A 113,632-nucleotide genomic window follows, 5' to 3' on the forward strand; every position below is an offset into this window, starting at 1 on the left:
TATGAGGGAAAACCTCACGTACGGTTTGATGAGGAGGGGCTGATAATCTCAGCCCTTTACTCTAGTCGCATTAGAAAACGGTTTTGCGAAGTTGGAATTTCGTTCGAGATCTAAGAACGGCGCAAGCGAGAACGCTAACCGACGTCCATCCCTTCCTTTGCCTATGCGACGCTAGAATAAGATTAGAAAGTGAAGAAAGCGCTTACCGTATTGCCGGACGTCGCGGATCGGCGCAATTCAACAGGGGGGATTTCATGAAACCGGTCACTCAAAGGCCTCTTGTCAATCAGATTAGAATCGGGAGGATTCCCGATCGTTATCAATTGTTCTTGTATGCGCTACCTTTTCTCGCACTCGTGTTCGTGTTCAGCTACATGCCGTTATACGGCTGGCTATATGCCTTCTACAACTATCGTCCGGGGTTTTCGCTCTTCGATACGGAATTCGTAGGATTCGATTGGTTCAAATCGATTGTTTCGAATCCGACGCAGACGCAAGAAGTGCTGCGCGTCATGAAAAATACGATGGCGATGAGCTTGCTTGGTATCGTAACTTCGATCTTCCCGGTCATCTTCGCCATTATGCTCATGGAAATCCGTTCTACGAAGTTCAAGAAGTTCGTTCAAGTGTTCACGACGCTGCCGAACTTCATCAGCTGGGTACTCGTATACGCGATCGCGTTCATGCTGTTCTCCGTCGACATGGGCGTCGTGAACAAAGTGATGATCTCGCTCGGATTCCAAGACCATGGCGTGAACTATTTAGCTAGCGACAGTCATACTTGGCTCAAAATGATTTTGTGGTCGACGTGGAAAGGGCTCGGATGGGGTGCGATTCTCTTTATCGCCGCTATAGCGTCCATCGATCAGGAGTTGTACGACGCGGCTAAAGTCGACGGCGCCGGTCGGTTCCGCCTCATGTGGCACATTACGGTGCCGGGCCTAATGCCTACGTACTTCGTGCTGCTGCTCTTGTCGATCGCCAACTTCATTAACAACGGCCTTGAGCAATTTTACGTGTTCCAAAATCCGATGAACAAAGATCACATCGAGGTGCTCGATCTGTACGTCTACAACATCGGTCTGGTAGGCTTTAACTTCTCGTTCGCTACGGCCGTCAGCATGCTGAAGTCGATCGTAAGCATCGCGTTGTTGTTCTTCGCTAACCGTATGTCAAAGTGGGTACGCGGCGAATCGATCATCTAAGGAGAAAGGAGAGACTTCGGATGCAAATAAGACGCTCATTTGGAGACCGTCTATTCTCAATAGGCAACATTACGTTCTTCGTCATCTTCACGCTGCTCTGCGTGTATCCGTTCTACTACTTGTTCATTCAGACGATCAGTAGCAACGATCTTAGCTCGCGAGGACTCGTCACTTGGTATCCGAAACAAATTCACTTTAACAATTATGTAGAAGTGCTGAAGATTAAAGGTTTGTCGCACGCAGCGCTCGTCTCGCTCGAGAGAACGGTGCTCGGGACGATCGCGACCGTACTCGGTTCGGCGTTCCTAGGGTTCTTGTTCACGAAACGTAAAATGTGGGGCCGCAGATTCTGGTACCGGTTCATCATCATTACGATGTATTTCAACGCGGGAATCATTCCTTGGTACATCATCATGATGAATCTGCATATGACGAACAATTTCCTTGCTTATATTTTGCCAGGCATCGTAACGCCCTTCTATGTCATCCTCGTCAAGACGTTCGTCGAATCGATTCCGGAATCGCTGCAGGAATCGGCGGAGATCGACGGGGCCGGCACGATGACGTTGTTCTGGAAAATCGTTCTTCCGCTCATTAAGCCGATCGCGGCGACAATCGCGATTTTCGCGGCCGTCGGTCAGTGGAACTCGTTCGTCGATACGTTGTTCCTGATGACGGATAAGACGTACTACACGCTTCAGTATGTACTCTACAAGTACATGAACGAATCGAATTCGCTCGCTGCGATTATGCGGAGCTCGCAAGGCGCAATGAATATCGATCTTGCGAATTTGCAGACCGCAACGTCTATTCGCACGACCGTTGCGATGATCGTCGTAACCCCGATTTTGTTCGTATATCCGTTCTTCCAGCGCTTCTTCGTAAAAGGCATCATGATCGGTTCGGTCAAAGGCTAATCGCGCTGAAGCCATGAGAGGTGGTGAGGTCGAAGAAGATTACCGCAGTAATTTTGAGCAATTGCATTAAATTAGGAAGGTAACCAATAAGGGAGGCAAAACCTAGTGACTTTTAGAAAAACATTATCGTTGCTTACGGCAGTCTTACTCGTTTCTTCGATCACGGCTTGTTCCTCGAACAACAACAATAACAATGCGGCTTCTTCGTCTGCACCGCCTGCTTCTAGTGCTGCACCGAGCGAATCGGCTTCCCCGAGCGCATCGGCGGAACCGCAAGAAGAGATTTCGCTCGACGTGTTCTCGATGCTCTCGAACTTCTCCGGCGAACAAACCGGATGGTTTGCGAAAGTCGTTAAAGATAAATTCAACATCAACCTGAACATCATCTCCTCGAACCTCGAGGGCGGCGGCGACGTTAAATGGGCGCAAATGATGGCGGGCGGCGACCTCGGCGACCTCGTCGTATTCGGCGACGACGGCACGAAGTACCAAGATGCGATCAAAGCGGGCATGATCATCGACTGGACGAAAGACGGTCTGCTTGATAAATACGGACAAAACATTTTGAAATATGCACCGAAAGCGATCGAAAAGAACAAGAAAAACTTCGGCGGCGGTACGTCCGTATACGGAATCGGCAACGATGTCGGCGAAGACAAGCCAGGTCCTTCCGAAGGAAAAGAGCTGAACTACCACCCGAACCTGCGTTGGGACCTCTATACGCAAATCGGACGCCCTGAAATCAAGACGATGGAAGACTACCTTCCTGTTCTGAAGAAAATGCAAGAATTGAATCCGAAGAGCGAATCCGGTCGTCCGACGTACGCGTTCTCCATGTGGGGCGATTGGGATGGCAACATGATGGTTCTCGCGAAATCGTGGGCTGCGCTTCATGGCTTCGACGAGAGCGACGGTTTTGCCCAAGGCGGCTTCACGCTGATCTCCGCGGATACGGATGAAACGCAAGGGATCCTTGACGAAGACGGCTACTACATTCGCGCTCTTAAGCTCTACTATGACGCGAACAAAATGGGCCTCGTGGATCCAGACTCACCGACGCAAAAGTTCGACGATTACATCAACAAAATGAAAGACGGTCAGTTGCTGTTCTCCATGTTCTCGTGGGCGGATGACGCGTATAACACGCCAGAGCATCTTGCCGAAGGCAAAGGTCTGGAACTGGTTCCATTCGGCGACGAGCGCAACTACTCCTACGGCTATGACCCTTATGGAAGCTCCCGTGTATGGGCAATCGGCGCCAAAGCCGAGCATCCGGAACGCGTTATGCAATTCCTCGACTGGTTGTACAGCCCGGAAGGCCGCATGATCGCGGATAACGGACCTGAAGGCTTGATGTGGGAAATGAAAGACGGCAAACAAGTGTTGACCGAGCTGGGCGCGAAAACACTTCCTGCCGGCGAAACGCCGATTCCGGAAGAGTTCGGCGGCGGCATCTGGAAAGACGGCCGCGACCAAATCAACAATACGACGTTCAAGACTACGGACATCAACCCGATTACGGGCGAGCCTTACGACTACAACCTTTGGTCCTCCCAGCTTGCGAAAGCGCCAGACAAACTGCACGAAGATTGGAATGCGGCAATGGGCGCACCGACGCCTAAAGACTACCTCCTGCAGCATAACCAGCTGTCGGTTATGAGACCGCTCTTCACGGGTACGCCTCCCGAGGCTTATCCTGCGGATCTCGAGCAGAAGAAAGGTCAAGTCGCAACGGTTATCAAGCAATACTCCTGGAAGATGATCTTCGCGAAAAACGAAGGCGAATTCGATAAGCTCAAAAAAGAGATGATCGATAAAGCTAAAGGTCTTGGCTACGACGACGTGCTTGCGTGGAACATCGAGCAAAACAAAAAAACGTTCGAATACCGTAAAAATAGCTAAATTTCGTTAGAGGGGGTAGGGAAGCAGCCGCGTAACGCGGCTCTTCCGTACCCTTTTGCTATAATTGTCCCCTTCCTTAGCCGTGGACGAACTGTTAACATGAGAAAAGTAAGCGATTGCACGATAAGGAGGACGAGCTTGTTGGCCCCGTTCAGATTCATTCGCAAAATGCCTCATCCATTCAAATCGGGTACGCTCAGACGCACGCTCGTTATCTATTTGCTCATAGCCTGTCTCTTTCCGCCCATTTTATTTTCCGCGTTTACGTATTCTTCCTTGCATTCGATTCTGACGCACAAAATCCGTGCCGGCATCGATGCGAGCTTGAAGCAAGAAGCAACCGGTCTCGAGAACGTGCTTAGCAACCTCGATTTCGTCTCCAAACAGTTCGCGCTGGACGGGCAAACCGCGGAACGCGTCAATGCCTACTTGAATACCGAGAAATTAACCGAAAAAGCCGACATGATGAAAGAGATCGAAGAAAGCTTAAATATCGTTAACTTCACGAATCCGAATCTCGGATTGACGGTTTATTATAATCCTCAAGCGACCGATCCGATTTTGTTCACGAACCTGGCCGTCAGCCCCGACTTCGGCGTATCCGGCTTGCCTCCGTTCGTTCGCTACAACGGCGCGTCGTATTTCGGTCCACATCGCACGCAGTACAAGAATAGCACGAACATCGTATTTTCCTCGCTGCGCGAAGTCCGGACAGACTTGGACCAATCCGTCTATATCTATTTGGAGACGAATTACAACCTGTTCCATCAGATCATGAACAGTCAATGGTACGGCATGAAGGTGTCGCACTTCCTCATTAACGACGAAGGGGACGGCATCTACGCGGATAGCGGAGAAGCCCCGTTCGACGGAAGCTTGCTGCGCTGGGATATGGCGGCATCGGGCGACAAGCTGTACAAGGGCTACTATCTGTTCGGTTACGAGAGCTCGCAAGGGTGGAAGCTCGTTACGGCCGTCGATCAAAGCGTCTTCAACCGCGAGATCAACGCGTGGATTTGGCGAATGGCCGCGCTGATCATCGCCTCCTTCGGCTTCGCGATAGTACTCGCCATGCTCATCTGGCGCAAAGTGTACGGCTCGCTTCGCAAGCTGAACAAAGAGATCGTCCGCATGACGGGCGATCGCGAATCTCCAGTCAGCTTGACGCATGTCGAGGAATTCGATCAATTGCTCCGCAACTTCCAAGTCATGAAGACGACCGTTAACGAGCTGATCGGCGAAGTCGCGCGCAATGAACGAATGAAAAGCCAGCTGGAAATGGAAAAGGTGCTTAGCCAAATCAACCCGCACTTCTTGCACAATACGCTCAATACGGTGCAGTGGTTAGCAAGGTCGAACGGGCAGGACGATATCGACCGGCTGCTGACGCTGCTCGTGCAGGTGCTCCATTACAACATGGGCAAGCAAAGCCTGATCGTTACCGTTCGGGACGAATTGGGCGCGCTGCGCAACTATATCGAGCTGCAAAGCTTCCGCTACGAGGGCGAGCTGGCGTTCGTCATCGACGTGGACGAAGCTGCGCTCTCCATACCTATTCCGCGATTCATTTTGCAACCGTTAGTCGAAAACGCGATTTATCACGGTAAAAGCAAAGAAGACGGAGTGATCCGTATCGCGATCGGCATGACCAAGCAGGGCGCGCTACGCTTGGAAGTGGCCGATAACGGACCCGGAATGGACGAAGAAACGGCGAGCAGATTGCTCGGCAAAGACGGCGACCGGCCGATGATGGGGATGGGCATCGGGCTCAAGTACGTCAGAAGCTTGTTAGGTCGTTATTACGGCAACGAGGATCTGCTCGTCATAGACAGCCGTCTTGGCGAAGGTACCGTACTTTCCGTAGAAATTCCGAATGAGATCAAGGAGGATCGCGATGATCAACGCTCTACTAGTTGACGACGAGAAACTCGTACGCAAAGGCTTCATCTCGATGACGGATTGGTCTTCTTACGATATAAGGTTCGTCGGCGAAGCGAAGGATGGACATACGGCCCTCGCGCTGCTCGGCAAAACGAACGTCGATCTCCTGTTCGTCGATATTAGCATGCCGGGCATGACGGGGTTCGAGCTCATGGAGCAGGTGCGAACGCTTTATCCGCAAATCAAGTCCGTCGTGCTAACGTGCCATCACGAGTTCGATTACGTGCAAGAGGCGCTGCGGCTCGGCGCGATCGATTATATCGTTAAGACGCTGCTGAATCGCGGCAACGTCGACGAAACGATGACGAGAATATTGAAGCGATTGTCGTGGGAATCGCGCGAGGCCGTTGTTTCCCCCGTCCGGACATTCCAAGGTGCGACCGCATTTTGCACCTTCGAGCATCCGGTTAACAAGGAGGCGCTGCTGGCCGGCGTTACGGCAGGTCGCAAACCGATCATGCTAACCGACTCGATCTGGCTTCAGCCTGCCAGCGATATAGAAACAGCCGATGGGGTAATGAAATTGCCGCTAAGCCTGAGGGAGCATTGGCAGCCGATCAAGCTCGCGCCTTCCGCGAAGCTGTCGCAAGCCGACGCTGAAGCGCTAATCGTACGTATGTTGCCCGGTTGGTTGTTTTACGGTGCTTCTCCGATCCCACAGACGGGCTTACATCTCGATCCGTTCGCGGAAGACGCGGCGCAAGCTTCCCGGATAGCGGAAGCCGACAAATCGGTTCAAGCGATCGAGCTCGAGCTGGAACAAATGAAGTGGCTGTTTTACGGCAAGGAATGGAAGCAGCTTGTCGATAAAATCGAAGCGACGCAGCCCCCTCCCGCATCGTTAATCCGGATCACGAGCGGCTTGGCCGAAGACTGGTCGTTATACTTCGATTGGGAGTCGGACGCCGAACGCAAAACGAAATGGAAGCCGGAGCAGTCGCCGCAAAGCTGGAAGCAAGTCCGAAGCTGGTTGTCGGAAATGATGGCAACGCTCCAGCGCAGAATGGTGGAGCTTACGTTGTCCCGAGAGGTCGTCGTCTGCTTGCTGCAAGCGATGGCATATATGAAGCGCTACGCCGCCTCGGACTTGAATCAGAACGTAGTCGCCAAGCAGGTCGGCATGAGCCGCAGCTATTTCAGCCAGTGCTATAAGAAGTTCACGGGGGTGTCGTTCGGGGACACGCTTCGGATGATGAAGCTCGAGCAAGCGAAAGAACTGTTGAACACGACGGATTTGTCTGTATACGAGGTTTCTAGCCGTATCGGATTCGAGGACGATAAGCACTTCAGCCGGGTGTTTCGGGAACGCACGGGCTATTATCCGACCGAATACCGGATGAGAAGAGACGAGAGGAGCTGAGCGAATGGTCGCCTTACGTAACAAGAGCGGTTGGCGCAGACTAGTTGTCGGATGTGCCTGCGCGGCGATCATTACGATCGTTCCCGCTTGCAAAAACGGGCAGCCCTCGGAACGTGCGGAGAACTTAGCCTACGCTGCGTACGATCCGCCGGTAAAACTCAGCATCGCCTACTCCTATTCGGATATTACATTGCCGGAAGGTGATCTGCGGGACAATCACTTCTTGACTCGCTATTTGCAGGAACAAACCGGTATCGAGGTCAAATACGATTGGGAAGCCGGCGGCGAAGAGCAGTACAGGAGCATGTTGGATTTAGCGATTCGCAGCAACGACTTGCCGGACGTGTTCATCGTAACGAGAGACCAGTTCCATTCGCTCATGGAGCGCGACATGATCGAGGATCTGTCCAGTTACTATGAACCGTATGCCTCCGAATTAGTCAAGTCCATCTACGATGCGACGGGCGGCAAAGCCATTAAGGAAGCTTCGGAGGACGGCAAGCTGTTCGCCATGCCTAACGTAGCCATCGAAGCCGATGCGCCGACGTACGTCTGGGTGCGGCAAGATTGGCTAGATAAGCTTAAGCTGTCTCCGCCGCGTACGTTAGACGATTTGGCGCATATCGCCCATGCTTTCATGAAGGGCGATCCGGATGGCAACGGCAACGCGGACACTATCGGAATCCCGGTCGATACGCAGCTCGTATTCGGCGAAAAAATCGGCGTGCACGGATTGAACGGCATCTTTTCGGCTTATCACGCATTTCCGAAAAGCTGGATTCGCGATGAATCCGGCAACGTCGTTTACGGCTCCATTACCCCGAACGCGAAGCGGGCGCTTGCGTTGCTCGCGCAGTGGTACCAGGAAGGCGTCATAGACAAGCAATTCGTGCTGCGCAAAGATATTACCGACGTAATCGAGGAGAATCAGACCGGCATTATTTTCGGTCCGTGGTGGGCTCCTTATTGGCCGTTGTCTACTTCGGTCGCCAAAGATACGAAAGCGGAATGGCGCGTTTTCGCGGCGCCCGTGGACGACATGGGCACGTTCGTCACGAATACGTCTCCGACGACGGATCGCTATTTGGTCGTTCGCAAAGGGTATGCGCATCCCGAAGCAGCGCTCAAATTGTTGAACGTGCTGACTAGACTAGAGCGCAACCTTGATCCCAATGTTAAACAAGTCGAGAAGCTAAGGGCAACGGCGAGCCAACTCGGCACGCAGCTGCGCAGCTACTATCCGTTCGACTTGTTGCTCGATTACCCCGATGCGATCGAGCAGCGCCATGATTTGCTCGTAAAGGCGCTTGCCGGAGAAGTCAATTCGGATGAGTTGGATCCGGATTCGAAGTCGCTTTATGAAGATACGAAGCAAGAGATGGAGTCGCCTCGCAAAAATATGGAAGCCTGGAGCGCCTCGCAAGCGTATTTGCTGGGCGGCGCGGTGAGCAAGCAGCCGATGGTAAAGAAGGAAGCGGTATTTTACGGAACGACGCCTTCGATGGATAAAAGCTGGCCCGCGCTACAACAGATGGAACATGATACCTATTTGCAGATCATTACGGGAGAAATACCGATCGACGCGTTCGAAGATTTCGTGACGCGTTGGAAGGCGGGAGGCGGGGACCGCATCACCGCCGAAGTAACATCGACCGTAGACGCCCAAGCGAAGTAGGGTACCGAATAATGTGGAAACTTGTTGCAAACGGTTCGAATTTTTCAGCTAGTTTTAATGTACGGATTTGAAAATCTGATATAGTAGGGAGGTTAGTTTTTTAAATCTAAGGAGGCATTACTGCTATGAGCGACATGGAAAAGGAACAGGCGAACGTGCCTGAGAACGACAATCGCGATACCGCGGAGACGCTCCGTTTGAACGATTCCGAGGGGTCGGAAGCAACGGAACAAGAAGAGATCAAACTCGCTCAAGAAGAGGAAGGCGCAGCTGGAGCGTCCGCTCCGAAAGCAGCCATGCCCGCTTGGCCATGGATCGGATTGTCCGTCATTGCCGTCGCGGCGCTCGCGTTCGTGCTGATCGCAAATCCGCTTGGCGGATCGGACAAGAAAATCGCGAAATTCGACGGCGGTTCGGTTTCCAAAGTCGATTTCTACGAAGAAATCAAAACCCAAGTGCCGGCCGAGCAATTCGCGACCATGGTCGATGCCGTAATCGAAAAGAAACTGATCAGCAAAATGGCGGACAAAGCCGGTATCGAAGTTACGGACGCGGACGTTAACAAGGAAATCGCGAAGTACGAGACGAACTTCGGCGGCGCGGAAGGGTTCCAAAAAGCGCTCGACCAGAACGGAATCGACTTGGCAACGTTCAAAGAGCAACAAATCATTCCGCAAGTGTTGAAGCAAAGAGTGTACGCTAACGCTAATCCTGCAACGGAAGACGACTTCAAGGCTTACTACGAAGCGAACAAAGATAAGTTCGCGACGACGCCGAAGCAAGTTAAAGCCTCGCACATTCTCGTGGCAACGCAAGAAGAAGCCGATGCTATCCTTAAAGACCTGAAGGCGGGCAAAGACTTCGCGACGATCGCGAAAGCGAAATCGATCGATACGGGTTCCGCTGTAAACGGCGGCGATCTGGGCGACTTCTTCGGTCCCGATGCTCAAATGGTTCCCGAATTCTTGCAAGCAGCGCTAGCGCTGGATAAAGGTCAACTCAGCGATGTCGTTCAGTCGCAATACGGCTTCCACATCATCAAAGTAACGGACGTTAAGCCAGCCGTAGTTCCGTCTTACGACGAGAAAAAAGCGGACGTGCAAGACGCGTACTGGGCGGAACAACTCGGCACGAACGAGGCTTCTTGGTTGGACAAGCTCAAAGCGGACAACCACGTGAAAAACTTGGTTAAAGAAGACGCACCAGCCGAAACGCCGGCCGCATCTTCGCCGGCAGCATCCGCGCCGGCATCCTCGCCAGCGGCATCGCCGTCGGCTTCCGCCGCGCAATAAGCACGTCAGAATCAAATTAAAAGGCTCCTGCGCCCGATAAGGGCGGCAGGAGCCTTTTGGCATATGCGTTATTCAGATTGCGTGTCTTCGGGAGGTTTCGCGCTTGGACGCGGCGGCCTCTTCGGTCGGAAGCGCGGAGACAAGTAGTTGCGCTTACGGTCGCGGTAGAATACCCATCCGCCAATGAAGGCGATTCCGAGTAGAAATAAAAGTGCACCGAGCGCGAACGATCCCCAGGCGAATGCCGGCGTGATCGATACGTCACCCATATCCGCGAAATAATCGAAGAGCGCGTCCTTCATGAGCAGGAAACCATAGGCAGCCGCTAGTCCGGGAACGACTAGTAGCAAAATGGCGATAAGTCTCTGCATAATTAACTTCATGAGGTCAATATAGCCCTCCTTCCACTCCTCTAATCATAACGATTTCAGCCTTTATTGTCTATGAAAGCGTCATATTGCCGTATTTTGCCGATTCGCCCGATAGGTCGATTCGATAGTTTTGCTCCTTAATCTAGAAAAACGCGTGGGATTTTGTTCCTACGGGCAAAAAAAGGTACAATAGTAGACGAGCAACTATACGGAGGGGAAACGAAATGCCAATCGAAGTCGATGTCGCCATTATCGGCGGCGGGCCCGGAGGCTATACCGCGGCGGTCAGAGCGGCGCAAGCCGGGCGGAGCGTCGTAGTCATCGAGAAGGACAAGCTTGGCGGAACGTGCTTGCATCGCGGCTGTATTCCTAGCAAGTCGCTGCTGCGAAGCGCGGAAGTGTACGCCACGATCGGAGCGGCTGCTTCATACGGCGTTAACGTTGCCGGCGGACAAGTCAGCGTGGACTGGACTGCGGTGTTATCTCGCAAGACGGACATCGTCGGGCAATTACATAGAGGTTTACAAGCGCTCATGAAGCAGCATAACGTTCAAGTGCTGCCCGGGAGCGGCAGAATTATTGGTCCTAACATTTTCTCCCCGCGGAGCGGATCGATCTTCGTCGAGTTAGCTAACGGCGAGTCCGAGACCGTCGTGCCGAAACACGTCATCATTGCCACGGGCTCAAGACCACGCCTGTTGCCCGGACTGCCTTACGACGGTTCGTCGATCGTAACGAGCGACGAAGCCTTCGATTGGCCGAAGCTTCCCGCGTCGGTTATTATCGTCGGCGGCGGCGTGATCGGCGTAGAGTGGGCATCGATGCTGAGCGATTTCGGCAGCCAAGTGACGATAGTCGAAGCGGCTGAACGAATCGTTCCCGGAGAAGATAAGGACGTAAGCTCGGAGCTGGCGAAGGCGCTTAAGAAACGCGGCGTGAACATCTTGACCGGCGCTTCGCTTAAGATCGATTCTTGTACGGTGACGGAGAACGGCGTTCATGCCGAAGCGGTCTCCGGCGATAAGACGACAACGCTTACCGCGGAACATATGCTCGTATCCGTCGGTCGCCAAGGCAACGTCGAACAGCTCGGTTTGGAAAATACGGACGTGAAGGCGGACAAAGGGTTCGTCGTCGTTAGTCCTAAAACTTTGCAGACCGGCGAATCGCACATTTATGCGATCGGCGACTGCATCGGCGGCGTCCAATTGGCGCATGCGGCGATGCACGAAGCGGCGGTCGCGGTCGATCATTTGCTCGGCAGCAAATCTTCGCGTACGGCGGACCGGGACATTCCCCGCTGTATCTATTCTCGTCCGGAGGCGGCTTCGATCGGATGGACCGAAGCGGACGCGAAGGCGAACGGGTACGACGTGAAGGTAGCCAAGCTCCCGCTGCGCATACTAGGCAAAGCGCTCGTGTACGGGGAGACCGAAGGCTTCGCGAAAGTGGTCGCGGATAAGGCTAGCGGCGATTTGCTCGGCGTGCACCTAGTCGGCGCGCATGCGACCGACATGATCGCCGAGGCGTCGCTGGCGAAGCTGCTGGATGCGGTGCCATGGGAAATCGGACGAGCGATTCATCCGCATCCGACGCTATCGGAAGCGCTGCAAGAAGTCATGCTTGCGTTGGACGGCGGAGCCGGACACGCTTAATAAAGGATTCGGCGGCCTTGTCCGCATCGTCCCTGCACACGAATTAAGACGCATGAACAGCGTTCTTCGAAACCGTGTGCAGTTGGGCGTTTCTTTTTGTTATCGAGGAGAGTATAATAGGGTTAAGCTCAAGTATTAAGACCAGGTTATAATACAAAGTGAAAGCTAGGAGGACGCACCCATGAAACAGGCCGGTTCCGTCCAGCAAACCTTAAGACATACCGCGCTAGGCTTGTCCGACGAACGCGCAGTCGACATGTACAAGACGATGATGACCGCTCGCCGATTCGACGAACGCGGTCAATTGCTCAAGCTTGCGGGTAAAGTTAACTTCCACATTTCAGGCATTACGCAGGAGCCTTCGCAGGTCGCGATGGGCTTCGCCATGGATACGACAACCGACTGGTTCCTGCCTTATTACCGCGATTACGGTTTCGTGCTCTCAATCGGCATGACGGTTAAGGAACTTATGCTGTCCCTATATGCCAAAGCCGAAGATCCGAATAGCGCCGGACGTCAAATGCCGGGTCATTTCGGCTCCAAGCGGCTGCGCATGGTTACCGGCTCAAGTCCGGTAACGACGCAAGTCCCGCATGCGGCAGGCATCGCGTTAGCGGCCAAGATGCGCGGCGAGAAGTCGGTGTCGATCGTCTCTTTCGGCGAAGGTTCGAGCAACCAAGGCGATTTTCACGAAGGCTGCAACTTTGCCGGCGTTCATAAGCTGCCGGTTATTTTCGTCTGTCAGAACAATCAATACGCGATTTCCGTCCCGTTGGCCAAGCAGACGAGAGGCCAAATTTACGATCGCGCCCTCGGTTACGGATTCCCGGGCGTTCGCGTCGACGGCAACGATACGCTCGAAGTGTATCGCGTCGTCAAGGAAGCGCGCGACCGCGCAATCGCGGGCGAGGGACCTACGCTCATCGAGATCATGACGTACCGCGTTACCGGTCACTCGGCGACAGACAACGATTTGGAGTATCGGACGAAGGAAGAAGTAGAGCCTTACAAGCAGAACGATCCGATCCAAACCTATAAAAATTATCTCATGGATGCAGGCTTATGGTCCGATGAGCAAGAAGCTACGCTCCAGGTGGAGATCCGCGCGATCATCGACGAGGGCAACCAATACGCGGAGCGCGCTCCGTTCCAGTCTGCGGAAGACTCGGAGCTTTACGTCTATGCGGAGCCAAGCGGGGAGGGTCACTAATGGCGGTTATTGAATATATCGAAGCGATTCGTCTCGCGATGAAGGAAGAGATGGAGCGCGACAACAACGTCTTCATTCTCGGCGAGGACGTCGGCAAGAAGGGCGGCGTGTTCGGTACGACGAAGGGCATCTACCAGCAATTCGGCGAGGAGCGCGCGATCGATACGCCGCTCGCGGAATCGGCTATCGCCGGCGTCGCGATCGGCGCGGCCATGGTCGGCATGAAGCCGGTAGCCGAGATGCAGTATTCGGACTTCATGTTCCCGGCGACGAACCAAATCATTAGCGAAGCGGCCAAAATCCGCTATCGCTCCAATAACGACTGGAGCTGCCCCGTTGTCATTCGCGCGCCGATCGGCGGCGGCGTATTCGGCGGGTTGTACCATTCCCAGTGCCCGGAATCGGTATTTTTCGGCACGCCGGGTCTTAAGATCGTCGCTCCCGCGACCGCTTACGATGCCAAAGGGCTGCTGAAAGCCGCGATTCGCGATCCGGATCCCGTCTTGTTCTTCGAGAACAAGAAGTGCTACCGCCTCATTACCGACGAAGTGCCGGAAGAGGATTATATCGTCCCGATCGGCAAGGCGAACGTGATGCGCGAGGGTACCGACATTACGGTTATCGGTTACAGCATGCCGCTTCATTTCGCGATGCAAGCCGCGGAGGAGCTGTCGAGAGACGAAGGGATCGAAGCCCACATTCTCGACCTGCGCACGATCCAGCCGCTCGATCGCGAGGCGATTTTGGAAGCGGCGGCGAAGACGGGCAAAGTTCTCATCATTCACGAAGATAACAAGACCGGCGGCGTCGGGGCGGAAGTGTCCGCCATTATCGCCGAAGAGTTGCTCTACGATCTCGATGCGCCGATTCGCCGTCTGTGCGGTCCCGATATCCCGGCGATGGCGATTAATCCGCCGGGCGAGAAGCACTTCCTATTGAACAAAGAAAAAGTCAAAGCGGCCATGCTGGAGCTGGCGCGGTATTAGACGACCGGCCACCGTTGGCCGGGGAGGAGATTACGAATGGCTAAACAAATCGTCGAAATTACGATGCCGCAACTCGCGGAATCGCTCGTATCCGCAACGATCGAACAGTGGCTGAAGCAGCCTGGCGATCAGGTGGATATGTATGAGCCGCTATGCGAGATCATAACCGATAAAGTAAACGCCGAGCTTCCGTCCACCGCAAAAGGGATCGTCGTGAAGCTGCTGGCAGGCGCAGGCGAGACGATCGAAGTCGGAGTGGCGATCTGTCTCATCGAGACGGAAGTCGATGCGGCGGATCTAGTCGATGCTACGCATAACGCTACGGTGGAAACGCGGCAAGAGGGCGCAGGGAAGATGGGTGCTCGTCCTTCGGGCGTCGCCGCCTCCGGCAAGCTCGACGCTAACGCGCCGATGCGCGGACGTTATTCGCCGGCGGTTCAGAAGCTAGCCGCGGAGCGCGGAATCGATCTGAGCCATGTTCCTGGCACCGGTGAAGGCGGGCGCATTACCCGCAAAGACGTGCTCGATTACGTTCCGGGAACGGCAGCGCAAGCTGCATCAGCGACGTCCTTCGTCCAGATGGACCCGAAAGTGCCGGTTCGTTCGACGGGCATTCACTTGTCGGAATCTCCTCGCATGCCGCTTCTCGGGCAGCAAGGACAGGAAGTTACGGGCCGAGGCGAATACTTCATCGACGTTACGCCGATGCGCAACGCGATCGCCAGCCATATGAAGCAGAGCGTCAACGAAATTCCGCATGCGTGGACGATGATCGAGGTCGACGTCACGAACCTCGTCATGCTGCGCGGCAAGCTCAAAGACGAGTTCCAGCGCCGCGAAGGCATTAATCTGACGTACATGCCGTTCTTGATCAAGGCGGTCGTGAACGCGATCAAAGATTATCCGATCATGAACTCCGTCTGGGCCGTCGACAAAATCATCGTGAAGCGCGACATTAACATCTCGCTCGCGGTAGGCACGGAAGAATCGGTCATCACGCCGGTCATCCGTAACGCCGACCAGAAGAACATCGCGGGCATCGCCCACGAGATCGATACGCTCGTCACGAAGACGAGGAACAAAAAGCATACGCTGGCGGACGTGACAGGCGGTACGTTCACCGTTAATAACACCGGTTCGTTCGGCTCGATCCTCTCGCAGCCGATCATCAACTACCCGCAGGCGGCGATCGTAACGTTCGAATCGATCGTGAAACGTCCGGTCGTTATTAACGACATGATCGCGGTACGGTCGATGGTTAACTTGTGTCTTTCGCTCGACCATCGGATTCTAGACGGCGTCATCTGCGGCAGGTTCTTGCAACGGGTGAAGGAAAATTTAGAAGGCTACAACATGGAGACGAAGCTGTACTAATAAGCCGAATGCCGGTTTGATACGGCGTGCGCAAGCCATTGTGGGCTGTTCCGACTGGTCCGAGCGGACCGACGGGACGGCCCCTTGACGTCTGTCGCGCCGCCTTAATTGCGAGCGGGGATTTCATTGCGCTACAATGGATACAGTCAGTCGTTGTTCTGAGGAGGACGGTTTAATAATGCGGAGCATACGTACGGAATGGTTGTCCAAAATCGATTACGGCGAAGCTTGGGATCTGCAAAAGAAGCTCGTCCGCGAAATCGATCGCGAGGAACTGGGCGAGACGCTGCTCTTGTTGGAGCATCCGCCGACTTACACGATCGGCTCCGATCGTCATCCGGAGCATTTGCTCTACGGCGCGGAGGAGCTCGCGAAGCGCGGTATCGCGTTGTACGAGATCGATCGCGGAGGAGATATTACCTACCACGGTCCGGGTCAACTTGTAGGCTATCCGCTTCTGTATTTGGATGCGATCGGACTGGATTTGCACGGCTACTTGCGGACGCTCGAGGAAGCGATTATTCGATTGCTGGCAGAATTCGGTATCGAAGGCGGAAGAAAGCCGGAATATACCGGCGTCTGGGTTGGAGATCGCAAAATCGCCGCGATCGGCGTTAAATTCAACAAAGCCCGTACCCGGCGAGGATTCGTCACCAGTCACGGGTTCGCGTTAAACGTGAAGCGCGGCGTCGAGCAAGAAGGGTTTCAGGGGATTATTCCTTGCGGCATTACCGAATACGGCGTTACGTCGATCGAGTCGTTAACCGGATTAACGCTCGACGTCGAGACGATCGGACGGCGGATCGTCCCGCATTTCCTGGACGCGTTCGATAGCGAACGCGTCGACGAAAGCGTTATTGCAGCAAGAAGCCTACGCTCATAACGAGCGTCGACAGCAGCATGGTGATCAGCACGGCGTATACGACGATTTTCATCCAACGGTTGTTGTTCATCGGTTAAGTCCCTCTCTTCGATCAGTTTGTCTATGTTCCATTATAAAATAAAGCAATGCATGGAGGAAAGATCATGGTACAAAAACAAAGGCTCATCGCCGAATTTATGGAGCTCGTACAGATCGATAGCGAGACGAAGTACGAAACGGAAATCAGCAAAGTGCTCAAAGCCAAATTCGAAGCGCTCGGACTCGAGGTTACGGAAGACGATGTCGGCGGCAAAATCGGTCATGGCGCGGGCAATATGTTCGCTTGGTTGCCTGCAACGGCAGGTTTGGACAACGTTCCGGCTTTGCTATTCACTTCGCATATGGATACGGTATCTCCGGGCAAAGGCATTAAGCCTCGTCTCGATGACGACGGCTACATTCGCAGCGACGGCACGACGATTCTAGGCGCCGACGACAAAGCCGGTCTAGCGGCGATGTTCGAGGCGATTCGGTTGTTGAAAGAGCAAGCTACGCCGCATGGTCCTATCCAATTCGTCATCACCGTTGGCGAAGAATCCGGCTTGCTCGGTTCCCGCGCGATGGACGGTTCGCGCCTGCGCGCGAAGCTCGGCTACGCGCTCGATTCCAACGGCGAGATCGGCGCTATCGCCGTAGCCGCTCCGACGAATTCGCGGCAATTCATTACGATTCGCGGTAAAGCCGCGCACGCAGGCGTCAATCCGGAAGACGGCATCAGCGCCGTACAAGTGGCGTCCAAAGCGGTGTCGCTAATGAAGCTCGGTCGCATTGACAGCGAGACGACGTCCAACATCGGACGGTTCGAGGGCGGCGGCGAAGTGAACATCGTGACCGATACGATCAAAATTTTCGCCGAAGCGCGCAGTCAAGTGCAAGAGAAGATGGATCGTCAAATCGAGTCTATGCGCGAAGCGGTCGCTACCGCGGCTAAGGAATACGGCGCGGAGTTCGATTTCCAGACGATTACGATCTATCCGGCCTACTCGTACGGCGACGAAGACGAAGTCGTTCAAATCGCCAAGACCGCGATCGAGTCGATCGGATTGACGCCGCGCACGTTCGCATCGGGCGGCGGCAGCGACGCGAACATGTTCAACGGCAACGGGATTCCGACAGTCAATCTCGCAGTCGGCTACGAGGATATCCACACGACGAAGGAACGCATCAAAGCGGACGACATCGTCAAAGTGACGGAACTCGTCCTAGCGATCGTCGGCGAGACGGTTACGCGCAATTCCTAAAAGTAAAGGGGAGCAAATCAGACTAAGGGAGCCCCCTTTAAACATTTATCGATAGTATTAACGGAAAGCAGCATTAAGCTGCAACCTCGCCAAACGAGGCTACAGTGGCGAAACTGATGATGTTCCCGCTGCAACCTCGCCAAACGAGGCAACAGTGGCGAAACTGATGATGTTCCCGCTGCAACCTCGCCAAACGAGGCTACAGTGGCGAAACTGATGATGTGCCCGCTGCAACCTCGCCAAACGAGGCTACAGAAGCGAAACTGATGATGTGCCCGCTGCAACCTCGCCAAACGAGGCTCATGGAACAAAGTACTGTGGTATAGCCGCGTTTTTTCTAATATCGATTGTGGATTTTCCGGAAATCGATACAAAACAAAGGATGCGGGAAAAACTTCGGAGCAAGAAATGCTATGCGCTGTCTGTCAGGCGGAAGTTTCAACCGGAGAGAGGTAGTAGACCATAAACGTAAAATGGCGGCACAGGGTAACCACCCTGTAGCCGCTATTTTCGTGAAAGGTTGCTTTTCTCGCAAGCGATCCGTTTTAAAACTGAGCTAAATGTCCGTATGGGACAGCCCGGCTATTGTTATTAGCTATCGTTCATGGAGATACATCGCCGGATTGACGAACAATCGATAGCTAGCTCATCATGACCGCGACCGCACCTCCTGCCGCATGAACAGCACGTACGAAGCCGCGAACATGACGACCGTCTCGGCGATCAGAGCGACGATGTGCGGCCAGATGAGCAGCACGCTTTGCGTTAGCGGCAGCGGAGCCGATATCGCGCGATAGGCCTGCTCCTGCGTTACGAACGGATTGAGCGTGCGAACGTCGGGCAGCAGCATCGTCGAAGCCGCCTCCTCGAACAAGTTCGACGGTGAAAGCCTGTTCAGCAGCGTCATCCAATGCTCCTGGCTCATGACGGCCGCGGCGTCGTTCGGGTCCGAAGGGGCGGTCGCGTTGCCGATCATCGTGACGATCATCCCGAAAAACACGAGGAAGAACAGCCATAGCGCGATACCCGATAAGGCCGACGTCGCCGCTTGCTTGAACCGAACCGAGAAGAACAGCGACAGGTTCAGCCACAAGCCGACGTATACCGTCGTCAGCAGCAATGCGATCAGCACGCGGCCGAATTCCTCCGGCGTAGGCGGGTAGCCGATCGTGAACAAGCCCATCCCCATTACGAGGAAGCCGAGCGAGAAGACGACGACGCCGATGAGCAATAGGCCGCCGACGAATTTGGCGTTCAACAGGTCGTCGCGATGGATCGGTTGGGCAAGGATGCGGCTGAGCGTTCCTTTATTCCGTTCGGAGTTGACCGAGTCGAAGCCGATCGCGATGCCGATCAGCGGCCCCATGAACGAGAGGAACGTCAGGAAGCTCGGTAGCGTGCCGTCCGACACGGTAAACATGCTCAGGAACAAAAACCGCGTGTCCGTTCCGTCGCCGGTCGGCGAAACGCCGTTTTTTAAAGCCGTCACCGCCGTGTAAATCGAGCCTATGCAGGCTAACGTGACGAGACCGAGCAAAATGACGAATCGCCAGCTGCGGATATGATCGCCGAACTCTTTTTGAACGATAACCCAGAACGGGGAAGATTGCCGAGCGGTAACCGGTAGCTCCGATTCCGTCTCGGCGCCCGCGGATCGGCGGAACCATCCGTTCATGCGCGTCTGGAATTTGTCAGCCCAAGCGTTCACGGGCATCTCCTCCTTCGAAGTAGCGGTGATAAATATCGTCGAGCCCGTAGCTGCGAGGAGCGAGCGCGTGCAGGGTAGCGCCTTGCCCGATCACGATGTTCGCAAGCTCGGTCGGTATATCACCCTCGCCGGATATCGTCACCGTAACCGGCGCATTTGCCTGCGCTTGGAAGAGCCGCAGCAAGCTGTCGCCGGTCGTCGTAACTTCGATGCGCTCGACGCGTTCGACGGCTATGAGCGACCGCTCCAGCTCCGGGCTCCAGGGCGACACGCTCATCTCGACACGGAACGTCGGGGCGTCGTCCAGCTGTCGCGATAACGTCGCGATATCGCCGGAAGCGATAAGCTTGCCCCTAACGAACAACCCGACGCGATCGCAAATTTGTTGCACCTGATGAAGATGATGGGAGGACAGCAGCACCGTCAGTCCTTCATTGCGGCTTAAATCCCGGATGAGCGTCAGCAGCTCGCGCACCCCTTCCGGGTCGATGCCGAGCGTCGGTTCGTCGAGAATGATGACCTGAGGCTGCTTGATGAGCACGTCCGCGAGCCCTAGCCGCTGGCGCATGCCGCGCGAATACGTGCCGACCCGCTTGCGAGTCGCATCGCGCAAGCCTACGCGTTCAAGCAACATGTCCGCGCGGTGACGGGCTTCGTCCGGCGCGATGCGATTAAGTCTTGCGGTATAGATCAAATTGTCGATTGCCGTGCGGTCTTCGTAGAAGCCGACGTCGTCCGGCATGTAGCCGACGTGGCGCTTCACCTGCATCGGGTTGCGGGTTGCGTTAATCCCGCATACTTTGGCGCTGCCGGACGTAGGCTCCGTCAGCCCTAGCATCATAAGGATCGTCGTCGTTTTGCCCGCGCCGTTCGGTCCTAGCAGCCCGTAAATTTCGCCCGGCATAATGTTCAGGTCTAGCGAGTCGACGGCTTTGAATTCGCCGTATCGTTTGCCTAGCTTTTTAAGCTCTATGACTGGCTGTACGGAGGTAGTCGTCACGATTATCGCCTCCCGTATTTGCGGAAGAGACCGTATACGCCACCAAGTACCGCTAGGATGACGAGCACGCCGATCCATCCCCATAACACGGACGTTTTAACGGTCATGCGGATTTGCGCATCGGCCGTTTTTGCCGAGGATTGCGCGGACAGGCTGACGACATAGTCTCCCGCGAGTGCTTTTTTGGACGCTACGATATTCGCGGTCACCGTCGTTTGCTCTCCGGGCTTCAGCGATTTGATCGTCTTCGGCTGGAAGCTGAGATCCCAATCCGCCGGAGGCTCGCCCGTAAGACTGACATCGGTCAGCTCGGCCGTGCCGGTGTTTTTGACGACTAGCTCGAGATTGCGCGTCTTGCCCGCGGTAATGTCGGCGCTTAATCGTTCGCCTACAGTCGTCAGGCTGACGCCGTAAGTGCCGGTAATGACCGCTTGCACGGTCGTATCCGCAGAAGTTCCTCCGCTAGCGGCATGTACCGGAACGTCGTACGTATTCGCTTGGGCGCTATCGGCCGGCGTTAAGTTGAGCGTAATCGTCTTCGACGCGTTCGATTCGATATCGACGGACGTGACGTTTTCGCCGTTCACGGTAAACCGGGCGTCCCAGCCTGCCGGCGATTCCGCCGACAAAGCGTATTGCTGCTTGCCGGCGGTGCGGTTATTCAGCTGAAGGGAGTACGTGAACGGAGAATCGGCATGGCCTTGCAGGTTCGGCTGTTCCGTTGTGAGCTCGGACTTGTAACTGCCTCCCTCGGAGACGTTCACTTTCAAATTCAACGCCCCGAAAGCGTCCGCGTTCACTTTGAACGGATAATCGCCTTTTTCTACGGAGTAAGGGACGTTCAGCGATAAGTCGACCGTTTCGGACGATTTACCTTTGACGGCTACCTGGCGAACCGGATGCCCGCCAGCGGTCAGCTCGTAAGTCCAGTCTTTGCCGCCCGCGTCGAAGGTTAGGTCGGCCGTTTGCACGCTATCCGAGTCGTTGATGAGCTCGATTTCGTAATGGAGCGACTCGCCGGGCGCGGCGGATAAGTACGTGTACGGTGTATAAAGCGACGTGCTTGCGGCGGCCATCGCGGGCGCGGTGCTGAACGCCAGCCCCGCTATTAGCGATAGGACAAACGTTCCTTTGAGCTTTCTGACAAATCTATTCATGATTCCAAGACCCCTCCCGGGTAGCGTAATGGTTACATCCCCATTACGAACGGAAGACGCCGGCGGATTTATTCCGAAAGTTAAATTTTTGCTTAGCGCGAGCTTAAAGGAACATAAAATACGCGCCGGGTAGTTTTCTAGACTCGCGAAGTTTGTTATTTATGAGAGGAGATCAACGTTTCGAGAGAGGTGATCGGAATGGATTCGCTCAAGCCGCATCGCGATTCCGGGCATTTGGAGGATTTACTCGGGCGCATACGCGACGGATCCGTCCAAGCGTTCGACGGATTTTACGAGCATGCGGCGCCGTTTATATTCGGGTTATCGCGCAAAATGCTCGGCGACCGCATGGAAGCGGAGGATGTGTGCCATGACGTGCTGCTGGCAGTTATAACCGATCTGGACCGATATGACCCGGCGCGCGGTTCGGTCGAAGCCTGGCTAGCCGTTCTGACCAAGAGCAAATGCATCGACAGGCTGCGCAAACGGAACAAACTCGTCTTGGAAGACCAAGAGCTTGACGGATTTCATCGTCCCGCCGCGGCGATCGGCCAACCGGAGCAACGGGTGCTGCGCCAAATGGAGCGGGAGGCGCTTCGACAGGCGCTTGTCGAGCTGCCGGGATTGCAGCGGCAGACGATATCCGCGGCTTTTTACGGGCAGCGCAGCCAACGGGATTTGGCGGAAACTTGGCACGTGCCGATCGGTACGATTAAATCGCGCGTGCGGTATGGATTGAATCATTTGCGCAAAGCGATGGAGAGGTTAGGTTGGACGGACGAGGAAGGGGGGAGACGCGATGGATGAACCGAATTGCGGGATGCCGGAGGAGCGCTGGGTCGATTGGCTCGAAGGGCGTCTTCCCGCAGATAGACACGACGCGATGAGCAGACACTTGCAAAGCTGTCCGCGTTGCTTAACCGTGCAACGGGAGTGGAGGCAGCTGCTCAATTCTGTCGAGGCAGGGGTGTTGCCCGTCTTGCCGTCCAACGCGAACGAAAGCCGGAGAACGCTGCGGAACAAAATCAGGAGGACCGGATGGCGGCGCAAAGCGGCACGGCTCGGCAACCGGCGTGCGGCATGGACGATCGCGGCGAGCTTACTGTTATTGTTCGCGGCTATGCGAATCATAGGAAATCAGGGACATAGCAAAGAGACCCACGTTCGCCTGGCGCAAGCTTACGCCGAGCAATACGAGCCGAGCGGAGCGGCGTTGATGGCGCGTCCCGACACGGTCGTCTATACGTTGGGCGGGAATAGCATTGATCGCGGTCAATCTTCGGACGGCGCGCCGAAAGCGACCGTATGGGTAAACGGCAGAACCGAGGAAATGTTCATGCTTCTCGAAGGGATGTTGCCCTCCGACAGCTTAGACGTCCAAGCCTGGGGAAACCTCGAAAATCATTTAACGAATCTCGGCTTGCTGGAATTCCATCGCAGCCAAGGTCACTTGTACTCTCATATGACGAATTTGCCCGATTTCGAGGAAGTCGCTTTCACGATCGAGCCGAAAGGCGGCAGCGAGCAGCCGACCGCGCCGAAGAGCGCTTCCGTACAGCTGACGAATTAATGGGCGATCGTGCAACGCTGCATTACTTACTCGATGCTTTGTCGCTCCGGAGAACCCATAGGAGCGACGTATGCGCGCCTCTGCGTTTTTGCTCCTGGCGTAGCGCATGGCGAATTTCCCATGCTTTGCCGACGAATCGGAGGTTATCGGACGTGGCGTATTTTTTGAGCATGGCGCTGCACCTCTTTAGGCGAATTGGGCTGCCTTCGTCCATCGCTTGCATTCCGTCGGACAAGCCTATATGTTGAACTTATGAATGGGCAGACGATTTATGACAGGGGGAGCCGCAATGAGCGAAAAAATGTCCGAGAAACACCGCTTTTACGAAGAGACGATATCATCCAAACCGATATTCGAGGGTCGCATCATTTCTTTGCAGGTCGATACGGTGAAATTGCCGAACGGCGAGACGGCGACGAGAGAAATCGTCCGTCATCCGGGCGCCGTTGCCGTGCTTGCGCTACTGGACGGCAAAATGCTCGTCGTCGAGCAATTCCGCAAGCCGCTGGAGAAAGCCCAAGTGGAAATACCCGCAGGCAAGCTGGACGCCGGCGAGGAGCCGATCGTGGCCGCCATGCGCGAGTTGGAAGAAGAAACGGGCTATAAAGCGAAGTCGATCGTCCTGCTGCAATCGTTCTCTACATCGCCGGGTTTCGCGGACGAAATCATTCATTTGTACTTTACGGACGAGCTTGCCAAAGGCGAGGTCCATCTGGATGAAGAGGAGTTCCTGTCTTGCGAAGCGATCACGCTCGATCAAGCGTTGGCTTACGTTCGCGAAGGGCGCATCTGCGATGCGAAGACGGTAATGGCCGTCTATGCTTGGCGCCTCTATTCGCTGACCGGTTCGTTTTAAGATGACGCTACGATCTGTATTCGCGGATTTGCACGTTCACATCGGACGAAGCGATAGCGGTCAGCCGGTGAAAATAAGCGGAAGCAAATCTCTGACGTTCCGCTCGATCGCGCACGAGGCTTCGCAGCGCAAAGGCATCGGCCTCATCGGCATAATCGACTGTCATTCCCCGGCGGTGCAGGCGGACATTCGCGCTTGTCTGGACGCCGGCGAAATGACGGAAATTAGCGGCGGCGGGATCCAATATCGCGATACGACGCTGCTGCTCGGGGCTGAAATGGAAGTGCGGGACGAAGGCGGTGGACCGTATCACCTGCTTGGCTATTTGCCCGATTTGAGGGCAATGGAGGATTGGACCGAATGGTTAAAGCCGCGGGTTACGAACGTCAATTTAAGCTCGCAGCGCGTGCGGGCGACAGGGCTTGAACTGCAGCAGGAGCTGCTGGCCCGAGGCGGCATGCTTGCTCCGGCGCACGTATTTACGCCGCATAGGGGTTTGCTTGGCTGCTCGGCAGACCGTCTGGCAGACCGGCTCGACCTCGCGGGCATCGCGGCGGTCGAGCTTGGGCTGAGCGCCGATGCGCAGATGGCTGGCCGATTGTCCGAGCTGGATCGTTATCCGTTGCTTACGAATTCGGATGCGCATTCGACCGGCATGATCGGGCGCGAATGCAACGAGCTGTTGATCGGGGAACCGTCGTTCGAGGAATTTCGCCTCGCGCTCGAAGGCCAATCCGGACGGCGGCTGATTGCCAATTACGGCTTGCATCCGCAGCTCGGCAAGTATCATCTGAGCTACTGCTTGTCTTGCTCGGACGCGCTTCCTTCGGAGGACTTGGAGGCATGCCCTTCATGCGGGGGCAGCAAGCTCGTAAGAGGAGTAGCCGGACGCGTCGATCAGTTAGCCGACCGGGAAGCGGGCATAATGCCGCCGAATCGGGCGCCTTATCGGCCGCAAGTGCCGCTCGGCTTCTTTCCGGGAGTCGGTCCGGCGATGCGGGAGAAGCTGCTGACGGAAGTCGGCACGGAGATGGACGTGCTTCATCGCGCGAACGAGTCGGCGCTGGCGGCCGTGGCGGGGGAGCGTATCGCATCGCTTATCGTTGACGCAAGAGAGGGGCGCATGGCGTTTACTTCCGGAGCCGGAGGCGCGTACGGCCGGATTGGACGAGCATAACTCCTTCTTGTCCGCATACACATAGGTACGAGGAAGGCTGCGTACGTATGCGCTTAGGACAAGGAGGCTTGCCCGTGAAGCTGCGATTGTGGAACATGTCGGCACGCGACAACTTGAATTTGTACGTGTTCATGGGCGTGCTGGTCGTCGTCGGCGCAGTGTTCGGGGTGCTGCTCGCAAGCGCTCTGACGCTGGACCAACAGCAGGAGCTCGCCGACCAGATGGGCATCTATATGTCGACCGTGCGTCACGCCGATCAATTCAACCATGCGGCGGCGTTTTGGGACAGCTTTTTGTTTTACGGCAAGTGGCTAGGGTTGATCTGGTTGCTGGGGTTATCGGTAATCGGATTGCCGCTCGTGCTCGTGCTTGATTTTCTCAAAGGCATGCTGATCGGCTTCGCAGTCGCGTTGCTCGTGCAGCAGCTTGCCTGGAAAGGCGTGTTTTTCTTCATGGCTTCGACGGCGTTCCAGAACGCAATCGTCGTTCCGGCGCTAGTGATCGCCAGCGTGTCGGCGTCGAGATTCGCGTATTTCATCGTGCGCGAAAGGCTATTCCGGAGAAAAGGCCAGCTGTTGCCGCCGTTTCTCGCGCATACGGCGGTTACCGGGTTGATGTTGGTTCTTTTGCTGTGCGCATCGTTGTACGAGGCGTTCGTCGCGCCCCTGCTGCTGGCGCACGTAACGCCGGTCGTAGACCCGTCGGTTACCGACGCATTACGTTGAGCGAGCGCATATAATGAAGAATGAGTGAGAATTCCTATCATTTAGAAGGTTTGACTTATCGAACGGGAGCGCCCTATAATGGAAGCATGCTGTGTCTGCGACCGGAGGGGAAATCATGGAAGCCCGCATTGAAAAAGTCAAGCAACAATTGCAATCCCAGGGCTACAAGCTAACTCCGCAACGGGAAGCGACGGTGCGCGTGCTGCTGGAGAACGAAGAAGACCATCTGAGCGCCGAGGATGTTTTCATGCTCGTGAAGGACAAAGCTCCGGAGATCGGTCTTGCAACCGTATATCGGACGCTCGAGCTGCTTAGCGAAATGCACGTCGTGGAAAAGATGAATTTCGGAGACGGCGTAGCCCGGTATGATTTGCGTACGGAGAGTAACAAGCACCATCATCACCATCTGATCTGCGTGAAATGCGGTTCGATGTCGGAAATTATGGAAGATTGGCTCTTGCCGCTAGAAGAACGGCTCGAGAGCGAATACCGGTTCACGGTACTCGATCATCGTCTCGATTTTCAAGGCATTTGCGCGAAGTGTCAACCGGAGAACCCGCCGGAAAATCCGCCTGAACAACAATAACGACCATCTAATAGAAACCCTTAATAAAGAAAGGCTATTCCGATGACAATCGTCGTCGGAATAGCCTTTTTGACGTTCTAACAAGCGTTTAAGTTATAGCACTTTTTGAATGACTTTATCGATTTGCTCCGGTTTGTCCATAGGCGAAAACCTATGAATGACTTTGCCGTTGCGGTCGACGAGAAATTTAGTGAAGTTCCACTTGATCGTGCTCGTGCCGAGGAAGCCGCGCTTTGCCTTCGATAGGTGGCGATAGAGCGGATGGATTCCGGCTCCTTTGACTTCGATTTTGGCGTGAAGCGGGAACGTAACCCCATGATTAAGCTCGCATTGCTGGGCGATCGTCGCCTCGTCGTCGGGTTCTTGGCCGGCGAATTGGTTGCAAGGGAAGCCTAGTACCGCGAGCCCTTGGTCGGCGTACGTCTCATGCAGCTTTTGCAAGCCTTTATATTGCGGAGTGAATCCGCATTTGCTGGCCGTGTTTACGATTAGCATCACTTTGCCGCGATACTCGGACAAGTCTTTCTTTTCGCCGCGGATCGTGCTGACTTGAATATCATAGATGGACATAAGTTCGCTTCCTCTCGAGGATCATAAGGATAATGAAAAGTCTCGTTATTGATTGTTATAAATTAAATTGTATACAATATAAAAGACGAAGTCAAGGCTTTACATGCGCGACTTTCTGGTGTTATAGTGAGACTCATCATTTGATTGCATGCAATTAAATGGCGTTCAAATCGATGAGAGAGGGAGGGCCATATGGAGCGCGACGCGTCATTAAGCTTGGATAACCAGCTTTGCTTTGCGGTATATGCGCTATCGCGGGAAATTACGAAGCGTTATCAACCTCATCTTAAGCAGTTAGGCCTTACCTATACGCAATACATCACAATGCTCGCATTATGGGAGCGAGACCAAGTGACGGTCAAGCAGCTCGGCGAGAGGCTCTTTCTGGATTCCGGCACGCTGACGCCGCTTTTGAAGAAGCTGGAGGCGATGGGTCATCTCGTTCGCACGCGGGACAAAAACGACGAGCGAAGCGTAGTCATCGCGTTGACCGAGCAAGGCAAGAAGCTTAGGGATCAAGCCTGGGACGTACCGCAACGGATGTTCTGCCAGGCGGGCATGTCCTTGGACGAGGCGGACAAGCTAAGAGAACACATTGCTGGCATGATGATGAAAGTACAGTCTTACCAAACCGAGGAGGAAGTTATCCATGACGATCTATGAATACGAAATTCGCAAACCGAGTGGAGAAGTTACGACGCTGAACGCTTATAAGAACAAAGCTCTACTCATCGTGAATACGGCAAGTAAATGCGGATTGACACCGCAATATGCCGAGTTGCAACAGCTGCATGACAAATATGCCGACCAAGGCTTATCCATCGTCGGTTTCCCGTGCAACCAATTCGGCGAGCAAGAGCCGGGCACCGCGGAAGAAATCGCCGAGTTCTGCACGTTGAATTATGGCGTCACTTTCCCGATCTTCGCCAAAATCGACGTGAACGGACCGGAAGCGCATCCTTTGTTCCATTATTTGACGGAGCTGACCGGAGAAGATATCAAATGGAACTTCACGAAGTTTTTGGTCGGAGCGGACGGGCTCGATATCGCCCGATTTGAACCGCAAGTGAAGCCGCTCGATCTCGTCGATGAAATCGAGCAACTGTTGCGCTAACGTTGTCCGGTGTATGACTTTGCGGCTTTAGCGATTTGGAGCAGCCCGTTGCCTGCGGACCTCTTAGTTTCAATAGGTTTTGCCGACGCCTTCAGTCTGCGGATGATGTCCCCGGCGGCGCTGCACGGCCGAATCGCCTTCAAGAGCGCAGCGCCGCCGGTCACGTGAGGCGAAGACATCGAAGTGCCGGATTCATATGCGTATTTTCCGCCCAGCCATGTCGAATAAATATTCACTCCAGGGGCAGCTAGGTCGATGCCTCGGCCGCGGCTGGAGAAAGAAGCGATCTTATTGTTCCGCTCCGTTGCCGCGACGGCGATCGTCTCCGGATAACGGGCGGGATAATCGATCGCGAGGTTAGAAGGTCCATCGTTGCCCGCGGACGCCACCATGATCGCGCCTTTGCGGCGTGCTCTTCGAATGGCGGCCCGAAGCGCTTGACTGTTGTTGGATAACCCGAAGCTCATGTTCATTACCTGAATTCCGCGCGATAGACACCATTCTATCCCTTCCACGATGTCGGAGACGAAGCCTTCTCCCGACGCGTCGAGCACTTTGACCGCATACAGCTTAACGGAGGGCGCCGCTCCGAATATTCGTTTGGTTCCGATAGCCGCCGCAATGCCCGCGACGTGCGTGCCGTGTCCGTTATCGTCCGCAAAAGATTTTCCTCCCAGCGTATTAACCCCGCCCGCGATGCGCAAGTCCGGATGTCTCGCGATTCCCGTATCTACGATGCCGACTTTAACGCCTTTTCCTTTGTTCGCCGGAATCCATGTCTTAGGCGCTTGGACGCGGCTGATATTCCACGGTATTCGCACGGACTGGATGCTGACCGAGCCATGGGCTTTCGCTTTGCGATCCCGTTCGACGAAGACGACTCGCGGATGAGCCCGAAGCCTGCTCTTGTCGGCTTGACGATCGGCGTGATAACAAAGCATGCGCAGCGCAGAGTAGGCTTTTACGGGGTGAACGCCTTTCGCGGCCAAATGCTTCCGGCATGCCCTATAATCCCGCTTATGCTTAAAGCGAACGATTAATCGTTCCGTCTTCGCGGTCGGCTTGCGTCTCGCGCATGCGCGCAGATGGGCGGCCAAATCGTTCATTTTGCGTCCTCCTCGCCGTCTGTCACGTATACTGTTGTAAAGTATGGCAACCGCCGCGATGACGTGCATAAGCGGAAAGCTGGATATCCTAAATGATGCGCGATAGTTCGAACGTTTGACGTTCAAAGCCGAAGGGATCAAGCAGGAGGGGAAAAGCATGATTATCGGATTACCGAAAGAGATCAAGCTGCAGGAATATCGCGTTGCGCTCATCCCCGCCGGATGCGGAATGCTCGTGAAGCAAGGGCATCAGGTCGTCGTACAGGCCGGAGCGGGAGAAGGTAGCGGATTCTCGAACGAAGAATACGCGGACGCCGGCGCGAAGCTCGTAGACAGCGCCGCCGAAGTATGGGCAGCCGCCGAGATGATCGTGAAGGTGAAGGAGCCGCTCCAAGAAGAATTCGCTTATTTCAAGGAAGGCATGGTCCTTTTCACTTATTTGCATTTGGCGGCGGCGCAGCAATTGGCCGTAGCGCTCGTAGAGAAGCGGGTAACCGGCATCGCCTACGAAACGATTCAATTGCCTAACGGCAGCTTGCCGCTATTAACGCCGATGAGCGAAGTTGCGGGACGCATGTCGGTGCAAGAAGGCGCGAAATATCTCGAAGCGTTCTTCGGCGGCCGCGGCGTGTTGCTTGGCGGCGTTCCCGGCGTACCGCCCGCGGAAGTCGTCATTATCGGCGGAGGCATCGTAGGTACGAACGCCGCGAAAATGGCGCTTGGCCTAGGCGCCGAAGTCGTCGTTCTGGAGAAAAACGCGGAACGGATGAGATATTTGGACGACGTATTCCAAGGTCGTCTGAGGACGTTGTCCAGCAATCCGTACAATATCGCTAACGCGGTGCGCAAAGCCGATTTGCTGATCGGAGCTGTGCTCGTTCCGGGCGCCAGAGCGCCGAGGCTCGTGAGCGAAGAAATGGTCAAGACGATGAAGAAAGGCGCGGTCATCGTGGATGTCGCCGTCGACCAAGGCGGCTCGATCGAGACGATCGACCGGGCGACGACGCATGAGCACCCGACTTACGAGAAGCACGGCGTCATCCATTACGCCGTCGCGAACATGCCGGGAGCCGTGCCGCGTACGTCGACGTTGGCATTGACGAACGCGACGATCGATTATGTGCTGCAATTGGCTTCCCGAGGCTTCAGCGATGCGGTGGCTAATAATGCCCCGCTTGCACTCGGCGTCAATTCGCACGCGGGAGCCATTACGCATGCGAGCGTCGCCCAAGCGGTCGGCTTGCCTTACACCGAGCTTCGAAGCTTGTTAGGATAAGCGGTACTGATTTCCCCCTTCCGCTCATACGGTTAATTACCGTGTATGGGACAAGAAGGGGGAAACCATCATGCAAGGGTCATTAAGTAAATGGTGGGAGCGACTGCAGTTTACGCTCCTATTCGTCGTGTTGACGCTGTTCGTGCATCATTTTTTCAGCTTGTTCCACGATTGGTTGCGTCCAAGGGATCCGTACAAGGTGCCGGAAGGAAAAGCGGAGAAAGTGTTCAAATCCGGGGAAGGGAACGATCCGTCCGGGTCTCCGGGCGACCGTCTGCGGCTATTTTATTGGCTCGGAGAATAGCTTCGGCAGGATTTCGCATGATACATGTGGAATTTTGCAAAGAGGCAATTGTGCCGTATCGCATAGAGAATAGAGGACACGAGGGATGACGCTTCGCCACTGGCTGCATACGTATTTGAGCGAACTCGAAAGCGAGCGCAGGGTGCAAGGCAACACGCTGCAAAGCTACAAAAGCGATTTGAACGATTTTCTGGCTTCGCTTGAAGCTTCAGAGGTTACTAAACCGTCCGACCTGCGGACGTTCCATATTCAAACTTATTTAAACAACCTTCGCACGGAAGGGCGCTCGGTCGCTACGATCAACCGCCGAATCGTCTCGATTCGCGCGTTTTGCAACGACCTGGCTATTCGCCGAGCGCTTGATTACAATCCGGCGATGCAGCTCGAATCGGCTAAAGTCGAACGCAAGCCGCCGCAGGCGATCGCGATGGAAGAGATGGTTAAGCTGCTGGAGCTGCCGGACTCGCGCACCGACCCAGGGTTAAGGGATCGCGCGATGCTGGAGCTGCTCTATGCATCGGGACTTCGCGTGTCGGAGATGATAGCGCTCGATATCGGCCATATTCGACTGGATATGGGTTTTTTGCTATGCTTAGGATCGCGGGGCAAAGAACGAATGGTGCCGATCGGTTCCCACTGCACGGAATGGATAACCCGTTATTTGGAACAAGCGCGCCCTCGCTTGGTGCATCCGGACAAGCCGGTTAATGCCATATTCGTCAATAATACGGGTGGCCGGCTGACCCGCCAAGGCTTCTGGAAAATCATGAAAAAATACGCGGCGATGTTAGGGATCGATATTTCTCCCCATACGCTGCGGCAATCTTTCGCCGTACATTTGCTTGATAACGGAGCGGATCTGCGCGCCGTTCAGGAAATGCTCGGCCATGCGGCACCGGCTACGACGCAAGCGTACCAGATGCCCGTCAAGCTAAAGCTCAAGGAAGTATACGAACGCAATCATCCGCGCGCTAAGACGTGACGGGCGAGGCGATAACGAATCGGACAACGAAGGGGAATTCAGCATGGGTTTCAACAAAATAACGGTAATCGTGCTCGACAGCGTCGGCATAGGCGAAATGCCGGACGCTCCTTCCTACGGGGATGCCGGATCGCATACGCTAGGACATATCGCGGAGCGTGTTGCCAATCTCTCCTTGCCTAATATGAGGAAGCTCGGTTTAGCGAATATCGCGCCGATCGCGGATTGGAAGCCGGAGACGTCGCCGGTCGGGTACTACGGCAAAATGGCGGAGGTATCCGTCGGTAAAGATACGATGACCGGTCATTGGGAGCTTATGGGTCTGCGAATCGATACGCCGTTCCGGACGTTCCCGGACGGCTTCCCGGCATCGCTTCTTGCTGCATTCGAGCAAGAGACGGGAAGATCGATTATCGGCAACAAGCCGGCTTCCGGCACGGAAATATTGGACGAGCTCGGCGAAGAACAAATGAAGACGGGCGCTTGGATCGTCTACACTTCGGCGGATAGCGTATTCCAATTAGCGGCTCACGAAGACGTGATCCCTCTCGAAGAACTGTATGACGCTTGCCGAATCGCGCGCAGGCTCACGCTTGCGGACGAGTATGCGGTCGGCCGCGTAATCGCTCGTCCGTACGTTGGTTCACCGGGCGCCTTCAAGCGCACGTCGAACCGACACGATTATGCCGTCAAGCCTCCGCAGCCAACGGTGCTTAACGTGCTGAAGCAAGCGAAGAAGGATGTCGTCGCCGTCGGGAAAATCAACGATATTTTCAGCGGGGAAGGCATTACGAAGGCCATCTCGACCAAGAGCAACGAGGACGGCATCGCTGTCACGATTCGCGAGATGAAGAGTGACTTCGACGGGCTTCTGTTCACGAACCTCGTCGACTTTGATTCGTTGTACGGGCATCGTCGCGACCCGGAAGGGTACGGCCGTGCGCTCGAGGTGTTCGACCGCGCGTTGCCGGAACTGATGGAGGCGACCGGCGATGACGGCTTGCTCATCATTACCGCCGACCATGGCAACGATCCGGTTCATGCCGGAACCGACCATACGCGGGAATACGTGCCGCTGCTGATCTACAGCCCGCGACTCGCTGCGAACGGACAGCTGGAGACGCGCCCTAGCTTCGCGGATTTGGCCGCGACGATCGCCGACAATTTCGGCGTGGCGTTCGAGACCCATGGGACAAGCTTTTTGGGCGAACTGAAATAATACGATGCGATTGAGGAGAGATTCGACATGTCTATGTTAATTACGAAAGCAATTATCGATGAAGCGGCCGCGTATATCCGGTCCAAGACGAGCATAGCTCCCGAGATCGGGCTTATTCTAGGATCTGGATTGGGCGTACTCGGGGACGAATTGGAAAACGCGGTAACGATTCACTACGCGGACATTCCGCATTTTCCGGTATCGACAGTAGAAGGACATGCGGGCGAGCTTGTCATCGGCAATTTGCAAGGACGCAGCGTCGCGCTTATGCGCGGCCGGTTCCATATGTACGAAGGCTACGAGCCGGAACGCACGGCGTTGCCCGTTCGCGTCATGAAAGCGCTCGGCGTTAAGACGCTGCTCGTAACGAACGCGGCCGGCGGCGTGAACCTGTCGTACAAGCCGGGTAACTTGATGCTGATCTCCGATCATTTGAACTTAACCGGCCGCAATCCGCTGATGGGACCTAACGATAACGCGCTTGGCGTACGGTTCCCCGACATGTCGGATGCGTATAGCCGCAGGCTGCGTAACGTGTCCAAGGAAACGGCGGCGCAGCTCGGTTTCTCCGTGCAGGAAGGCGTGTACGCCGGTTTGCTAGGCCCTAACTACGAGACGCCTGCCGAAATTCGCATGCTTCGCACGATCGGCGCGGACGCTGTCGGCATGTCCACCGTCTCCGAGGTCATCGTTGCCAGACATTCCGGCATCGAGGTGCTGGGCATCTCCTGCATCAGCAACATGGCCGCGGGCATTCTCGATCAGCCGCTGTCCCACGAGGAAGTCATGGAGACGACGGAGCTCGTCAAGGAACAATTCCTGTCCCTCGTGCTGAACGTTTTGCCAAAAATGTAACAGGGTATGCGATAGGGAAGCCCTCTTCGTCTGAATCGGACGAGGGGGCTTTTTGCGTTTTCGTTATTTTGGTGCTTTATAACGATATCCCCTTCGCTCAGGACGATGCAGTTACTCGGTCCCGACGTGCTAACGTTATATCCGGCGTTTGATACTTCAACAGTAACTCGTTCCCACCGCGCTAAAACGAACATCCGGCTTAGTTGTTCAACAGTAACTCGTTCCTGCCGCGCTAAAACGAACATCCGGCTTAATTCTTCATCAGTAACTCGGTCCTGTCGCGCTAAAACGAACATCCGGCTTAATCCTTCAACAGTAACTCGATCCTGTCGCGCTAAAACGAACATCCAGCTAAACTCTTCAACAGTAACTCGGTCCCGCCGCGCTAAAGTGAGTATCCGGCATTATTTTTAGCAACTACATCCGCCAACCGCTTGCTCCCCCCTACTCCACCAAATTCGAACGAATCACCCACCTTCGCGACATATTCCCATAGGCTGTCCGCATTTACTAGTAGAGAACGCATTATCCGTCTACGAGGAGGAGAATTGTCCATGGCCAAACAAAAGCGAGGACACTCGCTGTGGAATTTGCCGACGCGCGGGAGAGGCACTTGCCCGATCTGCGGCGCTACCCGGATTAAGCTGCTGTATCCGCGCACGCCGACGGGCAGCAGAAAGACGATCCAAGTGTGCAAAAGATGCTCGGTCGCGCCGCAGTCCAAAATCGACGCCGTCGTATAGCCGGCAAGCCGCCATGCCTCGAACGCGAGGCAAAGGCGGCTTTTTTTCGAATCCTCGCATTGGAATATATTTCTTTCCGGTAGGACAGACTGAGGGGAAGAAGACAAGACAACATGGCCGTAATCCGGCCGAGAGGAGAGCCATCTTTGAACGCAAGTCGATTCCGCTTAAGAGGTTACAGAGGTTTCGTCATCGCGCTAGTCGCACTGTTACTATTGCCGACCGTTGCAGGGGCCGAGGAAGGGAAAGGGCAGGGGGCGAAACCGGTCGCCGATCTGGCCGCTAGCGCCAAATCCGCGATTCTCATGGATGCCGATAGCGGTACGGTTATTTACCAGAAGAACAGCAACATTCAACTGCCGCCCGCCAGCATTACGAAAATCATGACGATGCTGCTCGTGATGGAAGCGATCGACGAAGGTCGGCTGAAGCTGACGGACAAAGTACAGACGAGCGAGCACGCAGCATCGATGGGCGGCTCCCAGATTTTTTTGGAGCCGGGCGAAGAGATGACGGTCGAGGATATGCTCAAGGGCGTCGCGCTCGCATCGGGCAATGACGCTTCCGTCGCGCTCGCGGAGAAGATCGGCGGCAGCGAACCGCAATTCGTGGCGATGATGAACGAAAAGGCACAGCAACTAGGCATGAAAAACACGAAGTTCGAAAATTGCAACGGGCTGCCGGCCGCCGGCCACTTATCGTCCGCGCACGATATCGCGATCATGTCCCGGGAGCTGCTGAAGTACGACGGCATCACGAAATATACCGGGCTCTATCAAGACCACTTGCGCAAAAATAGCGAGAAGCCGTTTTGGCTCGTTAACACGAACAAGCTCGTCCGGTTTTATCATGGCGCGGACGGACTTAAGACCGGCTACACGAACGAAGCGAAATTTTGCTTGTCGGCTACGGCGCGTAGAGACAACTTAAGGCTGATCGCCGTCGTCATGGGCGAGCCGAATACGAAATCCCGCAACGCGGAAGTGTCCCATCTGTTCGACTACGCCTTCGCGCAGTACACGAACGTGCCGCTTTACAAGAAGGGAGACGCCATCGGCGAGCTTACCATCGAGAAAGGCGCCATCAAGAAAGTGCCGTTAGTGGCGAAACATCCGTACAGCATCCTATTGCGCAAAGGAGACGCGGGCAAAGGCATTCATCACGAGCTCGTGCTCGACCAAGTCCGGGCGCCGGTTCAAGCGGGAGATCCGATCGGCAAGCTGGTCGTCTATCGCAACAGCGAGATTATCAAGGAGTTTCCGATAGAGTCGCCGGTCGCCGTCACCCGGGCTGGCTGGTGGAAGCTGTTCAAACGGGCGACGGGCAAGCTGTTCCTGGGTGATTAACGGCGCGCGACAAGCCGCATCCTTGCCGTAATTTGTCGTGCTATCGCACGTTGCTTCTAGTTTTGTCGGGGGGCAGGAATGGGAGCGCCCGCCGTAGAATTGGTGACCATGCAGCTAATGCAGCGAAAGGGGAAAAGCGCATGAGCTTACAGGTCGAGCTGGAGCAGCACCGCAACGTTTTGATCGTTCGGCTTAGAGGGGAATTGGATCATCATACCGCGGACGTCGTCAGGTTCAAGATGGAGGATGCTATTCTTCGCGGGCGCTGCGATCACGTCGTGCTTAGCTTGAAGGATTTGCAATTCATGGACAGCTCGGGGCTGGGCGTTATTCTCGGCCGTTACAAGCTGGTTAAAAGCCGCGGCGGCAAAATGGTCGTGTGCGACATTCAGTCTAACGTGAGACGGTTGTTCGAGCTTTCCGGACTGTTCAAAATTTTGTCGGTATACGAGACCGAACGGTCGGCCGTCGCCAGTCTGGAGGTCGTCTCATGAGCGGACACAACTTTATGAAGCTCGCCTTTTCAAGTCGTTCAGAGAATGAATCGTTCGCCAGAGTTTCGGTCGCGGCATTCGTTACGCAACTCGATCCGACGCTGGAGCAGCTGGACGAGATCAAGACCGTCGTCTCCGAAGCGGTGACGAACGCGATTATTCATGGCTACAACGGGAGCTCCGATGGGCTTGTGACAGTAGAGGCCGAGATAGACGGAGACACGCTCAGCTTGTCGATCTCGGATGTAGGAAACGGCATCGAGGATTTGGAGCTGGCTCGCCAACCGCTGTTCACGTCGCGTCCCGAGCTGGAGCGTTCGGGAATGGGCTTTACGATTATGGAAAATTTCATGGACGCGTTCGAAGTCGAGACCAGTAAAGGCGGAGGCACGAAACTTCGGATGAAAAAACGGATCGAATCCAAAAAAGCGTTGTTCAATTAAAAACCGTGCGGCAGGGGTTGGAGGCATGGAACTGGAGTGGAAGCGATCGTCTCCGCCGGCGTATTTGGATGACAGTGAAGTCAAGCGATTAATCGCGCTTAGTCAATCCGGAGATGTAACCGCGCGGGACACGCTCGTGAACAGCAACATTAGGTTGGTATGGTCGGTCGTCCAACGGTTCGCGAACCGCGGGTACGATAGCGACGACCTTTTTCAAATCGGATGCATCGGGCTGCTCAAGTCCGTCGATAAATTCGATCTGACGTACGAGGTCAAATTTTCCACATATGCGGTGCCGATGATCATCGGCGAAATCCAGCGGTTTCTTCGCGACGACGGCACGCTTAAAGTTAGCCGCTCCCTGAAGGAGATGGCGAACCGCGTCCGCAAAGCGAAGGACGAGCTGTCCAAACGGCTCGGACGGGCGCCTACGATCAGCGAAGTCGCGGAGGAGTTAGGCGTTACGTCGGAAGAAATCGTCTTCGCGCAGGAGGCAAACAAACCGCCCGCGTCGATTCACGAGACGGTGTTCGAGAACGACGGCGATCCGATTACGCTAATGGATCAAATCGCAGACGAATCGCAAGAAAAGTGGTTCGATAAGCTCGCGCTGACGGAAGCGATCCAAGCTTTAAGCGACCGTGAGCGGCTTATCGTCTATCTACGCTATTTCCGCGACCAGACGCAATCCGAGGTCGCAGGCCGCCTCGGCATCTCCCAAGTTCAGGTTAGCCGGCTGGAGAAGAAAATTCTCCAATCCATCAAAAATCAAATCGCCCAGTAGCGTGCCCAAATCGTTTTTTGAGATATGCCTTTCCAAATGTACGGCCAATAAAGATAGCAGGAAATCTTCTGGAGGAGTTTACGTCCACCTTTTCATCCGACAATCAACCTTTCGTGATCGATTCAAGATTGGTTGGATGGAACAGCGGCCGGAAGAAGATTTACCTGCGGTTTTATTGGCCTTCCGTACATTTGGAGAGGCTATTTTTTATCGAAAACGAGGATTTGGGCATACTACGCGAAAAAGGAGGGAGCCGATGGAACGGCTGGAACCTGTAGTCGCGTACGTCCGCATGCGCAGGCGGGCGGTCGTAAAGCCGGGCTCGAACGTCTTGCTCGGCGACGTCGCCCGGCTCGTCGTGGATCCAAAGCTGGAACGCAAGCTGTTGCGGCTGCCGCTCCATCGCATTACGGAAGCCGACGGTAATCTGCTGCTCATCGATATGCTGCAAGTCGTCAAGGCGATTCGGGAAGCGGAACCCGGCATAACGATCGAGACGTTCGGCGAGCCCCACGTGTTGCTTGAAATAACGGCCTCCGGAGAAGTGAAGCCGAAAAGATGGCTGCTGGTGCTCGCATGGATTCTGCTTTTCTTCGGGTCCGGAATGGCGATGATGAACTTTCACGCCGACGTCAACATGCCAGCCGTCCAGCGCCGCATTACGGAGCTTATAACCGGCAACAACATTTTACATCCTTGGCTGTTCCAGGTGCCCTATTCGCTAGGCGTCGGACTCGGCATGCTGCTGTTTTTCAACCGTCTCCTCCGCCGGCGATTGAACGACGAACCGAATCCGCTAGAAGTGGAAATGTTCATGTACCAGGAGAACGTCAATCATTACGTCATAACGGAAGAATACCGCAAAAAGCACGAATTGCACGAAAAGATGGCGGGAGATCGCCGTGATTGAGGCATTCCACGGGCTACTGCTAGTCCTGATCGGACTTGCCGGCGGATTCACCGTAGGCAGCGCGTTCGTCGCGCTGCTTATCGTGCTCGATCTCATTCCGAGGCTTGTTCAGCTTACGCGAGCTTATCGCAGATCGGCTTGGTTCGAGTCTGGTATTTTGTTCGGCGCTCTCTATTGGAGTTCGGCCGATCTGTTCGATTGGGGCGTGCGGCTGCCGGACGAGGTGCTGTTGGTACCGGCGGTGTTCCAAGGATTATTCGTCGGCATGTTCGCGGCGGCGCTTACGGAGGTGCTTAACGTGCTGCCGATACTGGCCAAGCGCTTGCGCCTGAAGCCGTACTTGTTCTCTTTGCTGCTTGCACTTGTACTCGGTAAAATGACGGGTTCGTTAGTCGACTGGTTATGGATACGCCCTTAACGCAACATCGCGCCGAATAAGGAGTGAAACAATGGAAACGACGGAACACGACAGCATGGACTTATCGCACGCGGGAATGCTCGGCACGCCCGAACCCGATCGGGAGCAACAGAGCGATCACGAAAGCAAACGGACGGAGGGCGCCGGCAAGTCGCGCATCGGTGCGAAACCGGATTCGAACAATAAGCAGTCCGCTTCGCAAAACCCAAATGAACCCAAAAACAAACAAGATATTATCCCTGATGATCTGGAAGCTTTTAAACACCGGCTTAAAGAAGCGATAGGCTTCGAAAAGAGCTTCGAAGTGCAAGTGCGAGAGATGGTCGTCGGCGAACGATCGATCGCGCTCCTCTTCCTGAGCGTGTTCGCCAAAGATACGGCTTTGACGGAAATTTTGAAGCGTCTGACGTACCTTGAGCCGGGCAGCATGAGCAAAGACGCGCTGCATTCCTTCTTGGAGCATTACATGCCCGCGATTCAAGTGACCGTCTGCGCCTCGTTCCAGCAGATGATCGATCAAGTGCTCGCGGGCAACACGGCGTTTTACGTCGATGGACAAAGCGAAGTGCTTCTGATCGATGCCAAGCAGTATCCGGGAAGAAACCCCGAGCAGCCTTCGCTGGAAAAAGTCGTTCGCGGCAGCCAAGACGGGTTTACGGAGACGTTGCTCGTCAACGTCGCCTTGATCCGTAGACGGCTGCGCGATCCGAAAGCCCGTTTCGAGATGCTGAAAGTCGGACGCCGCACGCAGACGGACGTCTGCATCGGCTATATTCAGGACATCGCGAATCCGGAGCTCATCGAATCGATACGCGACAAGATCAAGGCGATCGACATCGATGGGCTACCACTGGCGGACAAGGAACTGGAGGAAATGACGGTCAACGCTTCATGGAGCCCTTTTCCGCTCGTTCGTTATACGGAAAGACCCGATGTCGTCGCGGCGCAGCTGCTGAACGGTAGCGTTACGGTCATCGTCGACACTTCCCCGAGCGCGATTTTGCTGCCTACGACGTATTTCGATCTTATACAGCATGCGGAAGAAAATCGCCAAAACCCTTTCATGGGAACTTACTTGCGCTGGATTCGATTTATCGGCATAACGGCTTCTTTATTCCTGATGCCGTTGTGGTATTTAATCAGTCAAAACACCGCAATGCGTCCAGAATGGTTATCGTTCGTCGGCGCGGACAAGACGGGGGAAATTCCGCTTATTCTGCAATTCCTGATCGCGGAAATCGGGGTCGATCTGCTGCGGCTGGCGGCAGTCCATACTCCCGCGCCGCTAGTAACGGCCATGACGTTGCTCTCGGCGATCTTGATAGGGGACATCGCGGTGAAAACGGGGCTATTCATTAACGAGGTCATCCTGTACATGTCGGTATCGGCGATCGGAATGTTCGCCACGCCGAGTTACGAGCTTAGTCTCGCCAATCGGATCGTTCGAATCGGACTGCTGTTATGCGTTTTTTTCATGGGGAGCAACGGGTTCGTTCTCGGCACGACGTTCGTGTTCGTCTTCCTCGCGGTCGAAAGATCGTTCAACGCGCCGTATTTGTGGCCTTTGCTCCCTTTCAACGGGCGGGCGTTAATGTCGGTCATCTTGCGCCTTCCGCTCTCTTCCAACAAGAAGAGATTGTCTATTTACAGGACGCTCGACAGCCGCAAACAGCCTTCGTGAATGCATAAATACAAATGATGTAGCAAAATCTCCATTTCCCCGTGCGAGATTTTCAGCTATACTCATGTTAATTAATGCAAGCGCCGGACAGGTTGAGAACCGTTGCCCATTCCGGACAATTAGCCAAAGGGGAATCACATATGTTTTTGCATGGGACGAGCAAAATCAATAGCAAAGGTCATCTAGAAATCGGAGGCTGCGACGTTACGGATTTGGCCAAGCAATTCGGCACGCCGTTATATATCGTTGACGAAGAACTCGTGCGCCAGCGGGCACGCGAATTTATGACCGCATTCCGCGCGACCGGTCTTCGCCATCAAGTCGCTTACGCTTCCAAAGCGTTCTGCGTCATGGCCATGTGCCGAGTAGCGGAAGAAGAAGGCATGAGCCTCGACGTCGTATCCGACGGCGAGCTATATACGGCGCTGCAAGCGGGCTTCCCGGCCGAGCGCATTCACTTCCACGGCAACAACAAGACGCCTGAAGAAATCAATATGGCGCTCGACGTTAACATCGGTTGCTTCGTCGTCGATAACTTCATCGAGCTGCAACTGCTTAACGCCCTCGCTGCGGACAAAGGCAAGACGGTTAACGTGTTGCTCCGCATTACGCCGGGAGTCGAAGCGCATACGCACGACTATATTTCCACCGGCCAACAGGACTCGAAATTCGGCTTCGACCTTAGCAACGGCACGGCATTCAAAGCGGTTGAAGCGGCAATCGCGCAACCGAACCTGAAGCTTCTCGGCGTTCACTCGCATATCGGCTCGCAAATTTTCGAAGTCGAAGGCTTCCGCATGGCGTTCGAGAAAGTATCGGCGTTCGCGGTCGAAATCCGCGACAAGCTGAACTATACGTTTACCGTCCTTAACTTGGGCGGAGGCTTCGGCATCCGTTACGTAGAAGGAGATACTCCGTTGCCGGTCGCGACGTACGTCCAAGCGATCGCGGACGCCGTTCTGACGACTTGCAAAGGCGCGGACTTCCCGCTGCCTGAAATTTGGATCGAGCCGGGCCGCAGCATCGTAGGCGATGCGGGCACGACGCTCTATACGGTCGGAACTAGCAAAGAAATTCCTGGCGTGCGTAAATATATCGCGGTCGACGGCGGCATGACCGACAACCCTCGTCCGGCGCTCTACGAGTCCAAATACGAAGCTATTCTCGCTAACCGCGCTAACGACGCAACCGAAGAAGTCGTGTCCGTAGCCGGCAAATGCTGCGAGAGCGGCGATATGCTGATTTGGGACTTGAACCTTCCTGCCGTGCAATCCGGCGACCTACTTGCGGTTTTCTGCACGGGTGCGTACAATTATGCGATGGCGAGCAATTACAACCGGATTCGTCGCCCTGCGGTCGTCTTCGTAAAAGACGGCAAAGCGGATCTGGTCGTCGCGCGCGAATCGTACAAAGACATCGTCGGCAACGACCTTATTCCGGAGCGCCTGCGCAAGCAAGCGGTATCCAAATAAGCGTCTTCCGGCGGAATTGAAGGAGTGTTTGAAGTGGCCAAAGAAGCAGTCATTACGTTGCCGGACGGCAAAGAAGTCGTAGTCGAGATGTTCGATCAGGACGCTCCGAATACGGTAGCCAACTTCGAGAAGCTGGCGAGTGAAGGTTTTTATAACAACGGTTCGTTCCACCGCGTCATTCCGGGTTTCGTAGCCCAAGGCGGATGCCCGCAAGGTAACGGAACTGGCGGACCAGGATACACGATCGCTTGCGAGCATAACAAGAACAAGCACGAACGCGGCAGCCTTGCGATGGCTCATCGCGGTCCGAATACTGGCGGCAGCCAGTTCTACATTTGCTACAAACCGCAGCCTCACCTGGACGGCGTGCACACCGTGTTCGGCCAAGTGAAATCGGGCATGGAGCATGTGGACGCGCTTAAAGGACAAGACAAAATCCAATCGATTCAAGTACGCGACGTCGTCTAACTTCGCGCTCGCTTGGTCGCAAAACTCTTCCCATCGGCGCTGCTGGGGGAAGAGTTTTTTGTTTTGCGGTTTACGACACCGCTAGAAGCTCGAATTCCCGCCGAAAGTCCGATTTAACGGTGTGTGGCACCGTTGGAGCGTGAATCCGGCGTCGTATATTCGATTTAGCGGTGTGTGGCACCGTTGGAGCGTGAATCCGCGCCGTATGTTCGATTTAGCGGTGTGTGGCACCGTTGGAGCGCGAATCCGCGCCGAAAGTCCGATTTAACGGTGTGTGGCACCGTTGGAGCATGAATCCGACGCCGTATGTTCGATTTAGCGGTGTGTGGCACCGTTGGAGCGTGAATTCGCGCCGTATGTTCGATTTAGCAGTGTGTGGCACCGTTGGAGCGCGAATCCCGTGCCGTATGTTCGATTTAGCGGTGTGTGGCACCGTTGGAGCGTTAATTCGCGCCAAATATCCACTCTAACGGTGCCAGGAACCTTTAATCCGCCGCACAACCACACATCGCCACATGCCGAGATACCCGACTTCCCTGTTTACATACGTTACGCGCCCCCGCAATCGTCATATCCTCCTCCGTTTTATGACATAAAGACAGTTTTCTCCTTTTTCAGCAACTTCGTTCTCCTCCCAAAGGCCTGATCTAGCGACAAACGGTTCACAACTTCTGATACATTTTGTATCATTGTTATCGAATGTTACTAACGGTGAAAGGAGGGAAGAAATGTACAAGAGGGTGACGAACTTAAAAGAGCTCACTACATTTGACAGTATCTGGATGGAGACTTGGACGGAGAAAGGTTTCGAAGTCGATCCCTATTCCGCGAATGTCATCGAAAGATACCTGATCATGGACGGACACGCACCTATCGGCACGGTTGAATTCAAGAAGTATACGCCTAGGGTAGGAGAACTGGATCAAATCGCGCCGTTTTACGCAGCAGAATCGATACGAATGTCACCCGATACCGTCGTAGAAGTGGATAAAGTGGCGATTAGACGCGACCAGAGGGGCAAGCATATCGACAAAATGATGACGGCGTTAATGCTGTTCGCGGAGCAATGGGGCTGCAGGCAATACGTGTCGCTGCTTGATCCGGTATTTTACAGGGCGCTGCGCATCGTGTTCAATATCCGGATGGACGTCGTGAGCAATGAACGGCCGTACTACAAGGGAGCGCCCGTCGTGCCGGCCATCCTTCACGTCAGCGACGTCGTAGACAACAAGGAACGCTATCCTTGGCTTCTGCAGACGCAACCATCCGCGACAAATCTGGCGATGTAAGCAGCGTTACAAAGACGATATATTGCAATTTGCCAGGCAGGATGGTACACTTTCTCTCAATTAGTTGCTTACCTTCGGGGCGGGGCGTAATTCCCCACCGGCGGTGATCGGCATCTTGCGAAGCGTGTATCGTCCTGATATTCCGCGCGGCTGCCGTCAGTCCGTGACCCGTCATCGCTCTTACCGGTGTAACCGGCAGAGTGGCGATGCGGTGGACCTGGTGCGAATCCGGGACCGACAGTTACAGTCTGGATGGGAGAAGGAAGCGCAGCGCGGCCATGCCGTGCCCTAGTTACGTCACGAGAAACGCAGGAAACTTGGCAATCATCGCTATTGATTGTACCTTTTTTCACATGCCTGCGTATGCCAGTTTTGTTTGTCATCTTCTTTGCCGACTATTAGTCGTCTAAGCGGTGCCGATCATTATTCGGTTCCTATTCGTACGCGCCTATGGGCACTGCTATCAGGGTCTTTCTATCGCTGTGCCTCTACAACCCCCGGGGAAAAGTCCCGCGGGTTTTTTTGTGTAGCGCTATAGGGCGCTGCCGTGGAGGAGGATATCAATGGACGTACTGAATGACGAATACTATATGCGGCTCGCGCTTCAGCTTGCCGAAGGAGCGACCGGCCAGACGGGCGTTAACCCGGTCGTCGGATGCGTCGTCGTCAAGGACGGAAGAATCGTTGGGATGGGCGCGCATTTGAAACGCGGGGAAGCCCACGCCGAAGTGCACGCGCTTAATATGGCCGGCGAGCAAGCGGAGGGCGCGACTGCTTACGTAACGCTGGAGCCTTGCAGCCATCATGGGGCTACTCCGCCTTGCTGCGACCGGTTGATCAAGGAGAAGGTGTCCCGCGTCGTCGTCGCGACGACCGACCCTAATCCGTTGGTAGCGGGACGAGGAATCGAGAAGCTTCGCGAGCGCGGCATAACGGTTGAAGTCGGATTGTTGGGCGCGCAAGCAAAAGCGATGAACGAAGCTTTTAACCATCACATCGTGAAACGCCGGCCGTTCGTAACGCTCAAAACAGCGTTAACGCTCGATGGACGGATCGCTACGCATACCGGTCATAGCAAGTGGATTACGGGTCCGGACGCGAGAGAAGCCGTTCATACACTTCGGCATCGTCATGCGGCGATTATGGTAGGCGTCGAAACGGTACTTGCCGACGACCCCGAATTGACGACAAGGTTAAGCGTGCCGGGCTTGCATCCGGTACGAATCGTAGTCGACTCGCGGTTGAGATTGCCCGGAACCGCCCGCGTGATGAATAACGCGGCGCCGACGATCGTTCTGACGACGGAATCGGCGGACGCGGCAGTGGCGGAACGACTAACGTCGGCAGGCGCAGAAATCGTTCGTTGCGGCTCGGGCTCCCGCGTCGACCTGCCCGAAGCGATGCGCAAGCTAGGCGAGCGGGGCATCAGTTCGATTTTGCTCGAAGGCGGCGGCGTGCTGAACGGCGCTATGCTGCAGGCCGAGCTTGTCGACAAGCTGATGCTGTTCTATGCGCCGCTCATCGTCGGCGGCGAAGGTTCGCCGTCCGCGTTCGCATTCCGCGGTCCCGAAGCGATGTCGGCGGCTTATCGGTTGCATGGCGTCAAGCTGGAGACGTACGGCGTCGATTGGTGCGTAACCGGGTATCCGGCTTGGACGAATTCGGACATAGACGCCGGTTTGGCCGACGAATCGTCATCGTCACAAGGAGGCAGCTAGATGTTTACAGGACTTATAGAAGAGATAGGCTCGCTCCGTTCGGCGGAACGCCGCGGCGAAGCGATGATTTTAACGATTAACGCAAGAACGGTGCTTGAAGACGTAAAACTCGGCGATAGCATCGCCGTAAACGGAGTATGCTTAACCGTAGTTTCGTTCGACGGGCGCGCGTTCTCGGTAGACGTTATGCCCGAGACGTACCGCCATACGAACCTTCACTCGTTGCAACCGGGAAGCCCGCTCAATCTAGAACGCGCCATGATGGCAGGCGCGCGGTTCGGCGGACATATCGTTCAAGGACACGTAGACGGGACGGGCGTCATCCGAGACCGCCGGACGGAAGCGAACGCGGTCGTCTTCACGATCGAGCCGCATAGGCGCAACGCGTTGCGCCATGTCATTCCGCAAGGCTCGGTCACGTTGGACGGCATTAGTCTTACGGTCGTTTCCGTTGACAGGGACGCGGGAACGTTCACCGTATCCATCATTCCGCACACGTTGCGGGAGACGGTCCTGCAACATAAGCACGCCGGAGATACGATCAATATCGAATGCGATATTCTCGGCAAGTACGTCGATCATTTGCTGCACGCGAAAGAAGAACGCTCCGACTCAGGTTTCGGCTCGGGCCAAGGCAATGGAAAGTCTGGCGGGTTAACGGAAGCGGTATTGCGGGACAACGGATTCATCTAAAGGAGGCGACAACTATGGCCACAGAACAACAAAAGCCATTCAATGCGATAGAAGAAGCGATATACGATCTAATAAGAGGCAAGGCGATCATCGTGGTCGACGACGAGGATCGGGAGAACGAAGGCGATCTGATCGCGTTGGCAGAGAAAGCGACGCCCGAAGTGATCAATTTCATGATTACCGAAGGACGCGGACTCGTCTGCGTTCCGATTACGCAAGAACGCGCCGAAGCGCTTGACCTGCCGCCGATGGTCAGTCACAATACGGATTATCATGGCACTGCGTTCACGGTGTCCGTCGACCATATTTCGACGACGACCGGTATCTCGGCGCACGAGCGCGCGGCTACGGTCCACGCGTTGATCGATCCGAACGCGAAGCCTCACGACTTCCGCCGTCCGGGTCATATTTTCCCGCTCATCGCGAAGAAGGGCGGCGTGCTCCGCAGGGCCGGACACACTGAAGCCGCGGTCGATTTGGCAAGAATGTGCGGCTCCGCGCCGTCCGCCGTCATCTGCGAAGTCATCAAAGAAGACGGCACGATGGCGCGGTTGCCGGATCTGATCCAATTCGCCGAGCAGCACGATCTCAAGCTGATCACGATCAAAGATTTGATCCGGTATCGCAATGAGAAGGAGAAGCTCGTCAAGCGCGAAGTCGAAGTCCGCATGCCGACCGACTTCGGAACGTTCCAGGCGATCGCTTATACGAACGAGGTCGATGCGAAAGAGCACGTGGCGTTCGTAAAAGGGACGATCGACGGTTCAGAGCCTATCCTCGTTCGCGTGCATTCGGAATGTCTGACGGGCGACGTCTTCCATTCCCACCGCTGCGATTGCGGACCTCAGCTAGAGGCAGCTTTAAGGCAGATCGAGGAAGCGGGCAACGGCGTACTGCTCTACATGCGCCAGGAGGGCCGCGGCATCGGTCTCATCAATAAATTGAAAGCCTATCACCTGCAGGAGCAGGGTTTGGATACGGTAGACGCGAACCTTAAGCTTGGATTCGCCGCCGATTTGCGGGATTACGGCATCGGCGCGCAAATATTGAAAGATATCGGCGTGCGCCAAATCCGTCTGCTTACGAACAATCCGCGCAAGATCAAAGGGCTCGAGGGCTACGGATTAAACGTCGTAGAACGCGTGCCGCTGCAAATGAAAGAGAACGAAGACAACACGGGCTACCTTCACACGAAGAAAGCGAAGCTGGGCCACATGCTGTCGTTCAAGGACGATGCGGAGACGCAAAGTTAATCGATCGCTCCGCGAAAGCCGATACACAATACTAACAAGATACGGTCATCGAACCGCGAAAGGATGTTCGCTATGTCAGTTGTATACGAAGGTCACTTAATTTCCAAAGGGTTAAAATACGGAATCGTCGTCGGACGTTTCAACGAGTTTATTACGTCCAAGCTGCTCGGAGGCGCATTGGACGCGCTTAAGCGCCATGGCGTAGAAGAGAACGAGATCGAAGTCGCTTGGGTACCGGGCGCGTTCGAAATCCCGCTCATCGCGCAGAAGATGGCGGAGAGCGGCAAATACGACGCGGTCATTACGCTCGGCGCGGTCATCCGCGGCTCCACGCCGCACTTCGACTTCGTATGCAACGAGGTTGCCAAAGGCGTATCCGCGATCTCGCTGAAAACCGGCGTGCCTACGATTTTCGGCGTACTTACGACGGACAGCATCGAGCAAGCGGTCGAGCGCGCGGGCACGAAAGCGGGCAACAAAGGCTGGGAAGCGGCGTCCACGGCGATCGAAATGGCGAACTTGACGCGCGCGATCCAAGGCTAATCTTCGCGGCGCAGCCGGTTCCGACTCGGGCCGGCGCGAGCAAGAGGGAAGGGTGAACGATCGACGTGGCCGTGTTATACAAGCTGGAAACGTTCGAGGGGCCGCTGGACTTATTGCTGCATCTCATCGATAAAGCGGAGATCGACATTCATGATATTTCGATCAACGATATTACGGATCAATACATGGCTTATTTGGGCGCGATGCAAGAGCTGGAGCTCGACATAACGAGCGAATTTCTCGTCATGGCGGCGACGCTGCTCTCGATTAAGAGCCGCCAACTGCTGCCGAAGCCGCCGGTAACGGAAGAACCGTGGTATATCGACGAGGACGACGAAGGTCTCGACCCGCGGGAAGAGCTCATTCGCAAGCTGATCGAATATCGCAAATACAAGTCGGTCGCCGTTCAGCTTCGCGAGAAGGAATGGGATCGCAGCCAGGTGTTTACGCGGGAATCGACGGACTTGACCCCGTTCTTGAAAGTCGTGCCGGTCAATCCCGTAGAAGGTTTGCACGTGGACGACTTGGTACGCGCGTTTCGGAAGGCGATGCGCCGAATGGAAGGCCGGCATCGGGTATCCGCGATCCGCAAGGACGAAGTATCGGTCAAAGACCGGATCCGCGATATCGTCGATACGCTGAAGCAGCGCGCTCGCGAGGGTGACGGAAAGATTTTGTTCTCCAAGCTGGTCGGAGACGAGTTCGACCGTGACGCGATCGTCGTGACTTTTCTTGCGATTCTTGAGCTCATGAAACGCAGATGGGTTTCGTGCCACCAAAACGCGTTGTTCGACGATATCGTATTGTCTTGGACGGGGAGCGAGGATGACCATGGATTATTCGACGTTGAAATCGGTACTTGAGGGCATACTCTTCGTCACCGGGGAAGAAGGCATCAGCGCCAAGACGATCGCCGAAGTGGTCGAGGTGGATGCGGACGTCGTGCTGAATGTGCTGCGCGATTTGCAAAAGGATTATACGAAGAAGGGCCGAGGCCTTCGCGTCGCGGAAGTCGCTGGCGGTTATAGGCTGACGACCGTGCCGGAGCACGCGCCGTACTTCGAGAAGCTTGCCTTCTCTCCGTCGCGTTCGGCGCTGTCGCAGGCGTCGCTGGAGACGTTGTCGATTATCGCTTACCGGCAGCCGATCACGCGCGTAGAGATCGAGGAGATCCGCGGCGTCAAGGCCGATCGCGCGATTCATACGCTCGTCGCCAAAGATTTGATCGAAGAGAAAGGGCGGGCCGACGCGGTCGGACGTCCGATTTTATACGGAACGACGAAGGCGTTTCTCGATTATTTCGGGTTGTCGGGCATTAAGGCGTTGCCGGAGCCGTCGACGCTCGACGGAGACGACGAGCTCGAGGAGCGCACGAAGCTGCTGTTCGAGCGGGTCGAAGGACGCCAGCTGTCGATGGAAGACATGGAGCGGGAATTGGAAACGAGCTGAAATCGAGTCAATTGCATGATGCGTTCCCAAAAGGTCATACTACCCCTAGGAAAGGCGGGGGTGGGATGGCCTTTTGGCTTTGGGTCGTAATTGGCGTTATCGCGATCGCGCTAATCGTCGCGCTGGCGTCCCGTATTCGTATTCGCGTCCGATATTCCCGCAGCGGTAGATTGGATCAATTGGTCGTAATCGTGCAGGCATTATACGGACTTTTCCATTATCAGTTCGTACTGCCGTCCATCGTCATTAGCGGCTTGAACATCATCTATCGCGAGCGAAAAGTCGGGGGCATCGCGACGATCCGCGAAGAGAAGAAAAACAAACGAAAGCTTGGAATCGGGACGATGCGGCGATACTGGCGCTCCTATCGGGCTATCCAACTGTCTACCCGCAAGTTCACGAAATGGCTGCGGACAACGATGAAAAAAGTGGAGTGCACGCGCTGGCGGCTCGACTTTCGCGTAGGCACGGGCGACGCTGCGCAGACAGCCGTACTAACGGGCTTACTCTGGGCGGTGGCCGGCTGCGCCTCAGGTGTCGCCGGGCAGTTCATAAGACTGGCAACGAAGCCGCAAAGCCGCATCGAGCCGAACTATTCGGCAACCGAATTTTCTGCCGTGTGGGAGGCGGACTTTCAAATTCGGGCTTTCGCCGCTTGTTGGTCGATAATCCGGCTCGGCACGCGCACGCTGCATTACGGAAAGGCGCTTCGCGCATGGCGAAGCACGTTGGCTCCGCCGGAACGAGCGTAATCAAGCGGCGGCGGTTGCCGCGCTTGGCGCATAATCTCCCTGCTCCCAAGGGCAAATTAGGTACACGATGACGACCGCGGTTACACGTTTCCCTTGCGGCGGGATCGATCTTGGAAGGAGGAAGTTCAATGACCCAGCAGCAGCACCCGATTAACGGCCTCATGCAAACCGCCATGGAGAATATTAAGGATATGGTGGATGTAAATACCATTGTTGGTGAACCTGTCCAGACTCCGGATGGTAGCGTGATATTGCCGATTTCCAAAGTCGGCTTCGGCTTCGCGGCCGGCGGCAGCGAATTCCAAGCGATGGACGAGAACCACGCGAAGGCGGACTCCAAAAACGACGACCATAACGCGTCCGTCCAGCTACCGTTCGGCGGCGGCAGCGGCGGCGGCGTATCGATAACGCCGATCGCATTCCTGGTCGTAGGCACGCAAGGCGTCAAAGTCGTTCCGCTCGATAATCAGACCCATATCCTAGAGCGTCTGATCGAATCCGCTCCGGGATGGGTGGACAAGCTGAAGAGCGTCTTCCAGCGCAGCGGCGCGCCGCAGGATGCCGATACGAACGAAGCCGACGCTGCGTTGCTCTCCAAATCAAACCATTCTGGCAAGCTGATGTAACGCGCTATGCCCGGCCGCTGGCCGGGTTTTTTTAGTTGCGGCCGGTTTCTCCTCAGTGATCGGACGGACGTACGCCGTTCGTTGTAACTCCGCTACATACTTTGGGACACGCCTACATAAATTGTTAGGAGACCTTTCAAGGAGGCTATCCATGCACGTCACATCAAGAGCGCACCGCGCACGCCGCCATACAATCGCAGCCGTTCTCCTCGTCTCTTTAATCGCCTCTGCTTGGTTACTGCCAGCTTTGCCCGCGGCAGCCGCCGACTTGCCCGAACCTCCGGGAAACCATGCCAAGGGCGCAGCACTGATCGATGTGGCATCCGGACGAATCATCTATAGTAAGCAGGGCGACGATCCGATGTTGATCGCCAGCCTGACGAAGATCATGACCGCGATCGTCGCTATCGAGCACGGCAATCTGGAAGAAGAAGTGAAGGTAAGCGTCCGCGCGGCTGGCAAGGAAGGTTCCTCCATTTACTTAAAGGCCGGCGAGAAGATGAAGCTGCGCAATCTCGTCTACGGGCTAATGCTTCGGTCCGGCAACGATGCGGCCACCGCGATCGCCGAGCACGTCGGGGGCTCCGTAGGAGGCTTCGCGTTTTTGATGAACAAGAAAGCCGAGGAGATCGGTATGCCGAACAGCCACTTCATGAACCCGAGCGGCTTGGACGAGCCCGGCCATTATGCGTCCGCTAACGACATGGCGCGTCTAGCGGCTTATGCGCTTCATAACCCGGATTTTCGGGCGATCGTCAGCACTCGCGTAAAAACCGCTCCGAATCCGAACGATCCGTGGGACTATAAATGGGTAAACAAAAACAAAATGCTGACGATGTACGAAGGCGCAGACGGCGTCAAAACCGGTTATACGAAAAAAGCGCTCCGCACGCTCGTCAGCTCCGCGACCCGCGGCGGCCAACAACTCGTCGTCGTCACGCTGAACGACGGGGACGACTGGTCGGATCATCGCAAGCTTCTCGATTACGGTTTTACGCATTATCCGCTGGCGCAAATAGCAGCCGAAGGTGACGCGGTACCCGTAGCCGGAGTCGCAAACAAGCTGGCAACGGGCTTTCAATATCCGCTCGCGGAAGGCGAACGCGAGCAATTAACGGCCGAATTCAAGCCGCAAGAGCAACGGACCGCGGCTTATTCTTTAGGCTATCGCGGATGGGTTAACTATTATTTGAACGGTTCGCCGATCGGGAGCGTGTCGGTCATCGCGCACGACAAACCGCTCGGTAAAGCTTCCATGACGGAAGCGGATAAGGGGGCGGGATAGGATGGTGAATTGGATCTGGATGGGCATGATCGTCGTCAGCGTCCTGTTCGGAGCGATCAACGGCAAGATGGAGCAAGTCGCGGAGGCCGCTTTCGGCGGCGCGCAGACAGGCGTAACCGTCTGCTTGGGGTTAATTAGCATTCTCGTGTTCTGGATGGGGCTCATGCGCGTCGCCGAAGACGCCGGCCTCGTCCGGAAGCTGGCGAGACTGCTGGCGCCGATCGTTCGGAAGCTATTCCCCGACGTACCGCCGGACCATCCGGCGATGGGCTATATTTTATCGAACATGAGCGCCAATCTGCTCGGTCTAGGCAATGCGGCGACGCCAATGGGCATCAAGGCGATGCAGGAGCTGCAGACGCTGAACCCGACCCCCACGATCGCCACGCCCGCGATGTGCACGCTGCTTGCTTTGAACACCGCAAGCATAACGCTCGTGCCGACGACGATCATCGCGATTCGGATGAATTTTGGGTCGCTTCACCCCGCCGACATCGTCGCTCCGACGCTGCTGGCTACCATGATCTCGACGGGAGCGGCCATAGTAGTCGACCGCTGGTATCGCCGTAAAGCGGGCAAGCCCCCGAGAATTACGCAGAGCCCCAGCCTCCCCGCCCCCAAGCCTCCAAGCTCTTCGTCGACTCGGCCGTTAGCCCCGCCGGGAGGAGGATGAAGCCTTGCTAGCCATCATACAACTTCTATCTACATGGACGATTCCCGTACTTATCGCTTTCATCCCTTTATACGCTTCCTTTAAGAAAATCCCCGTCTACGAATCGTTCATCGACGGGGCGAAGGACGGTTTTCAGACGGCCATCGGCATTATCCCGCATCTCGTCGGCATGATGACTGCAATTAGCATGTTTCGCGCATCCGGCGCGATGGACGCCATCTTAGGCTTGTTTCGCCCGTTGCTGGAGCGGGTCGGCGTTCCTGCCGACGTGCTGCCGTTAGCGCTGCTTCGCCCGATCACGGGCGCAGGTTCGCTCGCTTACGTCACCGACCTCATCAAGGAGCAAGGGCCGGACTCCTTCGTTGCCCGTATCGCCTCCACCATCCAGGGCAGCACCGACACGACGCTATACGTGCTCACCGTTTATTTCGGCGCCATAGGCATCCGGAATTCGCGTTATGCGCTCAAGGTCGGCCTCATCTCGGACTTCATCGGCTTTTTTGCCGCAGTCGCGGCTTGCTGGTTGCTGTTCGGATTGGTATGATGGAGGATGAGGTGAACGACCGTGGAAAGATTACAGAAGATACTCGCGAACGCAGGCGTCGCGTCCAGGCGCAAATGCGAAGAGCTTATAACCGCCGGCAAAGTAACGGTGAACGGGGAAATCGTGAAAGAGCTTGGCGTTAAAGCCGACCCCGCCGTGGACGTTATTAAGGTGGCAGGGAAGCCGATTAAGCAAGAGAGCAAAATTTATATTATGTTCAATAAGCCGAAAGGCGTAATTACGAGCGTGTCCGACGACAAAGGGCGGAGCGTCGTAACCGACTATTTGAAAGAAATCAAAGAACGCTTATATCCTGTCGGCCGTCTCGATTACGACACCGAAGGGTTGTTGCTGCTTACGAACGACGGAGACTTGGCGCACAAGCTGATGCATCCTAGCCATCACGTAGCGAAGACGTACCATGCGACCGTCGAGCGGGTACCGCACGGCAACGCTTTGGAGAAGCTGCAACGCGGCATCAAGCTCGAAGACGGCATGACCGCGCCGGCCGACGTCGAATATCACGATATCGATCCGGACGGCAAGTTCGCGACCATCTCCATCACGATACGCGAAGGCCGCAACCGTCAAGTCAGAAGAATGTTCGATGCGATTCATCATCCGGTCATCCGGTTGAAGCGGATTTCGTTCGGCGGCTTGTTTCTTAATAACCTGCAACGGGGCAAGCATCGCAAGCTTTCGGCGGAAGAGCTTCGCAAGCTGCACGAAGCCGCCGAAGAAAGCGTGCCTAAGGAAGATAGCAAAGAGAGCTAGTCTATACGGCGTCACACAATGTTCAAAACCGGAGGAGAGGGCACCTGCCCTTGACGCCGGTATTTTCGTTATAATGAGAATAATGGATTTCAGGTGGTGACTAAGGCGGCAATGGGACGACATCGTAAACTCGTGCAATACTTAATACTGGCTTTCGTGCTGCTGGTCGGCGGATACGCGATCGGCAATTCGTTGTTCACGTCGAGCGCGGTGCTCGCGAAAGGGGACAAGACCCCGGGCTTTAAGCTTGCGGATCTTAACAACGTCGCGCACGACTGGAAGGAATACGAAGGCAAACCCGTAATTTTGAACTTCTGGGGCACGTTTTGCCCGCCGTGCCGCGACGAGATGCCGGCGCTGCAGAAGGAGTACGAGAAGTGGCACGACCAAGGGCTCGAGCTGGTCGGCATTAATTTGAGCGAAGACGGCATTACCGTCGAACGATTCGCCAGCGAAGTCGGCGCGCAGTTCCCGATTTTGCTAGACAACGACAAGAAGACGGAGCGGGCGTTCGGCTTGAAGCAGTACCCGACGACGTTCTTTATCGCGGCGGACGGCACGATCCAAGACGTCGTCGTCGGCGGACCGCTTGCCGAAGAAGATATCGAGGCGCGTATCATGCGTCTTATGGAAACGAAGTAATCGAACAAGCGAAGCTAGAATGAAGCACCATGGAGGCACTAATGTTAATAGAGAACACCAAATGCGAATGCGGACATCAAAATCCCATCGGCACCGTATTGTGCGAATCGTGCGGCAAGCCGCAGATGGAAGACGTCGACGATGCGTCGGGCACGCCGCTGGAAATGAGATATGACGGCGTCGCTCGTCGTTCCCAGAAGCAAAATCCGCACTTCATCGACCGGATTTGGAATTTCTTCTCCTCGGTCAAAATCGCCGTTTATCTCATTCTACTAACTTTGGTCGGCGCTGCTCTCGGTACGATTTTTCAACAGGAAAGCACGTTCATCAATATGACCGAAGAGTCGGAGTTCGCCGCTTATTACAAGGAAACGTACGGAACGGCGGGCGTTATCTATCATGCGCTCGGGTTATCGCATACATACGAGTCGTGGTGGTTCCACACGCTGCTTGTCATGATCGGCGCATCGCTGGTCATCTGCAGCTTGGACCGCGTGCTTCCGCTTTACCGCGCGCTCGCCAAGCAGCAAGTTCGCAAGCATTTGCAATTCATTAAGCGTCAGCAAGTTACCTATAACGGAACCGTTGACGGGAACGGGGCCGAGTGGGTCGAGGCGTTCAGCAAGCAGATGAAGCGCAGAGGCTATCGCGTCTGGAAGGACGACACCGCGATGCTCGCGGAGAAGAATCGGTTCAGCCGCTGGGGACCTTATATCAACCATATCGGTCTGATTTTGTTTTTACTGGCGGTGCTCGGACGAAGCATTCCGGCTTGGCATATGGACCAATATCTCGCCCTTTACGAGGGGGAGACGCGCCAAATTCCGAATACGAACTATTACTTGAAAAACGACGACTTTACGTTGGAGCTGTACGATGACAGCGAACTGGCCTCCAACCAGAAGGGCAAGGCCGTTCCGAAGCTGTTCGAGACGAAAGCGACGATGTACGAGTGCGTCGACGCCTGCGACGATCCGACGCGGGAGCCGGTGCTTAAGCAAGTCAAGCAGCATCCGATTCACGTGAACAGCCCACTGTCGTACGGAGATTTGAAAATCTATCAGAACAGCTACCTGAAGCGCGTGCGATTCATCTCGGTGAACGTGACTTTAACGGATTCCAAGACGGGCCAAGCGATCGGCACCTTCGAGCTGAAGGCGGACGATCCCGCGCGGACGTATGAAGTCGGGCCGTACACGCTTCGTCTGAACGACTACTATCCGGACTTCGGCTTGGATGCGGAGAGCCGCCCGATGACGAAGACGCGGGATCCTAACAATCCGGCATTCGCCTTCCGGGTAACTGGTCCGGACCTTCAAGCGGACGGCGAAACGTACATTTACTTCCCGATGCCTAGCGAACAGAGTAAAGGGTACGAAGCGTTGCTGAACGAGTATTACGTCAAAAACGGCCAAAGCTCGGGCAAATTCGCGTTCAAAGTTGAAAAGACGCAGTCCGGTGGTAAAATGGTAAATGTAAAGTTCTCCGAATATACGACGTATTTGAACATACGCAAAGACAAGGCGATCCCTTATATCGGGATCGGAGCCATAATCTCCATGATCGGCCTTATTATGGGCTTCTACTGGCAGCATCGCAGAGTATGGCTGCGCATCGATGACGGTCAACTGTCGCTTGGGGCGCATACGAACAAAAATAGTTACGGATTAAGAGCCGATGTCGCTTACGCGCTCGGTCGGACAGGTATCGAAGTGCCGCCGAAGTCGCTTGATAACAGGAGGAATTTACGTTGAATTGGCTAGATTTCAGCAGTGAAGCGTTCACTGCGGCATTCTTTCTCTATTGCGCCGCGTTCATCAGCTACGCCATCGCGGTAGCGGGCAAGCGCTGGAGCAACCGCGATCCGCAAGCGCACGTCGCGCGGTGGAGCAAAATCGGCTTCGCGGCCGCCATTCTGGCATGGGTCTTGCATTTGACGTTCTTCTTCACGCGTTGGAAGGGCGAAGGCCATATTCCGACGAGTAACATGTACGAATTCATGACGTTCCTCGCCATGGCCGTCATGTTCGCCTTTATCATCGTCTTTCTTATTTACCGCAATCCTTTGCTCGGCGCGTTCACGCTGCCTATCATTATCATTATCGTCGCGTACGCCTCCGTATTTCCTTCCGAAGTACAGCCGCTCAATCCGGCGCTGAATTCGATTTGGCTTCGCATTCACGTAACGACTGCCGCTACGGGCGAAGCGTTCTTCGCGGTCGGCTTCGCGGCGGCTCTAATGCAGCTTATCCGCGTCGTAGATCTGGAACGCACCGACAAAGCTGGACGCCGCGCAAGATGGTGGACCGAGTTCTCTTTAATCGTCATTATAGTTATAATCGGCTTCCTAATATCGGTGTTCAGTTTCCGCGGCGCCGGTTACGACGCTAAATTCTCGCAAGAAACTGTCGAGATCGCGGAAGACGGCACCGTCAACTCCGACATCAACGAAGTCGTGTACAGCTTACCGCCGATCGTTAGCCCTTATAATAGCGACATCGTGACGTTCCAACCGTTCCTCGGCATGGACAAGCCGTTGTTCGAAGCGCCGTCTTGGATGACGGGCGTGAACGCGGGACGCAAGCTTAATACGGTAATCTGGTCCATCATATCCGGGCTTGTCCTCTACGGATTGCTAAGGCTTCTGGCTAGAAAGCCTCTCATCGCCGTCATTAAGCCTCATCTGACGGATATCGACGCCGACGATCTGGAAGAGATCAGCTATCGCGCGATCGCGATCGGCTTCCCGGTGTTCACGCTCGGCGCGCTCATCTTCGCCATGATCTGGGCGCAAATCGCGTGGTCGCGCTTCTGGGGATGGGATCCGAAGGAAGTATGGGCTCTCGTTACTTGGTTGTTCTACAGCGCCTACCTGCATCTTCGCTTGTCCCGCGGCTGGCAAGGCACGCGTTCCGCTTGGCTCGCCGTAATCGGCTTCCTAGTCGTTATGTTTACGTTGATCGGCGTTAATCTTGTCATTGCCGGCTTGCATTCCTACGCCGGCGTATAAACTACTAGAGGAGAGTTCGCATATGAGCATGGGCAACCGGATCTTGGTAGTAGACGACGAGGAGCGCATTCGTCGGCTACTGCGGATGTACTTGGAAAAAGAAGGCTATGAAATCGAAGAAGCGGAAGACGGAGAATCCGCGCTTCGCATGGCTTTGGGCGAGGACTTCGATCTGATCGTGCTGGATCTCATGCTGCCAGGCATCGACGGTGTGGAAGTATGCACGAGACTGCGTCAGCAAAAAGCGACGCCGGTGCTCATACTCACCGCGAAAGGCGAGGAGATCAACCGCGTGCAAGGGTTCGAGGTCGGCGCCGACGATTACGTCGTTAAGCCGTTCAGCCCGCGCGAAGTCATTTTCCGCATCAAAGCGATTTTGCGCCGTTCCTCGGCGACCGCGTTCTTATCCAAGGAAACGAATACGAGCAACAACATCGTTTTCCCGCACCTTGTCATCGAGCACGACGCGCATCGCGTAACGGCCAGCGGACAGGAAGTCAACCTGACGCCGAAGGAATACGAGTTGCTTCATTACTTGGCGAGTTCCCCGGATAAAGTGTTTTCCCGCGAAGAGTTGTTGAAGGACGTCTGGAATTACGACTTCTTCGGCGATTTGCGCACCGTGGACACGCACGTGAAACGGCTCCGCGAGAAGCTTAATCGCGTATCCGCAGAAGCTGCATCGATGATTACGACCGTGTGGGGCGTTGGTTATAAGCTCGAGGCTGCGAAATAAGCGATGGCGATTTGGAGAACGGTCGTCGGCAAGCTATGGCTGACGATCATCGGGTTAGTTGCCGTCGTTATCGTAACGCTAGGACTTTTCTTGCTTGAATATATCGATTTAACGTTTACTGACCCGGTGAAAATTAAGCGATTGTTTACTTACGCGGGTCTAATGGGCTTCTTGCTGACTACGTTCTTCGCGTTCTTCCTGCTGACGAAGATTACGCAGCCGCTGCGCGAGATGAAGGACGCGGCTAACCGCGTTACGAAAGGCGATTATACGACGCGGGTCGCGATCCGTTCATCGGACGAGATCGGCGATCTAGCGACTTCGTTTAATCAGATGGCCACGGAGCTGCAGACGCTGATCCGCGACATCCAGCATGAGCGGGACCATCTGAGCAGCGTACTGAAAAGCATGACCGACGCGGTCATCACGTTCGATGCGGCTGGTTGCGCGATACTGACGAATCCGCAAGGCCAGCATTTGCTCGACGATTGGAATTCGGTCGAGTGGTCCGACGAAGACGAGAGCGTGCCGTTCGCGGCCGTACCGGGTCCGCTAAGGGAGACGTTCCGCAACGTCACTTCGGGTGTCAAAGAACTCACCGTCAAGGTACACGTGAAAAGCGACGTTTGGTCGGTCGTAATGACGCCGCTGGCATCGGATGACGCGGTACGCGGCGCCGTAGCCGTTCTCCGTGACGTTACGGAAGAATTCCGAGTCGATAAAATGCGCAAAGATTTCGTTGCCAACGTCTCGCACGAGATCCGCACGCCGCTGTCGATGGTGCAAGGTTACAGCGAGGCGCTCTTGGACGATATCGTGGCATCGCCGGAGGAACGGCGCGAGCTCGTTCAAGTCATTCACGACGAATCGCTGCGCATGGGGCGGCTAGTGAAAGATTTGCTCGACTTGGCGAGAATGGAAGCCGGCCATCTTGAGATGAATTATCAGCACTTGGACGTTAACGCGCTCATGGGCAGGGTGTATCGCAAATTCTCGGCATTAGCCAAGGAAAGACACATCGCGCTCAGCCGCTCGGTGGAAGATCCGGCGCTCGTGCTGGAGGCTGCCGACGGAGACCGGCTGGAGCAGGTGCTGACGAACTTGCTCGACAACGCGCTTCGTCATACGCCGGCGGGCGCGGGAATCGCGTTGTCCGCCCAGCGAATCGAAGGAACGAAAGGCGATCTCATAGAGATTAAGATCGCCGATGAAGGACAGGGCATCCCGCGTCAAGACTTGCCTTATATATTCGATCGGTTCTACAAAGCGGACAAAGCGCGCAAACGGGAATCGAACGGAGGCACCGGACTGGGGCTTGCGATCGTTAAAAACTTGGTCGAAGCGCATAACGGCAAAATTCGCGCCGAAAGCATCGAAGGCGAAGGAACTACTTTCACCATCGTTTTGCCGGTAGTCGTCAATCGCAAGAAAGCAGCAAAGTCGACGCGCCGTTAATGGGGGAACTCCGATGAGAAGATGGCTTCAATGGCCCCGATTTGCAGCAGCGAACGGGTCGCCGGACGAACGGATGTCCAAGCAGGCGTACGTCGCGCTATTCATTCACGGATGCTTTCAGTTCGGAGCTTCGATGTCCGGACTGTTCTTGAACTTATATTTATGGCGTCTTACCGAAGATCTCGTTATTAACGGGATCTTTAATATTATCGTCTACGGCATTACGCCGTTCGCCTTCGCGATCGGCGGATGGATCGCCAAAAAGCAGGACCGGATGGTTACGTATCGGCTAGGGATCGCGCTTATCGCGCTCTTTTATCTGGTCGTTATAATCGCACAGGAGAAGGTCGTCGCCTATTACCCGATTTTCGGACTGTTTAACGGGCTTGCTCTCGGGCTCTATTGGGTAGGGTACCTTGTCCTCCAATATGACGTCACCGACGTGCGTAACCGCTCCAAATATCTCGGTATCAACATGATCGTATTCAACTCGGCCGGCTTAGCCGGACCGGCGCTCGCGGGCTTCCTGATCAGCTTGTTCGATGGTTTGCGAGGGTATATCATTACGTTCGCGACCGCGTCGTGCCTATTCGCGCTAGCGTCTCTGATGAGCTTCAGAATCCCGCGCATCGAGTCTCATCACAGGACGTTTTTCCTGAAGTTCTCGGGACTGATGATGAAGCGTAACCGTTTATGGATGATGTCCTTGTGCAGCTTCTTCGTACTCGGGTTATTCCAGGGGATGATGTTGTTCTTGCCGAACATTCTTATGTTCCAGACGGTCGGCAGGGAGGATCAGGTCGGATATTTATCGGTATTGTTCGCGTTGCTGACGATATTAACGGGTCTGTATATCGCTAGACGGAAAGGGCAGCCCAACGTGCGGAGAGACTTGTTCGTCTCCTCGCTACTCATATTTTTCGCAACGCTCGTTCTGTTGATCGACATACGGTTATGGACGGTCATCGTATTCATGGTCGTATACTCGTTCCTAGCCCCGCTCATCATCAACACGTTAACCTCCTATTATTACCGGCTCATGGACGGGTTGCCGCTTCGCGGATCGTTCCGCATCGAATCGGTCGTCGTGCGGGAGTTTTTCCTCAATGCGGGACGGGTGATCTCGATATTGATGCAGGTGCTGTTCGCGGCTAACGTCGAATCGACCGCGTTGCCGATCATTCTCGTTATACTGGCTACGACCCAGCTCGGCATATCGTTACTTGTAAAAAATAAAGTGTAGTCGCCTTAATATAGGGTCTCATTTCCATACAAAAAAGGTGCTGTCATAGAGACAGCACCTTTTCTTAATATACGCTCAAGCGATTAGAACAAATGAATAACCTTCGCTTTGTTCAGGTCCGGCAGGCTTGTCAATTGCTCAAGCACTTCCTTCGGAACGCCTTTGTCGACGCCGAGCACCATGATCGCCGCGCCGCCTACGATGCTGCGTCCGACTTGCATCGTCGCGATGTTGACGTCGTTGTTGCCGAGCAGCGTGCCTACGCGGCCGATGATACCCGGTTTGTCGTGGTGGGAGACGAGCACCACATGGCCTTGCGGCTCCACGTCGACTGGGAAACGGTCGATCTGCGTAATGCGCGGTCCGAAGCCGTTAAGCAGCGTTCCTGCGACTAGGCGTTCTTCTTTGTCCGTGCGAATCGTTACGCTTACTTGGTTCGTAAAGCCTTTGGAGGCTTGGGATTTCGTGACGACGATGTTGACGCCGCGCGTCTTCGCTTGGTGCATCGCGTTAACGACGTTCACTTGATCCGAGCCGAGGTGGAAGCCAAGCACGCCTTCCACGATGTGACGGGTCAGAGGCTGCGTATCGACGTCGGCCAAGTCGCCGGCATACGTTACCGCGATTTCCTTGACGGGACCGTTCGCCATCTGTACCGCGAAGCTACCGAGCTTCTTGCCGAGGGAGAAGTAAGGCTCAAGCTTGGCAAGGACGTCAGCGGGCACCGGCGGCATGTTGACCGCGTTTTTGAACGCTTCTCCGCGCAGGATGTGAAGGAGCTGTTCGGATACGTCGATCGCGACGTTCTCTTGCGCTTCGATCGTCGAGGCGCCGAGGTGAGGCGTTACGATAATTTTAGGATGCTTCAGGAAAGGATGCTCAGGCGCAGGCGGTTCTTCTTCGAATACGTCGAAGGCAGCGCCGGCAACGCGTCCCGAATCGATCGCTTCCACGAGCGCTTGCTCGTCGATAATGCCGCCGCGCGCGCAGTTTACGATGCGTACGCCGGGTTTAATGCGAGAAAATTGATCTTTGCCTAGCATATGGCGCGTTTCTGGCGTCAACGGAGTATGAACCGTAATGAAGTCCGCATCGCGTACGACGTCTTCTACGGAAGCCAGGCGAACGCCCAGTTTGTCCGCACGTTCTTGAGTAAGGAATGGATCATAGCCGTATACTTCCATGCCGAAAGCTTTAGCGCGGGCGGCGACTTCGCTGCCGATCCGACCCATGCCGAGCACGCCAAGCACTTTGTTACGAAGCTCGACGCCGACGAACGATTTGCGATCCCATACGCCGCCGACCGTTTTCATGTAAGCTTGCGGAATATGACGGGCAAGGGCCATCATCATGGCAAACGTATGCTCGCAAGTCGTGATCGTGTTGCCGTCCGGCGCGTTAATGACGATAATGCCGCGTTTGGTCGCCGCATCGAGGTCGATGTTGTCGACGCCTACGCCTGCGCGTCCGATTACTTTCAGTTGCTTGCCGGCGGACATGATCCGCTCGGTAACGCGAGTCTGGCTGCGAACGAGAAGCGCATCGTACTCGCCGATAATGGCAACGAGCTCGTCCTCGCTAAGGCCGACTTTCTTGTCGATGGAGATGTCGGATGCTTCTACGAGCAAGGAAATCCCTAAATCGCTAATCGGATCCGATACCAATACTTTAAACATGTGGAACCCTCCTTCGAATATAGAAAACACCCTCGACCTCCGCGTCCGCAATAAGCGGTCTAACGGTGCGTCCAGGGTGACTCCGCTTAGGTCACAATGCATTCACTTTGAAGCACATTTCCGGTTCCCATAACCTTTACTATTTTATAGCAAGGGTACGGGCATTGCAATGAGAAAAGTGCAACATTAATCATTTAGACACGTAATGCTCAATTATCCGAGAAGAAGAACGGGAGCTGAGGCAGCTGCTCGTTCTCGTAAAAACGCGACTTCATTTGGAGGAAATCGCCGTTGCGAACGCCGTCCGTGCTCGTGAGCAGCTCGGCGATCGCGCTGAAGCTCTTCAGCTTCCGCTTCTCGGCTTGTCCGGAATTGATGAAGTCGTCGATTTTAGCCGTTAAATCTTGCGGGCTGAACTCTTTCATTTCCGATTGCGTGGACAAGTAGTCCGCGGAAACTTTGATCTTGATGATCAACGGAAGTTGTTTCCACTTGGCGATGCTAAGAATGTCCGGGCTCTCGTATTCCGCAGGCAAGTCCGTATCGATCATCGCTGCCCATTTCAGCATGGAGTCGTAATAGTTACCTTGTCCGGTAAGCGCTTGGATGCGGCCTTCTTTGTAATAGGCGTTCGCGTTCACTTCTTGGATGAAGGCGTCCGCACTTAAGTTGTTTGCGTTCTTCGCGAGATCGGAGAAGCTGTCGGAGAACAGCTTCAGGCTTTTCAAGTAGCTCGTCTGAGCATCTACCAATAAAGGAGACGAATTGGAGACGCTGACTTTCTTGATGGCGTCGTATTGCTTCATGGCGGATTTCTTTAGTTGGTCCAAATAACCGGCACGGTCCAATGTAGAGTCGGACAGCCATTTGCGCTGGGCATCGAACCAATCGTTCTGAAATTCACGGTAAGGCAAAAATACGGTATGATAGAACGAGACGAGATCTTGCTGTTGGTACGCATTCGGCATAACCGGCGCGGTCGGTTCCGGTTCGTTCGGGGCAGCGTATTTCGACTCCACGCGGTCAGTGCCCACCTTGACGCCGTAGAAGAAGGCGCCTACCGCGATGACGAGCATGAGTAGAAACGCTAGTGAGAAAATAAGATCTGATCGATTAAGACGCTTTTCCATCGGCTGCTCCTTTGACAACGGTCTAATTGAGATAGGTAGTCTAAGTATAGAAAAAATCATAAGTGTTGAATATACAAAATTCTGTATCTTTCGAGGTAAAATGAAAAAATTCGACATTCGCAAAATCAGGTTTCGCAAAGTTACCGTCGACCAATTAAGCGACAGAATGTTACTGCTTAATTTGTACATGACGCAGGCGCTTACTTTTATTATCGGATTAATCGTCGTATTATTGCAGGGTAGAAACGTAATTCGTTTATTCGAACTTCCGCGAACGTGGGAATTTGCCCTTTGGGGCGGAGGTCTCGCGATTGCGGTAATGATCGTGAATCTCGGCATCTCGCGCTTCGTGCCGGATGAGGCGCAAGACGACGGTGGCATTAACGAACGCATGTTTCGCGGGCGCCCGATTTGGCATATCGCGATTCTTTCGTTCATTATAGGCATCTGCGAAGAGCTGCTGTTCAGAGGAGCCGTCCAACATGCGTTCGGAGCCTACTGGACGAGCATATTGTTCGCTGCGATCCATGTTCGCTACTTGCGCCATTGGGTGCCTACGGGTCTCGTGTTCTCGATCAGTTACGGCTTAGGCTGGACGATGACGCACACCGGAACGATTTGGACGCCGATCGTGGCGCATTTTTTAATCGATTTCGTGATGGGATCCATCATTCGATTGCGGAGGGAGAAAGCATGAGCGAGAACGAGGACAAATCTTCAGTTTGGCAAACGTATGTCGAAGCCAAGAAACATGCGGCAAGCGATAGCAAGCAGACCGGGGACAAGCTGACGATCGCGGAGCTCGAAGCCGCCATCGCGGAGGAAGCCGCGCTGTCCGGCTTGTCGGAGACGGGCATGCCTCCCCGCGCGGTCATTCATCTCCCGAAGCGCAGCCAGCTTTCGCGATGGTTCTACTTGACGCTCGTCATATTGTTCACGCTTCTCGTAGCCGGACTGTTCTGGTGGGGACGCAAAGCGCATGGGGGATAAATAGAAGAAAGGCCGCTGCAATCGTCATGGGATGACGGTTACGGCGGCCTTTGTCGTGTTACTTAGTCGGATCGATCGCGTTCGGATCGACGAAGGAATAGCCTTTTTGTTCGAGCTGCGTTAGCAGGTTATCAAGCGTTTCCCCGGTCCAAGGAAGCTCGTGCATCAGGATATTGCTGCCCTCGTGCAGTTGATCCATGACGTTGTCGATAACCGCTTGCGGGCGTTTCTCGAGCTTGATCTTGCTCATGTCCCAATCGAGCGAGCCGTTGGACCAAGTCATATAGAGAAGGCCGTAATCTTTCGCGATCTGATGAACGCTGTCGTTGCCGGAAGCGAAGGGCGGACGGAAGAAAATCGGCGTTTTGCCGGTTACTTCCTTGACGATATCCTGGACTTTGCCGATTTGCTCTTTGACTTTCTCGGGCTTCTCTTTGCCAAGCTCGATATGATCCCAGGAATGGTTGCCGATGACTTGGCCCCGCTCGTCGATTTCTTTGAGCAATTCCGGGTGCGCCTTCACGCGGTAGCCGTTAACGAAAAAGATCGCTTTCGCATGATGCTTATCGAGCGTATCCAGGAGCGGTTTTAACGTCGCTTCTTCCTTCGGGCCGTCGTCGAACGTTAGCAGGGCCACTTTGCTCGGCGTCTTGTCCTTGTCGATCGGCACGATACGATACGCTTTGGTCATGCGGTATGTGAGAGCGACCGTCTGCTCTTCGGGCGAAGCGGACGGAGACGGCGATGGACTGGGTTGTTCGGTAGCGATGGCGCTGGGCTCGGGTGTCGTTACGGGAGCCTGGGTGCTTTGCGCCGGCTCTGCCGGAATCGTAGACGTTACGGCAGGAGAAGGAGTGGAAGATGCGTTCGGCGTGTTCGTGCCGTTGCCGCATGCGGCGAGACTTAACATCAGTACCGCCGAGCTTGCGGCTATCATTGTACGTTTCATGGTGTAATTCCTCCACATCCTATGCTTTATCCGCTCGATTGTATCATAATTCCCCATCGTTCGACATAAGCCTGCTTCCTTAATTTGCGGGGCATGACCTAGCGACAAGCGGTCACAATAAAAGCATCAAGGAGGTGGGCAGATGAAAATCGGGACTTTCGTGATGGGCGGATTGGCGGGCGCCGCAATCGTAATGATGATTCAACGCAACCAGATGATGTCCGCGGTCGCGGCCAGCATGGGACAAAACATGAAAAGCCGGATGAACGACATGAAGGACGAGATGATCGGGAAAGCGCTGAATATGAAATTCGGCGGCAGCGCCAAACGTTCATCGTCATCGTCGAATCACTCGGAACACGCTTTCGACGAGGATAACGAAGACTTGAGCAAAGTAAGCCTTTTGGCTTCCAAAGACCCTAAAGTGACCGAACAGATTAACGCGATTCTCGAGCAAAACGGCCAAGACCGCATTTGATTTTTTAAGCATAAGCAAGCAGCTCGGCACCGTTCCCAGCATGGGAAACGGTGCCGTTTTTTTGTTTATTGAGGGTTTTCCCTAGTGCATTTCGATGGGAGAAGTGATAACATGTTACCAAGTAACTTTCATTCACGTATTATATGCTTATTCATAAGCTGTTATCACCCACAGAAGGAGGATCCTGTCATGAGGATGGAGCGGCTGAGCCAAGACAAAATTCGTATATTTCTCACGTTCGATGATTTATCGGAGCGCGGGATCCAGAAAGAAGACATGTGGCGAGAAATTCCGAAAGTCCACGAGCTGTTCAGCGAGATGATGGATCAGGCTTATAGCGAGCTTGGTTTCGATGCATCCGGACCGCTTGCCGTCGAAGTATTCGGGATGCCGGCACAAGGCATGGTCGTCATCGTAACGCGCGGAAAGCTCGAACGCGAATCGGGTGCGCAGACCGAAGACGAAGAAGAAGTATACGAACTCGAAGTGACGCTTGAGCAAAGCGAAGCCATAATATATCGATTCAGGGATATCGAAGATGCTATCGGCGCGGCGAAGACGCTTGCAAGCCGATTCACCGAGGAAGGCCGGATGTATCGATACCAGAATCACTGGATACTCGCGTTCGACCCTGCAGGGCTCGAAAGCTCGGGCTACCACGCCCTGATCGCAGTGTTGGCCGAGTATGGCGAAGCAACGTCGGTAACGCCGGCCGTTCTTGAAGAATACGGCAAGGTGATTATCGCCTCGAACGCCATTCAAGTCCTAGCGACGACTTTCGTTGATTAATGTTTCCATAATTTAAAAGAACATTTTGCGAAAAGTGGCACCTTTCGCAAAATGTTCTTTTTTTATCCCCCTCGTATTGCTGTTATAATGGGAGGAAGAAAAGGAGGGAGAACGGAACATGCTATTAGTCTCGGTACTCGCCGCGGCGATTGCGCCGGGCATCGCGTTGCTCGCGTATTTCTATTGGAAAGACCGCTACGACGCCGAGCCGTTGCCGATGATCGTGAAGCTGTTCTTGACCGGCGCGCTGATCGTTCTCCCGATCATGATCGTGCAACGCGGCTTAACGATGATGTGGGGGGAATCCCCGTTCACGTTTTCCTTTGTCATATCAGCCGGAGTCGAAGAGTTTTTCAAGTGGTTCGTCCTTTATCATATTATTTTTAATCATACCGAATTCGACGAGCCCTATGACGGGATCGTGTATGCGGTGGCCGTCTCGCTAGGTTTCGCTACGCTGGAGAACGTATTGTATGCGTTCCTTCAGCCCGCGACGTTCCATACGTTAATGATCCGCGCGTTGCTGCCGGTGTCGGGTCACGCACTATTCGGCGTATTCATGGGCTATTCGCTCGGACGGGCTAAGTTCTCGACCGGTCGCAAAGTTCGGTTGCATTTGTGGCTTGCCTTGTTGTTGCCTTTGCTCTGGCACGGCATTTACGATTATTTGATGATGTCCGTCTCGCAAACTTGGATTTGGCTAGTTGTGCCATTTATGTTCCTGCTTTGGTTCGGCAGCATCCGTCACGTCAATCGCGCGAACGCTATCTCGCCTTTCAGGCTATTAAAGCGGGAAGAAGAGATTAAATCGTAACGAATCCGTCCATACTGTCTGGAAGATTCCGATTGCACAGTGGGGGAGAAGCATGCTGTCACAGCGGGTTAAAGTCATTATTCGATGCAACAAATGCAACGAAAAATTTATTTTGCGCGGACGCAAGGAACGCGGGCGGGTCGATACCGGCTTTCGGATGTGCATCTGCAGCAACGCGGACGATTTGATGATCGAGGAGGAAAATTTATAACCGCATTATACGGAGCGGTGGTTGGGTTTTCCACGGAACGCGAATAAAGCAGATGCCTTCTTCCCAAACTAACGGCAACCGCAAGATTGGGAATGAAAGGGGTCGGCTTTTGCATGTATAGACGTTTAAGTTCAATTTTGTTTCCGATCGCAGTGATCGTTCTGATCGGTTCGATCGTCTGGGGTTACCAGGAGCATCAAGAGAAGAATGCGATACTCATCAAGGCGGAAAATCAGTATCAGCGCGCGTTCCATGACCTGAACCACCATATGGACCGTCTGTACGACGAGCTAGGCCAGACGCTAGCCGTATCCGCGACGTCGCAAGGCATGCAGCGCAAAGGACTAGTGAATGTATGGCGGCTCACGAGCCAAGCGCAAAACGAGATCAATCAGCTTCCGCTTGCATTGCTGCCGTTCAATAAGGCGGAGCAGTTCCTCTCGAGAATCAATAACTTCGCGTATCAGACAGCGGTCAGGGATTTGACGAAACAACCGCTAACCCAGCAAGAGCTCAAAATGATGAAAAGTTTATATACGGCGGCCGGCACGGTGAATAAAGAGCTCGGTACCATACAAGAGGCGGTCATTTCCGATCATTTGCGCTGGATGGACGTCGAAATCGCGATGGCGAGCGAAAATACGCCCCACGACAACACGATTATCGACGGCTTCAAAGCGATGGACAAGCAGATGGGCGAATATCCGGAGAACGAATGGGGGCCGTCGGCGCTCTCGACCGATCGCATAAGATCTGCCAAAGGCTTGCAGGGCAAGGACATGACGGCGGAGCAAATCAAGAAGAAGGCGCTCGATTTCCTTGGGGCCAGCGGAGCGGGCAAAGAGCCTAAAGTAACGGAAGCCGGCAGCAAAACGGATTTGCCGGCATACTCGGTTACGATAGCCGGCACCGGGGGATCGACCACCGAGCTGGATTATACGCGTAAGGGCGGCAACCTGCTCTGGTACTTGAACTCGCGAGCCGTCAAAAGCCGTAAGCTGAATTTCGATACGGCGCGTAATAAGGCTTCTCAGTTTTTGCTGCGCCACGATTACAAGTCGATGACGCCCGTTACTTACGACGAATACGATCATGTCGCGGTGTTCACGTTCGTGAAGGCGATCGACAACGTGCGCTTTTACCCGGACAAAGTCACCGTTCGCGTCGCGCTCGACAACGGTGAAGTCGTTGGCTTACAGGCTTCGGACCACGTCTTCGCGCCTAAGTTGCTAACGCCGGGCAAGCCGAAGGTGACGAAGGAACAAGCGCAAAAAGGTCTGAATCCGGACTTCAGAATTCAAGAATACAGACAAGCCGTCATCGAGAACGACATGCAAAAGCTCGTGCTGTGCCACGAATTCATCGGGAAGATCAACGATAGAAATTACCGCATCTTCATGAACGCGGATAACGGAACCGAAGAGACGATCGAAGAAATACCGGACGGCGCGAAGCCGATCTACAAATAACAGGAAAGGGACTGCCCTGACGAACGACGAGGGGCAGTCCCTCTTTCCATACCCAACCTGTCTCAGCCATGCTATAATAGGGCGGTAACATTTACCGATCCATAAGCTGCTGTTGGAGGGTTGCGGGTGCTTCCGAAAATCAATCAGACGATGTACATACAGCCGGTCTCGGAACAAGAGGGAGCTCAACCGATCACGTTGCGTTCGCGCGTAGCGGATCTGAACGCGAGCAACATCTTTATCGAAGTTCCGCTCGACGAGAAAAGCAGACGTTATTACCGCGCACAGCAAGGCGAGACGCTGCAGCTTTATTTTTTCACCGCCGAAGGGGTCAAGCACTTATTCCAGACGCAAGTGACCGGATTCCGTAAAGACGGCGTTAATCTCGTCTCGATTCGCAAGCCGGAACTCGACGAGATAACGAAGGATCAACGACGCAGCTTCCTTCGCGTAGAAGCGAATTTGGAGCTGGCCGTCAAGATCGGCGACAAAATGCGGTTCGTCGCGATTACCGAGGATGTCGGCGGCGGAGGCGTATCGTTCATTTGCGAACGCAGATGGCCGATCGTCCCGAATATGGTAGTCAATTGCTGGCTACTATTGAGTTATAAGGGCGGATCGATCGCGCATGCAGGATTCGACGGCGAAGTCGTAAGGGTTATGCCGGTCGAACCGGACAGGCATCTGGTTATGATGCGGTTCAAGGAGATCGTCGACTCGGATCAGCAAAAAATTATTCGTTATTGCTTCGAACGCCAGTTGGACAAGCGCAAAGAGTAGCCGGGAGCGGCTAGCCTTCGCTGCCTACTGGCTTAGAAAGCCGGGAGGAACAAGTGAAGCAGTCGCATAACGGCAATCCGGAGCCCGATTTTTCGGCTTGGTCGGATCGAATCGAGCGTTATTTACGAAGAGGCATTTTGATTTTGGCGATCCTTCTCTGTCTGTCTCAGCTCGTGCTGCAGTTTCCAGCCGTACGCTACTGGATGACGACGACGGACGAATCGGAAGGCGTGCCGTTTCCGGGCATCGCGCCTTAATTCGCATAGGCTTGTTTTTGCATCTCCATTTTCGCTGTGGTATAATTTTCTCAATCGCAGCAGGCTGAGCCTGCCTATTTTTTCTTTGGGCTTGTGTTTGTGTCGCGTGTAGGAGGCCGGTTGTTCGCATATGAATCACGAAGCAGCTAGAATCAATATCGCCATCGACGGACCGGCGGGAGCGGGGAAGAGCACCGTTGCCAGAATGGTCGCCCGCGATCTTGCGTACATCTACGTCGATACCGGTGCAATGTACCGCGCGGTAACGCTTAAGGCGATCGAAGCCGGACTATCCATGGATGACGACGTTAGCGTCGGCAAGCTGGCACGCGAGCTAGATATCGTGTTGCTTCCCGGCAAGGAAGCGCAGCTCGTGCTCGTTAACGGTCAAGACGTGAGTCCGCTTCTAAGAACGTTAGACATCAATCGCAACGTTTCCTACATAGCCAGACTCGTGAGCGTAAGGAAGCAGATGGCCGATCTGCAGCGTCGCATGGCTATGGCCAAAGGCGTCGTCATGGACGGTCGCGATATCGGTACGCACGTGTTGCCGGATGCGGAGCTTAAAGTGTTCCTCACCGCTACTCCGAGAGAACGGGCAACCCGCAGATATCGGGAGCTCGGCGACAATCCCGGCATTACGCTGGACCAATTGGAGCGAGAAATCGCGGAGCGCGACAGATTGGATCAGGAAAGAGAGATAGCCCCCCTCCTTCGGGCGCAGGACGCGCGATTAATCGACTCTACGGGTCGATCGATAGACGAGGTTGCCGAAGAAATCGTACAATGGGGACTTGCCATTGCAAGAACCATTTCGATGGAGGAGAAGTAAATTATGTTATATCGGATTTGCAGGGCTATCGTCCGGGTTCTGTGCTGGTTGTTGTTCCGGCTGGAAGCGCGAGGAATCAAGAACATCCCGCTAGACGGACCGGTCGTACTCTGCAGCAACCATAAGAGCGTGCTCGATCCTATCACCTTGGGAGCTTGGGTGCCTCGCAAAGTACATTATATGGCCAAAGCCGAATTGTTCAACGTCCCGTTGCTCGGCCGGCTGATCCGCTCGTTAGGCGCGTTTCCGGTTAAGCGCGGCGGGGTAAGCAAGGAAGCGATTCGGACGGCGATTACGCTGCTCGAAGAAGGCAAAGTGATGGGCATCTTCCCCGAAGGCACCCGCAACGAGAACGTCGGAATGGGTAAGCGCGGCGCGGTAACGATGGCGGTTCGCGCAAGGGCGCAAGTCGTCCCGGTCGCTATCGTCGGCAAATACAAGATTTTCAGGAAGATGACCGCGATCTACGGAGCCCCGATCGATATGGCGCCTTTCGCCGAACAAGGCACGTCGGAGAGCATGGAAGTGGCGACCGAGCTCATCATGTCTCGCATCCGCGAGATGGTCGAGACGCGGCAACCGGCATCCTAGCACTCATACATGCATGTTTCGCGTGACAATCCCTCATACTATAGGTATTATTTGGTTCTCATGTTTAAGGATAAAGTTGATTTAAGCACCGCAAGCGCGGGTTTAAATAAAGTTGGGGTAGAATTGAGGAGGTAATTTTCATGTCTGAAGAAATTAACGTCCAGGAAACGGCAGCCGCTGAACCAGCGGCTCAAGACGCATTGGAAAATCTCGTGACCTTGAAGAAAGGGGACACCGTCAAAGGTACGGTCGTCAAAATCGAGGATAACCAAGCTTACGTTAGCCTTGGGTATAAATACGACGGAGTCATTCCGCTTCGCGAATTGTCGTCCGTGAACTTGGAGAATGCTTCCGATGCCGTTATGATCGGCCAAGAAGTAGAAGCTAAGATCGTCAGCATCAACGACGCGAAAGAATCGCTCGTCTTGTCCAAACGTCAAATCGACAGCCCGCGCGCATGGGACGAACTTCAAGCTAAGTTCGATAGCGGCGCGGCGTTCGAAGTCGTCGTAACCGACGTCGTCAAAGGCGGTTTGGTCGCTGACGTAGGCGTTCGCGGATTCATTCCGGCTTCGATGGTCGAGCGTCATTTCGTCGAGGATTTCGCGGGTTACAAAGGCCGTACGCTTCGCGTTAAGGTCAAAGAAATCGACCGCGAGAACAACAAAGTCATCCTGTCCGCGAAAGACGTTCTGGATGCCGACTACGAAGCGAATAAGCAACAAATCATGGGCAACCTGCAACCGGGTTCCGTCCTCGAAGGTACCGTTCAGCGCCTGACGCCGTTCGGCGCGTTCGTGGATATCGGCGGCATCGATGGCCTTGTACACGTATCCGAAATGGCTTGGCAACACGTTGCGCATCCTAGCGATGTCGTGGCTGAAGGTCAAAGCGTTAAAGTTAAAGTGCTGAAGGTTGATCCATCCCTCGGCAAAATTTCGCTGAGCATCAAAGCGGCTCAACCAGGCCCTTGGGAATCGGCTTCCGGCCAATTCAAAATCGGCGAAATCGTAACGGGCGTAGTCAAACGTCTCGTGAGCTTCGGCGCATTCGTCGAAATCGCTCCGGGTGTAGAAGGACTCGTTCACATTTCCCAAATCGCGCATCGCCACATCGCGACGCCTTTCGAAGTGCTGAAGGAAGGGCAAGAAGTTAAAGCGAAAGTGCTTGACTTCAACCCTGCCGAGAAGCGCGTATCGCTCTCCATTAAAGAGACCGAAGAAGCGCCTGCTCGTCCTGAACGCGAAGAACGCGACTCACGCGATTCGCGCGGACCTCGTGGTCCTCGCGCGCCGAGAGAAGAGTCGAATCTTCCTCCGGTCGAGAACATGAGCTTCAACCTCGGCGAGAAATTCGGCGACAAGCTTAGCAAATTCAAGTAAGCAGAATAGCACATCTGGGGACCGCGGGAGAGCAATCTTCCGCGGTCTATTTCGTTAGAATGGAAAGAAGAGAAAATTTACGTAGGCGTCTTTCATTCCGGAATCGAACCGGAACGATGGACGCCTTTTTGTCGTTGAGGCGACACCGCTGGAACTGCGCGTGCAAGGACGTTTTTGTGCCGCGATTGTTGTTTCCGCGCAAGTTCCATCGATTAGTGGACATTAAGGGCATGGTTTCCTTTCGCTCCGGCACATACTAAGGACAAGGAGGTGGGAGAATGTCGCCCGTATTCGGAGCGGTGATCTTATGGCTGGCGACCGTCATCCTATGGTGGAGCGGCTGGAAAGAGGAAGCTGCCGATGGCATTCCGCATCGCGCCGTGGCGATTTTCCTGTCGGGTTGGCCGCTGTTCATGGGGTGGAGCTTACCGCTAACTTCATCCGTATCGCTTCATGGTGCTTGGGTATGGACGCTTGCGCTGATTTTCGCGGTAGCCTGGAAAATGGAAGCGTCTTGGAGGTGGACGTCTGTCTCCGCGGGCCTATTGTTCGGATCGATCTACTTGCTGTTGCATCGCCTATCGTACTTTCCGTTCGATTGGTCGCAGATTGCCGCTCCTTGGGGAGCGGCGATCTTGATCGGCGGGCTGGCGGCGATTTTGCTGCGCGATGCGCCCGCGCAATTGCTCTCGTTATCCGTAGCCATAGCGATTAGCGAAAGCGTGACCGCCATCGTCGTCGGCCACGCCGGAGCGGTCGTATCCGGCCACTCGCTCGAATGGATGCGAAATTGGTGGATTGCGGTGCTGTTCGCTAGGTTATGTGCCGCAATCATGCAAATGTTTGCTCGGGTTAAACGCCATCGCGAGCAAAGAATCGGCTGGAGAAGAGGAGGGGAACGTTCTTGAACCTTAGCTGGGACTGGTTTACGCAACATAAAGATTTGACCGGCGTAATCATGGGGACGGCTTTCGGAATGACGGCGAGACTGCTCATGCTCCGCAGCGATTACCGGCAATATCCGGCATACCCGCACGGCAGAATTATCCATATTGCGCTAGGACTGATCGCCAGTGCGCTTGGCGCTGTTTCGGTGCCCGCATTGTACGACAAGGATTATGCGGCTTTCACGTTCCTTGCGCTTGCCGCGCAGCAATTCCGCGAGGTTCGCAATATGGAGCGGAACACGCTGAACGCCATCGATCATTACGAGCTTGTCCCCCGTGGCGCCGCTTACATAGAAGGAATCGCTGTCGTGTTCGAAGGGCGCAACTACTTGTCGATATTCGCAGCGTTTCTCGTCAGCTTGTCCGTCATGATGTTCTCATGGTGGGGCGGGCTGATCGCAGGGGCGCTGACGATCCTAGTCGTGTTACGTTTCATGCGAGGAACGACGATCGCCCATATCGCGACAGTCGAGCGCGCGGAAGTCCGCTTGGACGGTCCTAACCTCTACGTGGGGGACGTGTACATTATGAACGTAGGCTTGGACGAAAACCGGGACATCATTCGGGAAGAAGGAATGGGGTTCATTCTCACGCCGAAAAACGACGACGCGCGCGTTACGCTCGCCAACCTGGGACAGCGGCAAGCGATTTTACACGACGTCTCGACACGTCTCGGCGTCTATCGAGATGACGGAGACCCCGCGCTTTTGCCGATCGGCAAGCTCGGTCTTCGAAGCGGAAAGCTTGGTTTGCTCGTGTTGCCTCGGGAGAAGGACACGGACAAAGCTTATAAAGCCGTAAGTGGCGTGCCTTTGCTGGAAGCGGCCGTGAGAATGCCCACGGAGGCGAACCGCAAGAGCACGGAGGGCAACGCCCATGGCTAATATCGTAGGCGTAATTACGACGAAACAAGGAAGCGTAGCCGGCGGGGCGCCGATCTTCATCGCGGAAGATCGCGAAGATTTGCAGCGCATTTCCCACCTGCTCGAGAAAGTATTGGATTGCGCCGCGCACGAGGTGCACGAAGATCTTTTCATAATCGTTAATCGAAAATCTTGAGAAAGTTAGCCAATCTATCGAATTTTTGTTATGATGAAGGTTGTGAGTGTTTTTAACTGAGGAGTGAATTTTTATGGCACGACCCGTTATCGCCATCGTAGGCAGACCTAACGTAGGCAAGTCTACGATTTTTAACCGGATTATTGGCGACCGGCTTGCCATTGTCGAAGATAAGCCGGGCGTCACGCGCGACCGCATCTACGGCATTGGCGAATGGATCGGACGCAATTTCAGCGTCATAGATACCGGAGGCATCGAAATCGAAGGAGAAGACAGCCTGCTGCGTTCGATCAGAATGCAGGCCGAGCTCGCTATCGAAGAAGCCGATGTGATCATATTCATGGTGGATGCCAAAGCCGGCATCACGAACGCGGACGAGGAAGTCGCGCAAATATTGTTCCGTTCGGGCAAACCCGTCGTATTAGGCGTGAACAAAGTCGACAACCTGCAACGCATGGACGATATTTACGAGTTTTACTCGCTCGGCTTCGGCGATCCCGTCGCGCTTTCCGGATCGCATGGCACAGGCATCGGGGATTTGCTCGACGCCGCCGTGCACAAGCTTCCTCCGACGGTGGAAGACGAATACGAGGATGATGTAATCAAAGTCGCATTGATCGGCCGGCCTAACGTAGGCAAGTCGTCGCTCGTCAACGCGATTCTCGGCGAAGAGAGAGTCATCGTCAGCGAAGTCGCCGGCACGACCCGCGACGCTATCGATACCCCGTTCGAAAAAGACGGCCAGAAGTATGTTTTGATCGATACCGCGGGCATGCGCAAACGCGGCAAAGTGTACGAGTCTACCGAGAAGTACAGCGTCATGCGGTCGATGAAAGCGATCGAACGCGCCGACGTCGTTCTCGTCGTCATCAACGGCGAGGAAGGCATCATCGAGCAGGATAAGCACATCGCAGGTTACGCGCACGAGAACGGCAAAGCTGCCATTTTCGTCGTCAACAAATGGGACGTCGTCGAGAAAGACGACAAGACGATGCAGCGGTTCACCACGAACATCCGCGATCACTTCCTGTTCATGACGTACGCTCCGATCGTGTTCTTGTCCGCGAAGACGAAGCAGCGGCTTAACAAGCTGTTCCCGGTCATCGATCGCGTTGCCGAGCAGCATTCGATGCGCGTACCTACGCACGTGCTTAACGACATTATTTCCGATGCGGTAGCTATGACGCCTCCGCCTACGGACAAAGGCAAACGTCTGCGGGTCAACTACGTGACGCAAGTGGCCGTCAAGCCGCCGACGATCCTTATTTTCGTTAACGAGCCTGAATTGATGCATTTCTCTTACGAACGGTATTTGGAGAACAAAATTCGCGCCGCATTTGCTTTCGAAGGCACGCCGTTAAGATTGTTCTCGCGCCGGAAGTCGGATCAGGAATAGGGGAGACCGGATTGTTCACATCTATCGTCGCTATCGTACTCGGTTATTTGTTAGGTTCGATTTCGTTCAGCATTTTGTTCGCCCTGTGGTTGAAGAAGATCGACATTCGTCAGTACGGCAGCGGTAACGCTGGCGCGACGAACACGCTTCGGGTGCTCGGTAAAGGGCCGGCGCTCTGCGTGTTCCTGCTCGATTTCGCCAAAGGCTCCTTAGCCGTAGGGATCGGATATTGGCTAGGCAACGATAACAATTGGATTCCGGTCATTTGCGGCTTAGCCGCGATCGCAGGACACAATTGGCCGATTTTCTTCCGCTTCAAAGGCGGCAAAGGCATTGCGACTACAGTAGGCGCTCTCGCGATATGGGGCTTTGTGCCGACGTTGATCGCCGGATTGACGGCGATCGCCATTATCGCGCTTTCCCGTTATGTATCGCTTGGCTCGTTAGTGCTGGCGGTGTTGTTGCCCGTACTGTTCGCCGTCTTCGGCAAAGACGCTCCTTTCGTATGGGGCGCTTCGTTCGTAGGCGCGATCGCCATTCTGCGTCACCGGAAGAACATCGTCAAGCTAATGAATGGAACAGAGAACAAGCTGGGCAGCGGCAAGAAAGGTGTGCGTCATGGTGCATAGGAAAGTTGCCGTTCTCGTAGCCGGAAGCTGGGGGACGGCTTTGGCGCGCGTGCTTGCGGATAACGGCTGTTCGGTCGCATTGTGGACAAGGAACGAAGCTCAGGCTATCGAGATAAACGAGCATCGCCGTAATTCGAAATATTTGCCCGGAGCTGAGCTTCCGCCCGGCATTCGCGCGACTACGGATATCGCCGAAGCCGTTAAGGATGCGGAAGCGGCATTGTTCGTCGCTCCGTCGGCAGCTATGAGGGACGTTGCAAAACTCGTAGCGCCGCATTTGCACAAAGACGCGCTCGTCATTCATGCGACCAAAGGCTTCGAGACGGAGACGTTAAAGCGCATGTCCGTCGTCATTGCCGAGGAACTGGGCCGTAGCGAGAGCTGCATCGTCGCTCTGTCGGGACCGAGCCACGCGGAAGAAGTTATCGTACGTCAGCCGACGACCGTCGTCGTTGCCGCGCAAGACTTATCTTGCGCCGAAGCCGCTCAGGATTTGTTCATGAACGACGCGTACTTTCGCGTCTATACGAACCCGGATCTGATCGGCGTAGAGACGGCCGGCGCGATCAAGAACATAATCGCTTTGGGCGCCGGCTTGTCGGACGGACTCGGCTTCGGCGATAACGCCAAAGCCGCGCTCGTCACGCGCGGTTTGGCGGAGATCGCGCGCCTTGGCGCCGCGATAGGCGCCAATCCGCTCACGTTCGCAGGGCTTGCCGGCGTCGGCGATCTGATCGGCACGTGCACGAGCAAGCATAGCCGCAATTGGCGCGCGGGCTCGATGTTGGCGCAAGGGCTTCCGTTATCGGAAGTGTTGGAGCGCATGGGCATGGTCGTCGAAGGCGTTCGCACGACGAAAGCGGGGCATATTCTCGCGGAACGTCATGGCGTCGAGATGCCGATCACGAGCCAGTTGTACGCCGTGCTGTTCGAAGGCAAAGAACCCGGGAAAGCCGTCGGCGCGCTTATGGGTCGCGAACGGACGCACGAGATCGAAGAGATCGCGTCGGCTTCGCGAACGAAATGGCTTAGGTAAGTTAAGTTTTCGTAGCGGCAAGATCGAAGCTTTCCATACGGCCTACCGGGAGCAAAGTGCCCACACTTCTCGCTCCTCCTCTTCATAGGATACATAGCGAAATCCTGGAGGAGGGGAAGAATGGACAAGAAAGATCTTTTAGGCGCGGTCAACAAAAAAACCGGCAAAAACATTTCCGAAAACCAAATCAAGAAAATTGCAGGCGGAGTGAACGCGGGTACGCTTCAGAACGAGGCGCAAATCCGCCAGTTGATCAAGCAAGTGTCGACGATGGCCAAAGTTCCGGTATCCGAGGAGACGGTCAAGGAAATCGTGAACGCCGTCAAACGCAGCGGCATGAATATGAACAATCTTGAGTCGTTAGTTAAAATGATGATCAAGAAGTAACGGGCTTCCCCGTCAATAGGCGAAGAACCGCTCAACGTGAGCGGTTTTTTTGTTGATTTTCATGAACCTGTATTTTCCAATTTCCGTAAAAATGCACCTATTCCGATTAAAAACAGACATGCTACGGTAAGCGCTTCCAAGGTATCATTAAAGGGAACGAACTATGCGGAAGGTGGGAAAATGAAGAAGAAGCTAGCCGTCCTATTTACGTTCGTCGTGATCGTCGTGTTCATTATGGTATTCCAGCCCACGATTGGAAAGGTTCACGCCGCGACCGTTCCCATCTCTCTCGAGGTGAACGGATCATTCGCCTTAGGACCGAATGGAGCTCCCGAAGGATGGATGCAGGACGCGTATTTGCAGGATGAAGGAGTTAGCAGCTTTAGAATAGAGCCGGACGGCGGTCCCGAAGGCGAACGCTATTTGCGCATCGAGAGTCGCTCGCCGAACGACGCGCGTTGGATCCGCAGAGTAGCCGTTGTGCCGGACACGTTTTACAGGCTGTATGCTTTCGTTCGGGGCGAAGCCGGGATCGAGGGAGCGACGGGCGCGAACTTGTCCGTGCTTGGGATAACCGAGACTTCGCAAGATGCTTTGCATACGAACGGCGAGTGGAGCGAACTCGAATTAATCGGCAAGACCGGTACCGAACAACATGAAGTTACCGTGGCATTGAGATTAGGCGGGTATGGCTCGCTGAACTCGGGCTTCGCGGACTTTGGCGGTTTTGGCATGGAAACGCTCGGGTCCGTGCCGCCGGAAAATGCGGCGTGGGTTTCCTTCGATGCGCAAGATCTTGCACAATCCGCTAGCGTCGTTAAGGAAACGCCAAGCAAGGTGAGCGATATAGGTTTCTCCGTAACCGCGTGGTTGCTTGCGGCATGCTGGTTAGCGATAGGCGCCTTTTACGTTCGCTCTCCGGAATGGCCCTTGCGAGAAAGATGGCGCGCAGATGACCTCATTCTTCGAAGGCTCGCATGGCTTGCAATAGGAGCCGCCTTACTGCTTCGTCTGGCAATGGCACCGCAGCTAAAGGGATATCCGATCGACATGTTGGATTTCGGAGCGTGGGCGGACCGCGCCTATCAAGGCGGGTTAGGTTCGTTTTTCGACGCCGGGCAGTTCGCGGATTATCCGCCGGGATACATCTACATGTTGTACGCGATCGGCATGCTTCGTGACCTACTCGGACTGACTACCGATATTCCCGCCTCATGGTTGCTCATTAAACTGCCTGGTATACTGGCGGACATCGCGCTAGCGATCGTGCTCATGCGAGAAGCAAGGGCGCGAATGGGAGCATCCGCCGGTCTAATGGTCGCGACGCTCATGGCTGCAAATCCGATGCTGCTGGTCGCGTCGACGCTATGGGGGCAAATCGACTCCATCTTCACTTTGTTCGTCGTCCTTTGCGTCATCGCCTTGGCGAAGGGACGAACGACTTCCGCCGCGGCATGGCTCGCGGTCGCGATTTTAATCAAACCTCAAGCGCTTGTCTTCGTACCGCTCGCGGCGATCGTGCTATGGGGAATTCGTAAGCCTAGGGTATGGTTATACGCCGCGGCGACCGCGATCGCAACGACTGCCGTCATCGTTCTGCCTTTCGATGAGCTACGTACCCCCGCCGGATTATGGGACCATTATCGCGAAATGTTCACCAGCTATCCCTACGCTTCCCTTAACGCGGCGAACCTGTACGGATTGTTCGGCTTGAATGCCGCCTCGGACGGACATTGGATAGGACCGATGACCGTCAGCGCTTGGAGCAACGTCTTGACCGTCGGCATCGTCGTCTACGCGGCCTTGTTATATAAGCGATTTCGTGCCGCAGGGAAAGAGCAGGAAGGCATCGCGTACGTCGCTTTATTAACCGGGTTGCTCGTATTTACGCTCCGCAGCGGCATGCACGAGAGATACGGCTATACCGCGGCCGTGCTCGCTCTGCTCGTCTGCATCTTCGTGCCATCTCGGAAAATGCGCCTGATCGCCGCCGGATTGACGCTTGTCGAATTTGCGAATATTGCTTACGTATTGCGAGGCGGCTTGCGCGAAGTTTACTATATTACGCCGGGCGATTGGTTGTTCCGCGCGCTTTCGTTGCTGGAAGTCGCTATAGCCGGCTGGATCGCGTTCGAAGGCTGGCGAATGACTCAACCGATACCGTTAGTTACAAGCATCGATAACGTTAAAAAACAGTCCAAAAGGCATCAAACGTTATCCGCGAACCAAGCAAGAAAGAAGTCGGGAAATCGTCCGAACGTTCTTGCGAAGAAGGCGCAGTCTCAACAGGAGGCTGACCCCAAGCTTGAGCGCAAGCTAACGCGGAGGGACGCGCTGATTCTCGTTCCCATGACGATCGCGTACGCGGTTATCGGCATAATGGGCATTGGAACGTTATCCGCGCCGAATACCGCATGGAAGCCCGCGACGTCCGATCAAGCGCAACTGAACTTCGCTAAGGTCGAACATATCGCGGAAGTCATGGTATATGCCGGCATCGGCAACGGTTCGGCGCAGCTCGAGCAGACGACGGACGGCATGACTTGGAAGCCGGCAGCAACGCTCTCGGCGACGGACGCGACGGTGTTCCAATGGCAGCGGTTGCCCGTAGCTATCGAGGCAACAGGTATCCGGATTACGGTCGCGGGCATGCCCGTCTTGTACGAGATCGGGTTGCGCGGAACGGATGGCAGGCTGATCATTCCTATATCGAAAGACGTTACGGCGCTTTTCGATGAGCAAGGCACGGTTCCGGATAAGCCTTCTTATACAAACTCTATGTACTTCGACGAGATTTACCACGCCAGAACCGCCTACGAAACGCTTCATGGCATCGAGCCTTTTGAGACGACGCATCCTCCGCTAGGTAAGTTAATCATTTCCGCCGGCATTTCTATATTCGGCATGAATCCGTTCGGATGGCGGATTATGGGAGCATTGTTCGGCATCACCATGATTCCGTTGCTGTACGTGCTTGCCAAACGAATATTCGGCCATACCGGATTCGCAACGTTATCCGCTCTGTTGCTCGCGTTCGACTTCCTCCACTTCACGCAATCCCGCATCGCGACCGTCGACGTATTTGCTGTCGCATTCATCCTCCTCGCTTACTTATGCACCTACGAATATTACCGCTTAGCCGTCATTGCAAAGGCATCGATGGCTCGTTCGCTCGTACCTCTTGGATTCGCCGCATTATCGATCGGCATGGCGTCCGCTTGCAAATGGATCGGTCTATACGCGGCAGTCGGCATCGCCGTCATTCTGTTATTCATCTGGAGATCGCCTGGGTTTCCGCGTGGTCGCATCCTTTCGACGCTCATATGGGTGGCAGCGTTGTTTACCGTTCTGCCGGTGCTCGTCTACGTCGCCAGTTACATTCCTTTTCTGCGGCTCCCTGACCCCGGTCACGATCTGTCGGCAATGTTGGCTTATCAAAAGCACATGTTCGATTACCATAGCGGATTAGTCGCGACGCATCCTTTTGCATCAAGTTGGTGGGAATGGCCGCTCATTCGCAAGCCGGTATGGTACTACGCCGGTCAGACGGACGGCGACGGCACGGTTTCCAGCATCGCGGCGATGGGCAATCCGGCGGTCTGGTGGGCCGGGGCGGCTGCGGCCGTCTATCTGACGATGCGATTCAGCAAAGAAAAGAGTATGTCGCTAGCCTTCGTTTTAATCGGGTTAGGCGCGCAGTTTTTGCCATGGGTATTCGTTACGAGACTAACTTTTATTTATCATTTTTACGCGAGCGTTCCGTTCCTCATCTTGTGCGTCGTATGGGCGGTTAGACGTCTTGTTCAAGGTCGGTCCGAAGCAAGGCGATGGATGTACGGCTATGCGGCGGCATCCGGCGTTCTGTTCGCGATGTTTTACCCGATTTTGTCGGGTGCTTCCGTGAATCGTTCGTACGTGGTTCATGCATTGAAATGGTTTCCCGGATGGATCTTCAACCTTTAAGGGAGGTGGTCGATCGCAATAAGCTCTCGCTAGCGGCCCAGGCAAGGTCACTCGTCGCTCAATCCACAATTTAAAGGAGGATTATGGTTGTGAGGAAAAAAACAAGGTTGTTGTTGCTGGCTTTCATCCTGCTCGTCGCGCAAATTCCGCTCTTTGCGTCGGTAGCGTCGGCGGATTCGAATCTAGCGCTCGGCAAGCCGGTCACGGCTTCCGGCTACGCGGACGTATACGCCCCGGGCAGGGCGACGGACGGAGACGCCTCGACGTATTGGGAGAGCGTCAACAACGCTTTCCCGCAATGGATTCGGGTAGATCTCGGGTCTGCGTCGAACGTTAATCAGATCGTGCTGAAGCTGCCAAACTCGGCATCTTGGGCAACGCGTTCGCAGACGATCGCCATCGCGGGCAGCACGAACGATTCGACGTATACGAACATCGTCGGAGCCGCGAGTTACACGTTCAACCCGGCATCGGCGAATACGGTTACGATTCCGGTAACCGCATCGAACGTAAGGTACGTCAAGCTTACGTTCACCGCCAATACCGGTTGGTCGGCTGGTCAACTATCGGAATTTCAAGTGATCGGCAATCCGGTATCTCAGCCCGTTAGCGGTACCTACGAAGCCGAGTCCGCCGCATTGTCCGCCGGAGCTAAGGTGAACACGGACCATACGGGATATACGGGCACCGGATTCGTCGACGGATACTGGACACAAGGGGCGACGACGCAATTTACCGTGAACGTCGCGACGGCAGGTGCTTATTCGGCGACGTTGAAGTATGGGAACGCCTCCGGCGGTGCCAAGACGGTAAGCGTGTACGTGAACGGCGTGAAAATCAAATCAACTTCGCTGCCGAATTTGGCTAACTGGGATACATGGGGCACCGTCGCCGAGACGGTGACGCTGAACGCAGGCAATAATACGATTACTTATAAATACGACGCCGGAGATTCCGGCAACATCAACATTGATAATGTAACTATCGCAAGCGCGCCGAATCCAACCCCGACACCAACGCCGACACCAACGCCAACGCCAACGCCAACACCAACACCAACACCAACGCCAACACCAACACCAACACCAACACCAACACCAACACCAACACCAACACCAACACCAACACCAACACCAACACCGACACCGACACCAACGCCAACGCCAGGGTCGAACTTAGCGATCGGCAAGACGATCACGGCGACATCGTCGACGTTTACGTTCGTCGCGACGAACGCGAACGACAATAACACGGCGACGTATTGGGAAGGCGGCGGCCAACCGAGCAGTATTACGGTCGACTTGGGCGCGAACGTGAATTTGTCCAACGTTACGCTGAAGCTGAACCCGGATAGCATCTGGGCAACGCGCACGCAAACGATTCAAGTGCTCGGCAGGGAGCAATCCTCCGGCACTTTCACGAACCTCGTCTCCGCGGCGACGTATACGTTTAATCCGGCAACGGGCAATAGCGTTTCGATCCCGGTAAGCGGAACGGTACGCGAAGTAAGGCTCACGATCTCTTCGAACTCGGGAGCGCCGGGCGGCCAAGTCGCGGAATTCCAAGTGTTCGGAACGGCTGCGCCGAACCCTGATCTAATGGTGACGAGCGCGACATGGGCTCCGGCATCGCCTATCGAGACGAGCGCGATCACGTTGACCGCTAATGTCAGCAATAGCGGCACGGCCGCATCGGCCGCATCGACGGTTAACTTTTATCTTGGGACATCGCTTGTTGGATCCGCTCCGGTCGGCGCGCTTGCCGCTGGCGCATCCGCTAACGTATCCGCGAATATCGGTGCGAAAGACGCTGCGAGCTATGCGGTTACCGCTAAGGTCGACGAGACGAACGCGATCGTCGAGCTGAACGAGTCGAACAATAGCTACACGAATCCGGCATCGCTAGTCGTTACGCCGGTACAGAGCTCTGACTTGATCGGCACGGTTTCGTGGACGCCGAGCAATCCATCGGCGGGTAATTCCGTAGCCTTCACCGTCAACCTCAAAAACCAAGGCAACATCGCTTCCGCCGCAGGCGCGCACGGCGTAACTGTCTTGCTCAAGAACGCCGCGGGCGCAACGATTCAAACGTTCAACGGTTCGTATAGCGGCGCATTGGCCGCGGGAGCTTCCGTCAACGTAAGCGTTGGAACTTGGACGGCAGTTAACGGCAGCTATACGGTAACGACTACGGTCGCGACGGACGCGAACGAAGTCGCGATCAAACAAGCGAACAACGCCAATACGACAAGCTTATACTCGGGGCGCGGAGCGAATATGCCGTTTACCGTCCTGGAGGCCGAGTCGGTTTCTAATACGACGAACGGCACGAAATTGGTTCCGAACTTCATTCCGGGAGATTTTGCGGGCGAAGCCTCCGGACGTTCCTCCGTCTATCTCGATGCGACGGGAGAGTACGTAGAGTTTACGCTCACATCTCCGGCTAACGCATTCGTGCTTCGGAACGCCGTGGCGGAAAATACGACCGGCACCGTGAGTATTTACGCGAACGGCGTAGACAAGGGCAACTTCACGGTAACGTCCAAGTTCTCGTACTTGTACGCGACGCCTACGACGCTCGGACGTCTCGGTTACGACAACTCCGGTTCGAAAGCTTACTGGCTCTATGAGGACGCCCAATTGATGCTGGATCAGGTGTATCCGGTCGGTACGAAAATCAAAATTCAGAAAGACGCGGGAGACGTATCTTGGATCTATGTCGACATGATCGAGACGGAAAACGTCGCTCCTGCCGCGACTAACCCTGATCCGAGCAAATACGTAGAGGTTTCGGCTACGAAATCGATCGATCAGGCGCTTAACGAGTTTAGGCAAGACGCGACGAAGAAAGGGATTTTCATCCCTGCGGGTACATGGACCATCAACTCGAAAATATTCATCTACGGACGCGCGACGGAAATTATCGGCGCCGGCCCATGGTGGACGAAGCTGACGGCTCCTCAAGACCAATCCAATTCGGACGTCGGCTTCAACATCGCTTCGACCGCCAACGGTTCCACGATTAAAGACTTGTCCGCATGGGGCAACTACATTTACCGCGTGGACGGTCCGGGCAAATTCATCGACGGCAACGGCATGCAGAACGTAACGATCCAGAACATTTGGGCCGAGCACTTCATTTGCTTGTATTGGGGAGTCGGCGCATCTAACAATACGTTCAGAAACAACCGGATCAAAAACACGTTCGCGGACGGAATCAACATGACCAACGGCTCCAACAACAACGTGATCGACAACAACTATGCTAGAGCTACCGGCGACGATTCGTTTGCGGAGTTCAGCGCGATCGATGCCGGCGGTTCCTATAACGTAGGCAACCAGTTCACGAATCTAACCGCCGTCTGCGTAAGACGCGCAGCCGGATTCGCGGCGTACGGCGGCTCGAACAATCTGTTCCAAAACCTTTACGGGGCGGATACGTTAACTTATCCGGGACTCACGATCAGCAGCTTGAGCTTCGGTTACAACACGCTCGGCTTCGGCGACGTGGACACGGTATTCGACGGCATTACGTTAGACCGCACGGGCGGAGATTTCTGGACCAGCGTCGGCGCGGACGACAAGATCAACGACTACCAAAACTTCGGAGCCATCTGGATTTTCGGAGGCGACAGAGTGCTCAAGAACATTCTGGTGAAAAACGTGGACATTAATAACCCGGTCTACTTCGGATTAATGTTGCAGTCGAAATCGCCGGAAAATCTCGCCATGTCGAACATTCGCTTCGAGAACATCAACATCAACAATCCGACCCGATACGGCATCAAGCTTGTCGTCAGCGCGGAGCAAGGGCAAGGGCCTGTCGTCGGCTCGGCAACCTTCACGAACGTGAAAGTCAATAACCCGGGCGTCTCGGCGATTTACGGCGTGAGCGGAAGCCCGAACTTTACGGTCATCAAAGGCGCGGGCAACAACTGGTAAGCGATTGAAACAACAAAAAGCGGCGGTCCAGGATCGAGTCCTGAGCCGCCGTTTTTTGTGTTTAAAATACGTTTTGAGATTGAAACCTGCCGAGCATACGCGAAGGCAAAGTCCAAGCCGTTACGACCGCAAACGCGATCCATAAAATGTCGTAACCGCCGAACATGTCGGTGAAGCTTAATTCGCCGTCGAGACTGATTCCGAACTCTTTTTCGATATCTCTGACAATTAAGTAATAATCCAAGTACTTGCCTCCGATAACGCCGCCGAGTGCGCAGATGACGGAGATGACCAAATGATTTTGCCGTAAAGACGATTTAGCCATAAAGGCGACGGCGTAGCCGACTAGCGCGCCGATCGCCCAAGCCAACAAGCCGAGCTCCTTGTTACTCTCGTAGGAAATATACCCCCAAGCGACGGCGCCGATTAGCGCGGCCGCGATCGCGGCGATGACGACGCGAGTCATCACTTGCTGCGCAGAAGCTTGCGGGGGAGCGAGCTCCGGTCGTACCTGTACTTCAAAGCGATCATTTTCCACGGGTTCACCTATTCTCATTTCGTATTTTTTGTCGAACGTTGTAAATATTCTACGTGTCAGTCGATTTCCCTTCTTTAACTATTATTTCCATACGAAATTGTCGCAAGTGTGACGACGAGTAAATCTATCGTCGAATGACAAGGGAATGTTTTTGTCATCAACGCCCCCGAATGGTATAATATTGTGCATTTGAGGGACATGGACAAGGGCGGAGGAACATCAATGTTCGCGTTAATTCAACCGTTCGCGGAAGCCAAGCTGAACCCGATGGACAAAATGTGGGTGTCGTTCATCGGGATCGGACTTATGGTGCTGGCCGCGTTAATTATTTCGTTCGCGCGAGTCAAAACAAAAGGCTGGGTAAAGCTCGTCCTGACTTTGATCGCAATCGTAATGCTTATTTACGGAATGATCTGCGGCTTATTATCGATTACTTAATTCATCGCTTCACGGAGGGACAACAGCTTGATTACGCTATCGGGGAAAACCGTAACGAAAGCCGTCGAGCCGCAAGTCGGCGCCAGCTTGCTGAAGCTAGCGCAAGAGGCGGGAGTCGATTGGCTTTACAACTGTTCGCGGGGAACTTGCGCCAAGTGCAGGTGCGTCGTGACCGAAGGCGCGTCGCTGCTCGCGGAATCGACCGACGAAGAATGGGACCGTCTCGGGCCGGAGGAGCTGGACGCGGGTTACCGGCTAGGCTGCCAAGCCGTCATTGCCAAACCCGGCGCGATCTCGGCGAAAAATAAACCTTATTTCTAACCTCCCAATCACAAGCAGGAATGGAAGTGACTCTTATGCATACCGGTGATCCCGTAATCGCTCTTAAGCGCTTGGCGGAGCTATTGGATGGCTGCGGTGCCGGGTGGGTCGTCGGCGGCAGCACGGGGCTTGCGCTTCGCGGAGCGAAGCTGGACCAAGCTCCTCGGGATCTGGATATTTATGCGGACAGAGAGGCTGTACCCGTCATACATGCGCGGCTTGCCGCTTACGCGATAGACGTTCCTTCGGATAACGAGACGGAGCGTTATCGCTCGGTATTGTCGCATTACCGGCTGGACGATACGATCGTGGAGCTTGTCGGCGATTTCCGGGTCGTTGCTCGCGGATCGACTTACCGTACGGAGGTAGGGCAATCGCTTTATCCGTACGGCGATCCGGTGGAGGCGGCAGGGACGACGGTCAAGCTCGTCCCGCTCGGTCACGAGCTCATCTTTAATTTGCTCCGCGATCGGATGGATCGCGCGCGCCTCGCCGGACAGTTGATCGCGGCGGATGCGTCGCGTCAGCTGCCGATCTTGCAGGCGTTGATCGACCGCAATCAGTTGACCGACGATGTAGCGAGACTGGCTATGCGACTGGCGCAGGGCCAGGAACCAGATGGGTTAAGCCGTTCCGAGGAGGAACGCGTATGAGCAAAGAGCGTCCCGTCGTTACATTCCTTCCCGATCAATTGAAAATTGCCGTCAGGCCCGGCACGACGCTGCTGGACGCGGCGAAACGCGTGCACGCGGGCGTCCGTACCCGTTGCGGCGGAGTTGCGGGCTGCCTCATGTGCAAGGTGAACGTAGCGCCCGATCAGGCCGGCTTTTTAAAGGAGCCGACCGATGCAGAGCGGTATAAGCTTGGACCGTTGCTCGACGCCGGAGCAAGATTGTCGTGCCAGGCGCGCGTGCTGGCGGACGTTGCCGTCACGGTTCCGGAGGATCCGCTAAAGGCGGCGATCCGCAAGAAGCTAGCGGAACAAGAGGAAGACGATTGGTTTCTATAAGGCTTTCTTTAGGAGGATTTGTCTTGTTATTGAAGTTTCGTTTTTTGTCGCGCGCGGTAGCCGCCGCGATGCTATCGATAGCTTTGCTTACGCTGTCGGGCTGTCTTTACCCCGACGATCAGACACCCGGCGGCGAAGCGTCCTCGCGCGAGTCGGTGCTTGCCGTTCAAGATGCCGTGGATCGCTTTTTCCAGCAGACCGGCGTGTTGCCGATCGTGAACGCGGATCAAACCGTGCCGCTATACGAGAAATACAAGATCGACCTTGGCAAGCTGCAACGCGCGGACTATTTGGGCAGCGTGCCGCCGATCTCGTTCGAGAAGGGCGGTCGCTTCCAATTCCTTATTATCGACGAAGAGACGAAGCCGCAAGTCAAACTGCTTGATCTCGTCTTATTCCAGACGGTAGGAGACGTTCAGAAGAAGGTCGACGCCTATCGCAAGGCGCATGGAGACGCTAACCCCGCGGGCGAAGCCGTGTATCCGGGTTTCGCGAGCGTCGACTTCGACAAGCTGAACAGCGATGCGCCGGAAGTCCGCAGCAACTATTCTCATCAGCCGCTCGATTTGCTTGTAGATCAAGCCGGTCAAGTGTTCGTCGACTACGGCATCGATATCGCGACCGCGATCACGAAGTCGGAAGCGCCGCCGAAGGCGGACGCCGACCTGCGCCGGTACTTGATCGACGCTTCCTATTACGTGCCCGTTAAATCCGCGGTTTACCATTGGGTGAAGGATGGACCGCAAGCGGTAACGGAGCATTCGAACGAAGCCCAATAGTTGAACGATTATTTTTCCGAAGAGGGAGACATACGTCTCTCTCTTTTTTCATATGCTCATTGAGGAAACAATAGGAGCGCCGGCGGGCGTACGTCGGTATGGCAAACATTTTGTGCGCGCGCCGTCATAATCAGGGCATTCGCACATACAATGTTACCAGTCCAAATTCGTGTACGAGTTCCGCCCTGCAGGCGGGTCACGAAACGTTTCGCGATTACGATGGGAGGGAATCTCAGTGGAAAAAGTGGACATTTTCAAAGATATCGCCGAGCGCACCGGCGGCGACATCTACCTCGGGGTCGTGGGTGCCGTCCGTACGGGCAAATCGACCTTCATCAAACGGTTTATGGAAACCGTCGTGTTGCCGAATATCGCTCTCGAGGCAGACCGCGTCCGCGCGATCGACGAGCTGCCGCAGAGCGCCGCCGGACGTACGATTATGACGACTGAGCCGAAATTCGTGCCTAACAATGCCGTGCAGCTACGCGTGGCCGAAGGGCTAGAAGTGAACGTACGGTTAGTCGATTGCGTTGGATACACGGTCGAAGGCGCCAAAGGCTTCGAGGACGAAAGCGGGCCTCGCATGATTACGACCCCGTGGTTCGAGGAACCGATTCCGTTCCAGGAAGCGGCCGAGATCGGCACGCGCAAAGTCATTCAAGAGCATTCCACGCTTGGCGTCGTCGTGACGACGGACGGCTCGATCGCCGAAATTCCGCGCAGCGCTTACATAGGCGCCGAGGAACGCGTGGTCAGCGAGCTGAAGGAAGTAGGCAAGCCGTTCGTGCTCGTCATCAACTCCTCGCGTCCGAAGAGCGAGGAAGCGTTGGCGCTGCGCAGCGAGCTGGCCGCCAAATACGATATCCCCGTGCTTACGTTAAGCGCGGCCACGATGGGCGAAGAAGAAGTGTTCGGCGTGCTCAGGGAAGTGCTGTACGAATTCCCGGTACACGAAGTGAACGTCAACCTTCCGAGCTGGGTCATGGTGCTTAACGAGAATCACTGGCTTCGTTCGAGCTACGAGAGCTCGGTACGCGAGACGGTCAAAGATATTCGCCGTCTGCGCGACGTCGATCGCGTCGTATCTCAATTCGTGGAGTACGATTTCATTTCTCGCGCCGGCTTAAGCGGCATGAATCTCGGGCAGGGCGTCGCCGAGATCGACCTGTTCGCGCCGGACGAATTGTACGATAAAATACTTACCGAAGTGGTCGGTACCGAAATTCGCGGCAAAGATCACCTGCTGCAGCTTATGCAAGAGTTCTCTCATGCGAAGCGCGAGTACGACCGTTTCGCGGAAGCGCTCGAGATGGTCAAGACGACAGGCTACGGCATCGCCGCCCCTTCTCTCGCGGAGATGGTGCTCGACGAGCCGGAGTTGATCCGCCAAGGCTCGCGCTTCGGCGTAAGGCTGAAAGCGACCGCGCCTTCCATCCATATGATCCGCGTCGACGTCGAGTCGGAATTCGCGCCGATCATCGGGACGGAAAAGCAGAGCGAAGAGCTGGTCAGATATTTGATGCAAGATTTCGAGAAGGATCCGATCCGCATTTGGGATTCCGATATTTTCGGACGCTCGCTCCATTCCATCGTAAGGGAAGGCATCCAGGGCAAGATCGCCATGATGCCGGACAATGCCCGCTACAAGCTGCAAGAAACGCTCGGACGCATTATCAACGAAGGCTCGGGCGGACTTATCGCCATCATTTTGTAACGGAATATGGGTTACACGCGCCGCTTCCCCCTGTTATAATGGGAAGCGGCGTTTTTGCATGCGTAATCTTTCGACAATTTATAATTTAAATCCGATTGACATAGTAGGAATAACCAATTATATTAAGAATAATCTTATATCGAGATTATAGATAGAGACTGGGAGGCAGAGAAACATGAAGAAATCATTTGCTTTATCGCTTGCATTGCTGCTAGGAATCGTACTGGTGCTTGCGGGCTGCGGTAAAAACGACGAGAAAGCATCCGCTTCTTCCAATCCGCTTGCAGGTAAAAAGATCGCTCTGATCATGCGTCTGAACACGGGAACTTTTTCCGCGCAATATGTAGACGGCGTTAAGAAACAAATCGCAAAGTTCGGCGGCGAGGTTACGGTGCTCGGTTCTGACAACGACCTCGGCAAAATGACGACGAACTTGGAATCCGCCGTAAACCAAAAGTTCGACGGCATCCTGCTCGACCATGGCGATCCGAACGCGTTGACGGCTGGCGTTAACAAAGCGATTGCGGCAGGCATTCCTGTCGTCGCGTTCGACTCCGCGCTGAACGGCGTCGAAGGCGTAACGAACTTGGCCCAAAACGACCAGAAGCTGGCGGAGTTCACACTCGAGAAGCTAGCTGAAGAAGCCGGCGGCAAAGGTAATATCGTTAAAGTATGGGTAGCGGGCTTCCCTCCGATGGAAAGCCGTCAAATCTCGTACAAAGCGTTCCAAGGCAAATATCCCGACATTAAAGAAATCGCGGCGTTCGGCGATGCGAGCAACCCGCAGCTGGACACGCAAAATAAATTGGAAGCCGTTCTGAAACAATATCCGAATAAAGGCGACATTACTGCGGTTTGGGCATCTTGGGACGAGTTCGCTAAAGGCGCAGCCAATGCGATCAAGCAAGCGGGCCGCGACGAGATCAAAGTATACGGAATTGACCTTAGCGACGAAGACTTGAAGATGATTCAAGATCCGACTAGCCCATGGGTTGCATCCGCAGCGGTAGACCCTGCATCGATCGGTCAAGTTCAAGTTCGTTACCTGTACCAAAAGCTGAACGGCGATAAAACGGATTCCGTAGTCGAGCTGGAGCCGGTATTCGTATCCCGCGACATGCTTCCGACTGACAAAGTTATTACGACGGCTGACTTGTCGCAATACGTTGAAGGCTGGGGCAGCAGCGATCTGGGCAACACGGATGTGCTTAAGCAACTCGAAACAGATGTAGCGGCTAAGTAAAGAGTACACCACATATATCGAAGCAGGGCACGGCGCGGATAACGATGCGTCGTGCCCTGCTGTCCGATCTTCATCTACCTGAGAAGGGAGCGGTCAATCGTGACGCACTCAGCTACATACGCGGATTTGAACATGCGTAACGTTTCGAAGTCTTTCGGCGGAGTACCTGCGCTAAGCGGCGTCGATTTCGACGTCCGCGGCGGAGAGATCCATGCGTTGCTTGGCGCCAACGGCGCGGGCAAGAGCACGCTCATGAAAGTATTGTCCGGCGCTTACGAGGCGGACGAAGGCACGGTCGACATCGGCGGAGCCTCGTTCGTCTTTCGTTCGCCGGCAGACGCCAAAGCGGCAGGCATCCATTGCGTCTATCAGGAAGTGGATACTTCGCTCGTTGCGCATCTTAGCGTCTCCGAGAACATCTTCCTCGACCGGATCGCTTCGTCCAGCGGAGACAAGTGGGTAAAGTGGGGCAAGCTTCACGAGGAAGCGCGGCAATTGCTGCGCCGACTCGGACTTGCGACGCTGCAGCCGAGAACGCTCGTCCGCGATTTGACGCTGTCGGAGAAACAGCTCGTGCTGATCGCCAGATTGCTCGCGCAGGAAGCGAAGTTCGTCATCCTCGACGAGCCGACCGCCCCGCTCAGCATCGAAGAGACGGAGAAGCTGTTCGTTATTATGAAAGGGCTTAAAGCGGCTGGCATCGGCGTCATCTTCATTACGCATAGGTTGCACGAAGTGTTCGAGGTGTGCGATCGCGTAACCATTATGCGGGACGGGCAACGAGTGTTGACCGAACCTGCGTCGAACATGGATGCGGCCGGAATCGTCCGCGCGATGCTCGGCCGAAGCTTCGAGGAAGAATTCTCGAAAGTTCCGGCAACGATCGGAGAGACGGTACTGTCCGTCACGGGGCTCGAAGCGGGCAATCGCGTGAGAGGCGTCGATCTTGAGGTGAAGCGAGGAGAGATCATAGCCGTCGTCGGACTCGTAGGCGCAGGCAAAACCGAGCTTTCCCGCGCCTTGTTCGGTGCAGATCCGGTTACGAAAGGGGCCGTCGCGGTCGCTGGACGCGAAGTGCGTCTCCGTTCGCCGGCCGATGCCGTTCAAGCGGGGGTCGCTCTCGTGCCGGAAGAGCGCCGCAAGGAAGGCATCCTCGTGAAGTCGTCCGTCCTGCATAATCTGACGCTGCCTACGCTGCGCGCGATGAGCTCGTTCGGATGGATGTCCGGCAAAAAGGAGCGCGGGTTCGCGAACGATCAAATTCGCGACCTCGGCATCAAAACCTCGTCGGCTAACCAAGAAACCGGATACCTTAGCGGCGGCAACCAACAAAAAGTATCGATCGGCAAATGGCTGGGGACGCAGACGGACGTCGTTCTGTTCGACGAGCCCACCAAAGGCGTCGACGTCGGCGCCAAACGCGATATTTTCCGCATTATCGGCACGTTGGCGCAACAGGGCAAAGGCATCGTCTACTTAACGTGCGAATTCACCGAAGCGCTCGGGCTCGCCGATCGGATACTCGTCATGTGCGACGGGAAAATCGTGAAGTCGTTCGCCAGAGGGGAAGCCACGCAGGAAGATTTGCTCTATTACGCTAGCGCGGGCAGGGAGGAACACGCATGAAGAAGCATCTAATGCCGTTCACGTTTAAATATGGGGCGCTACTATTCATCGGTCTAGTCATCATCTTTTTCTCGTTCCAGAACGAGCATTTTTTCACTTATAACAACATAACGGATATTTTGCGTTCTATCTCGATCGTGACATTCGTCGCCATCGGCGTAACGATAGCGCTGGCCGTCGACGGATTCGATCTGTCGGTCGGCGCGACGATGTCGCTGTCTACGGTTGTCACCGCTACGCTCATGGTGTGGTACGAGTTGCCGTTAGTTCTAGTTATCGTCATTCCGATCGTCGTCGGCGCGATCGTCGGCTTATTGAATTCGCTGCTGATCGTCAGAATCCGCATCCCGGATTTGCTGGCGACGCTCGCGGTCATGTACATCGTGAACGGTATCCATAAAACTTATACCAAAGGCTATTCGATCTACAACAACATGCCGCTGTCGGACGGATCGACGGCGCCTGGCAAGATGCGTGAGGATTTCCTGTGGATCGGGCAAGGCAAGCTGTTCGGCGTGCCGTTCCCGGTTATTCTTATGTTGATCGCTGTCATAGCGATGCATTTGTTTTTCAAGTACACGCGCTGGGGACGCCAGCTCATCATGACCGGGGGCAACGAAGAAGCCGCGCGGTTGTCGGGCTTGCGCGTCAAGCGCGTTCGGACTTACGCTTATATCGCTTCGGGCATCTTCGCGGCAATCGGCGGAATTCTGTTCGCGGCGCGAATCGGCTCCGGGCAGATCGACGCGGGCGCGCCGTACTTGATGGAGGCGGTCGCGGCGGTGTTCGTCGGTTATTCCGTATTCGCCGCGGGGCGTCCTAACATTATTGGCACGTTCGTCGGCGCGGTGCTTATGGGCGTCATGGTGAACGGGATGACGATGATGAACATCGACTATTTTAAGACCGATATCGCCAGGGGGATCGTCCTCGTGCTCGCGCTTGCCGTTACATTTATTCACCATAATCGCAAAAAAGCTTGACCGAAAACGCGCAAACCTGCGCCCCGCTTGAAACTTCGCTTACCCCGAGTGTATAATTTCCGTGTAATCGGTTAAACAGATAACATGCCATGTACTGTAATACTTGGGGAGGTGAATGCTATGAACAAAACCGAATTGATCGCCAAAGTGGCCGAGCTGGCCGATTTGTCCAAGAAAGACGCGACCGGAGCCGTTGACGCCGTATTCGACGTCATCTCCGAAGCGCTTCAGACCGGCGACAAAGTACAGCTCGTCGGATTTGGCAACTTCGAAGTGCGCGAACGTTCCGCGCGCAAAGGACGCAATCCGCAAACTGGCGTGGAAATCGATATTCCGGCCGGGAAAATCCCTGCATTCAAGCCGGGTAAAGCGTTGAAAGACGGCATTAAATAAGATGGTCCGAGATTAGTAGAGGGTCCATTTCCTTGGGAGACGCTTGCGCGTTCCCAGCGGAAATGGTCTTTTTGCTTTAGCGAGGAAAACGAGAGAAGATGTCTCGTCGATCCATTGCAGGCTGTTGCGCCGCTATTTTCGCCTATGCTATAATTTTCCCGTAAAAGATTCGGGACGTGGCGCAGCCCGGTAGCGCGCACCCTTGGGGTGGGTGAGGTCGAGAGTTCGAATCTCTCCGTTCCGACCACGATAGAATCGAGGGTGAAATCTCCCAATGAGTAGCGCAGACGAGCAAGAGTATTTCGTCGTGAAGGCGAAAGATAACGGCGTGACGGTCATCGGATTGACCCGCGGCCAGGACACGAAATTCCACCACACCGAGAAGCTGGACAAAGGCGAAGTGTTGATCGCCCAATTCACCGATCATACGTCGGCCGTGAAGATCAGAGGTCGAGCGACGATTCTGACCAAGCACGGAGTAATCGAGGCCGGCGAGTAAAATCGCATGATGACCTAAAGAACAGGCATAGCCTGTTCTTTTTTTTGTACAAATAGTAACAGTAGCGTTTCGTAGGGGAGGGTGCCGGCATGGTTATAGCGGAAATGCGCAGATGGGGGATCTTGATCGCGCTTGGCGTAGTGGCGATCGTCGGGTTGGGACGATTAAGCTCGCTCGATGAATCTTTGCGGCAGCATCGCGCGGCATCCGCCGTGTTCGAGCCGCTCCAAGCGAAGATGCTGCGGGACGATAATCTCGTGGACGAGATGGCGAATCTCGCGGCGAGCGTAAGACTGCTTCGCGTGGAGTGGGACCACGGAATACTGGCGATCGATCTGGCGGCGGCAGCGCCGGCGGACTTATGGTTGGACGCCAAAACGCTGATAACGTTCGCTTTTAAGGACAAAAACAATGTAGGCCAATTGCTTATTCGCGTTTTTAATGGAAACAATGAGGATCACGCGTTATTGTCTTCCATCGAGACGTTACGGAGCGATTGGACGGAGAAACAGCTCGATCGGCTACGTCCGACCGATTTGGAGCTCAATCCGGAATTGGCGGGTCGAATCCGGATGACCGTCACTCCGGCTGGCAAAAGATGGAAGCGAAATTTTGCAAATTGATGAACAACGGCGTCGGCTTATGCGAGTCCAGCGCGGATATGCTATAATAGATCAAATCAACGTACGTTGCCGTCTCCCGCTAAGAGGCAGCATCGGATCTGGGGCAACATGTTCGGAGGCGGAACGATGACAAGAGCTCGAATAAGCCAATTGGCTGACAAATATATGAGCCACGATATGATTACCCTGCATACGGAATTGTCGGACTTTCCGGAAGGCAGGATTTCTTTGTTATACGCGCTATTGAGCCATCAACCGGCTGCGGCGCAGCACAAGGAATTGCTGTCGGTCGTTACGTCGCTTGTGCAAATGGGATTAGACACCCACGATTTGGTAGATAACGACTCCGCTCCCGCTAGGTCGGGCATGAAGGCGATGCGCGCGCAGCAGTTGAAGGTGCTTGCGGGCGATTATTTCAGCAGCCGGTTTTATCAACTGCTCTCGCAAGCCGGGCAGATCGATATGGTCCGCCAGTTGAGCGAAGCGGTATGCGACATCAATAGGTCGAAGATGACCCTCTATGCCAAAATGATTCAGTTAAAGCTAAGCGCCGAAGAATACGTACAGCATGCCGCCGAGATCAAGTCCGGTTTGTTTTTGTCGTTCACCGGCGTGATGGGCGGATTGTACGAACGCGTCTGGCCCGAGTTGATCGAACGTTTCAGCCGTTGCGAAGTGCTTCTGCATGAGCTAACCCGCATCCAAAAGCTGTCCAAGCTCGAAAGCAGCTGGGGCGTATGGCATATTTTGCAGGATGGCACGGAGGAAGATCGCCGAACATTGCGCGATCGCCGGGAAGACCAAGGCATAATCAAAGGATTGCTTAATAAATACGCCGTATCGGAGAAGCTAGCCGGCTTGCTTCGTCAATCGGCCGCGCAGCTGCAAGCGTTAGCGCAACGGCTCCAATCGGACAAGTTGCTCAGAGAGCTTCAGCCGCTTATCGAGCCGTTCGTGCAGGCGGCTGGGCCACAACCCGCGACGGCGTTGAAGGAGCTGGGATAACAACATGATGGATGCGGAATCCAAACAGCGCAAAGTACATGCCGTATTCGAGGATATCGCTCCGAAATACGATTTCATGAACAGCGTAATCAGTTTTAGACGGCATAAAGCTTGGCGGAAGTTTACGATGCGCAAAATGAACGTGCAGCCGGGGCAAACCTCGCTCGATCTGTGTTGCGGGACGTGCGATTGGACGATTTCGCTCGCCGAGGCCAGCGGCACCGGTAAGACGGTCGGACTCGATTTCAGCCGGAACATGCTCGATATCGGACAAGCCAAAGTCGATAAGCACGGTTTATCCGATCGCATTACGCTCGTGCAAGGGAACGCGATGGCGTTGCCGTTCGAGGACAATAGCTTCGATTTCGTAACGATCGGCTTCGGCCTTCGCAACGTGCCCGATTACGAGCAAGTGCTTCGCGAGATGCAGCGCGTCGTGAAGCCGGGCGGCAAAGTCGTCTGCTTGGAGCTGTCCAAGCCGACTTGGCAGCCGTTCAAAGCCATTTATTATTTTTATTTCAAGAAGCTGATGCCGATGATCGGCAAATTGCTAGTCAAACGATACGAGCAATACGCCTGGTTGCCTGAGTCGCTTATTACGTTTCCGGATTTGCAGGCGCTGGCGGAAATGTTCCGTGGTGTCGGCATGCGCGAAGTGAAAGCTTATCCTTTCTTCGGCGGCGTGGCGGCGTTGCATATCGGCACGAAGGGAAATGACAAGGCATGATAGCCAAAATTCGCACTTTTCTAGAAATGATCAAATTCGAGCATACGATTTTCGCGCTTCCGTTCGCCTATATGGGAGCGATTCTCGGCGCGGTCGTCGTGGATCGCCGGCTTCCCGAGTGGAGCGAATGCGGCTGGATTCTAATGGCGATGGTCGGCGCGCGCACAGCAGCGATGGGACTTAACCGCGTCATTGACAAAGCGATCGACGCGCGCAATCCGCGTACGGCTAACCGGGCGATACCGGCGGGCCTCATCAAGAGCGCTGAAGCGATCTTGTTCATCGTCGTCTCGTTCGCGTTGTTGTTCTGGGCGGCATCGCAGCTCAACAGCTTGTCCGTCAAGCTGCTTCCGTTAGCCGTATTCATGACCGTCATTTACTCGTACACGAAGCGTTTCACGTGGGCATGCCATATCGTTCTCGGTCTTACGATCGGACTCGCTCCGCTTGGCGGATGGGTAGCCGTTACCGGGGAAGTGACTTGGACCGCAATCATTCTTTATGTTACCGTAGCGATCTGGACGGCCGGCTTCGACATTATCTATGCGTGCCAGGATATCGAATTCGACCGCAAAGAAGGGCTTCATTCGATTCCTGCCCGGTTCGGCATCGCGGGAGCTTTGAACATCGCGCGCGCTTTCCACGCGTTTACGACCGTTGGCTTCGCGCTCTTGTTCGTACTGACGGATCTCGGATGGCCGTATTTCGTCGGCATGATCATTGCCGCGGGATTGTTGCTGTACGAACACCGTCTCGTCAAACCTAACGATCTCAGCAAATTGAACGCGGCGTTCTTCACGATGAACGGCGTATTAAGCGCAGTCGTCTTCGCGTTCACGTTCCTTGATCTCGTGGTGGTGAGATCGTGGTAAACGCTGCCGAACAACGCAGACCCGTCCCCGCATCGCGGAGATGGGTCGTCGGCATTACAGGAGCAAGCGGCGCTCCGTACGGCGTGAAGCTGTGCAAGGAGTTGCTGGCGGCGGGCATACACGTTCATCTCGTCGTGTCCGATGCCGGCTGGCGCGTGCTTAAGGAAGAACTGGGCTGGGATGCCTCCCGCCGGCAAGAAGCGCTCGCTTCGGCGTTCGAAGGCGCATTGCAGGCGGGAAGCATGACGTACCATCCGCTTAACGACATCGGCGCCAGCATCGCCAGCGGATCTTTCCGCGCGGAAGGCATGGTCATTATACCTTGCTCGATGGGCTCGTTATCGGCTATCGCGAACGGCGCCTCTACGAATCTATTGACCCGCGCCGCCGACGTCATGCTGAAGGAAGGGCGGCCGCTGCTGCTCGTTCCGCGCGAAACGCCGCTGTCGGCCATACATCTAGAAAACATGCTTAAGCTGGCGCGCCTCGGCGTGCGCATCATTCCGGCTATGCCGGCTTTCTATAACGGACCGCAGACGATCGAAGACATCGTCGCGTTCCTCGTCGGCAAAGTGATGGACAGCATGGGCATACCACACAATTTGTTCAAAAGATGGGGAGAATCCGATGAGTGACGGTCCTTCGCGTCCGATGCGAATCGGACGCATATCTTATACGAATGCGTGGCCGGTGTTTCACCACTTCGACGCATCCGCGCTGCGAGAGCCCGCGGAGATCGTATCGGAGCTGCCTGCCGCGCTCAATCGCAAGCTTCGCCAAGGCGAGATCGATATGGCGGCAATCTCGTCGTATGCCTTCGGCTTATCTTCCGAATCGTATTACTTGCTGCCTAATTTGTCCGTAAGCGCGAACGGCAGAGTTCAATCGATTCTATTGTTCCTGAAATCGCCCCTGGAGCAAGTCATTAACGGCACAATCGCGCTAACGACGGCTTCCGCGACTTCGGTTAACTTGCTGAAGATCATTATGGAGAAGTTCTACGGCGGTAAACCGACGTACGAGGATGCCGAGCCGTCGCTCGGGCCGATGCTCGAGAACGCCGACGCCGCGTTGCTCATCGGCGACCATGCCATTCGCGCCTCCTGGGAGCAACACGGCTATCGCGTGCTTGATCTCGGGGAAGTGTGGAACGTATGGACGGGCCATTGGATGACGTTCGCGGTATGGGCCGTGCGCCGGGAAGCCGCCGAAGCGAATCCGGAAGCGGTGCGCGCGATCTACGACGGCTTGATCGAGAGCAAGCGGCGAGCTTCCGAAAACCTGGAACCTATCGTCGAGAAGGCGATGCAACAGATTGGCGGCACGTCCGAATACTGGTACAATTATTTCGCGAATTTATGTCACGATTTCGGTCCGCAGCAGAAAGCGGGCCTCTCGCTGTATTTTCGTTACGCGCAGGAGCTCGGTCTTATCGATCGTCCGGTCGAGCTGCTGGAGCTTCCGCTGCCGCGCGTCGCGGAAAACTTTATTTAGTCCGCAGGTGACCCTATGAAAATGATGCAACTATACGCCGCGTTAAAATCAGATTTGCAAGCGATAGAAGATCGCATGGCCGTAACCGTAACGTCCGACTTTCCGATGCTGAGCGAAACTTCGCTCCATCTGCTTAAGGCGGGCGGCAAACGGCTGCGGCCCGTGGTCGTGTTGCTTAGCGGCAAATTCGGCGACTATTCTCTCGAAACGCTGAAGCGAGTGGCGGTGCCGCTCGAGCTGATCCATATGGCAACGCTCGTGCATGACGACGTCATCGACGACGCCAATACCCGCCGCGGCCAACTTACGGTCAAGTCCAAGTGGGACAACCGTATCGCCATGTACACCGGGGACTACATATACGCCAAGGCACTTACCGTCGTGACGGAGCTCGATAAAGTGCGGATTCACCAGATTTTGTCCGGGGCGATCGTGCAAATGTGCCTCGGCGAGATGGAGCAAATTCGCGACTTCTTCAACGTTGAGCAAAGCGTTCGCAATTATTTGCTTCGCATTCGCCGCAAGACCGCGTTGCTCATCGCGATTAGCTGCCAGCTTGGCGCTATGGCGACCGATGCGCCGGACCGGGTCAGCAACGCGCTGTACCGATTCGGCTACAATGTCGGCATGGCGTTCCAGATTACGGACGATTTGCTGGACATTTGCGGCACGGAGAAAGCGATCGGCAAACCGCCGGGCAGCGATCTCAGGCAAGGGAATATTACGCTGCCCGTTCTATACGCGCTTAAGGACGAAGTCATTAGGGACCAATTGCTGCGCGAGATCGATCTGATCCGCGAAAACAACGGTCAAAGCGGATCGGCGGCCGCGGTTCAGCTCGTACGCTCCAGCCGAGGAATCGGGATGGCCGAGCAATTGGCGGATCGCTACATCGACAAGGCGTTGAAAGCCTTGAACGGCTTACCGGATATACCGGCTAAGCGAAATCTCATGGATATTGCCCGATTTGTCGCGAAACGGAGTTATTAGGACAAAAGTTGTGGTAAAATGAGGGTCAAACCGCAGCTTGCGAAGTTGAGAGGAGCGAGTATATGGAGAGAACTTACTTAATGATTAAGCCCGACGGAGTCCAGCGCGGACTGATCGGCGAGATCGTCTCCCGCTTTGAGCGCAAAGGACTTAAGCTCGTCGGCGCCAAGCTGATGAACGTGTCGCTCGAGCGCGCCAAGCTTCACTATGCCGAGCACGAAGGCAAAGATTTCTACGAGCGTCTGCTTGTTTTCATTACGGCGGGCCCGGTATTCGCGATGGTGTGGGAAGGCGATCAAGCCGTTGCGCTGTGCCGAGCGTTGATCGGCAAGACGAATGCGCTGGAAGCCGCTCCCGGAACGATCCGCAGCGACTTCGCGATACATACGAATTTCAATCTGATCCACGGATCGGATTCTCATGATAACGCCGAACGGGAAATCGGTATTTTCTTCGCCGATGACGAGCTCGTCGCATACGACAAAGCGATTCAGGTGTGGATATAACACAACAGGGGAGAGAGTCCGCGTCATGGGAGACAGAGGAACGAATCCGATTACGAACGTCAACTCGCCGGAGGATGCAGATTTCATCCAATTCGTCGCGAACATCAAGAAGTTCACTTCGATCGATTTGTCGCAGTACAAGGAGAGCCAGATGCGTCGGCGTCTGACGACGTTGCGCATGAAACACGGCTTCAATACGTTCGCTGCTTACTTCTCTGCCATAACGGCCGAGCCGAGGCTTCGCAACGAGTTTCTCGACCGGATGACGATCAACGTATCCGAGTTTTGGCGCAATCCGAACCGCTGGCAAGTGCTGAAGGATCGTTTTTTACCTGCCATGATACAAGAAAACCCTCGCCTGAACCTATGGAGCGCCGCTTGCTCGACCGGAGAAGAGCCGTATACGATCGCGATGATCCTCGACTCGCTCGGCGTGCTGGATCGCGCGTCTTTGCTCGCGACGGACCTCGATGAAGGCGTTCTGGCGAAAGCGAAAGACGGCAGCTATCTAGAGCGGTCGCTTCGCGACGTGCCGGCGTCTTTCAAGTCGAAGTATTTTACGGAATCCGAGGGCGCGTTCAACGTTAACGATAAGCTGAAGCGCGCGGTGAAGTTTCAAAAGCAGAACCTGCTCCTCGACAAGTTCGGGGATAGGTTCGATTTGATCGTCTGCCGCAACGTCATGATCTATTTCACCGAAGAAGCCAAGCATTTGCTGTATGGTAAATTCGCTCAGGCGCTCAGACCAGGCGGATTGTTGTTCGTCGGGAGCACCGAGCAAATTTTCTCTCCGGGCCAATACGGGCTCGAGACGGCCGATACTTTTTTCTACAAAAAGACATAAATCGCGTATGTTCGTAAACCTTCCAACCGATACTACGTATTATCGAGCTTGACGGAGGGAACGAATGGACAAACGAAAAGTAATAGCCGCATATCGCCGAGGATTGATTTCGGTACAGGAATGCGCGCAAATTCTCGGTTTAGATAATACGCAGCTATTAACCTATATGAGGGAAACCCGCACTAGCCAGCCGGCGGGCCCAAAGAAACAGTCCGTCCGAAGTTGACGGGCTGTTTTCTTGTCAAACGCTTTAACGCTGTAATATAATGAGCAAAGAGTTCACGGCTTTAGTGGCAAAAGGGAGGAACTGGGGTTGACTTTACGTTATTTGACAGCGGGGGAAACGCATGGTCCGCAGCTTACCGCAATTATTGAGGGATTACCTAGCAACTTGGAGCTTGATTTCGAAGCTTTGAATTTTCAATTGCAACGCCGCCAGAAGGGGCATGGACGCGGTCGCCGGATGCAGATCGAGACGGATACGGCTCAGATCGTCGGCGGAGTTCGGCATGGCCGGACAACGGGAGCTCCCGTTGCGCTTGTCGTAGAGAACAAGGACTGGAAGCATTGGACGTCCGTCATGAACGTCGAGCCGATCGAAGGCGGAGACGAAGCGAAACGCCGCGTTCACCGGCCGCGTCCGGGTCATGCTGACCTGAACGGCGGACTGAAATATAATTTGAAAGATTTGCGTAACGTGCTCGAGCGTTCCAGCGCGCGCGAGACTGCGGCACGCGTAGCTTGCGGTGCAATCGCTCGCCAATTGCTGGCGCACTTCGGCATTAAGGTGGCGGGCCACGTCGTATCGATCGGGGATGTCGTAGCGGCAACTCCGAATCTTCCGATCGACGAGCTTATCGAGCAGACGGAGGCTTCTCCGGTTCGCGTCGTCGACAAAGACGCCGAGCAGAAGATGATGGACTTGATCGATAAGATGAAAGCCGACGGAGATACGATCGGCGGCATCGTCGAATGTATCGTCGAAGGGTTGCCTGTCGGACTAGGCAGCCATGTCCAATGGGATCGCAAGCTCGACGGACGCATCGCGCAAGCGGTCGTCTCGATCAACGCGTTCAAAGGCGTTGAAGTCGGAATCGGCTTCGAAGCAGGCCGCATTCCGGGCTCGCAAGTACACGATCCGATTATGCACAGCGCGGAGCAGGGCTTCTATCGCGCTTCCAATAACGCGGGCGGATTCGAAGGCGGCATGACGACCGGCGAACCGATCGTCGTTCGCGGCGTTATGAAGCCGATTCCTACGCTGTATAAACCGCTTGCCAGCGTAGACATCGACACGAAAGAACCGTTCACCGCGCAAGTCGAACGTTCCGATGCATGCGCGGTTCCCGCTGCTAGCGTCGTCATGGAACACGTCGTCGCTTGGGAAGTCGCGAAGGCGTTCATGGAGAAGTTCGGCGGAGATTCGATGGAAGAGATCGCGGCCAACTTGAGCAATTATTTGAGCCAAGTGGAGGCTTACTAATGGCCGGAGAGGTTCGGGAGCTGAAGGTTGATCTCGGGGAACGCTCCTACCCGATCTACATCGGTACCGGACTGCTTGACGGGATCGGCGAGCGCTTTTTGGAGCGCCGGTTCCCAGTCAAGTCGCCGATCATGCTCGTTACGGATGAGTCGGTCGCCGACCTGTACGCGGATCGTTTGGAAGCTTCGTTCGCTGCGGCCGGATACAAGGTGACTACCGCGGTCGTACCGTCGGGCGAAGCGACTAAATCGCTCGAAATGCTCGACGAGTTGATCGGAGTCGCCCTGCAAGGGGGACTCGATCGAAAGTCGACCGTCGTCGCCTTGGGCGGCGGAGTTATCGGCGATCTTGCGGGCTTCGTCGCGGCTACCTACATGCGCGGCGTCCGGTTCGTACAAGTGCCGACGACGATTCTAGCGCACGATAGCAGCGTCGGAGGCAAAGTCGCGGTCAACCATTCGTTAGCGAAAAATATTATCGGCGCTTTCTATCAGCCGGAATTCGTGCTTTACGATCTGGATACGCTTGCAAGCTTGCCGATCCGCGAAGTACGCGCGGGGTTATCGGAAGTGATCAAGCACGGACTTATATGGAACGCGGATTTCGTGAAGTGGTGCGACGATAACGCGGACCGGTTGCTCGGTCTTGATCCGGAGGCGCTCGGCTATGCGTTGTACGAGGGCTGCAAGGTGAAGGCGACCGTCGTGTCGCAGGACGAGCGCGAGAACGATTTGCGCGCGATTTTGAATCTCGGCCATACGATCGGGCATGCGCTGGAAGCCGTCGCCGGTTATGGCGAGCTCGTGCACGGGGAAGCGATCGCGATCGGCATGGTCGGATCCGCTCGGTTAGCCGCTCGGTTCGGCTATTCGCCCGACATCGCGGAGACGACGGAAGCGATTTTCCGCAAGTTCGGCTTGCCGGTGCGTATACCGCACGAGATCAACACGGACGAAGTCATGAGCGCGATGCTCCACGATAAGAAGTTCCAAGAAGGTCAAATGGTATTCGTCGTTCCGACTGCCATTGGCACCGTAGAAATTCGCAATGACGTTCCCGTCTCATGGGTGAGGGAGATCGTGGACGGACTAAGAGAGGGGAAATAGGCAGTCATGAGCGTAAGAGGTATTCGCGGTGCTATAACGGTAGAGGTTAACGAAGAAAAAGCGATTTTAGACGCGACGATCGTGTTGCTTAACAGTATCGTGGAAGTCAACCGGTTCGTGCCGGAGGACATCGCGTGCGTATGGGTAACGGTGACCCACGATCTGGACGCGACGTTCCCGGCGCGCGCCATTCGCCAAATGTCCGGCTGGGAGCTCGTGCCGCTCATGTGCTCGCTTGAAGTGCCGGTCAAAGGCAGTCTCCAGAAATGCATCCGCCTCATGGTGATGGTGAACACCGATGCGTCGCAGTCCGACATTCGCCACGTCTACCTCGGCGGCGCGCAAGTGCTTCGTCCGGACTTAAGTGCTAAGTAGGGATGTTTGAGGCACTAGGGCGATTGACTAGCCTGTTTCTTCGAATTAAACACATGCGGTGTTGCTAAATCCGACTGAGTTACTCAATTCGGTGAAATAAGCACATGTGGTGTGTCTAAAAGTGCAAATGGCGCTCTTTCCGTTGAAATAAGCACATTTAGTGTGGCTAAATGCGTTTGAGTTACTCAATCTACCCAAATAAGCACACAAAGTGTGACTAAATGGATTGTGGTTGCTCGATTCTGCGAATTAAGCACTCGCGATGTGACTATTGTTTGTGTACGAGCTATTGTAACTACATATTTGAACGTGAAGAACACGTCGTTCGACTCCTAAGGGAGCGGGCGGCGTTTTTTATTTTGAGGAGGGTGGATATGTTCGAGTTGGCGTACGGGAAGTTTCTCAAAGAACAGCAACGATCCTCTAGCGGTATGAGATTGGAGATGTTGAAAAAGCATGGTCCGGGAGAGAGGAAGTTACTTGAATTGCTATGGTCGGTGTTTAAATCATTCGAAGGTATTGAACTGGAATATGAGGTAGTTACAAGTACGGGCGTACGCAATTATATCGATGCCTTCTACAAACCTTTGCGGATTGCCTTCGAAGCGGAGGGGTTCGTCGTGCATGCGGAGAAAATTACGCGGGACAGATTCGATTCGGAGAAGAACAAGGTTAGATCGGTTGGTATTGCGGGATATTTGTACTTCCCGTTCTCCTGGGACGAGATGGACAAAAGACCCGAATTGTGCAAACGTTCGATCTACGAGGTACTTGGTCAAAGATCGACGGGGGTGGAAACGGAGTACCTGCATCTTGCGCCTTATGAGCGCGAGATTATTCGCCTTGGTTTGCGTTTAACGGAAGGATTCCGAATATCCGATATTCGGGAGTGCTTGCAATGCAGCGCGGGTTTAGCCAGTAAACTAGTGAAAAGCCTCCACCACAAACGCATCCTTCGCCCCGCCAATCCCGAAGCCCGTCGTCATCACCGCTACCTTTTGGAGGACGATGCGCACAAGCATTTGCGTTGAAAAGTTGCTCAAAAACGGTTGACGCCCGGGCGATGCGATGCTATATTGAGTAACATATTAAGCAAAGCGGAACGGTCGGCCATAGGGACGGCAACTTACGCTGAGCTAGCCGAGTAGAGACGAGCCGAGATGAGCGGAGCAGCCGCGACTCTTCAGCGCATGGACGTATGCTATCCATGTCCGAACGAGCGAGCGCGCGAACCACCCTTATCGATATCGACACGCATCTCTGCGGAGCAGAGGTGCTTTTTTTATTGTTTTACACAAGGGAGAGATGACTGATGAATCAACAGGAATTGCAAGGCATCATCGCACTCGCGGGCAAATACAACGTCATTCCGGTCGTGCGCAGACTGCTTGCCGACACGGAGACGCCGATCCGCGTATTCCAGCACTTAAGCCGCGACAAACGCGCCTTCCTGCTGGAGAGCGTAGAGGGCGGAGCCAAATGGGCCCGCTATTCCTTCATCGGCACCGATCCGTTTCTCGTATTGAAATTGAAGAAAAACAAGCTGTCCTTAGAGCAGAACGGCAAAACCGAGTACCACGTGACGGATCAACCGCTCCAGCTGCTCAGAGAGAAGCTTAGAACGTACCGCAGTCCGCAAATCGCGGACTTGCCGCCTTTTACGGGCGGCGCGATCGGATTTTTCGGCTACGATCTGCTTCAGTATTACGAGAGAAAGCTGCCGCCGCACGACATCGACGACCTGAACATGGACGACATGCAATTCATGTTCTGCGACCAAGTGATCGTGTTTGACCACTTCAAGCAGCAAGTGCTCGTCATCGGTAACGTGCACGTAACGGAAGGCGCATCCGACAAAGCGATCGAGGAAGCTTACGAAGCGACATGCGTGGCCATCGACGCAACGATCGACAGGCTGCAGCAACCACAACCTCCGATCGCATCGCGCGACGCTCCGCCGCAAGATCCGGACCTCGGCGAAATCCAGTCGAACTTGACGAAGCAACAGTTCATAGACAACGTTAACCAAGCGAAAGAATATATCCGGGCGGGCGATATTTTCCAAGTGGTGCTCTCCCAACGGTTCCACATCGAGACCGAAGTCGATCCGCTCCACGTGTACCGCGTACTAAGAACGATGAACCCGTCGCCCTACATGTATTACTTGAAGCTTGACGACGAAGTAATCGTGGGCACGTCGCCCGAGCTGCTCGTCAAAGTCGACAACGGCAAAGTCGAGACGCGTCCGATCGCCGGAACGCGGCCTCGCGGCAAGACGCCGGAAGAGGACATGGCGCTAGAGAAGGAGCTGCTCGCCGACGAGAAGGAACGCGCGGAGCACGTCATGCTCGTGGACCTCGGACGCAACGATATCGGGCGGGTTTCGACGTTCGGTACGGTCAAATGCGATAGCTATATGGAAATCGAACGTTACTCGCACGTCATGCATATCGTCTCGAACGTGACGGGCCAACTGCGGCCGGACAAAGATTTTTACGACGCGTTCCTGTCCTGCTTGCCTGCGGGTACCGTATCCGGCGCTCCGAAGCTGCGGGCGATGGAAATTATTGCCGAGTTGGAAAATGAAGCAAGAGGTGCGTACGCGGGAGCGATCGGCTATCTTGGGTTCTCGGGAAACTTGAACACTTGCATTACGATTAGGACGATTATTTTCAAGCATGGCAAAGCTTACGTCCAAGCCGGAGCGGGCATCGTATGGGATTCCGTGCCGGAGAACGAATACGAAGAGACGGTGAACAAGGCGAAAGGAATGCTTAAGGCGATTCGCTCCGCGGAAGCCGCATTCCCGCCAGCGCCGCAAGCAACGATCGGCGGCAACAAGCCGCTCGCCGTCGTAGGAGACCGCCGTACGAACTTAGATTACGATTGAACGAACAAGAATAGATGAGATGAGCCTGAAAGGACGGAATACGAGATGAGCGAAATGATGACGGTGACGTTGCCGCAAGCGCTGGCAAAGCTGATTAAGGGCGAGAACCTGTCGCGAGAAGAAGCGTTCGGCGCGATGACGACGATTATGAAAGGCGAGGCAACGCCCGCGCAAATCGGCGGGACGATGATCGCCTTGCGCATGAAGGGCGAGACGGTCGACGAAATTACCGGTTTCGCGCAAGCGATGCGTTCATATGCCAATGCCGTTCGCACCGAGAAAGAAGACTTGCTCGATACTTGCGGAACGGGCGGCTCCGGCATTCATAAATTCAACATTTCGACCGTGTCCGCGGTCATCGCGGCAGCGGCCGGCGCGCGCGTCGCCAAACACGGCAACCGCGCTATGTCCGGCAAAGCCGGCAGCGCCGACGTCCTGGAAGCGCTCGGCGTCAACATTAACCTGTCAGCCGAGCAAGCGGCCGCGTGCCTCGATCAGACCGGCATTTGCTTCATGTTCGCGCAACTGTACCATCCAGCGCTCAAGCATGCGGCAGTGCCGCGCCGCGAACTAGGCGTTCGTACGATCTTCAATATGCTAGGTCCGCTCGCGAATCCGGCGAACGCAGATCGGCAGCTTATCGGCCTTTATGATCGGACGCGAACGGCTACGGTCGCCGAAGTGTTGTCCCGTCTCGGACTTAAGCGGGCGATGGTCGTCGGCAGCCATGATGGGCTCGACGAGATCAGCATCTCCGCGCCGACGCAAGTATCGGAACTTCGCGATGGCGAAGTCATCACTTACGACATTACTCCGGAAGAACTCGGCCTTAAGACGTTGCCGCTAAGCGCGGTGCAAGGCGGAGACGCGACGGAGAACGCCGAGATTATTCGCAGAGTACTTAACGGAGAGAAGAGCGCGTACCGCGACGTCGTGCTCGCGAACGCCGGGGCTTGCATTTATGTGGCGGGGCGTGCACAATCGTTAGCAGACGGCGTACGAATCGCGGCGGAGACGATCGATTCCGGACGCGCCGCAAGCAAATTGCAGCATTGGATTGCTACGACGGGAGAAGTGAGCCATGTTTCTTGATCGAATCGTTGCCACCAAGCGCCAAGAAGTCGAGGCGCTCGCACAAACATTATCGTTAGCGGAAGCGGAAAAAGCGATCGCGGAGCTCGCGCCTTGCCGCGGGTTCGAACGAGCGCTAAGAGAACGCAACCGCCTGGTAGGGTTGATCGCGGAAGTGAAGAAGGCGAGCCCGTCCAAAGGACTCATTCGCCCGGACTTCCACCCGGTCTCGCTTGCGAAGCAATATGAAGCCGCGGGAACCGATTGCATATCCGTACTGACGGATACCGATTATTTTCAAGGCAGCAATTCTTACTTGCAGCAAATTCGCGAGCAGGTGAAGGTACCGCTGCTGCGCAAAGACTTCACGATAGACGAACGACAAATATACGAGGCGCGCCTTATCGGCGCCGACGCCATACTGCTGATCGCCGCGATCTTGACGAAAGAGCAGCTATCTTCCTTCCATACGCTCGCTCGCGATCTCGGTTTGGACGTCCTCGTTGAAGTGCATAACCGTCCGGAGCTGGAGACGGTGCTCGATATCGGCTCGGCATCGCTTATCGGAGTTAACAACCGCGATCTGAAGACGTTCGTCACCGACCTGAAAGTAACGGAGCAATTGATCGGGCTCATGCCAAGCAACGTTCTTGCCATTAGCGAAAGCGCGATTTCTTCGCAAGAGGACGTCGCGTTCGTCCGCGGCGCCGGCGCGCAAGCCGTGCTCGTAGGCGAGCATTTCATGCGGCAAGCCGACGTTCAAGCAGCCGTTAACGAGCTGCTCGGACCTGCGACGAAAGCGGGCGCGGCGGGATGAGCAACCAAGCCGAACCAGCCAAAGTCAAAATATGCGGCATTAAAGAAGAAGCGACGCTACGCGGGATGGACGGCCAACCCGTCGATTATATCGGCTTCGTTTTCGCCAAGAGCCGCAGGCAGCTGACGCTAGAGCAAGCGGGCAAGCTACACGCGGTTTCCCGCGAAATTCGGATGGCAGGTGGTACGCCTCCTCTGACGGTCGGCGTGTTCGTCAATCCGACGATGGAGCAACTCGCGGATACGCTGGCAGCGGTTAAGCTCGACGTGGTGCAGTTGCACGGCGAGGAGACGCCGACATTTTGCCGCGAGGTCCATGATCGGTTTGACGTCGAAGTGTGGCGCGCGCTTCCGGTCACCGAGGCGCAAACGTCTGGCGGCGAAGCTGAAGCGACGGACGCTGAGGCAGGCCCGGCAAGACTCGCCGCTTACGCGGGCGCGGTATCGACGATTTTGCTTGATACGGCTGGCGGAGGTACGGGCATCGCGTTCCGATGGGATGTTATTCCGGCCTATCAGAATGAAGCAGCCAAGCATGGGCTCAAGCTATTCATTGCCGGGGGGCTGAGCCCCGACAACGCGGGCGAGCTCATCGCGGGCTATCGGCCGTACGGCGTCGATATTTCGAGCGGCGTAGAGACGGAAGGCGTCAAAGATAACGATAAAATCTCCGCATTCGCGGAAAGGGTGAAACGTTCATGACACAAGCATCGCAAATGCCGGCAGCGAAGTCGGTTCCCGACGAGCACGGCCGGTTCGGACCGTTCGGCGGCAAATACGTTCCAGAGACGTTGATGAACGCGCTGATCGAGCTTGAAGAAGCGTATCTCAAATACAAGGACGATCCCGAGTTCATCGCGGAAGTCCGTTACTTATTGAAGCAATATTCCGGCCGCCCAACGCCGCTATACCACGCGGAACGGCTTACAAACCATCTCGGCGGCGCGAAAATCTACTTAAAGCGCGAAGATCTGAACCACACGGGCGCGCATAAAATCAACAATACGATCGGCCAAGCGGTACTCGCGAAGCGCATGGGCAAGAAAAAGGTCATCGCCGAAACCGGCGCCGGCCAGCACGGCGTCGCGTCCGCCACGGTAGCAGCTCTAATGGGACTCGAGTGCAAGGTGTTCATGGGCGAAGAAGATACGAAGCGTCAGGCGCTGAACGTATTCCGCATGAAGCTGCTCGGCTCCGAAGTCATTCCGGTCATGTCCGGCACGCGCACGCTTAAGGATGCCTGCAACGAGACGCTTCGTTACTGGGTAAGCAACGTAAACGACACGTATTACATTCTCGGCTCCGTAACCGGACCTCACCCTTACCCGATGATGGTGCGCGACTTCCAACGCATTATCGGACTAGAGGCGCGCGAGCAAGTGCTCGAAGCGGAAGGCCGTCTGCCGGACGCGATCGTCGCGGCCGTCGGCGGGGGCAGCAACGCGATCGGTATTTTCCACCCGTTCATCGACGATACGTCCGTACGTCTCGTTGGCGTTGAAGCGGCTGGACGCGGCGTAGAAACCGAAGAGCACGCGGCGACGATGACTAAAGGCCGTCCGGGCGTATTCCAAGGCTCGATGAGCTACGTGCTGCAGGACGAAGGCGGTCAAGTGCTTCCCGCGCATTCGATTTCCGCGGGGTTAGACTACCCGGGTATCGGACCGGAGCATGCGTACTTGAAAGATATCAAACGGGCCGAATACTTCCCGATCACGGACGCGGAGGCGCTCGAGGCGCTGCACCTGTTGTCCCGGCTTGAAGGGATTATCCCCGCGCTTGAATCCGCGCATGCGATCGCCGAGGCGATGAAGCTTGCGCCTACGATGGGCAAGGACGAGATTCTAATCGTCAACTTGTCCGGCCGCGGCGACAAAGACG

General features: G+C 55.0%; 117 protein-coding genes, 1 tRNA gene and 1 riboswitch (1 of these 119 cut by a window edge). Of the genes, 106 read left to right on the plus strand and 12 right to left on the minus strand.

The features are described 5' to 3' along the window. Positions 1–254: 254 nt before the first annotated feature. From ACFPQ4_RS19705 to ACFPQ4_RS19735, 7 genes are all read left to right on the plus strand, one after another. Positions 255–1,205: an ABC transporter permease gene (locus tag ACFPQ4_RS19705; RefSeq protein ID WP_378113612.1), complete on the plus strand. Its 951-nt coding sequence runs from the start codon at positions 255–257 to the stop codon at positions 1,203–1,205. A gap of 20 nt (positions 1,206–1,225) precedes the next feature. Beyond that, positions 1,226–2,122 carry a carbohydrate ABC transporter permease gene (locus tag ACFPQ4_RS19710; protein ID WP_378113613.1) on the plus strand — a complete coding sequence of 299 codons (897 nt, stop codon included), beginning with the start codon at positions 1,226–1,228 and terminating at the stop codon, positions 2,120–2,122. Between the two features lie 105 nt (positions 2,123–2,227). Further along, complete coding sequence (locus ACFPQ4_RS19715) at positions 2,228–4,024, plus strand: extracellular solute-binding protein (RefSeq protein WP_378113614.1); 1,797 nt, start codon at positions 2,228–2,230, stop codon at positions 4,022–4,024. Between the two features lie 141 nt (positions 4,025–4,165). Further along, positions 4,166–5,941: a sensor histidine kinase gene (locus ACFPQ4_RS19720; RefSeq protein WP_378113615.1), complete on the plus strand. Its 1,776-nt coding sequence runs from the start codon at positions 4,166–4,168 to the stop codon at positions 5,939–5,941. Further along, a complete protein-coding gene (locus ACFPQ4_RS19725; RefSeq protein ID WP_378113616.1) occupies positions 5,919–7,325 on the plus strand; it encodes a response regulator transcription factor in 1,407 nt (468 codons plus the stop codon). Before ACFPQ4_RS19720 ends, ACFPQ4_RS19725 begins: the two co-directional genes overlap by 23 nt. Positions 7,326–7,329: 4 nt before the next feature. Next, the gene (locus ACFPQ4_RS19730) at positions 7,330–9,000 is read left to right on the plus strand and encodes an extracellular solute-binding protein (protein WP_378113617.1); all 1,671 of its coding nucleotides are present in this window, start codon (positions 7,330–7,332) and stop codon (positions 8,998–9,000) included. Between the two features lie 125 nt (positions 9,001–9,125). Continuing rightward, positions 9,126–10,292 (plus strand): peptidyl-prolyl cis-trans isomerase, encoded by a 1,167-nt coding sequence (locus ACFPQ4_RS19735; RefSeq protein ID WP_378113618.1) that lies wholly within the window; start codon positions 9,126–9,128, stop codon positions 10,290–10,292. Positions 10,293–10,360: 68 nt separating this feature from the next. On the opposite strand, the gene ACFPQ4_RS19740 is transcribed toward ACFPQ4_RS19735, so the two are convergent. Beyond that, positions 10,361–10,675 (minus strand): DUF2627 domain-containing protein, encoded by a 315-nt coding sequence (locus tag ACFPQ4_RS19740; RefSeq protein WP_378113619.1) that lies wholly within the window; start codon positions 10,673–10,675, stop codon positions 10,361–10,363. A 212-nt stretch (positions 10,676–10,887) separates the two neighbouring features. Here ACFPQ4_RS19740 and lpdA point away from each other — a divergent pair, with 212 nt between their 5' ends. From lpdA to lipB, 5 genes are all read left to right on the plus strand, one after another. Beyond that, positions 10,888–12,318 (plus strand): dihydrolipoyl dehydrogenase, encoded by a 1,431-nt coding sequence (gene lpdA, locus ACFPQ4_RS19745; RefSeq protein WP_378113620.1) that lies wholly within the window; start codon positions 10,888–10,890, stop codon positions 12,316–12,318. 181 nt (positions 12,319–12,499) lie between these two features. After that, positions 12,500–13,528 (plus strand): thiamine pyrophosphate-dependent dehydrogenase E1 component subunit alpha, encoded by a 1,029-nt coding sequence (locus ACFPQ4_RS19750; protein ID WP_378113621.1) that lies wholly within the window; start codon positions 12,500–12,502, stop codon positions 13,526–13,528. After that, positions 13,528–14,514, plus strand: coding sequence for an alpha-ketoacid dehydrogenase subunit beta (locus ACFPQ4_RS19755; RefSeq protein ID WP_378113622.1), 987 nt, complete (start codon positions 13,528–13,530; stop codon positions 14,512–14,514). Before ACFPQ4_RS19750 ends, ACFPQ4_RS19755 begins: the two co-directional genes overlap by 1 nt. A 36-nt stretch (positions 14,515–14,550) precedes the next feature. Beyond that, positions 14,551–15,888, plus strand: a complete 1,338-nt coding sequence (locus tag ACFPQ4_RS19760; protein ID WP_378113623.1) for a dihydrolipoamide acetyltransferase family protein — start codon at positions 14,551–14,553, stop codon at positions 15,886–15,888. 178 nt (positions 15,889–16,066) lie between these two features. Next, positions 16,067–16,771: a lipoyl(octanoyl) transferase LipB gene (lipB, locus tag ACFPQ4_RS19765; RefSeq protein ID WP_378113624.1), complete on the plus strand. Its 705-nt coding sequence runs from the start codon at positions 16,067–16,069 to the stop codon at positions 16,769–16,771. Here lipB and prli42 read toward each other — a convergent pair. Beyond that, positions 16,743–16,841: a stressosome-associated protein Prli42 gene (prli42, locus tag ACFPQ4_RS19770; RefSeq protein WP_378113625.1), complete on the minus strand. Its 99-nt coding sequence runs from the start codon at positions 16,839–16,841 to the stop codon at positions 16,743–16,745. The two genes, lipB and prli42, sit on opposite strands and share 29 nt — an antisense overlap. 73 nt (positions 16,842–16,914) lie before the next feature. Between prli42 and ACFPQ4_RS19775 the strand changes: the two genes are divergently transcribed. Beyond that, positions 16,915–18,051 (plus strand): M20/M25/M40 family metallo-hydrolase, encoded by a 1,137-nt coding sequence (locus ACFPQ4_RS19775; protein WP_378113626.1) that lies wholly within the window; start codon positions 16,915–16,917, stop codon positions 18,049–18,051. 649 nt (positions 18,052–18,700) lie between these two features. On the opposite strand, the gene ACFPQ4_RS19780 is transcribed toward ACFPQ4_RS19775, so the two are convergent. Genes ACFPQ4_RS19780 through ACFPQ4_RS19790 form a run of 3 tightly spaced genes read right to left on the minus strand, consistent with a single transcriptional unit; the run spans position 18,701 to position 21,916 of the window. Then, positions 18,701–19,765: an ABC transporter permease gene (locus ACFPQ4_RS19780; RefSeq protein WP_378113627.1), complete on the minus strand. Its 1,065-nt coding sequence runs from the start codon at positions 19,763–19,765 to the stop codon at positions 18,701–18,703. Continuing rightward, complete coding sequence (locus ACFPQ4_RS19785; RefSeq protein ID WP_378113628.1) at positions 19,743–20,759, minus strand: ABC transporter ATP-binding protein; 1,017 nt, start codon at positions 20,757–20,759, stop codon at positions 19,743–19,745. Before ACFPQ4_RS19785 ends, ACFPQ4_RS19780 begins: the two co-directional genes overlap by 23 nt. 2 nt (positions 20,760–20,761) lie before the next feature. Then, positions 20,762–21,916, minus strand: a complete 1,155-nt coding sequence (locus ACFPQ4_RS19790; RefSeq protein ID WP_378113629.1) for a COG1470 family protein — start codon at positions 21,914–21,916, stop codon at positions 20,762–20,764. Between the two features lie 198 nt (positions 21,917–22,114). Between ACFPQ4_RS19790 and ACFPQ4_RS19795 the strand changes: the two genes are divergently transcribed. After that, positions 22,115–22,723: an RNA polymerase sigma factor gene (locus tag ACFPQ4_RS19795; RefSeq protein WP_378113630.1), complete on the plus strand. Its 609-nt coding sequence runs from the start codon at positions 22,115–22,117 to the stop codon at positions 22,721–22,723. After that, the gene (locus tag ACFPQ4_RS19800; protein ID WP_378113631.1) at positions 22,716–23,486 is read left to right on the plus strand and encodes an anti-sigma factor; all 771 of its coding nucleotides are present in this window, start codon (positions 22,716–22,718) and stop codon (positions 23,484–23,486) included. The genes ACFPQ4_RS19795 and ACFPQ4_RS19800 overlap by 8 nt, the downstream gene beginning before the upstream one ends. 22 nt (positions 23,487–23,508) lie before the next feature. On the opposite strand, the gene mciZ is transcribed toward ACFPQ4_RS19800, so the two are convergent. Beyond that, positions 23,509–23,658, minus strand: coding sequence for a Z-ring formation inhibitor MciZ (gene mciZ / locus ACFPQ4_RS19805; protein ID WP_378113632.1), 150 nt, complete (start codon positions 23,656–23,658; stop codon positions 23,509–23,511). 117 nt (positions 23,659–23,775) lie between these two features. On the opposite strand from mciZ, the gene ACFPQ4_RS19810 reads away from it, so the two are divergent. The 4 genes from ACFPQ4_RS19810 to fur all read left to right on the plus strand — a co-directional run bounded on the left by ACFPQ4_RS19810 (position 23,776) and on the right by fur (position 26,830). Next, on the plus strand, positions 23,776–24,342 hold the full coding sequence (locus ACFPQ4_RS19810; protein WP_378113633.1) for an NUDIX domain-containing protein: 567 nt from the start codon (positions 23,776–23,778) through the stop codon (positions 24,340–24,342). Position 24,343: 1 nt separating this feature from the next. Beyond that, entirely contained in the window at positions 24,344–25,519 is a 1,176-nt protein-coding gene (locus ACFPQ4_RS19815; RefSeq protein ID WP_378113634.1) for an endonuclease Q family protein, read from the plus strand. Positions 25,520–25,593: 74 nt separating this feature from the next. After that, on the plus strand, positions 25,594–26,244 hold the full coding sequence (gene spoIIM / locus ACFPQ4_RS19820; protein WP_378113635.1) for a stage II sporulation protein M: 651 nt from the start codon (positions 25,594–25,596) through the stop codon (positions 26,242–26,244). A gap of 115 nt (positions 26,245–26,359) precedes the next feature. Further along, positions 26,360–26,830, plus strand: coding sequence for a ferric iron uptake transcriptional regulator (fur, locus tag ACFPQ4_RS19825; protein WP_378113636.1), 471 nt, complete (start codon positions 26,360–26,362; stop codon positions 26,828–26,830). 93 nt (positions 26,831–26,923) lie between these two features. Here the strand turns inward: fur and ACFPQ4_RS19830 are convergent, their stop codons facing one another. Continuing rightward, positions 26,924–27,400: a glutathione peroxidase gene (locus ACFPQ4_RS19830; protein WP_378113637.1), complete on the minus strand. Its 477-nt coding sequence runs from the start codon at positions 27,398–27,400 to the stop codon at positions 26,924–26,926. Positions 27,401–27,592: 192 nt separating this feature from the next. On the opposite strand from ACFPQ4_RS19830, the gene ACFPQ4_RS19835 reads away from it, so the two are divergent. Next, positions 27,593–28,063 (plus strand): MarR family winged helix-turn-helix transcriptional regulator, encoded by a 471-nt coding sequence (locus tag ACFPQ4_RS19835; protein WP_378113638.1) that lies wholly within the window; start codon positions 27,593–27,595, stop codon positions 28,061–28,063. Then, entirely contained in the window at positions 28,050–28,514 is a 465-nt protein-coding gene (locus ACFPQ4_RS19840) for a glutathione peroxidase (protein WP_378113639.1), read from the plus strand. The genes ACFPQ4_RS19835 and ACFPQ4_RS19840 overlap by 14 nt, the downstream gene beginning before the upstream one ends. On the opposite strand, the gene ACFPQ4_RS19845 is transcribed toward ACFPQ4_RS19840, so the two are convergent. Then, positions 28,511–29,620, minus strand: coding sequence for a S8 family peptidase (locus tag ACFPQ4_RS19845; RefSeq protein ID WP_378113640.1), 1,110 nt, complete (start codon positions 29,618–29,620; stop codon positions 28,511–28,513). The two genes, ACFPQ4_RS19840 and ACFPQ4_RS19845, sit on opposite strands and share 4 nt — an antisense overlap. Positions 29,621–29,777: 157 nt before the next feature. Here ACFPQ4_RS19845 and ald point away from each other — a divergent pair, with 157 nt between their 5' ends. From ald to ACFPQ4_RS20015, 34 genes are all read left to right on the plus strand, one after another. After that, positions 29,778–30,896 (plus strand): alanine dehydrogenase, encoded by a 1,119-nt coding sequence (gene ald / locus ACFPQ4_RS19850; RefSeq protein ID WP_378113641.1) that lies wholly within the window; start codon positions 29,778–29,780, stop codon positions 30,894–30,896. A gap of 70 nt (positions 30,897–30,966) precedes the next feature. After that, positions 30,967–31,200, plus strand: a complete 234-nt coding sequence (locus ACFPQ4_RS19855) for a DUF4227 family protein (protein ID WP_378113642.1) — start codon at positions 30,967–30,969, stop codon at positions 31,198–31,200. Between the two features lie 85 nt (positions 31,201–31,285). After that, positions 31,286–32,182: a tyrosine recombinase gene (locus ACFPQ4_RS19860; protein WP_378113643.1), complete on the plus strand. Its 897-nt coding sequence runs from the start codon at positions 31,286–31,288 to the stop codon at positions 32,180–32,182. Positions 32,183–32,225: 43 nt separating this feature from the next. Beyond that, the gene (locus tag ACFPQ4_RS19865; RefSeq protein WP_378113644.1) at positions 32,226–33,401 is read left to right on the plus strand and encodes a phosphopentomutase; all 1,176 of its coding nucleotides are present in this window, start codon (positions 32,226–32,228) and stop codon (positions 33,399–33,401) included. A gap of 27 nt (positions 33,402–33,428) precedes the next feature. Beyond that, on the plus strand, positions 33,429–34,256 hold the full coding sequence (locus ACFPQ4_RS19870) for a purine-nucleoside phosphorylase (protein ID WP_378113645.1): 828 nt from the start codon (positions 33,429–33,431) through the stop codon (positions 34,254–34,256). A 554-nt stretch (positions 34,257–34,810) separates the two neighbouring features. Further along, positions 34,811–34,999 carry a hypothetical protein gene (locus tag ACFPQ4_RS19875; protein WP_378113646.1) on the plus strand — a complete coding sequence of 63 codons (189 nt, stop codon included), beginning with the start codon at positions 34,811–34,813 and terminating at the stop codon, positions 34,997–34,999. A gap of 146 nt (positions 35,000–35,145) precedes the next feature. After that, positions 35,146–36,345 carry a D-alanyl-D-alanine carboxypeptidase family protein gene (locus ACFPQ4_RS19880; RefSeq protein WP_378113647.1) on the plus strand — a complete coding sequence of 400 codons (1,200 nt, stop codon included), beginning with the start codon at positions 35,146–35,148 and terminating at the stop codon, positions 36,343–36,345. A gap of 140 nt (positions 36,346–36,485) precedes the next feature. Next, entirely contained in the window at positions 36,486–36,839 is a 354-nt protein-coding gene (gene spoIIAA / locus ACFPQ4_RS19885) for an anti-sigma F factor antagonist (RefSeq protein WP_378113648.1), read from the plus strand. Further along, entirely contained in the window at positions 36,836–37,282 is a 447-nt protein-coding gene (gene spoIIAB / locus ACFPQ4_RS19890; protein WP_378113649.1) for an anti-sigma F factor, read from the plus strand. Before spoIIAA ends, spoIIAB begins: the two co-directional genes overlap by 4 nt. 25 nt (positions 37,283–37,307) lie before the next feature. Beyond that, positions 37,308–38,066 (plus strand): RNA polymerase sporulation sigma factor SigF, encoded by a 759-nt coding sequence (sigF, locus tag ACFPQ4_RS19895; protein WP_378113650.1) that lies wholly within the window; start codon positions 37,308–37,310, stop codon positions 38,064–38,066. Positions 38,067–38,322: 256 nt separating this feature from the next. Continuing rightward, a complete protein-coding gene (locus tag ACFPQ4_RS19900) occupies positions 38,323–38,976 on the plus strand; it encodes a stage V sporulation protein AA (RefSeq protein WP_378113651.1) in 654 nt (217 codons plus the stop codon). Beyond that, positions 38,969–39,394 (plus strand): stage V sporulation protein AB, encoded by a 426-nt coding sequence (locus tag ACFPQ4_RS19905; protein ID WP_378113652.1) that lies wholly within the window; start codon positions 38,969–38,971, stop codon positions 39,392–39,394. The genes ACFPQ4_RS19900 and ACFPQ4_RS19905 overlap by 8 nt, the downstream gene beginning before the upstream one ends. A 31-nt stretch (positions 39,395–39,425) precedes the next feature. Further along, positions 39,426–41,075, plus strand: coding sequence for a spore germination protein (locus ACFPQ4_RS19910; RefSeq protein ID WP_378113653.1), 1,650 nt, complete (start codon positions 39,426–39,428; stop codon positions 41,073–41,075). A 140-nt stretch (positions 41,076–41,215) separates the two neighbouring features. Beyond that, a complete protein-coding gene (gene lysA, locus ACFPQ4_RS19915) occupies positions 41,216–42,547 on the plus strand; it encodes a diaminopimelate decarboxylase (RefSeq protein ID WP_378113654.1) in 1,332 nt (443 codons plus the stop codon). A 33-nt stretch (positions 42,548–42,580) separates the two neighbouring features. Next, the gene (locus ACFPQ4_RS19920) at positions 42,581–43,015 is read left to right on the plus strand and encodes a peptidylprolyl isomerase (RefSeq protein ID WP_378113655.1); all 435 of its coding nucleotides are present in this window, start codon (positions 42,581–42,583) and stop codon (positions 43,013–43,015) included. A 728-nt stretch (positions 43,016–43,743) separates the two neighbouring features. After that, complete coding sequence (locus ACFPQ4_RS19925; protein ID WP_378113656.1) at positions 43,744–44,304, plus strand: hypothetical protein; 561 nt, start codon at positions 43,744–43,746, stop codon at positions 44,302–44,304. Between the two features lie 66 nt (positions 44,305–44,370). Next, a riboswitch (FMN riboswitch) is annotated at positions 44,371–44,572 on the plus strand. A 295-nt stretch (positions 44,573–44,867) separates the two neighbouring features. Next, complete coding sequence (gene ribD, locus ACFPQ4_RS19930; protein WP_378113657.1) at positions 44,868–46,022, plus strand: bifunctional diaminohydroxyphosphoribosylaminopyrimidine deaminase/5-amino-6-(5-phosphoribosylamino)uracil reductase RibD; 1,155 nt, start codon at positions 44,868–44,870, stop codon at positions 46,020–46,022. After that, positions 46,023–46,715: a riboflavin synthase gene (locus tag ACFPQ4_RS19935; RefSeq protein ID WP_378113658.1), complete on the plus strand. Its 693-nt coding sequence runs from the start codon at positions 46,023–46,025 to the stop codon at positions 46,713–46,715. Between the two features lie 14 nt (positions 46,716–46,729). Next, positions 46,730–47,968, plus strand: coding sequence for a bifunctional 3,4-dihydroxy-2-butanone-4-phosphate synthase/GTP cyclohydrolase II (locus ACFPQ4_RS19940; protein WP_378113659.1), 1,239 nt, complete (start codon positions 46,730–46,732; stop codon positions 47,966–47,968). Positions 47,969–48,040: 72 nt separating this feature from the next. Further along, positions 48,041–48,511, plus strand: coding sequence for a 6,7-dimethyl-8-ribityllumazine synthase (ribH, locus tag ACFPQ4_RS19945; protein WP_378113660.1), 471 nt, complete (start codon positions 48,041–48,043; stop codon positions 48,509–48,511). Positions 48,512–48,576: 65 nt separating this feature from the next. After that, positions 48,577–49,374, plus strand: a complete 798-nt coding sequence (locus ACFPQ4_RS19950; RefSeq protein ID WP_378113661.1) for a segregation and condensation protein A — start codon at positions 48,577–48,579, stop codon at positions 49,372–49,374. After that, the gene (scpB, locus tag ACFPQ4_RS19955; protein WP_378113662.1) at positions 49,343–49,960 is read left to right on the plus strand and encodes an SMC-Scp complex subunit ScpB; all 618 of its coding nucleotides are present in this window, start codon (positions 49,343–49,345) and stop codon (positions 49,958–49,960) included. The genes ACFPQ4_RS19950 and scpB overlap by 32 nt, the downstream gene beginning before the upstream one ends. 65 nt (positions 49,961–50,025) lie before the next feature. Further along, positions 50,026–50,712 (plus strand): DUF2953 domain-containing protein, encoded by a 687-nt coding sequence (locus ACFPQ4_RS19960; RefSeq protein ID WP_378113663.1) that lies wholly within the window; start codon positions 50,026–50,028, stop codon positions 50,710–50,712. Positions 50,713–50,840: 128 nt separating this feature from the next. Beyond that, complete coding sequence (gene ytfJ / locus ACFPQ4_RS19965) at positions 50,841–51,338, plus strand: GerW family sporulation protein (protein WP_378113664.1); 498 nt, start codon at positions 50,841–50,843, stop codon at positions 51,336–51,338. Between the two features lie 151 nt (positions 51,339–51,489). After that, complete coding sequence (locus tag ACFPQ4_RS19970; RefSeq protein WP_378113665.1) at positions 51,490–52,623, plus strand: D-alanyl-D-alanine carboxypeptidase family protein; 1,134 nt, start codon at positions 51,490–51,492, stop codon at positions 52,621–52,623. A 1-nt stretch (position 52,624) separates the two neighbouring features. After that, positions 52,625–53,296 carry a nucleoside recognition domain-containing protein gene (locus ACFPQ4_RS19975; protein WP_378113666.1) on the plus strand — a complete coding sequence of 224 codons (672 nt, stop codon included), beginning with the start codon at positions 52,625–52,627 and terminating at the stop codon, positions 53,294–53,296. A gap of 4 nt (positions 53,297–53,300) precedes the next feature. Then, positions 53,301–53,840, plus strand: coding sequence for a spore maturation protein (locus tag ACFPQ4_RS19980; RefSeq protein ID WP_378113667.1), 540 nt, complete (start codon positions 53,301–53,303; stop codon positions 53,838–53,840). A 21-nt stretch (positions 53,841–53,861) separates the two neighbouring features. Beyond that, positions 53,862–54,614 (plus strand): pseudouridine synthase, encoded by a 753-nt coding sequence (locus tag ACFPQ4_RS19985; protein WP_378113668.1) that lies wholly within the window; start codon positions 53,862–53,864, stop codon positions 54,612–54,614. A gap of 111 nt (positions 54,615–54,725) precedes the next feature. After that, positions 54,726–55,256: a redoxin domain-containing protein gene (locus ACFPQ4_RS19990; protein WP_378113669.1), complete on the plus strand. Its 531-nt coding sequence runs from the start codon at positions 54,726–54,728 to the stop codon at positions 55,254–55,256. 41 nt (positions 55,257–55,297) lie between these two features. Further along, on the plus strand, positions 55,298–57,010 hold the full coding sequence (gene resB, locus ACFPQ4_RS19995) for a cytochrome c biogenesis protein ResB (RefSeq protein ID WP_378113670.1): 1,713 nt from the start codon (positions 55,298–55,300) through the stop codon (positions 57,008–57,010). Continuing rightward, a complete protein-coding gene (gene ccsA, locus ACFPQ4_RS20000) occupies positions 57,007–58,266 on the plus strand; it encodes a cytochrome c biogenesis protein CcsA (RefSeq protein ID WP_378113671.1) in 1,260 nt (419 codons plus the stop codon). Before resB ends, ccsA begins: the two co-directional genes overlap by 4 nt. Before the next feature lie 22 nt (positions 58,267–58,288). Further along, positions 58,289–59,002, plus strand: a complete 714-nt coding sequence (locus tag ACFPQ4_RS20005; protein ID WP_378113672.1) for a response regulator transcription factor — start codon at positions 58,289–58,291, stop codon at positions 59,000–59,002. Positions 59,003–59,005: 3 nt separating this feature from the next. Beyond that, positions 59,006–60,457, plus strand: a complete 1,452-nt coding sequence (locus tag ACFPQ4_RS20010) for a HAMP domain-containing sensor histidine kinase (protein ID WP_378113673.1) — start codon at positions 59,006–59,008, stop codon at positions 60,455–60,457. Positions 60,458–60,470: 13 nt separating this feature from the next. Next, a complete protein-coding gene (locus ACFPQ4_RS20015) occupies positions 60,471–61,700 on the plus strand; it encodes an MFS transporter (protein WP_378113675.1) in 1,230 nt (409 codons plus the stop codon). A gap of 83 nt (positions 61,701–61,783) precedes the next feature. On the opposite strand, the gene serA is transcribed toward ACFPQ4_RS20015, so the two are convergent. Next, on the minus strand, positions 61,784–63,376 hold the full coding sequence (serA, locus tag ACFPQ4_RS20020) for a phosphoglycerate dehydrogenase (RefSeq protein ID WP_378113676.1): 1,593 nt from the start codon (positions 63,374–63,376) through the stop codon (positions 61,784–61,786). A gap of 209 nt (positions 63,377–63,585) precedes the next feature. Continuing rightward, on the minus strand, positions 63,586–64,506 hold the full coding sequence (locus tag ACFPQ4_RS20025) for a hypothetical protein (protein ID WP_378113677.1): 921 nt from the start codon (positions 64,504–64,506) through the stop codon (positions 63,586–63,588). Between the two features lie 100 nt (positions 64,507–64,606). Here ACFPQ4_RS20025 and ACFPQ4_RS20030 point away from each other — a divergent pair, with 100 nt between their 5' ends. Then, entirely contained in the window at positions 64,607–65,203 is a 597-nt protein-coding gene (locus ACFPQ4_RS20030; RefSeq protein WP_378113678.1) for a CPBP family intramembrane glutamic endopeptidase, read from the plus strand. Continuing rightward, the gene (locus ACFPQ4_RS20035; RefSeq protein ID WP_378113679.1) at positions 65,200–65,496 is read left to right on the plus strand and encodes a hypothetical protein; all 297 of its coding nucleotides are present in this window, start codon (positions 65,200–65,202) and stop codon (positions 65,494–65,496) included. The genes ACFPQ4_RS20030 and ACFPQ4_RS20035 overlap by 4 nt, the downstream gene beginning before the upstream one ends. A 58-nt stretch (positions 65,497–65,554) precedes the next feature. On the opposite strand, the gene ACFPQ4_RS20040 is transcribed toward ACFPQ4_RS20035, so the two are convergent. Continuing rightward, positions 65,555–66,445, minus strand: coding sequence for a polysaccharide deacetylase family protein (locus ACFPQ4_RS20040; RefSeq protein WP_378113680.1), 891 nt, complete (start codon positions 66,443–66,445; stop codon positions 65,555–65,557). 142 nt (positions 66,446–66,587) lie between these two features. On the opposite strand from ACFPQ4_RS20040, the gene ACFPQ4_RS20045 reads away from it, so the two are divergent. From ACFPQ4_RS20045 to ACFPQ4_RS20135, 19 genes are all read left to right on the plus strand, one after another. After that, the gene (locus ACFPQ4_RS20045) at positions 66,588–66,923 is read left to right on the plus strand and encodes a hypothetical protein (RefSeq protein WP_378113681.1); all 336 of its coding nucleotides are present in this window, start codon (positions 66,588–66,590) and stop codon (positions 66,921–66,923) included. A gap of 189 nt (positions 66,924–67,112) precedes the next feature. Further along, entirely contained in the window at positions 67,113–67,712 is a 600-nt protein-coding gene (locus tag ACFPQ4_RS20050; protein ID WP_378113682.1) for a genetic competence negative regulator, read from the plus strand. A gap of 118 nt (positions 67,713–67,830) precedes the next feature. Continuing rightward, a complete protein-coding gene (gene prsW, locus ACFPQ4_RS20055) occupies positions 67,831–68,526 on the plus strand; it encodes a glutamic-type intramembrane protease PrsW (RefSeq protein ID WP_378113683.1) in 696 nt (231 codons plus the stop codon). A 52-nt stretch (positions 68,527–68,578) separates the two neighbouring features. Beyond that, positions 68,579–68,737 (plus strand): hypothetical protein, encoded by a 159-nt coding sequence (locus tag ACFPQ4_RS20060; protein ID WP_378113684.1) that lies wholly within the window; start codon positions 68,579–68,581, stop codon positions 68,735–68,737. A gap of 113 nt (positions 68,738–68,850) precedes the next feature. Continuing rightward, a complete protein-coding gene (gene ypeB, locus ACFPQ4_RS20065) occupies positions 68,851–70,206 on the plus strand; it encodes a germination protein YpeB (protein ID WP_378113685.1) in 1,356 nt (451 codons plus the stop codon). A gap of 126 nt (positions 70,207–70,332) precedes the next feature. Beyond that, positions 70,333–70,986 (plus strand): flagellar brake protein, encoded by a 654-nt coding sequence (locus ACFPQ4_RS20070; RefSeq protein WP_378113686.1) that lies wholly within the window; start codon positions 70,333–70,335, stop codon positions 70,984–70,986. A 53-nt stretch (positions 70,987–71,039) separates the two neighbouring features. Further along, entirely contained in the window at positions 71,040–71,243 is a 204-nt protein-coding gene (locus ACFPQ4_RS20075; RefSeq protein ID WP_378113687.1) for a hypothetical protein, read from the plus strand. 130 nt (positions 71,244–71,373) lie between these two features. Beyond that, the gene (cmk, locus tag ACFPQ4_RS20080) at positions 71,374–72,075 is read left to right on the plus strand and encodes a (d)CMP kinase (protein ID WP_378113688.1); all 702 of its coding nucleotides are present in this window, start codon (positions 71,374–71,376) and stop codon (positions 72,073–72,075) included. A 3-nt stretch (positions 72,076–72,078) separates the two neighbouring features. Further along, the gene (locus tag ACFPQ4_RS20085) at positions 72,079–72,666 is read left to right on the plus strand and encodes a lysophospholipid acyltransferase family protein (RefSeq protein ID WP_378113689.1); all 588 of its coding nucleotides are present in this window, start codon (positions 72,079–72,081) and stop codon (positions 72,664–72,666) included. A gap of 140 nt (positions 72,667–72,806) precedes the next feature. After that, a complete protein-coding gene (gene rpsA / locus ACFPQ4_RS20090) occupies positions 72,807–74,048 on the plus strand; it encodes a 30S ribosomal protein S1 (protein WP_378113690.1) in 1,242 nt (413 codons plus the stop codon). Positions 74,049–74,326: 278 nt separating this feature from the next. Further along, positions 74,327–74,956, plus strand: a complete 630-nt coding sequence (locus ACFPQ4_RS20095) for a hypothetical protein (protein WP_378113691.1) — start codon at positions 74,327–74,329, stop codon at positions 74,954–74,956. 50 nt (positions 74,957–75,006) lie between these two features. Then, positions 75,007–75,879, plus strand: a complete 873-nt coding sequence (locus tag ACFPQ4_RS20100) for a YIEGIA family protein (RefSeq protein WP_378113929.1) — start codon at positions 75,007–75,009, stop codon at positions 75,877–75,879. Further along, the gene (locus ACFPQ4_RS20105; protein WP_378113692.1) at positions 75,872–76,054 is read left to right on the plus strand and encodes a capping complex subunit for YIEGIA; all 183 of its coding nucleotides are present in this window, start codon (positions 75,872–75,874) and stop codon (positions 76,052–76,054) included. The genes ACFPQ4_RS20100 and ACFPQ4_RS20105 overlap by 8 nt, the downstream gene beginning before the upstream one ends. Positions 76,055–76,127: 73 nt before the next feature. Further along, the gene (gene der, locus ACFPQ4_RS20110) at positions 76,128–77,450 is read left to right on the plus strand and encodes a ribosome biogenesis GTPase Der (protein WP_378113693.1); all 1,323 of its coding nucleotides are present in this window, start codon (positions 76,128–76,130) and stop codon (positions 77,448–77,450) included. 11 nt (positions 77,451–77,461) lie between these two features. Then, complete coding sequence (plsY, locus tag ACFPQ4_RS20115) at positions 77,462–78,079, plus strand: glycerol-3-phosphate 1-O-acyltransferase PlsY (RefSeq protein WP_378113694.1); 618 nt, start codon at positions 77,462–77,464, stop codon at positions 78,077–78,079. After that, positions 78,069–79,115 (plus strand): NAD(P)H-dependent glycerol-3-phosphate dehydrogenase, encoded by a 1,047-nt coding sequence (locus ACFPQ4_RS20120; RefSeq protein WP_378113695.1) that lies wholly within the window; start codon positions 78,069–78,071, stop codon positions 79,113–79,115. Before plsY ends, ACFPQ4_RS20120 begins: the two co-directional genes overlap by 11 nt. Positions 79,116–79,235: 120 nt before the next feature. Then, the gene (locus ACFPQ4_RS20125) at positions 79,236–79,502 is read left to right on the plus strand and encodes a stage VI sporulation protein F (protein WP_378113696.1); all 267 of its coding nucleotides are present in this window, start codon (positions 79,236–79,238) and stop codon (positions 79,500–79,502) included. Between the two features lie 180 nt (positions 79,503–79,682). Beyond that, on the plus strand, positions 79,683–83,465 hold the full coding sequence (locus tag ACFPQ4_RS20130) for a phospholipid carrier-dependent glycosyltransferase (protein WP_378113697.1): 3,783 nt from the start codon (positions 79,683–79,685) through the stop codon (positions 83,463–83,465). 89 nt (positions 83,466–83,554) lie between these two features. Then, positions 83,555–87,406, plus strand: a complete 3,852-nt coding sequence (locus tag ACFPQ4_RS20135) for a CARDB domain-containing protein (protein WP_378113698.1) — start codon at positions 83,555–83,557, stop codon at positions 87,404–87,406. 61 nt (positions 87,407–87,467) lie between these two features. On the opposite strand, the gene ACFPQ4_RS20140 is transcribed toward ACFPQ4_RS20135, so the two are convergent. After that, positions 87,468–87,944 (minus strand): hypothetical protein, encoded by a 477-nt coding sequence (locus ACFPQ4_RS20140; protein WP_378113699.1) that lies wholly within the window; start codon positions 87,942–87,944, stop codon positions 87,468–87,470. A 258-nt stretch (positions 87,945–88,202) separates the two neighbouring features. Between ACFPQ4_RS20140 and ACFPQ4_RS20145 the strand changes: the two genes are divergently transcribed. The 30 genes from ACFPQ4_RS20145 to trpB all read left to right on the plus strand — a co-directional run. Beyond that, positions 88,203–88,382: a DUF2768 family protein gene (locus tag ACFPQ4_RS20145; protein WP_378113930.1), complete on the plus strand. Its 180-nt coding sequence runs from the start codon at positions 88,203–88,205 to the stop codon at positions 88,380–88,382. Positions 88,383–88,409: 27 nt separating this feature from the next. Further along, on the plus strand, positions 88,410–88,703 hold the full coding sequence (locus ACFPQ4_RS20150; protein ID WP_378113700.1) for a 2Fe-2S iron-sulfur cluster-binding protein: 294 nt from the start codon (positions 88,410–88,412) through the stop codon (positions 88,701–88,703). A 35-nt stretch (positions 88,704–88,738) separates the two neighbouring features. Further along, positions 88,739–89,356: a nucleotidyltransferase domain-containing protein gene (locus tag ACFPQ4_RS20155; protein WP_378113931.1), complete on the plus strand. Its 618-nt coding sequence runs from the start codon at positions 88,739–88,741 to the stop codon at positions 89,354–89,356. Then, positions 89,353–89,712 (plus strand): 2Fe-2S iron-sulfur cluster-binding protein, encoded by a 360-nt coding sequence (locus tag ACFPQ4_RS20160; RefSeq protein ID WP_378113701.1) that lies wholly within the window; start codon positions 89,353–89,355, stop codon positions 89,710–89,712. The genes ACFPQ4_RS20155 and ACFPQ4_RS20160 overlap by 4 nt, the downstream gene beginning before the upstream one ends. Positions 89,713–89,735: 23 nt before the next feature. Continuing rightward, positions 89,736–90,491, plus strand: a complete 756-nt coding sequence (locus ACFPQ4_RS20165) for a DUF3939 domain-containing protein (protein WP_378113702.1) — start codon at positions 89,736–89,738, stop codon at positions 90,489–90,491. 235 nt (positions 90,492–90,726) lie between these two features. Continuing rightward, the gene (spoIVA, locus tag ACFPQ4_RS20170; RefSeq protein ID WP_378113703.1) at positions 90,727–92,205 is read left to right on the plus strand and encodes a stage IV sporulation protein A; all 1,479 of its coding nucleotides are present in this window, start codon (positions 90,727–90,729) and stop codon (positions 92,203–92,205) included. A 175-nt stretch (positions 92,206–92,380) separates the two neighbouring features. Then, complete coding sequence (locus ACFPQ4_RS20175) at positions 92,381–93,448, plus strand: sugar ABC transporter substrate-binding protein (protein ID WP_378113704.1); 1,068 nt, start codon at positions 92,381–92,383, stop codon at positions 93,446–93,448. A 132-nt stretch (positions 93,449–93,580) separates the two neighbouring features. After that, positions 93,581–95,074, plus strand: a complete 1,494-nt coding sequence (locus ACFPQ4_RS20180; RefSeq protein WP_378113932.1) for a sugar ABC transporter ATP-binding protein — start codon at positions 93,581–93,583, stop codon at positions 95,072–95,074. Next, entirely contained in the window at positions 95,071–96,057 is a 987-nt protein-coding gene (locus ACFPQ4_RS20185) for an ABC transporter permease (protein WP_378113705.1), read from the plus strand. Before ACFPQ4_RS20180 ends, ACFPQ4_RS20185 begins: the two co-directional genes overlap by 4 nt. A 120-nt stretch (positions 96,058–96,177) precedes the next feature. Continuing rightward, positions 96,178–96,450 carry an HU family DNA-binding protein gene (locus ACFPQ4_RS20190; protein ID WP_378113706.1) on the plus strand — a complete coding sequence of 91 codons (273 nt, stop codon included), beginning with the start codon at positions 96,178–96,180 and terminating at the stop codon, positions 96,448–96,450. Positions 96,451–96,620: 170 nt separating this feature from the next. Then, positions 96,621–96,697 (plus strand) — tRNA-Pro (locus ACFPQ4_RS20195). Positions 96,698–96,724: 27 nt separating this feature from the next. Continuing rightward, positions 96,725–96,949, plus strand: a complete 225-nt coding sequence (gene mtrB / locus ACFPQ4_RS20200; RefSeq protein WP_378113707.1) for a trp RNA-binding attenuation protein MtrB — start codon at positions 96,725–96,727, stop codon at positions 96,947–96,949. An 89-nt stretch (positions 96,950–97,038) separates the two neighbouring features. Further along, positions 97,039–97,572, plus strand: a complete 534-nt coding sequence (locus ACFPQ4_RS20205; protein WP_378113708.1) for a hypothetical protein — start codon at positions 97,039–97,041, stop codon at positions 97,570–97,572. A gap of 126 nt (positions 97,573–97,698) precedes the next feature. Beyond that, on the plus strand, positions 97,699–98,577 hold the full coding sequence (locus ACFPQ4_RS20210; protein WP_378113709.1) for a heptaprenyl diphosphate synthase component 1: 879 nt from the start codon (positions 97,699–97,701) through the stop codon (positions 98,575–98,577). Between the two features lie 4 nt (positions 98,578–98,581). Next, entirely contained in the window at positions 98,582–99,304 is a 723-nt protein-coding gene (locus ACFPQ4_RS20215) for a demethylmenaquinone methyltransferase (RefSeq protein WP_378113710.1), read from the plus strand. Beyond that, positions 99,301–100,176 (plus strand): UbiA-like polyprenyltransferase, encoded by an 876-nt coding sequence (locus ACFPQ4_RS20220; RefSeq protein WP_378113712.1) that lies wholly within the window; start codon positions 99,301–99,303, stop codon positions 100,174–100,176. Before ACFPQ4_RS20215 ends, ACFPQ4_RS20220 begins: the two co-directional genes overlap by 4 nt. Continuing rightward, complete coding sequence (locus tag ACFPQ4_RS20225; protein ID WP_378113933.1) at positions 100,167–100,811, plus strand: UbiX family flavin prenyltransferase; 645 nt, start codon at positions 100,167–100,169, stop codon at positions 100,809–100,811. The genes ACFPQ4_RS20220 and ACFPQ4_RS20225 overlap by 10 nt, the downstream gene beginning before the upstream one ends. Next, on the plus strand, positions 100,804–101,670 hold the full coding sequence (locus tag ACFPQ4_RS20230; RefSeq protein WP_378113713.1) for a menaquinone biosynthetic enzyme MqnA/MqnD family protein: 867 nt from the start codon (positions 100,804–100,806) through the stop codon (positions 101,668–101,670). Before ACFPQ4_RS20225 ends, ACFPQ4_RS20230 begins: the two co-directional genes overlap by 8 nt. A 15-nt stretch (positions 101,671–101,685) precedes the next feature. Then, positions 101,686–102,660, plus strand: coding sequence for a polyprenyl synthetase family protein (locus ACFPQ4_RS20235; RefSeq protein WP_378113714.1), 975 nt, complete (start codon positions 101,686–101,688; stop codon positions 102,658–102,660). Positions 102,661–102,722: 62 nt separating this feature from the next. Continuing rightward, entirely contained in the window at positions 102,723–103,166 is a 444-nt protein-coding gene (ndk, locus tag ACFPQ4_RS20240; protein ID WP_378113715.1) for a nucleoside-diphosphate kinase, read from the plus strand. Positions 103,167–103,191: 25 nt separating this feature from the next. Then, on the plus strand, positions 103,192–104,010 hold the full coding sequence (locus ACFPQ4_RS20245) for a CheR family methyltransferase (RefSeq protein WP_378113716.1): 819 nt from the start codon (positions 103,192–103,194) through the stop codon (positions 104,008–104,010). 313 nt (positions 104,011–104,323) lie between these two features. Then, positions 104,324–105,493, plus strand: a complete 1,170-nt coding sequence (aroC, locus tag ACFPQ4_RS20250; protein WP_378113717.1) for a chorismate synthase — start codon at positions 104,324–104,326, stop codon at positions 105,491–105,493. After that, complete coding sequence (gene aroB / locus ACFPQ4_RS20255; RefSeq protein WP_378113718.1) at positions 105,493–106,599, plus strand: 3-dehydroquinate synthase; 1,107 nt, start codon at positions 105,493–105,495, stop codon at positions 106,597–106,599. Before aroC ends, aroB begins: the two co-directional genes overlap by 1 nt. 6 nt (positions 106,600–106,605) lie before the next feature. After that, positions 106,606–106,974: a chorismate mutase gene (gene aroH, locus ACFPQ4_RS20260; RefSeq protein ID WP_378113719.1), complete on the plus strand. Its 369-nt coding sequence runs from the start codon at positions 106,606–106,608 to the stop codon at positions 106,972–106,974. Between the two features lie 374 nt (positions 106,975–107,348). Beyond that, a complete protein-coding gene (locus ACFPQ4_RS20265; protein ID WP_378113720.1) occupies positions 107,349–108,005 on the plus strand; it encodes a hypothetical protein in 657 nt (218 codons plus the stop codon). A 281-nt stretch (positions 108,006–108,286) separates the two neighbouring features. Further along, complete coding sequence (gene trpE / locus ACFPQ4_RS20270) at positions 108,287–109,864, plus strand: anthranilate synthase component I (RefSeq protein WP_378113721.1); 1,578 nt, start codon at positions 108,287–108,289, stop codon at positions 109,862–109,864. A gap of 57 nt (positions 109,865–109,921) precedes the next feature. Further along, positions 109,922–110,956: an anthranilate phosphoribosyltransferase gene (trpD, locus tag ACFPQ4_RS20275; protein WP_378113934.1), complete on the plus strand. Its 1,035-nt coding sequence runs from the start codon at positions 109,922–109,924 to the stop codon at positions 110,954–110,956. Continuing rightward, positions 110,946–111,752: an indole-3-glycerol phosphate synthase TrpC gene (trpC, locus tag ACFPQ4_RS20280; protein ID WP_378113722.1), complete on the plus strand. Its 807-nt coding sequence runs from the start codon at positions 110,946–110,948 to the stop codon at positions 111,750–111,752. Before trpD ends, trpC begins: the two co-directional genes overlap by 11 nt. Beyond that, a complete protein-coding gene (locus ACFPQ4_RS20285; RefSeq protein ID WP_378113723.1) occupies positions 111,749–112,453 on the plus strand; it encodes a phosphoribosylanthranilate isomerase in 705 nt (234 codons plus the stop codon). The genes trpC and ACFPQ4_RS20285 overlap by 4 nt, the downstream gene beginning before the upstream one ends. Beyond that, positions 112,450–113,632 carry the 5' portion of a tryptophan synthase subunit beta gene (gene trpB / locus ACFPQ4_RS20290; protein ID WP_378113724.1) on the plus strand. It continues 53 nt past the right edge of the window, so only the first 1,183 of its 1,236 coding nucleotides appear in the window; the start codon lies at positions 112,450–112,452; its stop codon lies beyond the right edge, outside the window. Before ACFPQ4_RS20285 ends, trpB begins: the two co-directional genes overlap by 4 nt.

This window comes from Cohnella yongneupensis (assembly GCF_042655785.1).
Classification (GTDB): domain Bacteria; phylum Bacillota; class Bacilli; order Paenibacillales; family Paenibacillaceae; genus Cohnella; species Cohnella yongneupensis.

What these genes read in the sequence shown, in the direction of transcription:
- ACFPQ4_RS19705 (WP_378113612.1), top strand. Translation starts at nt 255, where the DNA reads ATGAAACCGGTCACTCAAAGGCCTCTTGTCAATCAGATTAGAATCGGG.
- ACFPQ4_RS19710 (WP_378113613.1), top strand. Translation starts at nt 1,226, where the DNA reads ATGCAAATAAGACGCTCATTTGGAGACCGTCTATTCTCAATAGGCAAC.
- ACFPQ4_RS19725 (WP_378113616.1), top strand. Translation starts at nt 5,919, where the DNA reads ATGATCAACGCTCTACTAGTTGACGACGAGAAACTCGTACGCAAAGGC.
- ACFPQ4_RS19730 (WP_378113617.1), top strand. Translation starts at nt 7,330, where the DNA reads ATGGTCGCCTTACGTAACAAGAGCGGTTGGCGCAGACTAGTTGTCGGA.
- ACFPQ4_RS19735 (WP_378113618.1), top strand. Translation starts at nt 9,126, where the DNA reads ATGAGCGACATGGAAAAGGAACAGGCGAACGTGCCTGAGAACGACAAT.
- ACFPQ4_RS19740 (WP_378113619.1), bottom strand. Translation starts at nt 10,675, where the DNA reads ATGAAGTTAATTATGCAGAGACTTATCGCCATTTTGCTACTAGTCGTT.
- lpdA (WP_378113620.1), top strand. Translation starts at nt 10,888, where the DNA reads ATGCCAATCGAAGTCGATGTCGCCATTATCGGCGGCGGGCCCGGAGGC.
- ACFPQ4_RS19750 (WP_378113621.1), top strand. Translation starts at nt 12,500, where the DNA reads ATGAAACAGGCCGGTTCCGTCCAGCAAACCTTAAGACATACCGCGCTA.
- ACFPQ4_RS19755 (WP_378113622.1), top strand. Translation starts at nt 13,528, where the DNA reads ATGGCGGTTATTGAATATATCGAAGCGATTCGTCTCGCGATGAAGGAA.
- ACFPQ4_RS19760 (WP_378113623.1), top strand. Translation starts at nt 14,551, where the DNA reads ATGGCTAAACAAATCGTCGAAATTACGATGCCGCAACTCGCGGAATCG.
- lipB (WP_378113624.1), top strand. Translation starts at nt 16,067, where the DNA reads ATGCGGAGCATACGTACGGAATGGTTGTCCAAAATCGATTACGGCGAA.
- prli42 (WP_378113625.1), bottom strand. Translation starts at nt 16,841, where the DNA reads ATGAACAACAACCGTTGGATGAAAATCGTCGTATACGCCGTGCTGATC.
- ACFPQ4_RS19775 (WP_378113626.1), top strand. Translation starts at nt 16,915, where the DNA reads ATGGTACAAAAACAAAGGCTCATCGCCGAATTTATGGAGCTCGTACAG.
- ACFPQ4_RS19780 (WP_378113627.1), bottom strand. Translation starts at nt 19,765, where the DNA reads ATGCCCGTGAACGCTTGGGCTGACAAATTCCAGACGCGCATGAACGGA.
- ACFPQ4_RS19790 (WP_378113629.1), bottom strand. Translation starts at nt 21,916, where the DNA reads ATGAATAGATTTGTCAGAAAGCTCAAAGGAACGTTTGTCCTATCGCTA.
- ACFPQ4_RS19795 (WP_378113630.1), top strand. Translation starts at nt 22,115, where the DNA reads ATGGATTCGCTCAAGCCGCATCGCGATTCCGGGCATTTGGAGGATTTA.
- ACFPQ4_RS19800 (WP_378113631.1), top strand. Translation starts at nt 22,716, where the DNA reads ATGGATGAACCGAATTGCGGGATGCCGGAGGAGCGCTGGGTCGATTGG.
- mciZ (WP_378113632.1), bottom strand. Translation starts at nt 23,658, where the DNA reads ATGCTCAAAAAATACGCCACGTCCGATAACCTCCGATTCGTCGGCAAA.
- ACFPQ4_RS19810 (WP_378113633.1), top strand. Translation starts at nt 23,776, where the DNA reads ATGAGCGAAAAAATGTCCGAGAAACACCGCTTTTACGAAGAGACGATA.
- ACFPQ4_RS19815 (WP_378113634.1), top strand. Translation starts at nt 24,344, where the DNA reads ATGACGCTACGATCTGTATTCGCGGATTTGCACGTTCACATCGGACGA.
- fur (WP_378113636.1), top strand. Translation starts at nt 26,360, where the DNA reads ATGGAAGCCCGCATTGAAAAAGTCAAGCAACAATTGCAATCCCAGGGC.
- ACFPQ4_RS19830 (WP_378113637.1), bottom strand. Translation starts at nt 27,400, where the DNA reads ATGTCCATCTATGATATTCAAGTCAGCACGATCCGCGGCGAAAAGAAA.
- ACFPQ4_RS19835 (WP_378113638.1), top strand. Translation starts at nt 27,593, where the DNA reads ATGGAGCGCGACGCGTCATTAAGCTTGGATAACCAGCTTTGCTTTGCG.
- ACFPQ4_RS19840 (WP_378113639.1), top strand. Translation starts at nt 28,050, where the DNA reads ATGACGATCTATGAATACGAAATTCGCAAACCGAGTGGAGAAGTTACG.
- ACFPQ4_RS19845 (WP_378113640.1), bottom strand. Translation starts at nt 29,620, where the DNA reads ATGAACGATTTGGCCGCCCATCTGCGCGCATGCGCGAGACGCAAGCCG.
- ald (WP_378113641.1), top strand. Translation starts at nt 29,778, where the DNA reads ATGATTATCGGATTACCGAAAGAGATCAAGCTGCAGGAATATCGCGTT.
- ACFPQ4_RS19855 (WP_378113642.1), top strand. Translation starts at nt 30,967, where the DNA reads ATGCAAGGGTCATTAAGTAAATGGTGGGAGCGACTGCAGTTTACGCTC.
- ACFPQ4_RS19860 (WP_378113643.1), top strand. Translation starts at nt 31,286, where the DNA reads ATGACGCTTCGCCACTGGCTGCATACGTATTTGAGCGAACTCGAAAGC.
- ACFPQ4_RS19865 (WP_378113644.1), top strand. Translation starts at nt 32,226, where the DNA reads ATGGGTTTCAACAAAATAACGGTAATCGTGCTCGACAGCGTCGGCATA.
- ACFPQ4_RS19870 (WP_378113645.1), top strand. Translation starts at nt 33,429, where the DNA reads ATGTCTATGTTAATTACGAAAGCAATTATCGATGAAGCGGCCGCGTAT.
- ACFPQ4_RS19875 (WP_378113646.1), top strand. Translation starts at nt 34,811, where the DNA reads ATGGCCAAACAAAAGCGAGGACACTCGCTGTGGAATTTGCCGACGCGC.
- spoIIAA (WP_378113648.1), top strand. Translation starts at nt 36,486, where the DNA reads ATGAGCTTACAGGTCGAGCTGGAGCAGCACCGCAACGTTTTGATCGTT.
- spoIIAB (WP_378113649.1), top strand. Translation starts at nt 36,836, where the DNA reads ATGAGCGGACACAACTTTATGAAGCTCGCCTTTTCAAGTCGTTCAGAG.
- sigF (WP_378113650.1), top strand. Translation starts at nt 37,308, where the DNA reads ATGGAACTGGAGTGGAAGCGATCGTCTCCGCCGGCGTATTTGGATGAC.
- ACFPQ4_RS19900 (WP_378113651.1), top strand. Translation starts at nt 38,323, where the DNA reads ATGGAACGGCTGGAACCTGTAGTCGCGTACGTCCGCATGCGCAGGCGG.
- ACFPQ4_RS19910 (WP_378113653.1), top strand. Translation starts at nt 39,426, where the DNA reads ATGGAAACGACGGAACACGACAGCATGGACTTATCGCACGCGGGAATG.
- lysA (WP_378113654.1), top strand. Translation starts at nt 41,216, where the DNA reads ATGTTTTTGCATGGGACGAGCAAAATCAATAGCAAAGGTCATCTAGAA.
- ACFPQ4_RS19925 (WP_378113656.1), top strand. Translation starts at nt 43,744, where the DNA reads ATGTACAAGAGGGTGACGAACTTAAAAGAGCTCACTACATTTGACAGT.
- ribD (WP_378113657.1), top strand. Translation starts at nt 44,868, where the DNA reads ATGGACGTACTGAATGACGAATACTATATGCGGCTCGCGCTTCAGCTT.
- ACFPQ4_RS19935 (WP_378113658.1), top strand. Translation starts at nt 46,023, where the DNA reads ATGTTTACAGGACTTATAGAAGAGATAGGCTCGCTCCGTTCGGCGGAA.
- ACFPQ4_RS19940 (WP_378113659.1), top strand. Translation starts at nt 46,730, where the DNA reads ATGGCCACAGAACAACAAAAGCCATTCAATGCGATAGAAGAAGCGATA.
- ribH (WP_378113660.1), top strand. Translation starts at nt 48,041, where the DNA reads ATGTCAGTTGTATACGAAGGTCACTTAATTTCCAAAGGGTTAAAATAC.
- scpB (WP_378113662.1), top strand. Translation starts at nt 49,343, where the DNA reads ATGGATTATTCGACGTTGAAATCGGTACTTGAGGGCATACTCTTCGTC.
- ACFPQ4_RS19960 (WP_378113663.1), top strand. Translation starts at nt 50,026, where the DNA reads ATGGCCTTTTGGCTTTGGGTCGTAATTGGCGTTATCGCGATCGCGCTA.
- ytfJ (WP_378113664.1), top strand. Translation starts at nt 50,841, where the DNA reads ATGACCCAGCAGCAGCACCCGATTAACGGCCTCATGCAAACCGCCATG.
- ACFPQ4_RS19970 (WP_378113665.1), top strand. Translation starts at nt 51,490, where the DNA reads ATGCACGTCACATCAAGAGCGCACCGCGCACGCCGCCATACAATCGCA.
- ACFPQ4_RS19975 (WP_378113666.1), top strand. Translation starts at nt 52,625, where the DNA reads ATGGTGAATTGGATCTGGATGGGCATGATCGTCGTCAGCGTCCTGTTC.
- ACFPQ4_RS19990 (WP_378113669.1), top strand. Translation starts at nt 54,726, where the DNA reads ATGGGACGACATCGTAAACTCGTGCAATACTTAATACTGGCTTTCGTG.
- resB (WP_378113670.1), top strand. Translation starts at nt 55,298, where the DNA reads ATGTTAATAGAGAACACCAAATGCGAATGCGGACATCAAAATCCCATC.
- ACFPQ4_RS20005 (WP_378113672.1), top strand. Translation starts at nt 58,289, where the DNA reads ATGAGCATGGGCAACCGGATCTTGGTAGTAGACGACGAGGAGCGCATT.
- ACFPQ4_RS20010 (WP_378113673.1), top strand. Translation starts at nt 59,006, where the DNA reads ATGGCGATTTGGAGAACGGTCGTCGGCAAGCTATGGCTGACGATCATC.
- ACFPQ4_RS20015 (WP_378113675.1), top strand. Translation starts at nt 60,471, where the DNA reads ATGAGAAGATGGCTTCAATGGCCCCGATTTGCAGCAGCGAACGGGTCG.
- serA (WP_378113676.1), bottom strand. Translation starts at nt 63,376, where the DNA reads ATGTTTAAAGTATTGGTATCGGATCCGATTAGCGATTTAGGGATTTCC.
- ACFPQ4_RS20025 (WP_378113677.1), bottom strand. Translation starts at nt 64,506, where the DNA reads ATGGAAAAGCGTCTTAATCGATCAGATCTTATTTTCTCACTAGCGTTT.
- ACFPQ4_RS20030 (WP_378113678.1), top strand. Translation starts at nt 64,607, where the DNA reads ATGAAAAAATTCGACATTCGCAAAATCAGGTTTCGCAAAGTTACCGTC.
- ACFPQ4_RS20035 (WP_378113679.1), top strand. Translation starts at nt 65,200, where the DNA reads ATGAGCGAGAACGAGGACAAATCTTCAGTTTGGCAAACGTATGTCGAA.
- ACFPQ4_RS20040 (WP_378113680.1), bottom strand. Translation starts at nt 66,445, where the DNA reads ATGAAACGTACAATGATAGCCGCAAGCTCGGCGGTACTGATGTTAAGT.
- ACFPQ4_RS20045 (WP_378113681.1), top strand. Translation starts at nt 66,588, where the DNA reads ATGAAAATCGGGACTTTCGTGATGGGCGGATTGGCGGGCGCCGCAATC.
- ACFPQ4_RS20050 (WP_378113682.1), top strand. Translation starts at nt 67,113, where the DNA reads ATGAGGATGGAGCGGCTGAGCCAAGACAAAATTCGTATATTTCTCACG.
- prsW (WP_378113683.1), top strand. Translation starts at nt 67,831, where the DNA reads ATGCTATTAGTCTCGGTACTCGCCGCGGCGATTGCGCCGGGCATCGCG.
- ACFPQ4_RS20060 (WP_378113684.1), top strand. Translation starts at nt 68,579, where the DNA reads ATGCTGTCACAGCGGGTTAAAGTCATTATTCGATGCAACAAATGCAAC.
- ypeB (WP_378113685.1), top strand. Translation starts at nt 68,851, where the DNA reads ATGTATAGACGTTTAAGTTCAATTTTGTTTCCGATCGCAGTGATCGTT.
- cmk (WP_378113688.1), top strand. Translation starts at nt 71,374, where the DNA reads ATGAATCACGAAGCAGCTAGAATCAATATCGCCATCGACGGACCGGCG.
- ACFPQ4_RS20085 (WP_378113689.1), top strand. Translation starts at nt 72,079, where the DNA reads ATGTTATATCGGATTTGCAGGGCTATCGTCCGGGTTCTGTGCTGGTTG.
- rpsA (WP_378113690.1), top strand. Translation starts at nt 72,807, where the DNA reads ATGTCTGAAGAAATTAACGTCCAGGAAACGGCAGCCGCTGAACCAGCG.
- ACFPQ4_RS20095 (WP_378113691.1), top strand. Translation starts at nt 74,327, where the DNA reads ATGTCGCCCGTATTCGGAGCGGTGATCTTATGGCTGGCGACCGTCATC.
- ACFPQ4_RS20100 (WP_378113929.1), top strand. Translation starts at nt 75,007, where the DNA reads ATGGGGACGGCTTTCGGAATGACGGCGAGACTGCTCATGCTCCGCAGC.
- ACFPQ4_RS20105 (WP_378113692.1), top strand. Translation starts at nt 75,872, where the DNA reads ATGGCTAATATCGTAGGCGTAATTACGACGAAACAAGGAAGCGTAGCC.
- der (WP_378113693.1), top strand. Translation starts at nt 76,128, where the DNA reads ATGGCACGACCCGTTATCGCCATCGTAGGCAGACCTAACGTAGGCAAG.
- ACFPQ4_RS20120 (WP_378113695.1), top strand. Translation starts at nt 78,069, where the DNA reads ATGGTGCATAGGAAAGTTGCCGTTCTCGTAGCCGGAAGCTGGGGGACG.
- ACFPQ4_RS20125 (WP_378113696.1), top strand. Translation starts at nt 79,236, where the DNA reads ATGGACAAGAAAGATCTTTTAGGCGCGGTCAACAAAAAAACCGGCAAA.
- ACFPQ4_RS20130 (WP_378113697.1), top strand. Translation starts at nt 79,683, where the DNA reads ATGAAGAAGAAGCTAGCCGTCCTATTTACGTTCGTCGTGATCGTCGTG.
- ACFPQ4_RS20155 (WP_378113931.1), top strand. Translation starts at nt 88,739, where the DNA reads ATGCATACCGGTGATCCCGTAATCGCTCTTAAGCGCTTGGCGGAGCTA.
- ACFPQ4_RS20160 (WP_378113701.1), top strand. Translation starts at nt 89,353, where the DNA reads ATGAGCAAAGAGCGTCCCGTCGTTACATTCCTTCCCGATCAATTGAAA.
- ACFPQ4_RS20175 (WP_378113704.1), top strand. Translation starts at nt 92,381, where the DNA reads ATGAAGAAATCATTTGCTTTATCGCTTGCATTGCTGCTAGGAATCGTA.
- ACFPQ4_RS20180 (WP_378113932.1), top strand. Translation starts at nt 93,581, where the DNA reads ATGCGTAACGTTTCGAAGTCTTTCGGCGGAGTACCTGCGCTAAGCGGC.
- ACFPQ4_RS20185 (WP_378113705.1), top strand. Translation starts at nt 95,071, where the DNA reads ATGAAGAAGCATCTAATGCCGTTCACGTTTAAATATGGGGCGCTACTA.
- ACFPQ4_RS20190 (WP_378113706.1), top strand. Translation starts at nt 96,178, where the DNA reads ATGAACAAAACCGAATTGATCGCCAAAGTGGCCGAGCTGGCCGATTTG.
- mtrB (WP_378113707.1), top strand. Translation starts at nt 96,725, where the DNA reads ATGAGTAGCGCAGACGAGCAAGAGTATTTCGTCGTGAAGGCGAAAGAT.
- ACFPQ4_RS20205 (WP_378113708.1), top strand. Translation starts at nt 97,039, where the DNA reads ATGGTTATAGCGGAAATGCGCAGATGGGGGATCTTGATCGCGCTTGGC.
- ACFPQ4_RS20210 (WP_378113709.1), top strand. Translation starts at nt 97,699, where the DNA reads ATGACAAGAGCTCGAATAAGCCAATTGGCTGACAAATATATGAGCCAC.
- ACFPQ4_RS20215 (WP_378113710.1), top strand. Translation starts at nt 98,582, where the DNA reads ATGATGGATGCGGAATCCAAACAGCGCAAAGTACATGCCGTATTCGAG.
- ACFPQ4_RS20220 (WP_378113712.1), top strand. Translation starts at nt 99,301, where the DNA reads ATGATAGCCAAAATTCGCACTTTTCTAGAAATGATCAAATTCGAGCAT.
- ACFPQ4_RS20230 (WP_378113713.1), top strand. Translation starts at nt 100,804, where the DNA reads ATGAGTGACGGTCCTTCGCGTCCGATGCGAATCGGACGCATATCTTAT.
- ACFPQ4_RS20235 (WP_378113714.1), top strand. Translation starts at nt 101,686, where the DNA reads ATGAAAATGATGCAACTATACGCCGCGTTAAAATCAGATTTGCAAGCG.
- ndk (WP_378113715.1), top strand. Translation starts at nt 102,723, where the DNA reads ATGGAGAGAACTTACTTAATGATTAAGCCCGACGGAGTCCAGCGCGGA.
- ACFPQ4_RS20245 (WP_378113716.1), top strand. Translation starts at nt 103,192, where the DNA reads ATGGGAGACAGAGGAACGAATCCGATTACGAACGTCAACTCGCCGGAG.
- aroB (WP_378113718.1), top strand. Translation starts at nt 105,493, where the DNA reads ATGGCCGGAGAGGTTCGGGAGCTGAAGGTTGATCTCGGGGAACGCTCC.
- aroH (WP_378113719.1), top strand. Translation starts at nt 106,606, where the DNA reads ATGAGCGTAAGAGGTATTCGCGGTGCTATAACGGTAGAGGTTAACGAA.
- ACFPQ4_RS20265 (WP_378113720.1), top strand. Translation starts at nt 107,349, where the DNA reads ATGTTCGAGTTGGCGTACGGGAAGTTTCTCAAAGAACAGCAACGATCC.
- trpE (WP_378113721.1), top strand. Translation starts at nt 108,287, where the DNA reads ATGAATCAACAGGAATTGCAAGGCATCATCGCACTCGCGGGCAAATAC.
- trpD (WP_378113934.1), top strand. Translation starts at nt 109,922, where the DNA reads ATGACGGTGACGTTGCCGCAAGCGCTGGCAAAGCTGATTAAGGGCGAG.
- trpC (WP_378113722.1), top strand. Translation starts at nt 110,946, where the DNA reads ATGTTTCTTGATCGAATCGTTGCCACCAAGCGCCAAGAAGTCGAGGCG.
- ACFPQ4_RS20285 (WP_378113723.1), top strand. Translation starts at nt 111,749, where the DNA reads ATGAGCAACCAAGCCGAACCAGCCAAAGTCAAAATATGCGGCATTAAA.